General features: G+C 71.4%; 55 protein-coding genes and 1 pseudogene (1 of these 56 running past the window's edge). 14 read left to right on the forward strand and 42 right to left on the reverse strand.

Going from position 1 to position 115,343, the window contains the following annotated elements; translation table 11 throughout:
• The 14 genes from ACZ59A_RS38730 to ACZ59A_RS38795 form a co-directional block, all read right to left on the reverse strand.
• Positions 1–125, reverse strand: a 125-nt coding sequence (locus ACZ59A_RS38730) for an S-adenosylmethionine synthetase N-terminal domain-containing protein (RefSeq protein WP_470969153.1), incomplete at its 3' end; no start/stop codon positions are given.
• 58 nt (positions 126–183) lie between these two features.
• Positions 184–1,590, reverse strand: a complete 1,407-nt coding sequence (locus tag ACZ59A_RS38735; RefSeq protein ID WP_470968892.1) for a nitrosuccinate lyase — start codon at positions 1,588–1,590, stop codon at positions 184–186.
• Complete coding sequence (locus ACZ59A_RS38740) at positions 1,587–3,533, reverse strand: FAD/NAD(P)-binding protein (protein WP_470968894.1); 1,947 nt, start codon at positions 3,531–3,533, stop codon at positions 1,587–1,589. The genes ACZ59A_RS38735 and ACZ59A_RS38740 overlap by 4 nt, the downstream gene beginning before the upstream one ends.
• Entirely contained in the window at positions 3,530–5,224 is a 1,695-nt protein-coding gene (locus tag ACZ59A_RS38745) for an FAD-dependent monooxygenase (RefSeq protein ID WP_470968897.1), read from the reverse strand. The genes ACZ59A_RS38740 and ACZ59A_RS38745 overlap by 4 nt, the downstream gene beginning before the upstream one ends.
• A 1-nt stretch (position 5,225) precedes the next feature.
• Positions 5,226–7,085, reverse strand: a complete 1,860-nt coding sequence (locus ACZ59A_RS38750; RefSeq protein WP_470968899.1) for an FAD-dependent monooxygenase — start codon at positions 7,083–7,085, stop codon at positions 5,226–5,228.
• Positions 7,086–7,129: 44 nt separating this feature from the next.
• Positions 7,130–8,137: a methyltransferase gene (locus ACZ59A_RS38755; protein WP_470968901.1), complete on the reverse strand. Its 1,008-nt coding sequence runs from the start codon at positions 8,135–8,137 to the stop codon at positions 7,130–7,132.
• Between the two features lie 79 nt (positions 8,138–8,216).
• Positions 8,217–9,935: a class I adenylate-forming enzyme family protein gene (locus ACZ59A_RS38760; RefSeq protein WP_470968904.1), complete on the reverse strand. Its 1,719-nt coding sequence runs from the start codon at positions 9,933–9,935 to the stop codon at positions 8,217–8,219.
• A 13-nt stretch (positions 9,936–9,948) separates the two neighbouring features.
• On the reverse strand, positions 9,949–10,833 hold the full coding sequence (locus ACZ59A_RS38765; protein WP_470968906.1) for a bifunctional transcriptional activator/DNA repair enzyme AdaA: 885 nt from the start codon (positions 10,831–10,833) through the stop codon (positions 9,949–9,951).
• A gap of 133 nt (positions 10,834–10,966) precedes the next feature.
• Positions 10,967–12,070 (reverse strand): 3-dehydroquinate synthase II family protein, encoded by a 1,104-nt coding sequence (locus ACZ59A_RS38770; RefSeq protein WP_468048350.1) that lies wholly within the window; start codon positions 12,068–12,070, stop codon positions 10,967–10,969.
• Positions 12,067–12,882 (reverse strand): 2-amino-3,7-dideoxy-D-threo-hept-6-ulosonate synthase, encoded by an 816-nt coding sequence (locus ACZ59A_RS38775; protein WP_470968909.1) that lies wholly within the window; start codon positions 12,880–12,882, stop codon positions 12,067–12,069. Before ACZ59A_RS38775 ends, ACZ59A_RS38770 begins: the two co-directional genes overlap by 4 nt.
• Before the next feature lie 32 nt (positions 12,883–12,914).
• Positions 12,915–13,523 (reverse strand): O-methyltransferase, encoded by a 609-nt coding sequence (locus ACZ59A_RS38780; protein WP_470968912.1) that lies wholly within the window; start codon positions 13,521–13,523, stop codon positions 12,915–12,917.
• A gap of 224 nt (positions 13,524–13,747) precedes the next feature.
• Positions 13,748–14,395: a cupin domain-containing protein gene (locus tag ACZ59A_RS38785; protein ID WP_470968914.1), complete on the reverse strand. Its 648-nt coding sequence runs from the start codon at positions 14,393–14,395 to the stop codon at positions 13,748–13,750.
• A gap of 90 nt (positions 14,396–14,485) precedes the next feature.
• Positions 14,486–14,926 (reverse strand): GlcG/HbpS family heme-binding protein, encoded by a 441-nt coding sequence (locus tag ACZ59A_RS38790; protein ID WP_468048343.1) that lies wholly within the window; start codon positions 14,924–14,926, stop codon positions 14,486–14,488.
• Between the two features lie 79 nt (positions 14,927–15,005).
• Entirely contained in the window at positions 15,006–16,469 is a 1,464-nt protein-coding gene (locus ACZ59A_RS38795) for an MFS transporter (RefSeq protein WP_470968917.1), read from the reverse strand.
• 373 nt (positions 16,470–16,842) lie between these two features.
• On the opposite strand from ACZ59A_RS38795, the gene ACZ59A_RS38800 reads away from it, so the two are divergent.
• The 6 genes from ACZ59A_RS38800 to ACZ59A_RS38825 all read left to right on the forward strand — a co-directional run bounded on the left by ACZ59A_RS38800 (position 16,843) and on the right by ACZ59A_RS38825 (position 22,858).
• The gene (locus tag ACZ59A_RS38800; RefSeq protein WP_470968920.1) at positions 16,843–18,471 is read left to right on the forward strand and encodes an FAD-binding oxidoreductase; all 1,629 of its coding nucleotides are present in this window, start codon (positions 16,843–16,845) and stop codon (positions 18,469–18,471) included.
• A 156-nt stretch (positions 18,472–18,627) separates the two neighbouring features.
• The gene (locus tag ACZ59A_RS38805) at positions 18,628–19,215 is read left to right on the forward strand and encodes an RNA polymerase sigma factor (protein WP_468048337.1); all 588 of its coding nucleotides are present in this window, start codon (positions 18,628–18,630) and stop codon (positions 19,213–19,215) included.
• Positions 19,212–20,027: an MGMT family protein gene (locus tag ACZ59A_RS38810; protein WP_470968923.1), complete on the forward strand. Its 816-nt coding sequence runs from the start codon at positions 19,212–19,214 to the stop codon at positions 20,025–20,027. The genes ACZ59A_RS38805 and ACZ59A_RS38810 overlap by 4 nt, the downstream gene beginning before the upstream one ends.
• 30 nt (positions 20,028–20,057) lie before the next feature.
• Positions 20,058–20,609: a methylated-DNA--[protein]-cysteine S-methyltransferase gene (locus ACZ59A_RS38815; RefSeq protein ID WP_470968926.1), complete on the forward strand. Its 552-nt coding sequence runs from the start codon at positions 20,058–20,060 to the stop codon at positions 20,607–20,609.
• Positions 20,610–20,754: 145 nt separating this feature from the next.
• Positions 20,755–21,987: a class I adenylate-forming enzyme family protein gene (locus ACZ59A_RS38820; RefSeq protein WP_470968929.1), complete on the forward strand. Its 1,233-nt coding sequence runs from the start codon at positions 20,755–20,757 to the stop codon at positions 21,985–21,987.
• 121 nt (positions 21,988–22,108) lie between these two features.
• A complete protein-coding gene (locus ACZ59A_RS38825) occupies positions 22,109–22,858 on the forward strand; it encodes an SDR family NAD(P)-dependent oxidoreductase (protein WP_470968932.1) in 750 nt (249 codons plus the stop codon).
• A gap of 48 nt (positions 22,859–22,906) precedes the next feature.
• Here ACZ59A_RS38825 and ACZ59A_RS38830 read toward each other — a convergent pair whose 3' ends face one another.
• Together ACZ59A_RS38830 and ACZ59A_RS38835 are read right to left on the reverse strand one after the other, a co-directional pair.
• Positions 22,907–23,755, reverse strand: coding sequence for an AfsR/SARP family transcriptional regulator (locus ACZ59A_RS38830; RefSeq protein ID WP_470968934.1), 849 nt, complete (start codon positions 23,753–23,755; stop codon positions 22,907–22,909).
• Positions 23,756–24,708: 953 nt separating this feature from the next.
• Positions 24,709–25,113 carry a winged helix-turn-helix transcriptional regulator gene (locus ACZ59A_RS38835; protein WP_470968937.1) on the reverse strand — a complete coding sequence of 135 codons (405 nt, stop codon included), beginning with the start codon at positions 25,111–25,113 and terminating at the stop codon, positions 24,709–24,711.
• A 253-nt stretch (positions 25,114–25,366) separates the two neighbouring features.
• Here ACZ59A_RS38835 and ACZ59A_RS38840 point away from each other — a divergent pair.
• Positions 25,367–26,592: pseudogene (locus ACZ59A_RS38840) on the forward strand (WD40 repeat domain-containing serine/threonine protein kinase); the annotation flags it as partial.
• Positions 26,593–26,652: 60 nt separating this feature from the next.
• On the opposite strand, the gene ACZ59A_RS38845 reads toward ACZ59A_RS38840, so the two are convergent.
• Positions 26,653–27,636 (reverse strand): NADP-dependent oxidoreductase, encoded by a 984-nt coding sequence (locus ACZ59A_RS38845; protein ID WP_470968940.1) that lies wholly within the window; start codon positions 27,634–27,636, stop codon positions 26,653–26,655.
• 69 nt (positions 27,637–27,705) lie between these two features.
• Between ACZ59A_RS38845 and ACZ59A_RS38850 the strand changes: the two genes are divergently transcribed.
• A complete protein-coding gene (locus tag ACZ59A_RS38850; RefSeq protein WP_470968941.1) occupies positions 27,706–28,743 on the forward strand; it encodes a GlxA family transcriptional regulator in 1,038 nt (345 codons plus the stop codon).
• Positions 28,744–28,759: 16 nt separating this feature from the next.
• On the opposite strand, the gene ACZ59A_RS38855 is transcribed toward ACZ59A_RS38850, so the two are convergent.
• A complete protein-coding gene (locus ACZ59A_RS38855; RefSeq protein ID WP_470968943.1) occupies positions 28,760–30,154 on the reverse strand; it encodes an aldehyde dehydrogenase family protein in 1,395 nt (464 codons plus the stop codon).
• Positions 30,155–30,364: 210 nt separating this feature from the next.
• Between ACZ59A_RS38855 and ACZ59A_RS38860 the strand changes: the two genes are divergently transcribed.
• Positions 30,365–30,985, forward strand: a complete 621-nt coding sequence (locus ACZ59A_RS38860) for a molybdopterin-dependent oxidoreductase (RefSeq protein ID WP_470969155.1) — start codon at positions 30,365–30,367, stop codon at positions 30,983–30,985.
• Positions 30,986–31,061: 76 nt separating this feature from the next.
• Here ACZ59A_RS38860 and ACZ59A_RS38865 read toward each other — a convergent pair whose 3' ends face one another.
• Both ACZ59A_RS38865 and ACZ59A_RS38870 read right to left on the reverse strand, forming a co-directional pair.
• Positions 31,062–31,832 carry an SDR family NAD(P)-dependent oxidoreductase gene (locus tag ACZ59A_RS38865; protein WP_470968946.1) on the reverse strand — a complete coding sequence of 257 codons (771 nt, stop codon included), beginning with the start codon at positions 31,830–31,832 and terminating at the stop codon, positions 31,062–31,064.
• A gap of 76 nt (positions 31,833–31,908) precedes the next feature.
• The gene (locus ACZ59A_RS38870; protein ID WP_470968948.1) at positions 31,909–32,649 is read right to left on the reverse strand and encodes an SDR family oxidoreductase; all 741 of its coding nucleotides are present in this window, start codon (positions 32,647–32,649) and stop codon (positions 31,909–31,911) included.
• A 93-nt stretch (positions 32,650–32,742) separates the two neighbouring features.
• Here ACZ59A_RS38870 and ACZ59A_RS38875 point away from each other — a divergent pair, with 93 nt between their 5' ends.
• On the forward strand, positions 32,743–33,606 hold the full coding sequence (locus ACZ59A_RS38875) for a LysR family transcriptional regulator (protein WP_470968951.1): 864 nt from the start codon (positions 32,743–32,745) through the stop codon (positions 33,604–33,606).
• 26 nt (positions 33,607–33,632) lie between these two features.
• Here the strand turns inward: ACZ59A_RS38875 and ACZ59A_RS38880 are convergent, their stop codons facing one another.
• Genes ACZ59A_RS38880 through ACZ59A_RS38895 form a run of 4 tightly spaced genes read right to left on the reverse strand, consistent with a single transcriptional unit; the run spans position 33,633 to position 36,816 of the window.
• Complete coding sequence (locus ACZ59A_RS38880; RefSeq protein WP_470968953.1) at positions 33,633–34,727, reverse strand: ABC transporter ATP-binding protein; 1,095 nt, start codon at positions 34,725–34,727, stop codon at positions 33,633–33,635.
• Positions 34,724–35,569 (reverse strand): molybdate ABC transporter permease subunit, encoded by an 846-nt coding sequence (gene modB / locus ACZ59A_RS38885; protein ID WP_470968956.1) that lies wholly within the window; start codon positions 35,567–35,569, stop codon positions 34,724–34,726. The genes ACZ59A_RS38880 and modB overlap by 4 nt, the downstream gene beginning before the upstream one ends.
• Positions 35,566–36,393: a molybdate ABC transporter substrate-binding protein gene (gene modA / locus ACZ59A_RS38890; RefSeq protein ID WP_470968959.1), complete on the reverse strand. Its 828-nt coding sequence runs from the start codon at positions 36,391–36,393 to the stop codon at positions 35,566–35,568. Before modA ends, modB begins: the two co-directional genes overlap by 4 nt.
• Positions 36,394–36,429: 36 nt before the next feature.
• Positions 36,430–36,816 (reverse strand): TOBE domain-containing protein, encoded by a 387-nt coding sequence (locus ACZ59A_RS38895; protein ID WP_470968962.1) that lies wholly within the window; start codon positions 36,814–36,816, stop codon positions 36,430–36,432.
• A gap of 139 nt (positions 36,817–36,955) precedes the next feature.
• On the opposite strand from ACZ59A_RS38895, the gene ACZ59A_RS38900 reads away from it, so the two are divergent.
• Positions 36,956–37,438 (forward strand): molybdopterin-dependent oxidoreductase, encoded by a 483-nt coding sequence (locus ACZ59A_RS38900; protein WP_470968965.1) that lies wholly within the window; start codon positions 36,956–36,958, stop codon positions 37,436–37,438.
• Positions 37,439–37,599: 161 nt separating this feature from the next.
• Here ACZ59A_RS38900 and rfbB read toward each other — a convergent pair whose 3' ends face one another.
• Positions 37,600–38,586, reverse strand: a complete 987-nt coding sequence (rfbB, locus tag ACZ59A_RS38905) for a dTDP-glucose 4,6-dehydratase (protein WP_470968968.1) — start codon at positions 38,584–38,586, stop codon at positions 37,600–37,602.
• Positions 38,587–38,668: 82 nt separating this feature from the next.
• Between rfbB and rfbA the strand changes: the two genes are divergently transcribed.
• Complete coding sequence (rfbA, locus tag ACZ59A_RS38910) at positions 38,669–39,538, forward strand: glucose-1-phosphate thymidylyltransferase RfbA (protein WP_470968970.1); 870 nt, start codon at positions 38,669–38,671, stop codon at positions 39,536–39,538.
• A 21-nt stretch (positions 39,539–39,559) separates the two neighbouring features.
• On the opposite strand, the gene ACZ59A_RS38915 is transcribed toward rfbA, so the two are convergent.
• The 4 genes from ACZ59A_RS38915 to ACZ59A_RS38930 form a co-directional block, all read right to left on the reverse strand.
• A complete protein-coding gene (locus ACZ59A_RS38915; protein ID WP_470968972.1) occupies positions 39,560–40,933 on the reverse strand; it encodes a polysialyltransferase family glycosyltransferase in 1,374 nt (457 codons plus the stop codon).
• A gap of 61 nt (positions 40,934–40,994) precedes the next feature.
• Positions 40,995–42,032 (reverse strand): MerR family transcriptional regulator, encoded by a 1,038-nt coding sequence (locus tag ACZ59A_RS38920; RefSeq protein WP_470968975.1) that lies wholly within the window; start codon positions 42,030–42,032, stop codon positions 40,995–40,997.
• Positions 42,026–42,802 carry a HEAT repeat domain-containing protein gene (locus ACZ59A_RS38925; RefSeq protein WP_470968977.1) on the reverse strand — a complete coding sequence of 259 codons (777 nt, stop codon included), beginning with the start codon at positions 42,800–42,802 and terminating at the stop codon, positions 42,026–42,028. Before ACZ59A_RS38925 ends, ACZ59A_RS38920 begins: the two co-directional genes overlap by 7 nt.
• A 52-nt stretch (positions 42,803–42,854) precedes the next feature.
• Positions 42,855–43,913 (reverse strand): class I SAM-dependent methyltransferase, encoded by a 1,059-nt coding sequence (locus ACZ59A_RS38930; RefSeq protein WP_470968979.1) that lies wholly within the window; start codon positions 43,911–43,913, stop codon positions 42,855–42,857.
• A 200-nt stretch (positions 43,914–44,113) separates the two neighbouring features.
• Between ACZ59A_RS38930 and ACZ59A_RS38935 the strand changes: the two genes are divergently transcribed.
• Positions 44,114–45,085 (forward strand): NAD-dependent epimerase/dehydratase family protein, encoded by a 972-nt coding sequence (locus tag ACZ59A_RS38935; protein ID WP_470968982.1) that lies wholly within the window; start codon positions 44,114–44,116, stop codon positions 45,083–45,085.
• A gap of 5 nt (positions 45,086–45,090) precedes the next feature.
• Here the strand turns inward: ACZ59A_RS38935 and ACZ59A_RS38940 are convergent, their stop codons facing one another.
• Complete coding sequence (locus ACZ59A_RS38940) at positions 45,091–45,996, reverse strand: methyltransferase domain-containing protein (RefSeq protein WP_470968984.1); 906 nt, start codon at positions 45,994–45,996, stop codon at positions 45,091–45,093.
• A 237-nt stretch (positions 45,997–46,233) separates the two neighbouring features.
• Here ACZ59A_RS38940 and ACZ59A_RS38945 point away from each other — a divergent pair, with 237 nt between their 5' ends.
• Positions 46,234–47,502, forward strand: a complete 1,269-nt coding sequence (locus tag ACZ59A_RS38945; RefSeq protein WP_470968987.1) for an activator-dependent family glycosyltransferase — start codon at positions 46,234–46,236, stop codon at positions 47,500–47,502.
• A 63-nt stretch (positions 47,503–47,565) separates the two neighbouring features.
• Here the strand turns inward: ACZ59A_RS38945 and ACZ59A_RS38950 are convergent, their stop codons facing one another.
• The 12 genes from ACZ59A_RS38950 to ACZ59A_RS39005 form a co-directional block, all read right to left on the reverse strand.
• A complete protein-coding gene (locus ACZ59A_RS38950; protein ID WP_470968989.1) occupies positions 47,566–48,786 on the reverse strand; it encodes a cytochrome P450 family protein in 1,221 nt (406 codons plus the stop codon).
• Between the two features lie 66 nt (positions 48,787–48,852).
• Positions 48,853–49,812, reverse strand: coding sequence for an acyltransferase domain-containing protein (locus ACZ59A_RS38955; protein WP_470968991.1), 960 nt, complete (start codon positions 49,810–49,812; stop codon positions 48,853–48,855).
• Entirely contained in the window at positions 49,809–51,050 is a 1,242-nt protein-coding gene (locus tag ACZ59A_RS38960) for a beta-ketoacyl synthase N-terminal-like domain-containing protein (RefSeq protein WP_470968994.1), read from the reverse strand. Before ACZ59A_RS38960 ends, ACZ59A_RS38955 begins: the two co-directional genes overlap by 4 nt.
• Positions 51,034–51,276, reverse strand: coding sequence for an acyl carrier protein (locus ACZ59A_RS38965; RefSeq protein ID WP_468048281.1), 243 nt, complete (start codon positions 51,274–51,276; stop codon positions 51,034–51,036). Before ACZ59A_RS38965 ends, ACZ59A_RS38960 begins: the two co-directional genes overlap by 17 nt.
• 4 nt (positions 51,277–51,280) lie before the next feature.
• Entirely contained in the window at positions 51,281–52,033 is a 753-nt protein-coding gene (locus ACZ59A_RS38970) for a polyketide synthase (protein ID WP_470968998.1), read from the reverse strand.
• 3 nt (positions 52,034–52,036) lie between these two features.
• Complete coding sequence (locus ACZ59A_RS38975) at positions 52,037–52,822, reverse strand: enoyl-CoA hydratase/isomerase (RefSeq protein ID WP_470969000.1); 786 nt, start codon at positions 52,820–52,822, stop codon at positions 52,037–52,039.
• Positions 52,810–54,072, reverse strand: coding sequence for a hydroxymethylglutaryl-CoA synthase family protein (locus ACZ59A_RS38980; RefSeq protein WP_470969002.1), 1,263 nt, complete (start codon positions 54,070–54,072; stop codon positions 52,810–52,812). The genes ACZ59A_RS38975 and ACZ59A_RS38980 overlap by 13 nt, the downstream gene beginning before the upstream one ends.
• Positions 54,073–54,136: 64 nt before the next feature.
• Positions 54,137–55,231 (reverse strand): ACP S-malonyltransferase, encoded by a 1,095-nt coding sequence (fabD, locus tag ACZ59A_RS38985; RefSeq protein WP_470969005.1) that lies wholly within the window; start codon positions 55,229–55,231, stop codon positions 54,137–54,139.
• On the reverse strand, positions 55,228–64,452 hold the full coding sequence (locus ACZ59A_RS38990) for an SDR family NAD(P)-dependent oxidoreductase (RefSeq protein WP_470969007.1): 9,225 nt from the start codon (positions 64,450–64,452) through the stop codon (positions 55,228–55,230). The genes fabD and ACZ59A_RS38990 overlap by 4 nt, the downstream gene beginning before the upstream one ends.
• The gene (locus ACZ59A_RS38995) at positions 64,453–81,831 is read right to left on the reverse strand and encodes an SDR family NAD(P)-dependent oxidoreductase (protein ID WP_470969010.1); all 17,379 of its coding nucleotides are present in this window, start codon (positions 81,829–81,831) and stop codon (positions 64,453–64,455) included.
• Positions 81,828–95,510 (reverse strand): SDR family NAD(P)-dependent oxidoreductase, encoded by a 13,683-nt coding sequence (locus ACZ59A_RS39000; RefSeq protein ID WP_470969012.1) that lies wholly within the window; start codon positions 95,508–95,510, stop codon positions 81,828–81,830. The genes ACZ59A_RS38995 and ACZ59A_RS39000 overlap by 4 nt, the downstream gene beginning before the upstream one ends.
• On the reverse strand, positions 95,507–115,343 hold the 3' portion of the coding sequence (locus ACZ59A_RS39005) for an SDR family NAD(P)-dependent oxidoreductase (protein ID WP_470969015.1). Its footprint extends 8,012 nt past the window's final position; 19,837 of the gene's 27,849 nt are visible here — the last part of the coding sequence; the start codon falls outside the window, past its right edge; its stop codon occupies positions 95,507–95,509. Before ACZ59A_RS39005 ends, ACZ59A_RS39000 begins: the two co-directional genes overlap by 4 nt.

Raw genomic sequence — 115,343 nt, forward strand, 5'->3', positions numbered from 1 at the left:
ACGGCGACCCGAGAGGTCGGGTCCTCCTTCAGGAGCGCGTCGAGGATGGTGTCGCTGATCTGGTCAGCGATCTTGTCGGGGTGACCCTCGGTCACGGACTCCGAGGTGAACAGGCGCAGTGTCATGGCGAGTTCCTCCGCTGGGGTGATACGGACGGGGTGGTGCGGGACGAGCGGTCGCCGGTCAGCGCTTGAGCGCGCGGTCCACCAGCGGCCCCGCCGCGCCCGTGTAACGGGCCGGGTCGAGCAGTTCGCGCAGATCCTCGGCGCCCAGGTGGGCGGCCACTTCGGGGAGCACTTGAAGCACCTCGGCGAGCGGCAGCCCGTCCCGCTCGGCCCGCGCGGTCGCCTCGGTGAGCAGATGCTTCGCCCGGGCCTTCCCGAGCCGTGGCGCCAGCACGGCCGCGACCCGCTCGGAAGCCACCCGGGCGCCGGTCAGATGGGCGTTGTCGCGCATCCGCTCCGGGCTGACGGCCAGGCCCTCCGCGAGTTCGACGGCGGTGTGCGCCGCCCCGCCGGTCAGGCGCAGGCACTCGCGCAGCAGCAGCCACTCCGCGTGCCAGCCCCCGGCGGACCGCTCGTCCTCGGACAGCAGACTCTGCGTCAGCCCCGTGGCCAGCACCGGGACCTGGAGGGCGGCGCTGCGCAGCAGGGTGGAGAGCACCGGGTTGCGCTTGTGCGGCATGGCCGAGGAACTGCCGCGCCCGGGTGCCGCCGGTTCGGCGACCTCCTGGACCTCGGTCCGGGCCATCGACTGCACATCCACGGCGATCTTGCCGAGCGCCCCGGCGGTGAAGGACAGCGCGGCACCGAGGTCGGCCAGGGGCGTACGGAGCGTGTGCCACGGCAGCAGGGGCCGGGCGAGCCCGGTCTCCTCGGCGAACGCGGCGCCCAGCCGGTCGACGTAATCGGCGGTGCCGGACGCTCCGTTCGGCCCGCCGTCCAGCGCCGCGTACTGCAGGTATCCGGCGAGGGTGCCCGCGGCGCCGCCGAGCGAGACCGGCAAGCCTCCGTCGAGCAGCCGGTCGAGCCGGGCGACGGCGTCCAGCAGCAGATGGCGCCAGCCTGCCGCCTTGAGCCCGAAGGTGGTGGGGACGGCGTGCAGGGCGAGGGTCCGGCCGACCATGAGGGTGTCGCGGTGGTCGGCGGCGAGCACGGCCAGCGCCACGCAGGTACGGTCCAGATCGGCCCGTACCCGGCGCAGGGCGCGGGCGGCCACCAGCATGGCCCCGGTGTCGAAGACGTCCTGACTGGTGGACCCGCGGTGGACGTACTCGGCCGCCACGGGGTCCGAGGCCGCCACCGCCCGGGTCAGCACCTGGACGAGGCCCACCACGGGGTTGGCCGTCTCGCGGGCGACGAGGGCCAGCGCCCGCGGGTCGAACCGGTCCGCGCGGGCGTGCTCGGTGATGGCGGCCGCGGCCTCCGCCGGGACGGTGCCGAGCCGGGCCTGGGCCCTGGCCAGAGCCGCCTCGGCGTCCAGCATCGCCTGGAGCCACGCCTCGTCCGCCACCTCCGCCTCGATGGGCGTGCCCGCCCGTACGGGCGAGAGCAGTCCGGTGTCGCGGCCGCCGTCGAAAGCGCCGGTCATGCGATCGCCTCCAGGGAAGAGTCCGAGAGGGCGGGGCCCACCCGGATGTCGAGCACGGCGCGCGCGAGGGCGTCCGAGTCGCCGAGCGTCACCGAGTTGACGCCGGGCCGGATCCCGGCCGCGGTCACCCAGTGCACGGCCTCGGTGGGGACCCCGTAGGCGAACCGGCGCGGGTGGGGGGCGCCGTGGGCGTCGACGATCCGGTAGGGCCGCTCGGTGACCGCGAGTCCCCCCGTGCGGTAGCTCGTGCCGCAGGTGCCCGGGATGTCGTACGGGCGGCACTGCCCCGTGGTGAGCAGATGGCGCAGCAGGGGGTCGGCAGTGCGGCGCAGGTCCGGCTCGGGCAGCCGGGCCTCGATGAGCACACCGGCCCGGATCCGCCCGCCCCGTACGGCCTCCGACCCGGCGACGAACGACGGGACGCTCTCGTCGACCGTGAGCTGGATGTCGGGTCCGATGACGCGGACCACGCCCGCTTCGATGAGGGCGAGCAGCTCCTCGATGCGCGAGACCGGGGGCCCGATCGAGAGGAACGCGTTGAGCGGGGTGTACCAGGCCGTCAGCTCGTCGCGGTAGGAGTTGCCCTCCAGACCGCTGTGGTCGACCGTGAGCCGGATCTCGTTGCGCAGGTCGCGCAGCACGTCCAGGGCCGCCTTGAGCGGACCGCTCACATTGCCCGCGCGGGCGGCGCGCACGTCCTCGGCGAGATAGTCCACCAGCCACTGCCGGAACGCGGCCGGGCTGGGATAGGTCCGGTTCCCGTGCGGCCGGGCGAGGGTGTCCCAGTCCCAGCGGTCGTGCGGCGCGAACCCGAACTCGTCCAGCAGGCGGCGCTCCGCCTCGCCCGCCGGGGCGGCCAGATACCGGTCGGTGAACGCCTCCCGGTCGGCGGCGCGGCCCCGTACGGCCAGCAGGGTGCCGTAGTAGACGCTCTCGACCTCCTTGGCGATCAGCGGCCACAGGTCGGTCCCGAAGTGCACCCGCTCGCCGTCGACCGCCCGCCGCCGCAGCCCGGCGATCGTCTCGGGGGTGAGCAGCCGCGGCAGGTAACGCCCGTGGGCACCCTTCTCGTTCTCGCCGCGGGAGTGGTACGGGATGCCCCTGCGGGACCCCGCGTAGATCTTCGGCTCCCGGCCGGAGGGCTGGTAGACGAGGCGCCCGGCCTCGGTCCGGAAGGTGCCGCCCCGGCCGGCGGTGAGCAGGGCCATGTGGTCGAAGAAGTTCAGCCCGAGGCCGCGCAGCAGCACGGTCTGTCCCGGCCCGACGCCGCTGAGGTCCACGTCCGCGGGGTTGGCGGGCGGCACATAGCGCAGGCCGTGCTGGGCGGCGGCCCGGGCGAGTTCCTCCTCGTGGGGCGCGGGCAGGGCGGGCACATGCCCCTGGGCCAGGACGACGGCGTGCAGTCCGGTCAGCCGGACCCCGTTGTCGAGGGTGAGGGTCTGCGGGCCGTCGGCGAGCGGTCCGGTGTTGTCCAGCGCGACGGCCCGGGCCCGGTGCACCGAAACGGTGACGTGGCGCGGGGCGTCAGCCACCACCCGGCGGAAGACGCTGGTCAGATAGGAGCCGTAGAAGGCCCGGGTGGGGTACGCGTCGGGGCCGAGCCGACGGGCCTCGGCCAGTGTGCGGCCGTCGGCGCCGTCGTCGTCCGGGGCGAGTCCCCTGGCCCATTCGTAGAGGCTGGGACCCGGTTCCATCGGGCCGTCCATCTCCACGCTGTCGTCGGTGAACAGGGTGATCTGCGAGGCGACCGTGTTCATCAGCAGCTCGGGGGACTGATCGGTGCGCCAGACCTGGCCCGCGCCCGCCGGGTAGGGGTCCACGACGTGCACGGACACCGCGCGGTACGAGCCGGACTTGCGCTCGCGTGCGCAGATCCGCTCCAGCACCGACAGGCCGCGGGGCCCGGCGCCGACGAGTCCGACCCGCAGCTCTCCCCGGCTCATGCGGAGTCCTTGTCCCGTGCCGCCTCCGCCGCCCGCTGTCCCGTCACTCGGGCCACGAGGTCGCCGGGGTCGGTGGGCAGCGCGTCGCCGCGCCAGGCGACGTGCTGGTCGGGGCGGATGAGGACGAGGTCGCGCTCGTAGAGGTCGCGGACGACCGGATCCTCGACGTCCAGGGTGCGCAGCGGCATACCCGCGGCCTGGGCGGCGGCCTCCAGCTCCTTGACGGGCGGCGGCTCGGGGCCCAGCCGGAGCACGGTGTAGTAGGGCCCGAAGCGGTCGAAGAGCGAACTGCCGGGGCCGCGCCAGTCGTCGAGCCATACGTGCGGGGCGCGTCCGCCGGGGATGGCGGTGGGCGTGTAGGTGCCCATGGAGTCGCTCGGCGGCTCCTCGTCGGAGTCGATGAGCGGGGAGCCGTCGTACCGGGCGCCGAGCTGCACGCCGATGGAGTGGGTCCGCTCGCCGTAGGAGCGGACGAGCGCGCCGACCCGGGCGCGGGCCTTCGCGCCCTCCGGTGTGTCGGCCTCCATGACGCCGGGGCGCTCGATGTCGGCGAGGCCGGTGTTGAGTTCGCGGGCGGCGGCGGTGTTGCGCAGGGCGATCGGCCGCCGCTCGCTCTCGTACGAGCGGAGCAGTGCGGGGCCGCCCCAGCCCTGGATCGTCCCGGCCAGCTTCCAGGCGAGGTTGGCGGCGTCGTCCACCCCGGTGTTCATACCGAAGCCGCCGTTGGGGGTGAACAGATGGGCCGCGTCGCCCGCGAGGAACACTCGTCCCATGGTGAAGCGCTCGGCGACCAGGGCGGCGCCCGGTGTCCACGGGCGGTGGCTGAGCACCTCGACGGGCAGCTCGGTGCCCGCCGCGCGCCGCACCAGCGAGGTCAGTTCCTCGGCGTTGGTGGTGTCCGGGTCGACGGAGCTGGTGAGCAGGAAGAACTCGTCCCGGCCGTTGAGCGCGATGAGGTTCATGACCAGCTCGGGGTTGAGCGACCAGTAGCTCCAGGCCCGCCGCCCCGTGAAGACGTCCGTGTGGAACGTCGGCAGCCGCAGATGGGCGGCGGTGGCACGGCGCCCCAGGATCTCCTGCTCCAGCGATCCGGGCCCCTCGTAGTGCACGCCCAGCGCGCGGCGCACAAAGCTGCGGCCGCCGTCGCAGCCCACCGCGTACGGCGCCTGCCAGCTCTCCCGGGCGCCGCCGGTGACGCTTTCGGCCTCAAGGGTGACGCCGGTGGCGTTCTGCTTGAGGCCGGTCACCCGCCAGCCGAAGCGGAAGGTGATGTTGGGGCGGGTCATGGCATGTTCGTAGAGGAACTTCTCGACGTACATCTGGTTGGCGCGGTGCACCGGCTCGGGCGTCTGGTCGATGCGGGGCGTGTCCGCGAGCGCCCGCATCCGGCCCCCCGGCGAGGGCAGCGTCAGCCGGGACAGCTCGAAGCCGCTGTAGCGGGTGAAGTAGGCGATGTCGAGGGTGTGGTCGGCGGGCGGGCCCAGCCGTCGGATCTGGCCGGAGATGCCCAGGCGCCGGTAGTGCTCCATGGTGCGGGCGTTGTGCGTGTTGCCCCGGGGCTTGTCCTCCAAGGTGGGCTCGGCGTTGAAGAGGACCGATTCGATGCCGTAGCGGTCGAGGAAGAGCGCGAGCATGATGCCCACCGGACCGGCGCCCACGATGGCGACGGGAGTGCGCAGGACGTCGGCCATGTCAGAGGTCCCCTTCCCCGCCCGGCGCGGCCGTCACGGGGACGGCACGGCCCAGGGCCACGTCCAGCCCCCGGCGCAGTTCCCGCACCGGGTCCGGGGACGCCGCGTCCAGCCGCATGGCGACGAAGCCATCGGGCCTGACCAGCACGGCCCCCTCCTCGCCATGGCCGCGCAGGGCGGCCCAGACGCCTTCGGGGTCGGTCAGCTCGTGCTCCGGGCCCACGGCGTGGGCGGTGACGGCCGGGCCGTGGGTCCCGGAGACCTCGGCCGCGGCGTGCGCCCAGCTCTCGCCCCGCGCACCGGTGAGCAGCAGGAACTCCCCGTGGCCGATGAGGTCGTGGGTCGCCGTCCGCCGCCCGCCGCGCTCCAGCCAGGCGTGCGGCATCCGGCTGCCGGGGCGGCAGGACTGGACGTACTCCAGGCCGAGCGGATCGGGCTCGGGCCGCTCGGTGCCGTCGTCGGTGACGAAGCCGGCGCCGGCGTAGTCGTAGCCCATCTCCAGCCCGAGGTGGGCGGTGGTGATCCGGTTGGTCTCGAAGTACTCGGCGAGGACGGCGCGCCGGGTGCGGCCGTCGGCCGTGTCGGAGAACAGGGCGGTCATCTGGGCCCGGTTCCACTCGGGGCGGGCCCCCGGGACCACGCCGGTGCCCGCGGTGAAGGCGATCTGGTTGAACAGCGAGAACAGGGCCCGCTCGACGACGCGCTCGGCGACCGGGCGCCGCTCTGCCCCGTAGCTGTCCAGCAGGGCGGGCGCGGCGTCGCCGGAGAGAACCCGGGCCAGCTTCCAGGTCAGGTTGTGGGAGTCCTGGACGCCGGTGTTGAGCCCGAGCGCGCCGGACGGCGGATGGCGGTGGGCGGCGTCGCCGACGAGGAAGACGCGGCCGACGCGGAAGTGCTCGGCGACCGTGCCCTCCACGGGCCAGCGGCTGATGCTCTGCACCTCCATCGCGTGGTCCTGAGGGAGCTTCAGCGTCCGGCGGACCATCTTGACGATGGTCTCGTCGTCCAGTTCCGCCGCGCCCTTCGCGCCCGGCGGCCGGGAGAACATCAGCGTCCACTCCTCGGAGTGGCGTCCCCAGCGCTTGGGGCCCATGGGCACGACGCCGCAGTGCTCCAGGGTGCCGTCGTCGGCGAGGCTGGAGACCCGGTTGACCACCGTGTCGTCGAACGGGATGAACTCGGAGAAGTCGGCCCGTATATGGAGGTTGATCCACTCCAGGAAGGTGGGCGTGCCCAGCATCCGGATGCCGAGCCGCTTGCTCACCGAGCGACCGCCGTCGGCGGCGATCAGATACCCGGCGCGGACGCGGTACGTACGGTCCGCTGCGCGGTCCAGGATGGTCGCGGTGACGCTGTCCCCGTGGTCCTCGAACTCCACCATCTCGTGTCCGAAGCGGATCCCGCCGGGGTTGCGCTCCTCGGCATGGCGGCGGATCAGCGGCTCCAGCCAGCGCTGGCCGAGGTTGGCGTGCGGGTACGCGGACGCCTCGGCGTACCGCTCGGCCAGCGCGCCGCCGCCGTAGGCATCGGCGCGGTGGAGCACCTTGCGGTCGTACGGCTCGTCGCCGCCGAGGCTGGTCAGCCAGGCCATGGCGCCGCAGTTGACGGGCGGGGAGCCCTCGGCGTAGATGTCCCGGGCCAGTCCGTGGTGGCCGAAGATCTCCATGGTGCGGGCGTTGAGGATATGCGCCTTCGGCTGGATCGACGTCGTCTCATGGCGCTCGACGAGCAGCGAGCCGACGCCGAGGTCGGAGAGGAAAACGGATGCCGTCAGGCCCGCGCCGCCGCCGCCGATGATCAGCACGGGGACGTCCAGGACGCGGGGGTCGTCACTCGGTCGGGATGGGGGTGAGAGGTTCATCGCGTGCCTCGTATTCGCCTTCTCGTGGGTCGTCGGCGCGGAACCTAGGCCGCGGCCGCGACCAGTAACGTGGTTTCGAGGGCCAGCGGGTGTACGGACTCCAGACGCAGCCCGGCCGCGGTGAGGACGTCGCGGTAGCCGTCCAGCGTCCGCCCGCGCCCTCCGGCGGCCATGAGGAGATGCAGGTCGTACAGGAGTGGCAGCAGTTCCGGGGCGCCTTCCTCGGGAATGACCCGCTCCACGACCAGCAGTCGGCCGGATTCGGGCAGCGCCTTGCGGATGTTGGACAGAAGGGTCACGGACCGGTCGTCGTCCCAGTCCTGGAGCACCCGGGAGAGGAGATACGCGTCGGCGCCCTCGGGTACCGAGGCGAAGATGTCCCCCTCGACGGCTTCGTAGCGGTCGGGGCCCACGGCCGCGTCCAGGTGGGCGTGGGCGACGGGAATCATATGCGGCAGGTCGAGGAGCACCCCGTGCAGATGCGGGTGCGCCCGCAGGACCATCGACAGGAACTGCCCGCTGCCGCCCGCGACGTCCATCACCGTGTGGCAGCGGGAGAAGTCGAAGGCGTCCAGGACGTCGGGGAAGAAGACGTTGCCCGCGTTCATGGCGCGCTGGAACTTGGCGCCCGCGCCGGGCGCGTTCGCCAGATACGCGTGGATCGAGGAGCCGAGGGCGTGTTCGAAGCCGGAGGAGCCGGTGCGGACGGCGGGTACCACCGCTCCCCACGCGGTGTGGAACTCCTCGCCGTAGAGCTGGATCATGTCGCGCATCGACACGTCGCTGTCGGCGCGGAGCACTTCGCTCACCGGCGTCAGCTCGTAGCCACGCTCCGTCGACCGGCCGAAGACGCCCATGGCCAGCAGCAGCCGCATCAGCCGGGTGATGCCGTCCGGACCCGAACCGGTGGCCGTGGCCAGGGCCACGTCGGTGGTGTGTCCGGCGGCGATGTGGTCGGGGATCTCCAGGGCGACCGCGGCGTAGAGCGCCTGTGACTGCCAGGAGCCGGTGATGATGTCGACTACTTGGCGCGCGGCGTGTCCGTCGTGCATGGCTGGCCCTTCTGATCGGGTGGGGCGGTGGTGAGGCCGCTGGCGTACGTCGGCGGGCGGCGTACGACGGCGGCGACGGTCAGTTCGCCCGTGGCGCGGCCCCGTGGGCGGCGGCGTCGTGCAGCAGGGTGCGGTGGCGCTCGCGGAGCTGCCGCTTGAGCACCTTGCCGGTGACGCCCACGGGCAGTTCCGTGCGGTCGGCGGCGATGAGCAGCGCACGCAGCAGGGGCAGCCGCTTGCGGGCGAGTTCGGCGTTGACGGCCTTCAGGAGGGCGTCGGAGGAGCGCTCCGGGCGGTCGCCGCCGTCCTGTCCGTCCTCGCGGAAGAGGGCGATGCCGATGGGGGCGGACTTCCCCGGGGCCTCGGGGTCCTCGACCCCCACCACCGCGGCGTCGAGCGCCTGGGTGGTCAGCAGCACGATCTCCTCCAGCGGGAGGCTGTGCACGGGCCCCGCGGCGGCGTGGATGACGTCGGGGGTGCGGTCGAGGTGGAAGAAGCGGCCCTGGTCGTCGCGGCGGACGATGTCGCCGGTGAGGAAGTAGCCGTTCAGCAGGGACTCCTGGCTGAGCTGGGGATCGTCCCAGTAGCCGGGGGTGACGCTGGGGGTGCGGACGCCGAGCATCCCGGCCTGTCCGTCGGGAAGTTCGTTCCCCTGTTCGTCGAGGACGGCGGCCTTCTTGACCACACCGGCCGGGCGGCCGATGAGCCGTCCGTACTCGGTCGACTCGGGGAAGTACACCTGCCGGAAGAGCACCATGCCCATCTCGGAGGAGCCCAGGCCGTCGTTGTACTGCGAGCCGGTCTTGCCGGGGCGGGAGCCGAGGCCGGTCAGGGGCCTGATGTGCCGCTCGTGCGAGGCGTCGCCCATGCCGTTCCACGAGTGGATGTTCCGGGCGGCGCGGGGGTCGATGTCCGCGGTGTCGATCTCCGCGAGGGTCAGCGGGAAGCCGAGGACGAAGGTGGGGTGGAACTGGTTGATCGCCTGGGCCACGGACCGCCCGTCGGGGTCGTCGAGAATCATGGTCGGGATGCCCAGCAGCAGCGCCATGCTGAGATAGCTGATGCCCGACGAGTGGCTGTGCGGGAGGGCGGTGAGCATGCGGTCGGTGCGCAGGGACGGGAAGCTCCACAGGCGCTCGCGCTTGCCGATGAAGAACCCGCGGTGGGTGAAGATCGGCGCCTTGGGGCGGCCGGTGGTCCCGGAGGAGTGGGAGACCATCATCAGGTCGTCGGGCCGGTGCCGGTAGGGGAAGCCGGGCAGCGGGGCGGGCGGCAGCGGGGCGGTCTCGTCCAGCTGCCGGATGTCCTGGAGCACGGGCGTCCGGGCGACGGCGATGCCCTGCTCCGACCAGGCCTCGGTGCAGCCGTCGAGCAGGTCCTTGTCGCCGACGAGGACCGTCGTCTGGGTGCGCTGGAAGTATTCGGCCGCGGTCGGGAACGCCATCCTGGGATTGCAGTGCACGGCGGCGGCGCCGAGACTGTTGATCGCTATGTGGTGGAGCAGCCCGGACAGCCCGTCGCGGGTGTAGACCCCGACGTGGGAGGAGGGCCCCACGCCATGGTCGCGGTACCAGGTGGCGTACCGGATCACGGTGATGCGCATGTCGTTCAGGGAGACGCCGCGCGGCTCGGCCTCCGCCCAGCCGGGGGCGGTGACGTCCGGGTGGTAGAGCAGCGGCCGGTCCCGGTCCCGGGCGATCGACCAGGCGTGCCAGAAGAAGTTGCCCGCGCCGAGCCCGCGATCGGCCGTCAGCCGCAGGCGCTGGGCCGCCGACCTGTGGGTGCCGAAAAGTAACATCACCAATCCTCTTTCACCGTGTCTGGGCGGATGGTTCGCTCGGTGTCTCGCGCAATGCCTTGCTGAGGCGCTCGCTCATGGCCGTGACGCGGATGCTCAGCGGCAGGTCACGGCCCGGCCTGGGCGGCTCCGACTGGCGTACGGCGGCGGCGACCCGGTCGTCGAACTCCCGGTCTGCACGGATGAGATGGGCCTTGGGAAAACGATCCCTCAGCCGTCCGACGAGCGTCGCTCCGTCGTCGCCCGTGAGCACGGAGCAGATCCCCTTGTCGGTCTTCGCGACCAGAACGGGGCCGAGAGGGCTCTCCGAGACGGAGAAGCTGATGGCGATGGAGTCCGCGCCGGTACGGAAGTTGGTCGGCGTCATGCCCAGAATCTGCTGGGAGACGGCGTAGAAGTTGCCCTGGGAGGTGAAGCCCGACCGGTAGATGGCCTCCGTCACCGTCCCGGCCTCGGAGATCACCCGGCGCAGCCGGTCGGCCCGGCAGGTGGCCACGTACGCCTGCGGGGTCACTCCCGTCAGCCGTTTGAAGACCCGGTGGAAGTGGAAGCGGCTGAAACCGGCCGCCTCGGCGAGGGTGTCGAGGTTCGGTGTCTCGGTCGCCTCGTGGATCAGCGCGCAGGTCCTGGCGATGGCGGTCACATAGGAGTTGTGCGCACTGTCCTCGCGTGGTCTGCAACGGCGGCACGGCCGGTATCCGGCGCGCTCGGCCGCCTCCGGGTCGGTGAAGAAGACGGTGTTGGCCCGGCGCGCCGGTCGGGAGACGCAGGAGGGCCTGCTGTAGATGCCCGTCGTCCGCACCGAGTAGTAGAAGACTCCGTCCGCCTGCCGGTCTCGGCGCTGAACGGCCTTCCACCGGTCTTCGTCATCGACGTAGGACGACACTGTCCCGTCCAAGACTCTTCCTCCGGGATGCGCTGATTCCGTTGTGGGGGTGGTTCGGAGGTACGCGCGCGGGGAGGTGGTCCCGCGGTCCCCGCCGGGGCGGGCCGGTGGCGCGAGTGCGTGCCGCCCGGCCCGCCCGGGGCTGCTACTTCTCCAGGCAGAACTCGTTGATCGGGTAGCCGACGTGGCGGTCCTCGACCGGCAGATAGCCGAGCACCTTGTCGCCGGGCTTCAGCTCGGTGCTGTTGAGCACCGTGCCGCCCGGGCCGAGCACCCGGACGTGCCAGTCGTCCTGGAGGATCAGGTTGGCCGTACGGCCGTCGGGGCCGACCGCGTCGATGGAGAGCAGCGGGCGAGTCTCGATCTTGACCCGGCCGACGGTGACCAGGCGGGTCTTGCCGTGGATGTCCACGGCGGTGACCTTGCTCCCGGCCTTCAGCTCGCTCAGGTAGTTGGTGCGCTCGTTCTGGCCGACGGTGTACGAGTGGATGGCACCGGCGTTGACCCGGAACGGGCGGGTCGGCATGTACGGCAGCGGGTGGGTCTCGCTGACGCAGAGGATCATGCCCTTGGAGTGCGAGCCGACGAGGATGCCCTCGTCCTTGCCGAAGTAGGTGGCGGTGTCCACGCAGGCCCGCTCGCCCATGCCGACGTGCGCGGTGGCCGTGACCTCCAGCTCGACCAGCTGGAGGTCGGGTATGCCGCCTTCGGCCGCGGCCTTGAGCGCGGTGACGTCACCGACCTTCGCCGGGGCCATCAGCACGCCGTCGGAGCCGAGCTCCAGCACGCCGAAGATGATCTCGGCTTCCTCCACGTCCTTGGCGACGGTGACGAGGCTGCCGTTGGCACGGGCGGCGGCCGCGATCACGATCTCCAGCGGGATCTTGGTGGGGTCGCGGAAGAGCAGCACGCTCCACTTGTCGACGCGGCCGGACTGGCAGGCGTCCTCCAGCGTCTCGGCGTCGATGATCTCGACGAACCGGCCGAACTCCACATCGGGGTGCGCGAGCGCCAGTTCGGCCGGCTCCCCGTGCTTGGCGGGGTCGACGATGACGACATCCGCGGTGCCGAAGCTCTCGGGGAGCGTCTGGCCCTGCGGGAAGAGGACCTTCTTGACCGTCGGCGGCAGCTTCTCCAGGTCCGCCGGATCGGCGGCGAGGATCCCCTCTACCCGGGCGTGAATCGCCTCCTGGATGATGGCGTCCTTCGCGGAACCGACCGAGCGGATGTCGACCCAACTGAGCTTCACAGTGCACCTGCCATTCGCGGAGTTTGGATGGAGACGGGAGAGCCCTGGGGCCCGTGAACGATCTCGGCGAGTTCCTGAACCGTGGTGCGGGGAGTTGCCGAGGTGAAGACGCGTCGGCCGATGGCGAGTCCGCTGCAGCCGACCGCGAGCGCCGAGACCGCGAAGTCCTGCAGACTCTGCGACGCGTCGCCACCGCCCGCGACGATGATCGGGAGCGGGGAGCTTTCGACCACCTCGGCCATGCGCTCCACGGGGGAGGCGAACACGGTCTTGACGATGTCGACACCGAGGTCTGCGGCGATGTTGACGACGTGCGCCACCAGCGCCGGGTCGAACGGATCGGTGACCCGCGGGCCTCGTGGGTAGATCATCGCCAGCAGCGGCATGCCCCATCGGTCGCAGGCCCTGGCGACCGTACCCAGGTCGGCCAGCTGGTCGGCCTCGGTCTGCGAGCCGATGTTGACGTGCACGCTCACCGCGTCCGCCCCGAGGCTGATGGCCTCGTCGACGTCGCCCACGAGCACCTTGGCGTTGACGTCCGGGCCGTGTGCCGTGCTCGCGCTCAGGTGGATGAGCAGCGAGGTGTCCGAGAGCAGTTCGGGGGCGAGCTGCCGGGCCCGGCCCTTGTGGACCACGATCCCGTCGGCCCCGCCCGCGACCACGTCACGGACGAGTTCCTGGAAGCCGCTGACCGTCGCGATCGGCCCGTCGGAGACGGAGTGATCGAGTGGCACGAAGAGATAGCGCTCGTCGCCGTGCCTGGAAAGTCTGGCTAGTCGTAGTGATTTACCCGATGAAGACGTGCTCGGCATCAGACACTCCCTTGTGCTGCCGAAGTGTGGGCTCAGGTCCTTTTGCGGACCATCGTCAATCCGTCACCGATCGACAGAATGACGGCCTCGACTCGCTCGTCCGCCGCCACATGGGCATTGAAGGCGTGCATCGTGGCGCCCTCTCCGTCCGGGTCGTCGACGACGGATCCGAACCAGAAGACGTTGTCGACGAGGATGACGCCGCCGGGTCGCAGGCGGGGCACCAATTCCTCGTAGTAGGCGGTGTAGCTCTGCTTGTCCGCGTCGATGAAGGCCAGATCCACGACCGGATCGGCCGGCAGGGAACGCAGCGTCTCCAGGGCCGGGCCGAGGCGGAGTTCGATTTTCTCGTCGACCCCGGCCTCTTTCCACGCCTCCCTGCCGAGACTGGTCCATTCCTCGCTCACATCGCAGGTGAGAAGGTGGCCGTCGACCGGAAGGCCCTTGGCGATGCACAGGGCGGAGTACCCGGTGAAGGTCCCCACCTCGATCGCGTTCTTCGCCTGCATGATCTGCGTGAGGAAGGTGAAGAACGAGCCCTGCGGAGTGCCGATCTGCATCCGCGACCGCTCACCGACCCCGGCGGTCCGCTGGATGAGATTCCGCTGGGACTCATCGACCGGGACGCTGTTTTCGACCATGTACGAATACAAGCGCTCAGATACCGTCGTTGGTCTCATGCGAGAAGTCTTTCAGAGGCGGCACTAGAGGCCGTCTAATAACTGTCTAGAAAAGTGGAGTTAAGCACTTCACTTGTCTCCTGGGCAAGAAAAAAGGCAGCACGGACCAGTAGCTGGTCCGTGCTGCCCTTCCCGGATCTGCGAGCGGCCGATTCAGCCCGGGAGAACCCAGGTCACTAGTGCCGTCAGTAGTGCCAGGCCAGCACCTCGTCGGGGAGGTCCTCCAGGACCGCCACCTCCGACGGCTTGCGGTTCATGTACTCGGGATTGCACCCCATGTAGCCCAGGCGACGGGCGACCGGAGCGAGGATCTCGTAGAGAATGCGCTGCCGCTTCCAGGACGGCTTGACGAACCGCAGCACGTCCTGGAACTCCAGCGAGGTCACGGCCCGCTGGAGCAGCGTGGGCATACCCTCGGCGTTCGTCTTCCCGTCCACCGCCAGGCAGAAGAGCTGACGCATGACCATCTGCTCGAAGCGCGTCCCGTTTCCGATGACTTCGCAAATCGCGTAGGTCTTGTCGCCTGTCGGGTTCCACCAGCGGTGCTCGATTCCCGGCTGGATCAGAATGCTCTGTCCCACCTTGTCGAGAACCGTCTTGCGACCGCCCTGGATGACTGCGAGCTTTCCGCGCACGAGGGTGAAGCGCTCATGGCTGATCGGATGAATGTGCTCGCCCGCGGCAAAACCGCCGGGTTCGACATAGAGATCCATCACCGAGCGCTTGCCCCCGCTCTCCGAGGCCGGCGTGCGGACCACGATCCGCTCACCGCAACGGGGGTTCTCGTAGACCTCTCCAGGGCTGACGTTCACCGGAATCTCTCCTTCGTCCACGACGCTTCTCGCAACGTGACTACAGCCTGCGCGCCAAGGCCCCGGGCACGCACTCACATTCTTGCCCTCGCATTCACCACCACCGTCCGGCTAGACGATGGCCGCGGCTCCCGCGCGAGCGACGATCAGGTCCTCGTCACCCATTCCGCCGCTGACGCCGATGGCGCCGACCGGCGTGCCGTCGGAAACCAGCGGCAGACCGCCGGAGAAAAGCGCCATACCGGGCTGGCTGGCCAGGCTGCTCACCAGTACCGCGTCCTGCTTGATGGCCTCGGCGAATTCATTGGTGGGCGTACGGACGACGAGCGCGGTGCTCGCCTTGTTCTGCGCGACGCTGGTGGCCACGGCCACGGCACCGTCCATCCGCGCCAGGGCCTGGACGTGGCCGCCGACGTCGAGGACGACGATCGCCACCCGGGCGCCCAGCTCCTCGGCCTTGCGCAGGGCGGCGGTGATGCCCTGCTGGGCGCCGGCGAGGGTGATCGTGCGGGTCTCGACGACGGTGGCTTCGAGCTGCTCGACAGAGGTCATGGGCGTGCCTTTCGTGGAACCGGCCGGAGCCGGAGTGAACAACAGGGGAGAAAGAACAGGTCGGACGGAGGAGCCGGGCTCAGGCCGTCGACTCCTCGGGCTGGGCCGCAGCCCCGGCGCGGAAGAAGGCGGCCACGAGGGCGGCGACCGCCAGGCTCGCCACCGCGCCCACGAGCACCGCGAGGTGCATGCCGTCGAGGGTCTGGGCGATGCTCGCCTCCGCGCCCTCGGCCGCGTCGGCGCCGAAGACAGCGACGGCTGCCAGCACCGGGGTGCCGAGCGTGAGGGCGATCTGCTGGCTCATCGTGCTCAGACCGGTCGCCAGGCCCTGCTCCTCATTGGGCAGGCCGGAGGTGGCGATGACCGTGTAGGAGACGAGACCCATGGCGTGGCCGAAGAAGGCGACCGCGACGGCGACGAGGACGATGTAGATCCCGGCGTCGCCCTGGTCCACGGTGAGCAGCGCCAGGAGGCCGAGCCCCTGGACCGTGAGGGCGGTGACGAGGGTGCGCTTGCTGCCGATGGCGCCGATCACCTTGGGGGCGACAAGGCCGCCCACGATGGCCGCGACGCTGGACCCGCCGAACGCCAGACCCGAGGCGAGCGGCTTGTAGTCGAGCACGTCCTGCAGGTAGAGCGTCATCTGGAAGACCACGGCGCTGGGCATGCTGACGACGAGGAGCCCGGCGAAGTTGCCCCAGCGCACGGTGGGCCGCTTGAGCACACTGACCGGCGCCAACGGGTTGGGGCTGCGCAGCTCGATGAACCAGAAGGAGACCAGCAGCACCGCGGCGAGGATCAGGCAGCCGATGACGACGGGGTCTCCCCAGCCGTTCTGCTCGGTCGCGGAGATGCCGTAGACCAGGCTGACCAGACCACCGGTGACCGCGACCGCGCCGGGAACGTCGAGGCGGCTGCGGGTCCGCTCGCTGCTGTCGCTCAGGACGCGCGGGGCGAAGACCAGGATGAGCACGACGACCGGCAGGTTGATCAGGAACGCCCAGCGCCAGCTCAGCAGCTCGGTCAGCACGCCGCCGAGCACCGAGCCCAGTGCGAAGCCGCCGGTGAGCAGGGTGCCGTTGAGCCCCAGGGCGCGCTGGCGGAGCGGGCCTTCGGGGAACGACGTGGTGAGCAGCGACATCGCGGCGGGCGTCGCCATGGCCGTGGCGAGCCCCTGTCCGGTGCGGCCGGCCAGCAGCATGCCGGGCGACTGGGCCAGGCCACCGACCAGCGACGCGACGCCGAGGATGACCATGCCCACCAGGAAGAGGTTCCGCCGGCCGAAGAGGTCGGCGATGCGGCCGAACAGCAGGGTGAAGCCCGCGGCGGGCAGCATGAAGCCGGTGACGATCCACTGCAGGGTGCTCAGCTCGAAGCCGAGGTCCGCCCCGATGGTCGGCACGGCGATGTTGAGCACGGAGAAGTCGACCGCGAGCATGAACTGGGCACCGAGCAGGAGAACGAGAATGAGCCGGTGCCGGGGCGTCATCCGATCCTCGGCGGGTTTGTCCCGCGCCTCACTGATGGCATCGAGCTCGGTCATTGCTTTCCTCTCCTCTGGTGACTCTCACGTCCGTCGGCCCGCACCGCGCCGCTGTGGTGGATCGAGGGCCGGTCAACGGCCCACGGCGCGGCTCGTGATCGAAGCCGACGGAGGAGAAACACCGTCGGATGCCGGGGGGTTGCATCGCCGCGGGGCCGAGGGAGCGACGGCTTCCGCCGGAGAATTGCGGAGCAATATTCCGGGTGAGGGGCCCGTTCGGCGGCAAGTAGCGTCGCCCGCGGCCGTCGCTCGCTGCGCCGGAACCGGCACACAGCTTCTCGACGACGGCCAGAGAGGCCATGTGATGACAGACAGCAGAGGCGGGATGGAACGGCGACGTTTCCTTTACGGGGGCGCCTCCGTTGGAGGAGGAATGCTGCTCGGCGGCACGGCCGGTACCGCGGCCGCCGCCACGACGCGCGACGCGGAGGCCGCCACGACGCGTGCCGCGGCGGCGCGGGACGGCGTCGCGATCACACCCGGCGACCGGAACTACGCGGATGTGGTCAGAGGCTGGAACCAGCGGTACATAGGCAAGCCCGAGAAGGTCCATCTGGTCACCACGACCGACCAGGTGGTGGCCGCCACCCAGCAGGCGGTGAAGGAGGGCAAGCGCCTCTCGGTCCGCAGCGGCGGGCACTGCTTCGAGGACTTCGTCTATCACCCGGACGCGAAGGTCGTGGTCGACCTGTCCGAGATGCGCCGGGTCGACTTCGACACCGAGCGCAACGCGTTCATGGTCGAGTCGGGCTGTCAGCTGCTCGACGTCTACGAGGGGCTCTACCGCCGCTGGGGCGTCGTCATCCCGGCGGGCATCTGCCACCAGGTCGGCGCGGGCGGCCATGTCAGCGGCGGCGGCTGGGGAATGCTGTGCCGCCTGCTGGGCCTTGTCGTGGACCATCTGTACGCGGTCGAGGTGGTCGTCGTCGACGCTTCGGGCACCGCCCGGGCGGTCGTCGCCACCCGGGAGGAGTCGGACCCCAACCGCGACCTGTGGTGGGCGCACACCGGCGGGGGCGGCGGCAACTTCGGCATCGTCACGCGCTACTGGTTCCGCAGCCCCGGCGCCAAGGGCTCCGAGCCGTCCACCCTGCTCCCCCGCCCTCCGGCCGAGGTGCTCATCAACGCCGTTTCCTGGCCGTGGAGCTCGCTCTCCCGCAAGGACTTCGACACCCTGGTGAAGAACTACGGCGCCTGGCACGTCGCGCACAGCGCTCCGGGCGACCCGTACGCCGGGATGTGCAGCTACCTGGGGCTGAATCACAAGTCCAACGGCGCCATCGGGATGATCACCCAGATGGACGCCACCGTGCCGAACGCCGAGCAGCTGCTCGCGGACTTCGTGGCCGCCATCAGCAAGGGCGTGTCCGTCGCGCACGAGGCGGCCACCACCAGGACGGGTGAGCTCGCCGCCATGCCCGAGCTGGTGAAGCCGCGCCGCATGCCCTGGCTCCAGGCGACCCGCTACCTCGGCACCTCGACGCTGACCCTCAACGACCCGACGCTGAAGGGAGACTTCAAGTCCGCCTACATGCGGGCCAACTTCCCCGACACGCATCTTGACGCGCTCTACAAGCATCTGACCAGCGACGCCATCGACAACCCCACCGCATCGGTGCAGCTGAGCTCGTTCGGCGGCCAGGTCAACGCGATCGACGAGAAGGCGACGGCCTCTTCGCACCGCGGCTCGGCGTTCAAGATGTCGTGGATGCTGTACTGGACCGAGGCGGCCGACGAGGCCAAGTCCCTGGCCTGGATACGGGAGTGCTACCAGGAGGTCTACGCCGAGACCGGCGGCGTGCCGGTGCCGAACGAGATCACCGACGGTTGCTACGTCAACTACCCGGACATCGACCTCGGCGACCCGAAGTACAACACGTCGAAGGTCCCGTGGCACGACCTCTACTACAAGGGGAACTACCCGCGGCTGCAGGCGGTCAAGAAGAAGTACGACCCGCGGAACGTCTTCCGTCACAGCCAGTCGGTGAAGCTGCCCGACTGACCCGTACGAACCCGCGCGGACACCGCACCGGCTGCCGAATCCGGCGGCCGGTGCGGTGCTGTGGCATACCGGTCCGGATCCGCTCCCGGGCGCATCCCCGGCAGCCTTGGCCCGGGCTGTGCAACCATTGCGGAAGTGCCGGTGTTTCTGTAGCTGATGGACGATATGGCGGAGCAGCTGACCGAGCGCCTGGCGTCAGACCTGGATGACGGCTTCACAGAGCTGGTCCGGGTCCACGCCTCGGCGGTGCGTGCCTTTCTGTTCCGGGTCTCCGGTTCGGCCGCCGAGGCGGACGACCTGGGCCAGGACACCTTCTTACGCGCCTATTCGGCGCTGCAGACCTACTCACCGGAGCGTCGGCGCACGCTGAAACCCCGGGCATGGCTGATGACGATCGCGGCGAACGTCTGGCGCAATCATGTGCGTACCAGCGTCCGTCACCCGGTGTCGGCCACCCGTGCGGAGGACGCCGCCGGCAGCTGGCCGGACGAGAATCCGGGGCCGGAGGAGCGGGCGGCGATGTCCGCCGACCGGACGGTTCTGGTCAAGGCGCTCACCGAGCTGCCCGAGAAGCATCGCGTCGCGGTGGTGATGCGCCATGTCATAGGGATGAGTTACAGCGACATGGCCGAGGCGCAGGGATGCCCTGTGGGTACGGTCAAGGCACAAGTATCCAGAGGGATCGGCACGCTTCGTGAGATCTTGACACCCGAGGCGGCGGTGTTGGGGGAGGTGACCAGATGAACTACCGGAATGATGAGGAACAGCGGTCCGCGGAGGGACAGTTGGAGCACGCCTTGGCCGATCTCGCGGCCCCTGCCCCGGCAGACTTCGCCCTGAGGGTACTGCAGCGCGTAGGAATTCCGCGAGAGCGCTACGACACTTACAGCCATCTCGACAGCACGGCGGGCGGCCTCTATGTGGCCTACAGCCCGGACGCCGTGACCGGCTCGGCCATCGACACGATGGTGACCGGCTCGGAGGAATTCGAGCAGTTGCATCACGCCCGCACCGGCCGGACCGCCATCCGTGCCTCGGTGCCCTTTCCCGGGCTGCGCCCCGCCCTGCGCACGGGCCGGGCGAAGCGGCTGCCGATCGACCTGGGAAGCCTGACCGATATGGAGCGCGCCGTGCTCCACGCGGTCCGGTCCATCCCCTCCGGCCAGCTGCGGCCGATCACCTGGCTCGCGCGAGAGGCATCGCTGCCCTCCGCCACCAGGCCGATCATCGAGGCTCTGGCCAAGAATCCGGTGCCGCTGCTGATCCCCTGCCACCGCGTCACCTATGAGAGCGGCGCGCCGTGCGACGCCGCCTACGCGGAGCGCGTCGGGGATGCCCTGCGGGGCGCGGAGGGCATCGATATGCACCGGCTGGAGGAGCTGACCCAGCGCGGGGCCGTCTTCCTCGGCAGCGACACCACGCGGATCTACTGCCATCCGACCTGTGCGCACGCCCGCCGGATCACCCGGCCGCACCAGGTGCCGTTCCGCACCGCCGGGGCTGCCCGGCAGGCGGGCTACCGCGCCTGTAAGAGCTGTCGTCCCGCTACGGTCTGAGCCGTCCGGCGCGGAGAAGGAGGAAGATCCATGCAGTCCGAAGTCCGTGCCCCGGTCACGTCCGTGGCGCTCGCCGAGGAGCCGAGCCCGTGCGGTCGGCTCGTCCTCGCGGCCACGCATGACGCGCTGCTCGCCTGCGTGTACGACACCGCGGAGGCCGTGCGCCGTCGCGCCACCCGGGCGCTCGGCAGCGGGGTGGAGTTCCGCACGGAGACAGACGCCACATCCGGGCAGCTGGCCGTGCTGGCCGAGGCGCGCGCTCAGCTCGCCGCGTATCTGGCCGGGAATCTACGGTCGTTCTCCGTTCCCCTGTCCCTCTCCCTCGCCTCCGCGTTCACCGCGCAGACGGTGCTCGCGCTGGAGTCGTTCGTGCCCTACGGCAACACCGCCACCTACGGGGAGCTGGCCACCGCGCTGGGCCGCCCGCGCGCCGCGCGGGCGGTGGGGATGGCGCTCGGCTCCAATCCGCTGTGCGTCGTGCTGCCCTGCCACCGCATCGTCGGGGCGAAGGGTTCACTGACCGGATACGCCGGTGGAGTCTCCGCCAAGCGCTTCCTGCTCACGACGGAAGGGGCCGCCTGACCGGGAGTCTCGCGGTCGTCGGCCGCTTCCCCCACGCGCCGCTTCCCCCCGGATGCAACCTTTGGCGACTGTGCGGTGTTTTCCAGGGGACGGCGCATGAGGTCCTCTCGGGCGCCGAGCGGTGAAGCGGGAAGGGGAACCCGTCATGGCTGCATATGTGGACCCGGAGCCCGACTGGTGGGGCGCCGATCTACTGGGCGCACCACCGGGCAGCGCCCTCTGGGCCCAAGCCGGGCACGGCGTCACCTATCACACTCTGCGGACCCAAGTCGCCCACATGCGAAGGCTCTTCGACGCCTATGGGATCCGTTCCGGGCATACCGTCGCGCTGCAGGGCGCCCATAGCTTCAGCCAGCTCTGGGCTCTGTTCGCCCTGTGGTCCTGCGGCGCCCAGGTCATGCTCATGGGGCCGCATGTGCGCGGCAAGGAGCTGGGCCGCCAGCTGGACTGGTGCCGACCCCAGTTCCATGTCTCCTTCGACGCGCCGGGCCACGGCAAGGAGACCTTCCACGACGAGTGCGAGATCTTCGTCCGCCGCCTCCTCGGAGGCCGCCCCGCCGCCACCGATCACTGCCTGATCCAGTTCACCTCCGGGAGCACCGGGTTCGCCAAGGCCATCGGCCGCACAGCCGATTCGCTGCTGGCCGAGCTGGAGGGGTTCAAGACCGTCGGCGGAATGCCCGAGCCCGGGTCCCGGGTCCTGGTCCTCGGCCCGCTCGCGCACTCCTACAGTCTGGTCGGCGGCGTCCTGTACGCGACGAGCACCCGGAGCACGGTCCTGTTCGCTCCCCACTCGGGCCGCCGTACCGTGCTCCGTACGGCCATCCGGTCGGGCGCCGACTCCATCCTCGGGGCGCCCCAGCACTTCGCCGCTCTCACGCAGATCGACCGCCCGTTGCGGATACCCCGGCTACGGCTGGCGATCTCCGGCGGTGAGCGGATGGCCCACGGGGTGTACACCCGCTTCGCCGAGCGCCATGGGGTGCGGATCGGGCAGGCGTACGGCACCACGGAGACCGGCATCATCGCCACGGACCCCACCGGCTGGTACGGCCCCGACACCGTCGGGATGCCGGTGCCCGGTCTGGAAATGCGGCTGATCGACGGAGAGTTGCAGGTGCGCCTCGACCGCTCTCCGTATCTGCCGCAGGCGGGGCCTTCGGGCCGCTTCCTTCCCGATGGCGAGCACACCCGGGCCGGCTGGCTGCGGACCCGTGACCTGGTGGAGCAGGATCCGGCGAGCGGAGCACTGCGTGTCCTCGGCCGTTTCGACCCGCTTGCCGACCGGCGTGCGCTCACGCGCGGTCTCGACCAGATGTTGCTCGCCGACCGCACCCTGGTCCGGCACTTCGAGCGGAATGGGGACCCCGTGGGCTGACCGGCGCACTCCTCGGTTGCTTCCACACGACGCCACGCTTAACGGTGTGCAACCTCCCCGGAGCATACGGTGTTCATACTGTGTACAGCACATCGCCGATGCAGCCAGGGAGAACTTTTCGATGGTGTCCAGCTTATCCGGCAAGACCGTAGTCATCACGGGAGCCGGCAGCGGGATCGGGCGTGCCACGGCGCACGCTTTCGCTGATCACGGGGCAAATGTGCTGGCCGTGGGAAGGACGTCCGAAAAGCTCCAGGCCACCGCGGAGGGGCGGCCGTCCGTCAAACCGGCGGCGGTGGACATCAGTGAACCGGGCGCCCCTCAAGAGATCATCTCTCAGGCAGTGGCGGCCTTCGGCGGCATCGACATTCTGGTCAACAGCGCCAGCGTCTTCCGGCCGACCCACCTCGGCATGATCACTCCGTCGGAGTTCGATCAATTCATCGCCGTGAATCTCCGGGCCCCGCTGCTGATCACGCAGGCCGCGCTGCCCTTTCTGGAGCATTCAGAAGGAACCGTGGTGAACATCAGCGCGGCCATCGGCCAGCACGGCTGGCCGGGATTGTCCGTGTATGGCGCGACCAAGGCGGCGCTCGACTTCTTCACCCGTTCCTGGGCAAGCGAATTGGCTCACAGCTGCATCCGGGTGGTTTCCGTGGCGCCGGGACCGATCGAGACGCCGATCCTGGAGAACAACTCGCTTGACGATCAAGCAGTGATGACCATCCACCAGACCCAGGAGCGGATACCGGTGGGCCGGTTGGGCACGGCGGAGGAGATCGCATGGTGGATCCTGAACTTCACGGACCCGTTGGCGAGTTATGCGACGGGCGCCATCCTCGCCGTGGACGGCGGATACACCGTCGCCTAGAAAGACCTGATCTTGGGGCGCCCGGAGAACCGGCCGCATCCGGGCACGTCAGACACCGTTGACCGGGGAGGAGTTGAGAATGCTGAATTGCAGACGGCTTATCGTGTGGCCGGGCTCGATACCCAGCTCGGACACGAGCCCGACGCGCAGCCGGTGGAACACCTCGAGTGCCTGCGCCCGGCGCCCGGCCTTCTCCAGGGCGCGCATGTACTGGGAGTGCAGCCCCTCATGGTAGGGATACTCGGCGGTAAGAGCAGCGAGATCCGCGGTGACCTCCAAGTGGCGCCCGCTCCCGATCTTCGCTTCCGCCAGCGTCTCCAGGGCTCCCAGCCGGGATTCCTCGTACTGCCGCCGACGGGATTCCAGCATCCTTCCGACGACGACATCGGCGAACGCCGACCCGCGCCAGATCCCCAGGGCATCTCCCAGATGACTGACCCCGCCGGAAAGATCGCCATTCATCAGCGATCTGCGTCCGGAGTCGACCAGCTCTTGATACACGTGGTAGTCGAGTCTGGCGAACGACTCGGTGAACATGTAGCCCCCGGCATGGGTGGAGAGGGCATCTTCGATGATGACCTTGATAGGAAGCCGGGTGGCCTGGCTGAGAGCCTTCCGCGCCTGAAGTATGTAGGTCTGAACGACCCTCAGAGCACTGGCCGGAGGCCGCTCGTCCCATAACTCCCGGACAAGCGTGTGCAGTGACACCACTTGATCGGGATGAGCCACCAGCATCGCCAGCACAGTACGAGGCTTGGGGGCCAACGTCAGACTCCCGACCTCGCCATCATGATCGATACGCATCGTACCGAGAACCTGCATACCCTTCCCCCCTGAATTCCCCATCCAAGCTCCCCTGCCGTTGCATATAGCGCAATGCTTTTCAGAGGCCTGCATGGGCAGGCATTAATCTCTCTCCCTTTACCAAAGGACGGTACGACCGCCAAGTACATGTGTCAACTACGCGACCGATCATGAACACCGCGGCGCATTTTAGGATAAAAAACACCTGAATCGGTTTCCGGGTCCACGACGGCTCTCACCAGGCCGATTAACCTTACGAAGCAGCATTGGTGGGACGGAATCTACAGCATGAACTCCCGGACGCCGGGAGGTGAATCGAGTCAACGGGAACGAATCAGCCAAGAACGTTACCCGACATTGGTTCCCGGCGCGCCAGTAAAGGAAAAGTACCTATTCTACCTCTCCCTGATGTAGGGGAACCCTTAGGGATCCCTGCCATGCGATCCTCATGATCTTCATGTGACACAGCAGAGGAAATGGTGCGGCCGAACCTGGGGGGTTCTGGGGGATCTTGTTGATCCCCCAGAGCCGTTCCCCCCATGGGCAGTGCGGGTTTGTGGCCTCCGACACACCCCCCGCGCCATCCGGCCCCGGGGTCATCGATCGCCGGTAAACACGGAACAAATGGCGGGCGGTCTGGACTATTTCCGTTCCCACTGATCCGTCGCGGAGGCCCGCAGAATCGACGGCATCTTGTGCGTCACCCGGTCGGCCGGACGGTTCCTGACGCGCACCATAAGGCGGAAAACCGCGGATTCCTTCGTATGCGATAAAGCTCACAGAACGGAAGGAACACAGCGGCCGACAGATGACTCCCGTTCACTATTGAAGGGGGCGCGCGCCTGCCCTGATTGACGTGAAGAGGCAGGCTTCACTCGACGCCTGCGGACACCGCGTCGGTTATTCGGCGTCGGCTGCTGATCAATTCACGGGACTCGGCCGTCGAATTGATCCAGCACCAGGAACGACGGCAGCGCCGAGGGGCGCGACTTCGTCGGCAATCGCGGCAGCGGCCGGAATCCCGGCTACTCTCCGCTACCGTGCGATCAGCTCGTCGACTTGGGTGAGGTGGCGCTGCCGCGCTGGTCATAGGCGAGCCGCGACGCCAGGACCTCGTCCATATGGCGGACCGACCACTGCTTCAACGTCACCGTCAGTTCACTCAGCGTAGCGCCGAGTTCGGTGATCTCGTACTCGACCCGGGGCGGGATCTCGGGGTGAATGGTCCGGCGGACCAGGCCATCGCGTTCCAGCGCGCGAAGGGTCTGGGTGAGCATTTTCTCGCTCACGCCGTCCAATTTCCTGCGCAGCGCGGTGTATCGCTTGGTTCCGGACTCCGCCAGCTCGCCCAGGACAAGTACCGTCCACTTGTCGCCGATGCGGTCAAGGACCTCACGAGACGGGCAACCACCGGCATACGGGTCCCAGTCGGTCCCCGGCGCTTCCGTCATGGACTCACCCTCCACACCCCAACACCCTTGCTCTCGCCCGGCGAGCATACTGAGAGAGAGGAACTCTCCACAAGAAAGCGACCTGCCAGGAAGCAAGTGCTCATGAGCTGGTCACTCTCTTAAAGGGAGTTACCTCACTAAACAGTGGCCACTTCCCGGAGGGAAGCTTCCGGCAGAAAGATCTATTTCGGGGGTGGGGTGTTCGTCTACGCTGTCGCTCGCTCGAACGGTGAGAGACGGGGTGACGGGGAACATGTCCCGACCGGATCATGGTCGACCGGCGGTAGCACCCGTTGACGCGGGGCAGCAGGGGCAGCGGGGACAGCAGACGGGGTGGCCGACATCTCCGCCGCCACACCGCCCGTTGGGGGCCACCGATCCCTCCCGGACCGGCCCGTACCGGCTGGAGGCCGTTCTCGGCGCGGGCGGCATGGGCCGCGTCTACCTGGGACGTACGCCCGCCGACAGCCCGGTGGCGGTCAAGGTCGTGCACCGCGCATACGCGGACGACGCGTCGTTCCGTAAGCGTTTCGAACAGGAAGTGGCCGCGGCCCGGCGGGTCCAGGGGCTCTACACCGTGCCGGTCGTCGATGCGGACCTGGCGGCCGATGAACCCTGGCTGGCCACGGCTTATGTGCCCGGGCCGGCCCTGCAGCACGCGATCGCCGAGAGCGGGCCGTTGGCGACGGACGCGGCGCTGGCGCTCATCGCCAGGGTGGCCGAAGCCCTGCAGTCCATCCATGCCGCCGAGGTGATCCACCGCGACCTGAAGCCCTCCAACATCATCCTCACCGCCGAGGGGCCCAAGGTCATCGACTTCGGCATCGCCCGGGCCGCGGACGTCACCGCCGTGACCGCCACCGGGATGCGCACCGGGACTCCCGCCTACATGGCGCCCGAGTACATCAGGGGGCAGAGCGTCACCGAGGCCGGTGATGTGTTCGCCCTCGGAGTCGTCGCCCATTTCGCCGCCACCGGACGGCTCGCCTTCGGCGGCGGCACCGACCACGGCGTGGTCTACCGCATCCTGGAACACGATCCCGACCCCGGCGAGCCCATGGCTCCACCGGTCCTGGGCGTGCTGCCGTACTCCCCTGCCGCGGCCGCCTCGGGATTCCCCGCGCTGCTGGGCGGAGCCGGAGTCCTCGTCCTGGTCGTCGTCCTGATTTTCGTCCTCCTTCCCAGGACGAGTACACCCCGCCCGCCCCTCGCTACCGCTCGTACTAGCCCACGGCCTCCCTCACTCCCACCGGCAAGTCCAGGACGGCCCAGGGGATGGCGTTCAGCCCGGACGGCAAGACGCTCGCCACCACCGCCGACGCCGGACTGCTGCTGTGGAACGTGGCCACCCGTAAACCACGCGCCATCCTGGCGAGCGGCGAACAGGCGACAGGCGGCCCGATCCGGGAGGTGGCCTTCAGCCCGGACGGCCGGCTCATCGCGGGCAACGACACCAAGCACCGCACGGTGCGCCTGTGGAAGAACCCCGGGTCCGGCGCGGCTCGATGAGAAACGGCGGTGCGCCCGCCGGACGGCGCCTCAGCGCACCGTGAGGACCAGCTTGCCCGTGGTGCGGCCCGTCTCCCCCTGGATGTGGGCCCGCGCGCCTTCGGCGAGGGGGAAGGTGCCGGAGACGTGGGCGCGGAGCCTGCCCCGGTCGACCAGCTCGGCGATGGCGCGCATCCCGGCCCGGTCGTGCTCGACGAGCAGGTTCACGGCGCGGGCCTGTGCCTTCTCCGCCGCGGCCCGGGTGTCCTCGGCGCCCGGCAGCAGGGAGACGAGGACGCCGCCGGGGCGGAGCACACCCGCGGAGCGGGTGGCGGTCTCCCCGCCGAGGGCGTCAAGGACGACGTCGTAGCGCTCCCCGGTGTCGGTGAAGTCCTCGGAGCGGTGGTCGACGCAGACATCCGCGCCCAGCTCGCGCAGGAAGTCGTGCTTGGGGGCGCTCGCCGTCCCGGTGACGTGCGCGCCGCGCTCCTTGGCGATCTGTACGGCGAGATGGCCGACACCGCCGGCCGCGGCGTGGATCAGCACCCGCTGCCCGGACCGGAGGTCCGCGGTCTCGACAAGGGCCTGCCAGGCGGTGAGGGCGGCCAGCGGCAGCGCGGCCGCCTGGACGTGGTCGATCCCGGCGGGCTTCGCGGCGAACGCACGGGCGGGGCCGGTCACGTACTCGGCGTGGGAGCCTGCCCCGTACGGGTAGGGCAGCATGCCGAACACCTCGTCACCGGGTTGGAAGAGAGTGACGCCGAAGCCGGTCTCCACCACGGTGCCGGAGACGTCCCAACCGAGGGTCAGCGGCGGGGGCGGCAGGAAGATGCTCAGGGCGCGGTGCTTGAAGTCCGTGGGGTTGAGCCCGGCCGCGTGCACGGCGACGAGGATCTCCCCGGGGCCGGGCGCGGGCCGCGGAAGCTCGGTGAGCCGCAGCACCTCGGGGCCGCCGAGGGCCGTCTGATGCAGGGCGAGCATCACAGGGGCGGCGACTGGGGAATCGGGATTCTCAGGGGTGTCCGTCGAAGTCATGCCTCGATCCTCGCCGTACGGTCCGCCCGGGGCGATGGCAAGAAGGTCAGCCTCCGATACATTCTGGCCATGCCCACCGCCCCCGCCGCCCACCGCTCCCTCCCCGACCGCACCGCCGAACTGGACCGCCGGATGCGCCCGGACCCGCGGCCCGGCGCCCACAAGGTCGTCGTCCTCGCCCTCGACGGCGTCTATCCCTTCGAACTCGGCATCCCGCACCGGGTCCTGGGGTCCGCCGAAGGCCGCTACGAGGTGCTGTCCGCGAGCGTGGACGGGCAGCCCGTACGTACCGACGCGGATCTGACCGTCACCCCCGGGCACGGCCCCGAGGTGCTGGCCGAGGCGGACACCGTGGTCATCCCTCCGTACGCGATCTCCCGGGCCTCGGCCGCCGCCCCGGACCCGCGGGTCCTCGCCGCCCTGTCCCGCGTCCGCCCCGGCACCCGTCTGGTGTCCATCTGCACCGGCGCCTTCCTGCTGGCCGCCGCCGGTCTCCTGGACGGGCGCCGGGCCACCACCCACTGGGCGCTCGCCGAACACTTCCAGGAGCTGTTCCCCCGGGTCGAGCTCGACCCGGGGGTGCTCTTCGTGGACCACGGTGACGTGCTGACCTCCGCGGGGGCGGCGAGCGGTGTCGACGTCTGCCTGTACCTGGTGCGCCAGGACCACGGCAGCGAGGTGGCCAACCAGGTCGCCCGTTGCTGCGTCGTGCCGCCGTACCGGGACGGCGGGCAGGCGCAGTACATCGAGCGGCCGCTGCCGCCGACGAGCGGAACCGGCACCGGGCCGACCCGCGACTGGGCGCTGCAGCGGCTGGAACTGCCCCTGTCCCTGGGCGAGCTGGCCGAGCACGCGGCGATGAGCGCGCGTACCTTCGCCCGGCGCTTCCGGGAGGAGACCGGTCTGAGCCCCGGCCGCTGGCTGACCCAGCAGCGGCTGCGGCGGGCGCGGCACCTGCTGGAGTCCAGCGACCTGCCGGTGGAACGGGTCGCCCACGAGGTCGGCTTCGCCACCGCCACCTCGCTGCGGCGCCACCTGGCGGCGGAGGCGGGGGTCGCCCCGTCCGCGTACCGGCGCACGTTCCGCGCCTCGGGTCCGGTCCGGTAAAGACGTACGGCTCGTCTCACTCCACGTTGACGGTGATCGTCTTGGGGCGCTGGTACTCGGTGAGTGCCAGCACACTCATGTCCGTTCCGTGGCCGGATTCCTTGCGCCCGCCGTGCGGCAGCTCGGCGGTCTGTTCCAGGTGGCAGTTGACCCAGACCTCCCCGGCGTCCAGCCGGGTCGCCAGCCGCAGGACGGCGGAGGTGTCCCGGCCCCACACGCTGGCGGCGAGCGCGTGGGGCATGCCGTTCGCGGCCGCGACCAGCTCCTCCACCGACCCCACCGCCTGCACCGTCAGCACGGGACCGAAGACCTCTTCGACGACCGCGGGGTCGTCCTCGGGTACGTCGGCGAGGATCAGGCCCGGCCGCCAATAACCACCCGTCTCACCGTCGCCGGTGTCCACCAGGGCCTCCTGGCGGATACCGGCCGAGCTGGCGCCGACGATGCCGTCGAAGCGGCGTGCCTGGTCAGGGTTGTTCAGCGGCCCGAAGTCCCGCCCGGCCCGCAGGCGGCCCATCGCATCGGACAGCCCCTGCACGGTTTGGTCGTAGCATTCCCGCAGCGTCAGCACCCGTGCCGGAGACGCACAGCTCTGCCCCGCGTTGTACGTGGCCGCGGCGGTCAACCGCGCCCAGGTGTCCTCGGGGGCGTCCGGCAGCACCACCGCCGCGCAGTTTCCGCCCAGCTCCAGGCTGACCCGGCGCAGTCCGGCGCGCGCGACGACGTCGAGCCCGGCCGCACGGCTGCCGGTGAACGCGATCGCGTCCACCCCCTGGCACTCCACGAGCGACCGGCCCGTCTCCCGGTCTCCGGGCAAGGCGGTGAACACGTCCGGGCCGAGCGCTTCCCGGGCGTGCCGCGCGACGAGCAGCACGCTGTCCGCCGTCGTCTCGGCGGGCTTCACCACGACGGTGTTTCCCCCGGCGAGCGCGGGGGCGAACCGCCACACCGCCATCATCAGGGGGTAGTTCCACGGCACGATCGCCGCGACCACTCCGAGCGGTTCCCAGCGCACCCAGCTCTCCCGGCCCGGCAGCCGGTGTCCGCTCCCCGGGGTCAGGTCGCTCCGGATCGCTCCCGCGTAGAAGCGCACGAGATCGATGCACCCGGCGACCTCACCGACCGCCTCCGCCCGTGGCTTTCCCGTGCCCGCCTGCTCGGCCGCCACGTACTGTTCGGCGTTGTCCTCCATCAGGGATGCCAGGGCCAGCAGCCGGCGTGACCGCTCGCCGGTGGTCAGCCCGCTCCAACCGGGCTGTGCCGCCCGGGCGGCAGCCACCGCCGCCCTCACCGCCCGCTGGTCGGCGGGCGGTGGCGCGGTACGGGGGAGGCCGGTCCGGGGGTCGGTGAGCCCGGCTGGAGCGGCGGGGCCGACCGGGGATGACGTGGTGTCCATCGAGATGTTCGACATGGCCCCGCACTACCCAACGGATCGACATTGCACGCTCATTACCATTGGCAGGGCAGATATTTACCGTCGAGGGTGATGACAACCCGGTCGCCCGGTCGCCCCCGGGGCAGCGGGCGGACCGGCCTCGGTGCCGGGCGGAGGGAACACATACGCTGCGTGGTGGAAGGTCCGGCGGAGGAAACGGAATACGCGTGGGAAGCGACCAGCCCGATGCGGCGGACAGCGCCACGCGCCCCCCTTCCACCCGGTCAGCGCCAGGTGCGCGGCTGGCCCATCTCGCATTACGGCCCCGTCCCCCGCTTCCGCCCCGAGCGCTGGAACCTGCGGGTCTTCGGCGCCACCGCCTCGGGCGAGACGCACGAGTGGACCTTCGGCCAGCTCGACGCCCTCCCCCGGACCACGGTCGTCGCCGACCTGCACTGCGCGAGCGGCCCCGCCTCCACCGGGCACGAGTGGTTCGGCATCCCCGCCGCCACCGTCCTGGACCTGGTCCCCCCGGCCCCGGGGGTCACGCATGTCATGGCCTGGGCGGAGTACGGCTACTCCGCCAACCTGCGCCTCGGCGACTTCACCTCCCCGCGCACCCTCATGGCCACCCACCACGACGGCGAGCTGCTCACCGCCGAGCACGGCTTCCCGCTGCGCCTGATCGTCCCCCACCTCTTCAGCTACAAGGGCCCCAAGTGGCTGCGTGGCATCGAGTACATGACGGCCGACCGGCGCGGCTTCTGGGAGGAACGCGGCTACCACGACATCGCCGACCCCTGGCGGCAGCAGCGCTACTCCTACCAGGAGGAGGACGACGACGGACCGGCTCCGTCCGCCCCCTAGCGCCGCTGTCCGGGGGTCCGCAGGTCCGGGGGTCCGCGGGTCCCGGGGTCCGCGGGTCCGGGGGCCCGCAGGGAGGTCAGGTCCGCAGGTGGGAGGCGCCGTTGAGGTCGAGGACCGTTCCGGATGACCACGCGGCCTCCGGCGATGCCAGGTAGAGCACGGCGGCGGCCACCTCCTCGGGCGTCCCGACCCGTCCGAACGGGCTCTGGGCGCGCAACGCCTCGCCGCCCGCTCCCACCATCTTGGCGGCCTGCCGTTCGGTGGCGATGAAACCGGGAGCCACGGACGTCACCACGATCCCGTGCGGTGCCAGCGCCACGGCCATCGACTGCCCGAAGGCGTGCAGCGCGGCCTTGCTCGCGCCGTACGCGGGGAAGTCGGGCTCTCCCCGGAAGGCGCCGCGGGAACCGACGTTGACGATGGCGCCCGTCGCGCCGCGGTCGATGAGGTGCCGGGCGACGCCGTAGGTCAGGTTCGCCGCGCCGAACAGATTGACGTCGACCATGCGGTGCCAGACCTGCTGCCACTGCGTGTAGGACACCTCGGCGACGGCGTGTCTGCTGTCCTCGGACGGTGCGACGGCGGCGTTGTTGACCAGGACGTCGACCCCGCCCAGCTCCCCCACCGCGTCGTCCACGATGCGCCGCGCCGTCTCCGGATCGCCCAGGTCGCCCGCGACCAGGGCGTGCCCGGAACCGGGCAGTCGCCGCAGCGTCTCCTCGGCGTCCGCGCGGTTGGCCGCGTAGTGCACTCCCACGCGGTCGCCACGCTCGGCGAAGGCCAGGGCCACGGCCCTGCCGATCCCCCGCGACGCCCCTGTGACCAGCACCCGCCTCTTCGCGCTCATCGCGTGCGGACCCTCCACTCAGTGATCTTCGGACCGTGTCACACCCATGGTGAATGTCAACACGAATGGTTCGGGATCACCAGGGGATGACCCCGTCGTCCTCGAAGAACGCACCGGTCGGGCCGCCGTCGGGCAGCGTGGCGAGCCGGATCGCCGTGGCCGCGCCCTGCTCCGGAGTGCGGGGCCCGTAGAAGCCGTTGAAGTCGGTGGCGACCAGGCCCGGGCAGGCGGCGTTGACCAGGATGTCCGTACCGGCGAACTGCCGCGCGTATTGCACGGTGACGGCGTTGAGGTACGACTTCGACGGCGCGTAGGCCGCCATGATGGGGCCGACGTCGATGCCGGGGTCGGCCTGCCGGGTCAGGGAGCCGACGGAGCTGGAGACGTTGACGATGCGCGGCGACGCCGAGCGCCGCAGCAGCGGCAGCAGCGCGTTGGTCACGCGGATGACACCGAGGACGTTGGTCTCCACGACCGTACGGACCATGTCGAGGTCGAGCACGGTCGGATCCTGCCCCCACCCCTCTCCCGTGGCCGGTCCCGAGATGCCCGCGTTGTTGACCAGGGCGTCCAGCCGCCCGACCTGCCGTTCGAGCAGTTCCGCGGCCTCGGTGACGCTCCGGTCGCCGGTCACGTCCAGCGGCACCCCGAACGCGTCCACCCCGGCGGCGCGCAGCTTCTGGGCGGCGGCTTCGCGCCGCGCCTCGTCGCGCGCTCCCACGCCCACGCGGTACCCGAGGGCGCCCAGCCCGGCCGCGATCTCGTACCCGATTCCCTTGTTCGCGCCGGTCACCAGCGCGATCTTCGTTTCGCTCATGCCGTTGATGTTCGCTCGCGGACGAGCGGCGCATCCAACACCGATACGGTGCCCTGTCATACCCGGTGGGTATCACCCGGGTACGCTGCGGCCATGGACACCCTGGAGACCCGCGAGTTGAGGTACTTCACGGCCGTCGCCGAGGAACTGCACTTCGGCCGCGCCGCCGAGCGCCTCGGCATGGCCCAGCCGCCGCTGTCCCGGGCGATCCAGCAGCTCGAACGGCGCCTCGGTGTCTCCCTGCTGGAACGCAACCGCCGCGGCGTCTGTCTGACCGGCGCCGGAGAGGTGCTGCTGCACGAGGGCCGCGCGGCCCTCGACGCCACCACCGCCGCCGCTCGCCGCACCCGTCGCGCCGGTGGCGCCGACAGTCCGGGCGGCCCCCGCAACCGCCTGGTGCTGGCGGTGAAGGCCGCCGCGTCCCACGAGCTGCTGCAAAAGCTTCTCGCCGCCTACGCGGCCGAGCCCGACGCCGCCGAGATCGAGGTGCTGCCGAGCGGCACCTGCGAGCAGGAGGAAATGCTGCGCGACGGGCGGGCCGACGTGGCGCTCATGCACACGCCGTACAACTCCGTCGCCGGTTTCGACAGCGAGGAACTGCGGTCCGAGGGGCAGATCGCGATCCTGCCCACCGGGCACCCCCTCGCCGCGTACGAGACCTTGTCCCTGGCCGACGTCACCGACGCCCCCGATCTCCCGCTCGCCCGCTGGCCCCGCCACGGCACGTACCCACCCGGCCCGGGCCCCGAGGTCCACGACCAGACGCAGCTGGCCCAGCTGATCGCCCTCGGCCGCGCCGTGGCCATCTTCCCCGACTCCGCCCGCGCCTGGCTGTGGGCCGAGCACACCGCCGTCCCCCTCACCGACGCACCCCCCGTCGTCACCCATATCGCCTGGCCCGCGCACAGCCGCTCCCTCGCCCTCGCCGGGCTGATCCGCACGGCCACCCGGCTCTGACCCGAAGGAGCTCGGCACCCCACTCGTCAGGCGGGGTACGCGTGCGTCTGGGCCGCCTTGACCGACGCCCATACCGTGGCCCCCGGCTGGAGTCCGAGTTCGGCCGCGGCGACCGTGGTGAGGTCCGCGGCGAGGCGCAGCCCACCGGTGAGGTCGGCGCGGACCTGGTCGCCGTTGGTCTCCAGACCCGTGACCTCGCAGTGCCACAGGTTGCGGGCGCTGGAGCCGGTGGGGCGGTCGCGGTGCAGGGTCACCGCGCTCGGCGGGAACGCGACGAAGGCCGGGCCCGTGAGCTGCTCCGCGGTCGTGACATCGGGCCCGCCGTCGACATGGACCGTGTGCCCTTCGGCCTCGCCCCGGTAGAGGTTGAGGCCGACCAGGTGGGCGATGTAGTCCGTACGCGGGTGGCGGGCGATGTCGGGCGGGGCGCCCTCCTGGACGATGCGGCCGTCCTCGATCACGACAAGGTGGTCGGCCAGGACCATGGCGTCGAGCGGGTCGTGGGTGACCAGCACGGCGACCGCCTCGAACTCCGCCAGGTGGCGGCGGAGCCGCGCGCGGACGTCGAGGCGGGTGCGGGCGTCGAGGGCAGCGAGGGGTTCGTCGAGGAGCAGGAGCCTGGGGTGGGTGGCCAGGGCGCGGGCGAGGGCGACGCGCTGGGCCTGGCCGCCGGAGAGGCGGCGCGGTTTGGCTCCGGCGTGCTCGGCGAGGCCCATGTGGTCCAGCCACTCCGCGGCCTGGGCGCGGGCCTCGGCCTTGGAGGCGCCGTGGCAGCGGGGGCCGAAGGCCACGTTGTCGAGCGCGGAGAGGTGAGGGAAGAGCAGATAGTCCTGGAAGACCACGCCGACCGGACGGGACTCCGGGGGCGTACGGTCCAACGAGGCGCCGTCGAGCCGGAGATGGCCGTTCGTGAGCGGGACGAGTCCGGCGAGCGCGCGCAGGGCGGTGGTCTTCCCGGCGCCGTTGGGGCCGAGGAGCGCGACGACGTCGCCGGGCGCCGCGGTCAGCGCCACGTCGAGGCGGAAGGAGCCCCGCTCGACCACGAGCCGGGCATCGAGCCCCTCGCCACCCGGGCCCAGGGCGCCCCTGCTGCCGCGCATCGTCTTCTCGGTGTCGCTCATGAGGCGGTCATCCATCGGTCACGCAGTCCGGCCAGTACCGCGATGGACACGGCCAGCAGGACCAGGCTGAGGGCGATAGCCGCGTCCGGGTCGTTCTGGAGGGCCAGGTAGACGGCGAGCGGCATGGTCTGGGTACGGCCGGGGAAATTGCCCGCGAAGGTGATCGTCGCGCCGAACTCGCCCAGGGCGCGGGCCCACGCGAGCACGGCGCCCGCCGCGATGCCGGGGGCGATGAGCGGGAGCGTGACCCGGCGGAAGGCGGTGAAGCGGGAGGCGCCCAGGGTGGTGGCGGCCTCCTCGTAGCGGGGGTCGGCGGCGCGCAGGGTGCCCTCGACGCTGATGACGAGGAACGGCATCGCCACGAACGCCTCGGCCACCACGACCCCCGTGGTGGTGAACGGCAGCGTGATGCCGAACCAGGAGTCCAGCCACTGTCCGACGACCCCGTTGCGGCCGAGCGCCATGAGCAGGGCCACACCGCCCACCACCGGCGGCAGGACGAGCGGCAGCGTCACCAGCGCGCGTACGAGGCCGCGCCCGGGGAACTCGACCCGGGCCAGCAGCCAGGCGAGCGGAACACCGACGACCAGGCTCACCGCGGTCGCGGCCGTGGCGCAGATCAGCGAGAGCTGGAGCGCCTGCCAGACCTCGGCGCTGGTCAGCAGGTCGGGAAGGCTCCCCCAGGGAGCCCGGACCAGCAGCGCGACGAGCGGGACGAACAGGAACGCGAGACCGATCAGCGCGGGCAGGAGGAGGGGCAGCGGGGCGCCCCGGCGGACGCGGCCGCGCCGCGGAGCCCCCTCCAAGGTCTCCGCAGCCCCTGCCTTGTCCAGCGAGGTCACGGCTTGAGGAACCCGGCCTCGCCGAGGACCTTCTGGCCCTCGGGGGACTGCACCAGCGCCATGAACGCCTTGGCCGCGTCGGCGTTGGGGGCGTTCTTCAGCTGGGCGATCGGGTAGTCGTTGATGGCCTTCTCCGACTCCGGGAACTCCACGCCCTCGACCTTGTCACCGGCCGCCTTCACATCGGTCTTGTAGACGACGGCCGCGTCGGCCTCCTTCAACTGCACCTTGTTCAGGGCGCTCTTGACGTCCTGTTCGTAGGAGACCGGGGTGAGCTTGAGCTTGCTGGCGTCGAGGGCCTTCTGCGCGGCGGCGCCGCACGGGACCGTCTTGTCGCACAGCACGACCTTCAGCCCGGACTTGGTGAGGTTCTTCAGGGAGGAGATCTTGTCCGGGTTACCCGGCAGGGTGGCGATCTCCAGCTGGTTGCGGACGAAGGTGGCGGGCTTGCCGGAGGCGTCCCCCTTGTCCGTGACGATCTTCATCGTCTTGGGGCTGGCGGCGGCGAACACATCGGCCGGGGCGCCGCCGGTGATGCTCGCGGCGAGGGAGTCACTGCCGCCGAAGCTGAAGTTCACCTTCGTGCCCGGGTGCTTCTTCTCGAACTCGTTGCCCAGCGTCGTGAAGCTCTCCTTCAGCGAGGCGGCCGCGAAGACGGTCACCGAGCCCGAGAGCTTCTTCGAGGCGGACGCGGAGCCGGAGGAGTCCGACTTCTTCGACGCGGAATCGTCCGACGACGAGCAGGCGCTCAGGGCCAGCAGTGCGGCGGCGCCCGCACCGGCCACCTGCAGGGTCCGGCGGGTCCGGCGCGCGGAACGGGTCATCACGGGTCCACTCCCTCAAGGTCCTTACGGACACATTCACGATCGCTCGACAACCACGTTGGTCGACTTGATCACGGCAACCGCCGGAACACCGGGCTCCAGCTTCAATTCCTCAACCGACTCGCGGCTGACCATCGACACCACCCGGAACGGTCCGGCCTGGATCTCCACCTGCGCGGACACATCGCCGAGGATCACCTCGGTGACGATGCCCGAGAAACGGTTCCGGGCCGAGGAGCCGACGGACTCCCGCTCCATACGGTGCACCTGCCGGGCGTAGGCCGCGAGAGCCGTCCCGGGGATGATCCGGCGGCCCAGCTCGTCACGCTCGGCGGTCAGTTTCCCGCCATCGACCAGACGCCGCACGGTGTCGACGCTGACACCGAGCAGGGCTGCCGCGTCGCCGAGCCGGTAGGTGTGCATGCGGGTGATCTTACTGCCGCAGATGCGAGGGAGTAACCTCCCGGGCTCCGCATAAGCTGGATCTTTGTCCAACAGTCATCGCATGTGCGTTTGTACGGGATGGGCGCTCGGGTACGGGTCATCCTGGAGGTGGTAGCCCGTGAGCCAGTCCCTCGCAGCCGCCGGTTCGGCCGCCGGTCCGGTGGCGGAAATCGTCTTCACGGGCGATCTGACCCGCCCGGCCCGGCTGACGGTGTCCGAACTGCTCGCCTGGCCGCAGCACCGGGCGCGGGTCAGCTTCGAATGCGCCACCAGCGGCATCCGGCGCCACCGTTTCACCGGACCGCTCCTGCACGACGTCCTGGTCTCCACCGGACCCGGCTTCGACCCCGCCAAGCGCAAGGACCGCCTTCGCTTCCTGATCGCCGTGCGCGGCGCGGACGGCCACCACGCGATGCTGTCCTGGGCCGAGATCGACCCGGACTTCGGCCGTGCCCCCGTCCTGCTCGCGGTCACCATCGACGACGCCCCGCTCGACCGCGCCGGGCCCCAGCTCGTCCTCCCCCAGGACCGCTGCGGCGCCCGGCACATCAGCGGCATCGACGCGATCCGGGTGGACGGCGGATACGTCGCCTGGACCTGACCTTCCGAGTTCTTAAAGGGCCGATGCGAGCCCGGGCGCAATTCGCGGGGCTACGCTGAATTCGCCGGGCGAGGCCATCGGGATCGCAGGCGCATTTCCTCGGGTGCGCGCATCAGGAAGGACCCGTGGATTACGCACCGGGAACAAGCAACGTCACGGAATCACGCCTGTGTGGCGCGCCGCTTCAGCGGCTCCCACCAGGAGCCGTGCTCGGCGTACCAGGCCACCGTGTCCGCGAGTCCGCGCTCGAAGTCGACCTGCGGCTTGTAGCCCAACTCCGCCGCGGCCTTGGTGCAGTCCAATGAGTAGCGCGCGTCGTGGCCCTTGCGGTCCGGCACCCGCTCGACGCGGTCCCGGCCGGTGCCGGTCGCGGTCAGCAGCAGTTCGGTCAGCTGCTCATTGGTCAACTCGGTGCCGCCGCCTATGTGGTAGATTTCCCCGGCCCTTCCGTGGCGCAGCGCCAGCTCGATTCCGCGACAGTGGTCCGATACGTGGAGCCAGTCGCGTATGTGCTGTCCGTCGCCGTACAGGGGCACCTTCTCACCGCCCAGGAGGCGGGTGATGAACAGGGGGATGACCTTTTCGGGGAACTGGTACGGGCCGTAGTTGTTGGAGCACCGCGTCACCACGACGTCCATTCCGTGGGTGCGGTGGGCTGCGAGAGCGAGCAGGTCGGAGCCTGCCTTGGTGGCCGCGTACGGCGAGTTCGGCGCCAGCGGGCTCTCCTCGGTCCAGGAGCCGGCCGGGATCGAGCCGTAGACCTCGTCGGTCGACACATGCAGGAACCTGCCGACGCCGTGCCGCCGGGCCGCGTCGAGGAGCAGCTGGGTGCCGAGGACATTGGTCGTCACGAACGGGGCCGAGCCCGCGATGGACCGGTCGACGTGCGTTTCGGCGGCGAAATGCACGATGGCGTCATGCCCCGGAATCACCCGGTCCAGAAAGTCGTCGTCGCATATATCCCCGTGGACGAAGGAGTATCGGGGATCATTGGCGACCGGGTCAAGGTTTTCCTTCACTCCGGCATACGTCAACTTGTCAAGGACGGTGATGCGAATGTCGCGTGCCCCCTCACGCGACGTTAACAGCAGGGACCGGACAAATTCGGAGCCGATGAAACCCGCACCGCCAGTCACAATGATCCGCATGTGGATAAGATACATGTCGCACCCGACAGGGCGCTAGGGAGAAGCTTCCGTCCGCGACACGTCATGCCAACAGGGGGAATGCATGCGCGGAATCATACTTGCGGGAGGCACCGGATCACGTCTGTGGCCGGTGACACGCGCGGTTTCCAAACAGCTCATGCCGGTCTTCGACAAACCTATGGTGTACTATCCGCTGTCCACGCTGATGCTGGCGGGAATCCGCGACATTCTCATCATCACCACGCCCGAGGACCAGCCGGACTTCCATCGGCTGCTGGGCGACGGCTCGCACTTAGGTCTGCGGCTGACCTACCAGACCCAGCACCAGCCCGAGGGCATCGCGCAGGCGTTCCTCCTCGGTGCCGACTTCATCGGCCAGGAGCCGGTGGCGCTGATCCTCGGCGACAACATCTTCCACGGCCGCACCTTCGGCGTGCAGTTGCGCGAACACGTCGACACCACGGGATGCCACATCTTCGCCTACCCCGTGGCCGATCCGTCCGCTTACGGCGTGGTGGAGCTGGACGAACACGGCATGGCCGTCTCGATCGAGGAGAAGCCGTCGAAGCCGAAGTCCCGCTACGCCACCGTCGGCCTGTACTTCTACGACAACCACGTCGTCGACATCGCCAGGGGGCTGCGGCCGAGCGAGCGCGGCGAGTTGGAGATCACCGCGGTGAACGAGGCCTATCTGCGCCGAGGTGAGCTGAAGGTGACGGTCCTGGACCGGGGCACGGCCTGGCTCGACACCGGTACGTTCACGGCGATGGTGCAGGCGTCGGAGTACGTACGTGTCATCGAGGAACGGCAGGGCCTGAAGATCGGCTGTGTCGAGGAAGTGGCCTGGCGCTGCGGCTACATCGACGACGAGCAGTTGCGCGATCTGAGCTATCCGCTGCTCAAGAGCGGATACGGCCGCTATCTGCTGAGCCTGCTGGACGATGAGGCGTAACCGGCCCTGACAGAAGGGGACTCACGCCCGACGGGACACCGCTCGCTTCAGGGCTCGGACCCGTCGGGCTGTCCGGCGCAACGCCGCCGTGCGCGGTACGAACGCGAGTCGTGCGGGGGCCGCGCCGGGCAGCCCGAGCGTGGTGAGCCGTCGGCGCTTGAAGTAGCGCCACGTGTGGCTGTTCAAGTGGCGACGCAGATAGCGCTCGGCTGCCGGGCGCAGATCGGCGTGGGCTTGAGGCTGCATCACGAAGCCAACGGTCCGCACCAGATCGACCAGAGTGTCCCGGACCTGGTCCGCTCCGGGGAACCGCCAGGCGCTGATGTCCCCGTCCTCCAGGTCGGGCAGCAGGGCGTCCACGATGGTCACCGGAACGCGGTTGCTGTTCTGGTACGGGGTCAGCCGCTCCAGCAGCGTCCCCGTGCCGACTCGGGCCACCGGAATCCCGTACAGGCGCGACGCCGTGAAGAGCGCGGTGGAGAAACAGCTGACGACGAGTGCCGGTCGCAGCCACTGGAAGGCCACCTCCGCGAGGACCGGGGCGTCGAGTGTGCGGAACTCGACGCCCAGCCGCTCCGCGTCCCGTTCGAGGGCCCGGGACCAGCCGGGCGGGGCCGAAGGATGCGGCTTGAAGACCACGCTCTTGTGCCCGAGCCCGGCTGCTCCGCGCAGCATCCGCAGGTGGAGCCCGCGCTCCTCGTCCGGGGACAGCACATCGATCGCGGACAGATACTGCCCGAGGAGAAGGACCGGCGCCTCCCCCGGGTCCGGGAGGGTGCACGGGCCCGCGGCACCGGACAATTCGGCGAGTGTCGCCTTCATGGCCTCGGTGGGCACGATCGTCGGTTCGACGCCCAACTCGGTGAGCAGGAGCGGCCGTAGACCGGGAACCAGATCCACGTACAGCAGGCGCTCGATCCGGGCGGCGATCGAGGGGTCGACCGGGCCACGGGTCGGCCCGTAACTCATCAGGCCGTCGGCGTAGACGTGGAGCGGGCTGTCCTGGAAGATCCGCGCCATGGCCTGGGCGGTGGCCCCCTGGATGGACTCGCACGCGATCTCCACGGCACCGCTGCCCAGCCCCCACGCCCGGCGCAGCGCGCGCTCCCACAGGACCGTGTCCTGATCCCTCGGCGACCAGTGCGCCGGGTGGAACGGCCGGATGAACTCGTTCCAGGAGTGCACCGCGTCGAACTCGGGCCGCAGCGCCTCGAATCCGGCCATGCGATCGAACGGGGTGGCGACCTCGGGCAGTGCGGACGGGTCGCTGACGACGAGGACACGCCGGTGTGCGGCACGCTCCCCGAAGAGCCCCGAACGAATGGCGGCGGTGATCGTGACCGCCGCGTACTGCGTACACGCGACAAAGAGCTGCGTGGTGCCGGTGGTGCCCATATCGCGCAACGGTAGTCCTCAGGTCCGGGGCTGAGCTCGGGTGTGCCCTGGTCGCATGCTTTCAACAATCCTCGTCGGCGCGGTCGTCTGGGGACCGCTCCTCGATCACTCCGGCGAAGGCCGAGGCGACGAGGGCGACCGCGCGGTCGTCGTCGTGGGCCAGCTGGCACAGGACCTCCTGCACGGCGGTCCCCGACAGCTCGACCAGCGCCTGGGTCAGCCGGATCCGCGTCGCGGAGTCGGCGGTGTCCGCGGCGAGTTCGCCGGCCAGGGCGGCCACGATCCGGTCCGCGCACCCGGGGTGCCGGGACAGCGTTCCCAGGACCTCCGCAGCTTCGACGTCGTTGGCGCCCTCGACCACCATGCCGACGAGTGTCGGCATGGCCGCGATCACGCCGCGCCTGCCCAGCGTCAGAGCGGCGTGCCCGCGCACCCTCGTGTCCGGGTCCCCGAGCGCGTCCGCGAGCACCGCGCTCGCCCCCGGGGCCTCGGGCATCTCGGCGATCGCCTGCACCGCGCGCCGCCGGATGTCGGCGTCTTCCGAGCGCACGCCAGCGGCCAGCGCCGCCACGCCGTCGCCACCCGATCGGGCGAGCGCCCAGCGCAGGGCGCCCGCGACGTTGGGGTCGGATTCGCCCAGGACCGCCCCGGCCAGCAGCTCGGCGGGAACCGGCACGCCCTCCGGCCGGGCCAGGACGGCCTGCTGCCTGCGCGCGGCGCTGGCCGAGTTGAACCCCTGCATGAGTTCGACGATGCGCAGGACGCCCTGCCAGCTGGTGGGCGCCGACGCGTCGATCGCGCGGAGCCGCTCCAGCAGCTCCTGCTCCCGCTCCAAGCGGTCTTCCGTCCACCGGATGAGGTCGCTGACCAGGGCGGACGGCGTGAAGGCCGGGTCCTCCAGCGCGCGCCCGATCTGCTTCAGCGAGAGCCCGAGGGACCGCAGGCTCTCCACATGGAAGATCCTGCGGACGTCCTCGGCGGAGTACTCGCGGTAGCCGCCGACGGTGCGGCCGGTCGGTCGCACCAGCCCGAGGGCGTCGTAGTGCCGGAGCATCCGGCTGCTCACACCCGAGTGGCGGGCCACATCACCGATCAGCAATCCGCGGACTCCGTGGTCTGGGCGGTCGCGTCGGTCGCGGCCGTCTCCGAGGGAGCGGCGCCTCCCGACGTGGCCGCGGCGACAGCGGCCTGGTCCGGGCCGAGTGCGACGACTCGCTTCGCCTCGTCGATCGCCGCGTCGAAGCCGGTCTCCGGGTCCTGCAGCAGCAGTTCGGTGGCACGGGCGTGCGCGGCCACCGCCGGGTCGGGGTGCGCCGCGGCCTTCTCCAGGGCGGGCTCGATCACGTCGCCGAGGTCGACAAAGGCCCGGCTCAGGCTCAGCTGCACATTGCGGTCGCCGCGACCGAGCTGCCTGACCAGCTCATCGATCAGGGCCTTCTTCTCGTCCTCGTCCTCGGGCACGAGGGCGACCGCGACGCGCCACGCGGTCCGCGCGGCCTCGTCGTCGGCGTCGCGCAGCATGTCGCTGGTGATCCAGGCCCAGGCGCTCTTGTCGCCGATCTTGGAGAGCGTGTGCAACGCCTGGCTGCGGGCCTGCGTGCGCTCGGAGTCGAGCTCCTGGCGCAGCCGGGGCAGGGTGATCTCCGACGAGAGCCGGGTCAGCGCCCAGGACAGCATGTCTCGTACGAAGAAGTCGGGCTCGACCGCGCACCGCTCGACGAGCGTCTCCAGGAGGCCGGGGTCGGGGTTCGAGCCGACCGCCAGGGCCGCCTGAAGCCGGACCGACGAGTCCTCGGCGCCCAGGGCGTTGGCCGCACGGGTGTTCTGCGGGGTTTCGTTTGTGGTGTTGATCGGGACCACCTCCTGCACGCAGTGGACACCTTGTCACTGTGTCAAGGTCAAGCCGGTGACCTTATGACGGTCAGGACGTCCGGCGCGCGAGCACCCGGTAGGTGTTGGACAGGCCGCGCTTGCCCCCGATCGACGCGGAGACCCGGTCCACCAGGTAGGACAGCGCGAGCACCGGGACGCTCGCGTTGAAGGCGATCGTGCGCAGCAGCGCGCGGGCGCGCGACGGCGGGGCCGGTCGCCACGCCAGGTCCTCCCCGCCGATCAGCCCCGCGTTGATCGCGAGGACCGCGGCGCTGACGACGTCCTGCCCATTGTGCGGTTCGGCCCGCTGCTCGGAGACGACGGTCAGCCCCAGGGCGCTCAGCTCGGCGCGCAGGTTCGCGATCGGGATCATGTGCAGGTGCTGGGGCTGCAGCCAGGAGATCCACCACTTGCCGAGCAGCCGGGCCCAGGCGCAGTCCGGATCGGGCAGTTCGATGGCCAGGTGCCCGCCGACCGGCAGCGCCGCCGCCGCGGCGGCCATCTCCGCCTTGGGGTCCGCGGTGTGCTCCAGGTAGTGGTACATGCTGATCACGTCGTACTGACCGGCGAACTCGGGGGCGAGGTCGATGAAGCTGCCCTGGTACGCCTTGCGGACCCGCCCCTTCTCCTGGGCGATCAGCACTCCGTCGGTCCGGTCGAGTCCGTCGAACTCCGTTTCCGGCAGCACGTCCTTCGCGTCGGCCAGGAAGTGGCCGTGCCCCGTGCCGACGTCGAGCCACTGCTTGGGCTTGCCCTCCGCGGCGACCATATGGGTCCGCCCGTCGTGCCCGGCGCGCTTGGTCCCGAAGATCTTGTTCATGTTCTCTTCGCCGAGACCGTCGTAGAAGTCCCGGTAGTAGAACTCGAGGCCGTCGTCGTTCAGCCGGGGGTTCTGGAAGATGTGCCCGCAGTCCTTGCAGGATTCCAGAACGAAGACGCCCGGCTTGTGCTGCATCACGTCCGTCGTGCGCAGCAGGAGGCCGAGTTGCTTCGAATCGCACCAGGGGCAGGTTTCCCTGCGCTTGTCGAAGAACCGGTCGGTTCCAGCGGCGAGGTCTGACAGATAAGCCGGCCTGCGTTCGGCGACCGCGTCGCTTCTCCTACTCATACGCGCGATGCTATCCGTTCGTGGCACACCGATACCCGCTCTTCGCCGAATCCACACAGTGATCAACAAATAGAAAGCCTTGTTCCGGATGGGTTGTTGAAAACCGGATGGGTTGTTGGGAAGGTGGCGCAGGAAGGCTGGTACGGTCCCCGAACTACCGGCGAGGGGTCGCCGGTTCTTTCACACGGGGGGAAATACGGATGCCCACGGCACTCGTCCCGAACACCAGTATTCATCGGCCCGGGCCCGTCGCCGCCGTCGTCGGCGCGGGCGGTTTCGTCGGCGGCGCCGTGATGCGCGCCCTGGCCGGGGCCGGAGTGGAGGCCCACGGGTTCACCAGCGCGGCACCGGCCGTGCGCGGCACCCGGCCCGACCCCGCGCTGTGCCGCGCGGATGTGGTCTTCTACCTGGCGAGCCGGATCAGCCCGGCGATCGCCGAACGGGAACCGGAGCGCGCCGCCGAGGAACTCGCCGCCTTCCGGGCCTTCCTCGACGCGCTGCGGGAGAACCCGCGGCGCCCGGTAGTGGCGCTCGCGGCGTCGGGCGGCACCGTGTACGACCCGCGGTGCACGCCGCCGTATGACGAGCGGTCACCCGTGGGCCCGAGCAGCGTCTACGGCAGGGCCAAGCTGGAGCAGGAGGAGGCGTTGGCCGGGGCGTCCGACTGGCTCGCGCCCGTGGTGCTCCGGCTGTCCAACGTGTACGGCCCGGGGCAGCGCACCAGCGCGGGCTACGGAGTGATCGGGCACTGGATGACGGCGCTGCTCGCGGGCGAGCCGCTCCGTATGCTCGGCCACTCCGGGTCGAGCAGGGACTACGTACACGTCGGGGACGTGGCGAGCGCGATGCTCGCGGTGCTGGTCAGGGCGCCCGAGCTGCGTGCGGCGGACCGGCCGGCCGTGCTGAACATCGGTGCCGGGTACCCGACTTCGCTGGACGACCTGCACCGGCAGCTGGAGGCCACGGTCGGGCGGCCGGTCCCGGTGGAACGGGCACCGGCACGCCCGTTCGACCGCAAGGACGCGTGGCTGGACATCCGGCGCGCGGCGGACGTGCTCGGCTGGCGGCCGGAGACCGGCCTCGCCGAAGGGCTCGCCGACACCTGGAAGTATCATCTGGGCGCGCTGCGGGAGCCCGCCCACTCGGCGGCGCACCGGCACGGCGGCCGGTAGCGGCCTCAGTCCTGGGAGGGGCGGCGCAGCACGCCGAGGATCACCCCGACGGCCGGGTCGTCCTCGATCAGCCAGTGCAGCCGCTTCTCGCCGGGGCCCGCCCGCAGGATCTTCTCGATCTCCGGCGGAACCTCGTGGTGCTTGGCGTACTCGTAGACCGCCCCGTAGAACCGCTGCGCGGTGTACTTGGTGTGCTGGCTGATGTCGGTGACCTCGACGATGTCCAGGCCCGCGGCCGAGGCGAACGACGGGTAGTCCGCCGCCCGGACCAGCGGAGCCGTGTGCCACGACTCGATGACCTTGGCCAGCGCCGCCTGTTGCACCTTGTCGGCCACCGCGCCCTGAACCCTCTTCAGGAACGAGGGCTTGGGCAGGTCACCGGAGGCGGGGGTGCGCTCGACGAAGTCGGTGAGCGCCAACGAGCCCCCCGGCCGCAGCACCCGCGCGATCTCCTTGAGCACCTGGACGCGGTCCGGCATGTGCACGATGGACTCGAGCGCGAGGACGTGGTCGAAGGAGTCGTCCTCGAAGGGCATCTCCAACGCGTTGGCGTGCTGGAAGCTCGCCCGGTCGGCGCCCTCGCTCCGCGCCCGGGCGTTCGCCAGCTCCACGTCCCGCTCGCTGATCGAGATCCCGACCAGTTCCGCACCGGTCCTGGTGGCCAGTCGCACGCCCGGCGTGCCGACACCGCACCCGACGTCGAGCACCCGGTCGTCCGGGCCCGGCGCCAGCTTGTCGATCAGGATGTCGGACAACCGCTCCGACGCCTGCTCGAATGTGCTTTCGTCCTCGGGGCCGGTCCAGTAACCGTAATGCATGCTGCCGCCCTGGAATTGAGCGATCAGCCCGTTGGCCGCGTCGTAAAACGCGCCGACAGCCTCGGGCTTGGGCAGCGAAATGCCAGTGCTCATCAGAACTCCTCAGCGGACACGGCAGAACATGATCAAACGCTACCAGCGACCTCGTCTCTTGGGAACTGCCGTGTTTTTTCCCCCTGTTCGGAAACTTCCCGCGTAGTGTGTGACTCACGAGTCTGGGGGACGACTCCTTGCACCACCCGGGGTACCGGAGCCTGAAAAGGCGGATACGGGTCCTACCAGGCCGCGAGATCGTCGCTTACGCCGAACCGACCCGAGGAAGACCTCATCATGCGCGTGCTTTTCACCGTCAATCCGGAGAAGAACATCTTCTTGTACCTCGTGCCGCTGGCGTGGGCGCTGCGTACGGCCGGCCACGAGGTGCTCGTCGCCAGCCAACCGCGCTTCGCCCCCACGATCACCCAGGCCGGGCTTACCGCCGTGCCCGTCGGGAACGACTTCGACAAGTGGCAGTTCGGCCGCGAGATGCCGGAGCTGCTGGAGTCGATCCGGCCCGGGCTGACGCCGCCGTGGGACGTGGCCGAGGACCCGGAGGGCACGACCTGGGAGCAGACCCTGCAGAGCCACAAGGCCGCGGTGGAGGGTGCGCACGAGGGAGAGGCCGCCGCGGTCATCGACGACCTGGTGGCGTTCGCCCGCGGCTGGAAGCCGGACCTGGTGGTGTGGGACTCCTTCAGCTACATCGGCTCCATCACCGCGAAGGCGTGCGGCGCGGCGCACGCGCGGGTGGTCTTCGGCGCCGACGTGTTCGGCGCGACCCGCGACATCTACCTGCGGCTGAAGGCGCAGCAGCCCGCGGCGGAGCAGGAGGACCCGCTGGCCGACTGGCTGGGCCGCCACGCGCGCAGGTTCGGCGCGGAGTTCAGCGAGGACATGACGACTGGTCATGTGACCATCGACCAGTTCCCGCGCAGCCTGCAGCTCGACACCAGCCTTGACGTCCTGCAGACGCAGTTCATCGGATACGGCGGCCCGGCCGTCGTTCCCGAGTGGCTGAAGGCGGCTCCGGAGCGCCCGCGGGTCGGGATGACCCTGGGGCTGACCGCGACCGAGGTCTTCAACGGCTACAACATACCGATCACCGACATCTTCGACTCGCTGGCCGATCTGGACATCGAGCTGGTCGCGACCATCGCCCAGAGCGAGCAGGAGAAGCTGGGCAAGGTCCCGGACAACGTCCGCCTCGTCTCCTACGTGCCGTGGCACGCCTTCGTCCCCACGTGCTCCGCGGTCATCCACCACGCGGGTGCCGCGACCCTCGCGACCACCGCGCGCCACCCCGTGCCGCATCTGTCCCTCCACTACCACTTCGACCAGCCGATCCTGGCCCGCAAGCTGGCCGAGCAGGGTGCCGGACTGGAGATCCACACCACGCAGGCCACCGGGCAGAACATCAGGGAGAGCGTCCAGCGCCTGCTGACCGAGCCCCGCTTCGCCGAGCGCGCGACCGCGCTGCGCGACGAGATCCTGGCCGCCCCCTCGCTCAACGAGCTGGTTCCGCAGCTGGAGGAGGTCGCGGTCAAGCACCGCGCGGGCTGACCGATGCCGGTGCCGCCGGGCCCGCGCTCCACCGCGGACCCGGCGGCACCGTCGTGCCGGGTGCTACTCCGCGCTCACGCGCACCGGCAGGCTCCGCAGCGCCCGCAGCACCGTGCCGGGCTTCCAGCGCACGTCCGCCTCGTCCACGTCCAGCCGGATGTCGGAGAACCGGTCGAGCAGGCGGCCGAACGCGATCTCGGCCTCCAGCCGGGCCAGCGGGGCGCCGACGCAGTAGTGGATGCCGTGCCCGAACGCCAGGTGGCCGCCGGTCTCCCGGGTGATGTCCAGCTTGTCGCCGTCGGGGAACTGGGCGTCGTCGCGGTTGGCCGAGGCGATGGCCACCACCACGAGCTGGTTCTCCGGGATGACGACCCCGCCCAGTTCGACCGGTTCGGTGGTGAACCGCAGCGAGGCGGTGTTCACCGGGCCCTCGTAGCGCAGGAACTCCTCGATGGCGCCGGGCAGTAGCGAGCGGTCGGCGCGCAGCGCGGCGAGCTGTTCGGGGTGGCGGAGCAGGGCGAGCACACCGTTGCCGATGAGGTTCACCGTCGTCTCGTGGCCCGCGACCAGCAGCAGGAACGCCATCGACACGAGCTCCTGGGCGCTGAGCTTGTCGTCCCCGTCGCTGGCGTGCACCAGGTCGGTGAGCAGGTCCTCGGAGGGGTTGCTGCGCTTGCTCGCGACCAGCTCGTCCAGGTACCCCAACAGGGCGGGCGCGGCTTCGGCGAGCCGCTCCGGGTCGCCGGACAGCTGGGCGTCGACCCAGCCGCGGAACCGGTCCTGGTCGATCAGCGGGACGCCGAGCAGCTCGCAGATCACCGCGATGGGCAGCGGGGCGGCGAAGGCGCTCATCAGGTCCACCCGGCCCGCGCGCTCCATCGCGTCGAGCAGATCTGTCGTGATCTCCTCGATCCGGGGGCGGAGCCGTTCCACGGCCCGTGCGGTGAACACCTTGTTGATCAGCTTGCGCAGGCGGGTGTGGGCCGGCGGGTCGGAGTTGAGCATGTGCGCCGACAGCTCGGTGGCGAACATCAGCCGCATCTCTTCGCTGTCGGTGTTCGCCTCGATCACCTTCTGCCCGACCTCGACGTTCTTGGACAGCCGGGTGCTGCTCAACGCGGGGCGCGCGTCCTCGTGGCGCGTCACCATCCACACGCCCAGCCCACCCGGCGCGGTCACCTTGCTGACCGGAGCCTCCGCGCGCAGGGCGCTGTAGAGCAGATGCGGGTTCTGCTCGAACGCCTCTTGTTCGGCCTCGCTCGGCATCGGGCTACCGTCGCTCATCAGCACAACTCCTCGTTCATCCTCTGTCGACATCGGAACACGAAGCCGAAACCGTGGTCTTGGGCATCACAGCGTCGCCATGAAAGCCCGGAAGTCGTTCATCGACTTCACGTCGTTGCCGAACCGGTTGACGGCGCTCACCTGGGAGGAGCCGTCGCCCGGTGCGGCGATGTACTTCACGAAGGTGGCCAGCGTGGCGCTGGGGCCGAGGTCGACGAATGTCGCGCCACCCTCGGCGGTCACCTTCTCGATGGTGCGGGAGAACTCCACGGGCTGCCGTACGGCCGCCCAGATGCCGTCGGCGGACACCGCGTCGACCCTGCCCGTCGCGACGGACGAGAGGATCGGGATCCGCGGCGGTGCGAAGCTCAGGGTGTCCATGAGCCGCCGGGCCTGCTCCTCGACGGGATCGATCAGCTCGGTGTGCACGCCGTAGTCGACGGGCAGCCGCTGGCAGAGGACGTTCTCCGACTCCAGTGCGCGTTCGAGTCCGTCGATGTCGGCGGCGAGCCCGCTGACGACGAAGTTCTGATCGAAGTTGCGCGCCGTCAGCCAGCAGCCCGTGAACAGGGACGCGTGCGTCCGCAGCAGTTCCGGGGAGCCGACGACGGCCAGCATGCCGGAGCGCGGTGTCCGCCGCTCCAGCAGGCGCGCGAACTCCACCGCGAAGCCGATGCCGTCCTCCAGGGGCAGCGCCTCCGCGACCACGGCCGCGGTGATCTCCCCCAGGCTGTAGCCGAGGAGGGCGTCGCACTCGTACCCGAGTTCCTGGACGACGCGCGTCAGGCTGTATTCGACGCACACCAGCGCCGCGCTGGACTCCGGCAGGGAGTCGAACGGGTCGCTCCGGTCCCGCCGGGGATCGAAGATGGTGTCCAGCAGCGACTTCCCGATGAGGGGCGAGGCGATCTCGTCGCAGTGCTCCAGCCAGAGCCGGTAGCGCGGGTTCTGCTCGTACAGCTCGCGCGTCATGTGGAAGTACTGGGATCCCTGTCCCGAGTACATGAAGACAACGGGTTTGGTCATCGCCACTTCCGCAGACAGATCGCCGAACTCAGGCCACCGAACCCCATGCTGAGGCTGATGGCGGTGTCGAACGCGAACGGCAGCGACTCCTGCCGCACCCACCCGAACGAGTCGTCCACCGGGTCCGCCAGGTTGCGGGTGGGGTGCAGCCGCTGCTCCCGCATCTGGAGCAGCGTCGCCACGACCTCCACCGCGCCCGCCGCGCTCAGGCCGTGCCCGGTGATCGACTTGGTGGCGTTGATGCGCACGTTGCCGAGCCCGCTTTTGGCGAGGGCGCGGAGTTCGGTCTCGTCGCCGATCAGCGAGCCGGTGCCGTGCGGGTTGACGTACTCGACGTCGCCCGCCGACAAGCCCGCCTCCGCCAGCGCTCCCTCGATGACGCTCATCTCCCCGGCCAGCGAGGGATCGGGGTTCCGGTTGCCGTCCACCGCGGTGGCCACACCGAGCACCCGGGCGTACGGCTCGGGGTGCCGACGGGCACCCGCCCGCTCCACGACGACCGCACCGCAGGACTCACCGAAGAGGAATCCGTCCCGCTGCCGGTCGAACGGCCTGCACGCCGCGCCGGGGTCGTCGGCGAACCGGTGCGAGCCCATGGCGCCCATGGCCCGGAACGCCAGCAGCTCCCAGTACGAGAGGTCCATCAGCGACCCCAGGGCGACGCACACGTCGACCTGGCCCGACCGTACGGCCCACACGGCCTGCAGGACGGCGAGCAGGCCGCTGGCCGAGGCACCGCCCAGCGTGTGGGCGAAGCCGCGGATGGGGAACAGCTCGGTGCAGAGCCCGCACAGGTCGGTGTCCATGAAGGACAGCCCGTACGTGGGGCGTACGAACTCGGGGTGGTCGGCGTGCCGGGCGTGCGTCTGCGTCAGCTCCCGCTGCTGGACGTTGGATCCGCCGACGACCAGGCCGATGCGGGCCGGGTCGGCGTCGTCGAGCCCCGCCTCCTGCCACGCCTCGGCGAGCGTCGACAGGGCGGCGCGGGCCGACAGCGACGCCGTGCGCAGTGCCCGGGCGGGTAACGCCTCGGGTACGGCCAGCTCCGCGATCTCGGCCCCCAGGAACGCCGTCGCCGACCCGTCGGCCGGAACCGACCGGCCGGGCCTGCGCAGCGGGCCGAAGGCGTGGCGTCCCTCGAACAGGGCGGTCGCGAACTCGTCCTTGCCCTGGCCGACCGCGGCGGTGACGCCGAGGCCGGTGATCACGACATCGTGCGGGTCAGGTCGACTTGTCATGGATGAGCTTCGCCAGTTCGTTGATGTTGTTCGCGCCCGCCAGCTCGACCAGCGGGATGCTCACCGACAACGACTCCAGCGTCATCATGATGATCTCCGCGCGGTCCATGGAGTTGGCCCCCAGGTCCCGGAGCGAGTCGGTGGCCACGAAGGTGTGGCTGTCGAGTTCGGGCAGGACCTCGCGCGTGTGCTTCACGACCAGGTCGAACACTTCCTGAATGGGCATTTCGTCAACCGCCTAGGTAGCGAGATTGGATGAGGTCCCGGACTTCGGGCTGGTGGAAGGTCTTGTCGTGCATGGCCACCTCGCGCTCGATGTAGCCCGGGAGTTCGGCCCGCAGGTCCGCCACGAGATGGTCCTTGAGGGTGATGAGGGAGACCCGTGGCTTCTCGGCGAGGTTCTCCGCCAGCTCCACCGCGTAGGGCAGGACCTCGGCGCGCCGCAGGACGGGGAACGGGACCCCCCGCTCCTTCAGGTCGCGCCCGTAGTAGGTCTTCGCGGACAGCAGCATCTCGTTCCCCAGGCTGGAGCCGAGCTTCGTGGGCAGGATCAGCGTCGCGCCCATACCGGGGGTGAACCCGTACTGCATGAAGTTCGTCGTGTAGACGCTCTCCTGGCTGAGGACGACGAAGTCGGCGAACAGCCCCATGGCGAACCCGCCGCCGATGCCGTGGCCCTGCATCGCGGAGATGACCGGCACGGGGCAGTCCAGGGCCAGCCCGTAGATGTTGGAGTCGGTGAAGCTGATCTGGCGGTCCTGGATCTGCAGCAGGCTCTCCTTGGTGCCGCCGCTGGCGAAGTAGTTGTCGTAGCCGGTGAGGACGACGGCCTTGCACCGCTCGTCGGCCCCGGCCCGCTCGAACGCCTCGCCCAGGCCGGTGATGAGCCGACCGGAGAACGTGTTCTTGTGCTCCCGGTCCTGCATGGTGATCTGGACCACGCTGTCCCCGAGCTTCGTGTAGCCCACCGGATCGTCTCCCATGCGCTACTCCTCCTCCCAGGGGAACTGCCCCGTCGTTACGTACCGCGAGATCTTGGCCAGGTTCTCCTGGTCGGAGAACACCTCCCGGTTCGCCTCGACCGCCTTCTCGCGGGACGCGACCAGGGTGTCGTCGAGCGCTCCGAGGTACTTCTTGTAGCGCGCGATGCCGGTCTTCGGCAGGTAGCGCAGCCGCAGGAGGTGCCTGCGGAGCAGGTTGGCGCTGTTCTCCTCGCAGGCGTCCACCAGGTGCCAGTCCAGCGCCTGGCGGGCGGAGACCGGCTGGGTCATCAGGGTCAGGTAGTTGGCCTTCGCGGCGCCGACCTTCCTGATCAGGAAGGGCAGCACGCACGCGGGCATCAGGCCGAACAGCAGCTCCGACAGGCTGAAGACCGTCTTCTCCTCGCACAGGACGACGTCGCAGGCGGCCACGAAGCCCACTCCCCCGGCGTTGACCCTGCCCCGCACGTGTGCGACGGAGACGAACGAGCCCAGGGCGATCGACAGCCAGAGGTCGTACAGCGCCTCGGCGTGCGACCCCTCATAGCCGCCGCCTTCCCCCGCGGAGCTGATCTCCTGGAAGTCGGCACCCGTGCAGAAGAACTCGGGCAGCCCTTCGAGGACGAGCACCTTCGCGTGCTCCTCGCAGAACTCGACGACCCTCGCGCACTCCTCGACCAGGCGGCTGTTGATCCGGTTCTCGGCGTCGGGCCGGTTGATCCGCAGAAAGCAGATCTCGCCTGTGAACCGGACCTCGACCGTCTCGTACGTGACGCCGGTCAGGAGGTCCACTCGTACTCCCGGTGAAACTCGTTGATCTGCTTCAGGAACAGCAGCTCACGGCCGAGCGCGGCCTTGGCCTCGGGGACGGTGGACCCGGCGAGTTCGACGTTGCGCGTGCCGAACTTGACCGCGTCGTTGGACTTGAGCAGCAGGTCGTACTGCGCCATGTCCAGCTCGTACCGGCCGTCCAGCGACGCCGCGATGCCCATCCGGCGCAGGTGCGCCTGGCTTTCCGGCCGTACGACCCCGCTGAAGAACTCCGAGCAGCATCCGGAACCGTAGGAGAAGACCCCGACGCGCTGGGCGCCGCCGGACAGATCCGCGTTGTCGATGGTGCTGGCCAGCGACAGCATCGTGGTCGCCCCCATGACGTTGCCGACCCGTCGGCAGTACGTCAGACCGGGCCCCATGCGGCGCGTGAAGTCCTCCTCGATGGCCGCCGGGCGGGCCTTCGCCACCTTGCGCATCAGATTGCGGTGCGCGCCCTTGACCATGCCGCCGAAGGGCGTGTGGAACGCCAGGTAGCCGAAGGTGTCCACGAAGTTTACGTCGCCGACGCGCCGTTGGTACTCCAGGAAGGCGTTCTCGCAGCAGTCGAGGTAGGACAGCAGCGACAGCTCGGCGTTGCCCGCCTCGCTGTCGGGCAGCGGCCTGCACGTGTCCATCACCTCGTGGCCGTAGTAGCCACTGGCGCCGACGTCGATCTGGAAGACCTTCGGGTTGTCGCTGACGAGCATGGCGACCGCGCCCGCGCCGCCGCTGGGCTCCGCGAAGGACCAGTCCTCGGACAGGGCGTCACCGCCCTCGGCCACCATGAACCGCGTGAGGTCGGTGGCGATCACCAGCGCCTTCGCGCCCGGCGAGGTCTGCGACAGCACGAAGTTCGCCGCCGTCTGCAGGGCGGCCACGCCCGAGTAGCACGCGACCTTGATCTCGAAGAGGCGGCAGTTGCGCCCCAGCCCGAGCAGGCTGTGGAAGTAGGTACTCATCGACTTGCCGAAGTCGAAGGCCGACTCCGTCGCGGTGATCACCATCTCGATGCGGTCGCGCTCCTCCTCGCTGAGCGCGTCGATGATCGGCTTCGCCGCGTTGACCCCGAATGTCACCGGGTCCTCGTTCGGCAGCGCGACGGTCTTCTCCTTCATCAGGAGGTTCTCGAACCGGGCGGTGTCGAGTCCGCGGTGGTCCGCCAGTTTGGCGACGTCGACGTAGCTCGTGCCTGCGAAGACGTTCATCGCCTCGATGCCCACGGGCGTCATGAAATTACTCCCCCTGTTTGTGCTGCCGGCGCTGTTAACGCCCGCATTCCTCCCGGCCGCCACACTAGTTGACCGGCTCGATCTCGGTAAGGTCGAAGTAGCCGCGGTAGCCGCTCATGTACACCGCCGCACGGTGGCCGAACAGCACCGTAGCCGGTGTGGCGGTCTCCAGCCGCGGGTATTCGCCGATCACCGACCGGACACGGGTGCCGACCGGATGGCGCTCGTTCCACTGCCGCACCAATTCGTCCGCGGACAGCGGTGCTCGGGCCTCGGCGGGCTGCTGTTGCGTCGATTGCTGCTGCGTCGATTGCTGCTGCTCCCGGCGGATCTTGTTGATCAGCTTGGTGAGGACGTTTCCGTGCCCCAGCTCCTCGAACTCCATCTCGCCGAGGCCGAGAAGATGCTCCACGCTTTCCGACCACCGCACCGCGCTGGTGAGTTGTTCGGCCAGAAGCGCCTTGACCCGGTGGCCCTCATAGGGGCGGGCGGTCACGTTCGAGATGACCGGGACCTTCAGCGGGGCGAACTCCACGGTCTCCAGGAACCGCGTGAACTCCTGGCGCGCGGGTTCCATGTATTGCGAGTGGAAGGCGCCGCTGGTGTTCAGCGGGGCGAACAGGTGCTTGCCGGACTGGAAGAGGGGTTTGGCCGCCTTGATGTCCTCCGGCGGGCCCGAAATCACGACCTGTGACGCCGAGTTGTAGTTCGCCAGGTCGACCGACGTGAGGCCGTTGTCGTCCAGGATGGTACGTATCTCCTGCGCCGACGCGTTGAGCACGGCCGCCATCGCGCCCTCCGGCGCCCGGGCCATCAGCTCGCCCCGCTTGCGCACCAGCCGCAGTCCGGTCTCGAAGCTGAAGCACTCGGCCGCCAGCAGGGCGTTGAACTCGCCGAGGCTGTGCCCGGCGAGGAAGTCCGGCGCCTGCTCCGAGTCCTGCAGCTTCTTGTAGTAGGACAGCGCATTGACGACGTAGAGGGCGGGCTGGGTGAACTCGGTCCGGTTCAGCCGGTTGTCCGGGTCCTCGAGGCAGAGTTCCTTGACGGAATAGCCCAGGATCGCGTCGGCCGCCCGGGTCAGCTCCTCGAACTCATCGAACAGGCCGCCGCCCATTGTCTTCTTCTGAGATCCCTGGCCGGGGAAAACATATGTCTTCACGACAAGCCCTCTCCTTTCTTGCCACCATCGCGGTGTGTGTGCGTGTGCACCTGGTCCGGGTCCGGCCGCTTGGCGCGGCGGCGGCCCACCCACTTCTTGGCGTTGGCGATCCGGTTCTTCTCGCGGCCGCTGGAGTAGAACACCTTGCAGAACGCGCGGATGGCCGACAGCGACTGCTCGTCGCTGAGGATCACGAAGTGGTTCGAGGAATCGACATCGGTCCGGTGGAAGTCGGGGATCTGCTTCTCCCATTCCCCCCAGTAGTCCACGTGGTCCAGCGCCGTGCCGTCGCCCTGGGTCGACAGCACCGGCTCCAGGGCTCCGTAGAAAAGACCGCTGCCGTTGCGGAAGTAGAAACAGGTCACCGACTCGGGGCGGGGCAGCGGCAGCACCTCGTAGTCCAGCACCTGGTATGCCTCCAGGACCCGGACGTTCTGCTCGATGCGGGCGCGCACCGCCTCCGCGGACCCGATCAGCCCCCGCTGGCGGGCGAGGGAGATCAGCTCGTCCAGCAGGTCGTCGGCGTCGCGGCTCAGGTCCACCTCGTAGCCCGCGATGAACGGCGCGGGCGCGTCCGCGTCCGCGTCGCCCTCCGCGTCCGTGGCCCTGGCCCCGGCCTGCAGCAGGGCGTTCACCTGCTGCAGGACCATGTCCTTGCGCGACATGGTCCTGGCCTTGACGTCGTCGCCGTACATCGCGTCCAGCATGGTGATCGTCTCGACGGCGCGGTCCGCTTCCTGCAACTGCCGCGCGACCTCGTAGGCCAACAGGCCGCCGAGCGAGTATCCGCCCAGGTCGTACGGGCCCTCCGGCTGGACCTCCCGGATGATGGCGGCGTAGTGGGCCGCCATCGCGCGGATGCCCGTCAGCGGTTCGCTGTCGGTCATCCAGCCCCGGGCCTGGATGCCGTAGAAGGGCCGCTCGACCTTGTCGGCGAGGGCGCCGTACACCTCGACCCCGCCGAGCCCGCCGTGGAACCAGAAGACCGGCCTGCCCCGGCTGCTGCCGTTGAGGTGCACGACCTCCGGTAGCCCGCCCGGTTCCGCGGTATCCGGCCGGGGCGCGGTCTCGAACCGGCGCACCAGGTCCCGCGTCGACCGGCATTCGGCCAGCTCCCGCAGGCTCGCCCCGGGGGCGAACCCGGACTGGATCCGTTGCAGCAGCTGGGTCGCCAGGATGGAGCTGAACCCGAGGTCTTCCAGCGGCGTGTCGAGGGGGAGGTCCGCGGCGGGCAGCCCGAGCAGGTCGGCGACCAGGGCCGGGATCCCGTCCGGTGCGGGGCGCGGCGCCGGTTCCGGGCCGTCCGCGCGCGGCGCCACGGCCGCGGTCCCGTCCGGCGGCCCGGGGTTGACCCAGTGCCGCTGCTTGTCGAAGGGGTAGGTGGGCAGCGCCGACACCACCCTGGGCGCCCCGCCCGCGCCCCGGACGCGGTCCCAGGGCACCTCTCCGCCGCGCGCCCAGAACAGGGCGACATCCTCCGGCCGGTTCTCGGCGAGGAGCTGACGGAGGACCGCGTCGCCGACCGAGCCGGTCAGCAGCGCGCCGATGTCCGCACCGTCGCGCCTGGTGTCGCCGGTGAAGAGCGGCACCGGGGCGGTCTCCGCCGCCTCGTCCCGCAGATAGTGCTCCAGCCCCGCGACGACTCCCTTGACCTGCTCGGCGACCAGGGCCAGCCGGTGTTCCATGGCCTCCCGCCCGCTCTGGAGGGTGTACGCGAGATCGGCGAGGGACACCTCGTCGTGCGCCTTCACGAACTCCAGCACCCGGCGGGCGTGGACCCGCAGCCGGTCCTCGGTGCGGGCCGAGAGGACCACGATCCGCGGCGCCTGCTCCTCCGGCGCGGGCGCCCGCCCGTCGGCTCCGGCGGGGAGATGCTCCTCGACGACCAGGTGCGCGTTGGTCCCGCCCGCGCCGAAGGCGCTGATGGTCGCGCGCCGGGGATATTGCCGTTCGACCCCGTCGACCTCGGCCACGGGCCGGTCCCACCGGGTGGGCTCCTCCGGCAGGTAGAACGCGGTCCCGCCGAACTCCAGGCCGGGGTTGAGCTTGCCGCGCCGCAGCGGCGGGACGAGCTTGCCGTGCCGCATCTGCAGGGCGACCTTGCTGAGCTGGGCGACGCCCGACGCCGCTTCGAGGTTGCCGAGCGTGGACTTGACCGTCCCCAGCGCGCAGAACCGCTCGTCCGGCGTGTGCCTGCCGAAGACGTTCTTGAGCGCCGCGAACTCGATGGCGTCGCCCAGGGACGAGCCGTTGGCCGATGCCTCGACGTAGCCGACGGTGCGCGGGTGCACCCCCGCCCTGCGCAGGTTGTCCTCCACCAGCTGTTCCTGCTGCTCGACGCTGGGCACCATGGGGCCGCTCGTGCGGCCCTTGTGGTTCACCGCGCTCGACCTGATCACCGCCAGGATCTCGTCCCCGTCGGCGACGGCCCGGGACAGCGGCTTGAGCAGCACGGCGCCGACGCCCTCCGCGGGGACGAACCCGTCCCCGTCGAGGAACGCCCTGCTGTCCGGGCCGCTGCCCATCAGGCCCGTCATCCGCAGCCCCTGGTACTTCTTGGGGTGCAGCGAGAGGTTGACCCCGCCCGCGATCATCAACTCGCAGCTGCCCCGGCGCAGTTCCTCGCACGCCATGTGGATGGCCACCAGCGACGAGGAGCACGTGGTGTCGACCGCCATGCTCGGGCCGCGCAGGTCGAAGAAGTGCGAGGCCCGGTTCGCGACGGCGCTGCCGGACACCACCGACGTGATGGACTCGTGGACGACGTCGGACGACAGCAGCTGGTACTGCTGGTACATGGTGCCGACGTAGACCCCGACCCGGCCGCCGTGCCTGGTCCGCAGCCTCTCCCGGCTGTACCCGGAACTTTCCAGCAGGGTCCACACGCTTTCGAGGAACAGCCGGGTCTGCGGGTCCATGATCGCCGCCTCGCTGGGCGCGACGTTGAACAGCAGCGCGTCGAAGTCGGCGACTCCGTCGAGGAAGCCGCCCCACCCGGGGATCCCGCCCGGCTCGCCGGTGACCCGCTCGTGGTCCCAGCGGTCCGCGGGCACCTCCGTGACGCAGTCGCGGGCGGTGACCAGGTTCTCCCACAGCTCGTCCAGGTCCGCGGCCCCGGGGTAGCGTCCCGCCAGCCCGATGACCGCGATGGCCTCCTCGTCGCGGGGTTCGGCCGGTCGCGGGAGGGGTGCGGGCGCGGTGGTCGCCTGTACGGGCGGCGCGGGCGCCTGTACGGGCGGTGCGGCGGGCGCCTGCTCCGGCGCGGCACCGATGCCCAGGGCCGACGTCAGGGCGTCCGCGTGCGCGCCGAGGAAGTACCGGCCGAGGTCGTCCACGCACTGGTGCTCGAACAGCAGCGTCTTGGGCAGCGAGCCGAAGTCGGCTTCCAGCCGGTCGGTGATGGTCAGCGCCAGCACCGAGTCGATGCCGTACCGCTCGAAGGGCGTGGCCGCGTCGAGGCGGTGCGCCGGGATCTGGATCGCCTCCGAGATGACGGTGCGCAGATACCCGACGACCTTGGGGTGGGCGGCACCGCTGGCGGCTGCGCGGTCGGTGGCGGCGTGCGGGCGGTCCGCGGCCGGGAGGGCGGGTGCCCGCTCCGGTCGCGGGTCCTCGCGCAGCACCGTCTGCCTGATCTTCGCGGCGTCGCCCGCGATGACCAGGACCTGGGTGTGGGCGGCGTCGAGGGCCGCGTAGAGCGCCTGGACGCCCATCGCGGTCGGCATGGGCGCCATGCCCAGCCGCTCGCGCATCGCCGACGCGGTGCGCTCGTCCACGCGCATCCCGCCCTCGGCCCACAGCGGCCAGTCGACGGACACGCTGGCGCCCGACCGCAGGCCCTGCTCCACCAGGCCGCGCCGGTGGTGGGCGTAGGCGTCCTGGAAGGCGTTGGCGGCGGCGTAGTCGGCCTGCCCGGTGTTGCCGAACACCCCGGCCACGGCCGAGAACATGACGAAGAAGTCCAGCGGCAGGTCCTTGCTGGCCTCGTCCAGGTTCACCACGCCCGCCACCTTCGGCGCGAGCACCTCGCGGCACTCCTGCGGCGTCTTCCGCCCGACGAAGTTGTCCTTGACGACCCCGGCGCCGTGGATGACACCGTGCAGGGCGCCGTGGTCCCGGACGATCCCGTCGACCAGGGCCTTGACCGCCACGGCGTCGCTGACGTCGACGGCGGAGCAGCGCACGTCCGCACCCTGCGCGCGCCACCGCGCGAGCAGCTCTTCCTGCTCCGGGCGCAGCGGTGACCGGCCCGCCAGGACGACGGTGACGTTCTCGACCTCGGCGACCATGTCCGCCGCGACGAGCGTGCCGATGCCGCCGAGCCCGCCCGTGACCAGGTAGACGCCGCCGTTCTTCCACGGGACCCGCCGCTCCGGCGGCGCCTTGTGCTCGGCCCAGGTCAGCACCTCGGTCTCGGCACCGCGGAAGCGGACGCAGTCGCCGTCGGCGTGCGAACTGCCCTCCAGCACCTGGGAGATCAGGCGGTCGGTGCTGTCGTCCGGGGCGACGAGCACGGCTTGGACCAGCAGGGCGGGGTCCTCCGCCCGGGCGGACTTCAGCAGTCCGAGCAGGCCCAGCGCCAGGGCCGGGTCACCGTCCTCCGGGACGACGAGCCGCACCAGTACGGGCTGCCGCGCCGAGCCGGGCAGGACGCCCCGGACGTGGTCGAGCGCCTGGACGGCGTACTCGGTGAACCGCTCCGCCGTCCCGCCCTCGGCGGAGGTCAGGCGCAGCACCTCGACGGACGGGCACCGGGCCTCGAACGCGTCGGCGAGCCCGGGCATGTCGCACAGCAGCACGAGGTGCCGCGAGGGCTCCGCCCGCGTGGCGGCGGCCCGTGTCCTGCTCTCCCACACGGGGAGGAAGGTCACGCATGCGTCGCCGGGTGTCTCGTCCAGGACGCGGTAGGAGATGCCCTTCACGCGGGCGCGCACCGAGCCCTGCTCGTCGCAGAGGTCGATGTCGAGCTTGAAGACCTTGCCGTCCTTGGCCGTGCCCGGGCTGTACCGGATCCACGCCCACATGCCCTCCGTGCACGGGCCGAGGACCTCCAGCTCGTCCAGGGCGAACGGCAGCGACGGCTTCATCCCCGAGACGTCCAGGGCGGATTCCGGCGCGGACGCCGCCCCCATGCCCAGGGAGCCCTGCAGCATCGAGTCGAGCAGGCTGGGGTGCAGCACGAACTCGTCCAGCGTGGCGCGCACCGAGCCGGGCTGCACCAGCCGCACCAGGACCTCGTCCCGGCCGATGTGCAGGCGCTCGACGCCGCGGTGCGCGGGGCCGTACGCGAAGCCGATGTGCTCGTACAGCGGGTACAGCCGTGCGGCGTCGAGTTCGGCGCGGTCGCACGCGGCCCTGATGCGCTCGATGTCGAGCGTGGCCGGGGTGCCGGACTTCCACGTCACCTGGCCCCGGCTGTGCACCACGGCGTCCGCGCCGGTGATCGCGAAGTCGATCTCGTCCCGGTCCCCGGGGGTGAGCGTCGTCGTGAGCGCCACCGGGTTGCCGCCGACCACCACCGGGCGCGCCCATACGACGTTGCGCAGGGTGATCCCCGGCATGTCCCGGTCCGGCTCGGCCAGTTCGGCGGCCGCCCGGGCCATCTCCAGGCAGGCGACGCCCGGCAGGACCTTCTGCCCCTTCACCACATGGTCGGTGAGGAAGTACTCGCGGCCGGTGAACGTGGACCGGTAGCGCTGCGAGCGGAAGGTCGAGGCGTTGACGTGCAGCAGCGGGTGCGGTGCCGACGAGGCCGGTTCGAGCGCCGCCGGGCGCTGTGCCGCGGGCACCCAGTAGCGGTCACGCGCGAACGGGTAGGTCGGCAGCGGTACGCGCGCGGGGCGCTGTCCGGCGAACAGCCCCGCGTAGTCCAGGTCGTAGCCCTGCGCGTAGAGGTCCGCGACCGTCGACAGCAGCTCGGTGCGGGTCGCGGCGTCGGTGGCGGACACCGACCGGTGGACGCAGTCGTTGCCGTAGCCCTTCAGCGAGGCCCGCTCGCGCTGACCCGGCTCGGCGGGCTCGCCAATGTGCACGCCGGGGCCCGCTCCGGTGGCCAGCCACTGCCGCAGCGCGTGTTCGGCCTCGTCCTGTGTGCCCGCCACGCAGGCCAGGCGGTACGGGAGGTGCTTGCGCCCGAGCAGCAGGGTCTGGCTCACGCCGCCCAGGTCGAGCCCGGGGTGTGCGGCGCAGTGCGCGGCCAGCCGTTCGGCCTGTTCGCGCAGCTGCTCCGGGGTGCCCGCGGACAGCGTGACGAGGTGGGCTGGGTGGGCGCCGCCGTGGTGGGCGCGGTGCGGTGCCTCTTCGATCACCATGTGGGCGTTGGTCCCGCTGACGCCGAACGAGCTGACGGCGGCGCGGCGCTTGCCGTCCGCGCCCGCGTCCCAGGGGCGGTCCACGGTGTTGACGTAGAAGGGGCTGTCGGTGAAGTCGATGTGGGAGTTCCCCACCTCGAAGTTGATCGAGGGCGGGATGCGCCGGTGCCGCAGCGAGAGCAGGATCTTGAGGACTCCGGCGACTCCGGCGGCGGTGGTGGTGTGCCCGAGGTTGGACTTGATGGAGCCCAGCGCGCAGAACTCCCGCCGGTCGGTGTAGCGGCCGAACGCCCGCTTCAGCGCGTGGTATTCGATGGGGTCGCCGAGCTTGGTGCCCGTGCCGTGCGCCTCGACCAGCTGGATGCCCTCGGGGTCGATCCCGAACGCGTCGTAGACGGAAGTCTCCAGCCGTTCCTGGGACTTGGCGCTGGGTGCGGTGATGCCGTTGGACGCGCCGTCCTGGTTGATCCCGGAACCGCTGATGACGCCGTGGATGTGGTCCCCGTCCGCGAGGGCGTCGCCGAGCCGCTTGAGGACGACCACTCCGGCGCCCTCGCCCGGCACGAATCCGTCGGCGCGGTCGTCGAAGGTGTGGCAGCGACCGCTCGGGGAGAGCATTCCGGCCCGGCCCGCGAGCCGGTAGAACTGCGGCGTGCACTGGATGGAGACCCCGCCCGCCAGCGCCATCTCGGTCTCGCCGCCCCACAGCCCCTGGCAGGCGAGGTGGATGGCGACCAGCGAGCTGGAGCACGCGGTGTCCACGGCGACGGCCGGGCCCTGCAGGTCGAGGTGGTACGAGATGCGCGCGGGCAGGGCCGAGAGCGCGTTGCCCCACATGGCCGGGGCCGGGACCTCGGCGCCGAACAGCGCGGTGTACCCGCTGTCCTGGCAGCCGACGTACACCCCGCAGCGCCCGCCCCGGGTGGCGGAACCGGCGTAGCCCGCGTCCTCCAGCGCCTTCCACGACTCTTCGAGGAACACCCGCTGCTGGGGGTCCATGTAGGTGGCCTCGACCCCGGAGAGGTTGAAGAACGCCGGGTCGAAGCGGTCGTGGTCCTCGATGAAGCTGCCGTGCCCGCACACCGGGGCGCCCGCGGGCGGCTCCGGCAGCTCCCAGCGGGTGACCTCCTGGACGAGGTCGTGTCCCCGCACCAGGTGGTCCCACAGCTCCTCGACGCCGGGCGAGCCGCCGAACCTGCCGCTCATGCCGACGATCGCGATCGGTTCCCGGTCCCCGTCCCGGACCGGCGCCCGCACCGCGGCCACCGGGGCGGGCTCGTACGGAAGCGCCTCGGGCTCGGCGGCGGCGGCCGTCGGTCCGACCGGCAGCGAGGCGGCGGCCTGCGCCCGGTGCTCGTCGAGGAGGTACCGGGTCAGCTGCCGGACCGAGGGGTGGTCGAACAGATCGGTGGTAGCCAGGTCGACGCCGAGCCGTTCGTTGATCTCGTGGATCAGCCGGACGCCGATGATGGAGTCGACGCCGTAGTCCATGAAGGCGTCGTCGGCGTCCAGCCGGGTCCGGTCGACCTTGAGTGCCTGTGCGAGCTGGTCGAAGACGACGTTCTCGACGTGCTGTTCCAGCGCGTCGTCGGACACCGGCGCCGCGGGCGCGGGGCTCTCCCGCCGCGGGGCGGGTTCCGCCGCCCCGGCGGCCCGGGGGCTCGTGCCGTCCTGCTGAACACCGGTCTCGGGCGCGGCCTCCTGCCGGATCACGCCGTCGCTCTGCGCGGCGAGGATCTGGTAGCCCTGATCGTGCAGGCCCGTCGCCGGGAACGACACGGAGTCGAAGCCCTCGTCTTCGAGGACCTCCGACCAGGACTCCGGGGACAGGCCCGGGCAGCCCGGGATGCGCAGCTCGGCGTCCTCGTACAGCCACCACCCCGCGAGCAGGCCGAACGTGAGGTGGGTGAACAGCGAGTGCGCCGAGATCTCGTTGGCGAGCAGGACGCCGTTCTCCTTGAGCGCCGCCTTGGCGTTGCGCAGCGTCCTGCGGATGTCCCGGGTGGCGTGCAGGACGTTCGTAGCGAGCACGAGGTCGAAGCTGCCGAGCTCGACGCCCTGGCCGGCCAGCGGCTTCTCGACGTTGAACAGGCGGTAGTCCAGGTACGGGTGGCTCGGCCCGTACTCCTGCTCGGCGTGCATGAGGAACGACCGCGACAGGTCGGTGTAGCAGTAGGTCTCCACGTGGGACGCGAACGGCTCCAGCCGCTGGAAGACCTTCAGGCTGCCGCCGCCCGTGCCCGCACCGATCTCCAGGATGCGGATCCGGGCCTGCCGGTCGCTGTTCACGATCTCGCGCACGACAGCGGCCGCGGTGTCGGCCAGGACGCCGTTGAAGACGTCGGTGACGGCGTTGCCCCGGTAGATGCCCTCGACCAGCTCCAGCGAGGAGTTGGGGAACAGGACATCGGTGGCGGGGACGGCACCGGTGAGGATCCGCGGCAGTGCCCGGAGCGTGGTGTCGAGGAGCACGACCTGCGCGCGCAGGTCCGCGTCAAGGGACCACCGCGCGCTCCGCTCCTCCCACTCCGCCCACAGGTCCCGGCTGTTGTCCGCACCGCTCGCGCCGCTCGGGCGCGGGTGCGCCGGGTCGCCGTGGAGGTAGCCGCGGGTCAGGAGCTGTCGCACCGATTCGGCGGCCCAGCGGCGCAGTTCGTCACCGACGGGCAGGCCGGCGATCGTCTCCTCGACCGCGGGACCGTCGCTGTCCGCGAACAGCCCGGCGCCGCGCAACTGACTCAGCAGAAGCCTGCTGAGCAGGTCCTCGTCGATGAACGCGTCCGCGCCCCGGGTGGCCGCGGTGAGGGGAACATCCGCGGCCGCCGCGATGTCCCGGCACAGCCGGGCCAGTTGCACCGGGGTGCCGGTCCGTGCCGTGGTGATGGTTTCCTGGCGGGTTATACCCCACATCTACGCATTACCCCCGTTGTCCTTGACCACGCCGAGTTGGTCGAACGCTCCACAGAGAAGGACGTCAAGAGCGGCCATGCCGTCGGCAGGCGCGATCGAGCCCGCCCCCGCCCTGCTCATGCGCTCTTGGTGTTCGGGGGTGGCGACGACGCCGACACTCCCCCAGTAGCCCCAGTTCATGATCTTAGCCGGGATCGACACGGTCCCGGCCAGGCTGTGGGCGTAGGAGTCCTCGAACACCGAGCCCGCCACGTAGTTGCTCTGACCAGGTGCCTTCATGAACGAGTTCATCGAGGAGAAGAACAGCATGAAGTCCAGCGGCTCACCGCCGAACACCTGCGCCATCCGCACGCTGACGTCGATCTTGGCCGTGACGGCCGCACGGAAGCGCTCCTCGTCCATCCGCTCGATGCTCTGGTCCAGAAGGACGATCGCGGAGTGCACCACACCGTGGACCACACCGTGGCTCTGCTTGATGTGCTCGTAGGCGCGCCACAGCGACCGCCGGTCGGCCGCGTCGGCCCGCACATAGCTGGGCGCGGGGCCCAACTCCGCCAGGCGTCGCAGCTTTTCGCGGATCGAGGCGTCCTCCTCCCGCCTGCCGATCCACACGACGCGGGCGCCGTAGGAGCGGATCACGTGTTCCGTCCACGCCTCGCCGATGCCACCGGCACCGCCGATCACGACGTACGTGCCTCCTCGGCGGTAGGCCGGACCGCCCGAGGGCTCCTGGGCCACGCTCTGGAGCGGGACGAGTGCCTGCCGGTACCAGCGGTTCCGGCGGCGCGCCCACACGCTGCCGCGCTCTACCTGGGGCAACGCCAGGATCTCCGCCAACGGCAGGTCGTTCCCGTCCTCCAAGTCGACCAGACGGACGTTCCAGTTGGGGTATTCCTTGGCCACGGATCCCATCAGGCCGTGCACACCGGAGTGGGTCGGGTCGACGTGGTCGCCCCGCCGCACCCGCTGGCTGCGTTCCGTCAGGACGACCATCTCGAGCGGGCGCTTGCCGTACCCCGTGCGCAGCAACGCCTTCAGCGTGCGGAAGCACGCGTAGAGGCCGCCTTCCTGCGCCTCGACCAGTGCGTCGTCCACTCCCCGCGCGGCCCCGGCCGGGGCTGCCCAGATGAGGTGGTCGATCGGGCCGTCCAGTTCCTGGAGCCGCTTCGCGAGCGTCTCCACGGTGTCGGCGGCGTCGACCGGGAACCGCTCGGCCCCGGGGAGTACGGAGCGAATCCGCTCCCACTGCTCGTGCCCGCCGATCACGACGGCCCGGCCCACCGGGAGGGCCCTGGTCACCGGTTGGGGCTTGGGCACCGCGTCCCAGATGGGCTTCAGCAGGACGTTCGTGCCCGAGGTCGGGTCCTCGGGCGCAGGCACAGTGGCTACCTTGGGGGGCTCGGCTGCTTCGGGGGCCTCGGCGGGCTGGCCGAGCCAGTAGCGCTCGCGCGCGAAGGGATAGGCGGGCAGCGGTACGCGGCGGGGCGCGCCCTGCGGGTGGAGCAGGGCCCAGTCGACCGGCAGGCCCCTCACCCAGCGGTCCGCGAGCTCCTCGCCCTCCGCGGTGGTCAGGACGCCGCTCGCGGGCACGACGGGACCCTTCCCGGCGGCCGACGCGTCCTTGGCCCGGCGGTTCTTGACCCGTCCGGTGAACAGGCCGTCCGCCGGACCACCGTCGAGGTACCGCGTCACCTTCGCCACGAATTCCCCGCGCGTCGCGGCGGCGAAGGCCAGCCGCCACGGCATCGGTTCCCGCCCGGTCTGAAGCGAGTACGCCACGTCGCGCAGGTGCGCGGACGGGTTCGCCTCGACGTGGTCCTTGATCCGCTCGGCGACGGTACGGAGCTGTTCCTCACCCTTCGCCGACAGGACGAAGACCGACGTCCCGGCGGTCGCCACCGGCTCGGCGTCCTCGTCTCCGCGCTCGTACTCCTCCAGCACGAGGTGGGCGTTGGTGCCGCTGAAGCCGAAGGAACTCACGGCCGCGCGACGGGCCTCGCCCGGGTTCACCTTCCACTGCATCAGTTCGGTGTTGACGTAGAACGGCGAGTTCTCGAAGTCGAAGTGCTCGTTGGGGCTGCTGAAGTTCAGCGTCGGCACCAGCTGCTGGTTCTTCATGCACAGCAGCGTCTTCTGGATGGCGGCCACGCCCGCGGCCGCCGAGGTGTGCCCCACGTTGCTCTTGACCGAACCGATGGCGCAGTAGCCGACCTTGTCGGTCTTCTCCTGGTACACCGAGGCCAGGGCCTCCAGCTCGATGGGGTCGCCGAGCTTGGTGCCCGTTCCGTGCATCTCGACGTAGCCGATGCTGCCGGGGTCCACGCCGTACCGCTCGTACACGTCGCGCTCGAGTTCGCGCTGGCTGGCGGCGTTCGGGGCGGTGATGCCGTTGGTCCGGCCGTCCTGGTTGATGCCGGAGCCCCTGATGACGCCGTGGATGGTGTCCCCGTCGCGCTCGGCGTCCGCGAGCCGCTTGAGGACGAGCGCACCCACGCCCTCGCCCGGCACGAACCCGTCGGCGGCGTTGTCGAACGTCTTGCACCGGCCGTCAGGCGCCAGCATCCCGGCACCGCACATGCTGACGTAGGACTCCGCGGTCAGGTAGAGGGTGACTCCGCCCACCAGCGCCGTGTCGATCTCGCCGCTGCGCAGCGCCTGGGTCGCGAGGTGGGTGCCGACGAGCGAGGACGAGCAGGCCGTGTCGAGGGCGATCGCCGGGCCCTTGAGGTTGAGGAAGTAGGCGATGCGCGCGGCCGTGATGGCGTTGCTGTTGCTGGTGGCCGAACTCGCGTCACCGCCCTGCTCCCGCATGAGCGCGCTGTACTCGTTGCTCATGATGCCCAGGTAGACGCCGCACTTCTGCCCGCTCAGCGCCTGGACGTCGTACCCCGCGTCCTCGAACGCGTGGTATGCCTCCTGGAGGAAGAGGCGCTGCTGCGGGTCCATCGCCTCGGCCTCCGCGGGCGGGATGCCGAAGAACAGCGGGTCGAACACGTCGACGTCGTCGAGCAGCCCCATCCACTTGCAGTAGACCTTGCCGGGCTGGTTCGGCCGCGGGTCGTAGTACTCGGAGACGTCCCACCGGGACTCCGGGATCTCGCGGACGCAGTCGCGCCCGTTCGCCAGGTTGTCCCAGTAGTCGTCCAGGTTGTCGGCGAGCGGGTACTTGCCCGCCATGCCCACGACGGCGATCGCGTCGGCCGGGGCGGCGGGCCGGGTACGCACCGGCTCGGGGGCCACCACAGGCACTGGCTCGACCGCCGACTCGCGCACGGGGACTGGCTCGCGCACGGGGGCCGGAGCGGGCACAGGCGCGGGCGCGGGGGCGGGGGCCGGAGCGGGGGCGGGGGCTGGGGGCGTCACCTCGCGGGGGCGCTCGGGGGCGCCCGTCTTCCCGACCTCCGCGACGACGCAGGCGGCGAGTTCCTGGACGGACGGGTGGTCGTAGAGCTTGGTGGCCTGGAGGGCGACGCCGTACTGCTTGTTGATCGCCTTGATCCACTCCACGCCGACGATCGAGTCCAGCCCGAAGTCGGTGAAGTTGCGGTCGAGGTCCAGCTCGTCCACCGACAGATACAGCGCGTCGGCGAGGCTGCTCAGGAGTTCGGCCCGCACCACATCCTCATCGAGGGCGGGGTCCCCCTCGTCGACGGCCGCGGGCGGCTCGACCCGGGCCTGCGGCTCGGCCCCGGCCTGCGGCTCCCGCGGGGCGGTGGGCAGCGAGCCCCGGAGATGGGCGGCCAGTCCGGCGACGGTGGGGGTGTCGTAGAGCCTGGTCGCCGCGAGCTCCAGCCCGTACCGCTTGTTGATGGCCTTGATCCACTCCACGCCGACGATCGAGTCCAGCCCGAGGTCGGTGAAGTTCGCCTCCGGGTCGACCTCCTCCTCGGCCAGGTACAGGGCCTGGGCGAGCAGCGTGGTCAGCTCCGCGACGAGCGTCTCCTCGTCCGGGCCCGCGACCGGGGTCGGGGCCGGAACCGCGACCGGAGCCGGAATCGCGACCGGAGCCGGGGCCGGGGCCACCGGTCGGGCCGGGGCGGGTTCGGCGGTCCTTTCGGGAGCCGGGTCCGTGGCGGTGAGGGTCAAGGACGGCACGGAACGCGCAGCGGGCGCCCGCACCTCGGCCGCCTTGGGGGTCTCCACCGCACCGCTGAGCGGCGCGAGGCCGATGCCCCGCGGCTTCGACGTCACCGCCGCGCCGACCGGCGGCGTGATCGGCGTCGGCTCAACCGCCTTCTTCTTCGGCGCCTCCTCCACCGGACGGGTGCTCCCCGGGAGCCAGGACCGCTTGCGCGCGAAGGGGTAGGTCGGCAACGAGACGCGGCGCGGCGGGGTCGTGTAGCAGCCGCGCCAGTCGAGGTTCAGCCCGTTGACCCACAGCTCCAGGAGCTTGCCGAGCTTGCGCTTGCGGAGCCAGGAGTCGACGACGCCGGTCAGGTCCTCGTCCTCGAACAGCGACGACACGGCGGCCGTCGAGCGCTGCGGCCTGCCCCGGTACAGCCCGGCGGCCTCGCCGCCCTCGATGTGGGCGCGCAGCCCGGCGACGAACTCCGACACGGACCCGGCGAGGAACGCCAGCCGCTCGTCCATGTGCTCACGCCCCACCTGCAGCGTGTACGCGATGCCGGGCAGGTCGGCGTCGCCGATCCGCTCCTCGTCCGCCCAGTCGAGCAGCCGCTGAGCGTACTCCCGCAGCTGTTCGGCGGTCCGCGCGGACACGACCACGACGGACGACAGCGGGTCCGCCGCCGGTTCCGGCGCCGCCGGGTCCGCCGCGACGTACTCCGACACGATGACGTGCGCGTTCGAGCCGCCCGCGCCGAACGACGAGATGCCCGCGATGCGCGGGTGCTCCCGCACCTCGCCGTCGGGCGTGGTGACCGTCGGCCGCTTCCACTCCGCGGCCTCGCGCTGCACCCGGAAGGGCGTATCGGCGAAGTCGATGTGCGGGTTGAGTACTTCCGAGTGCAGCGACGGCACCAGCCTGCGGTGCTGGAGCTGCAGCAGGACCTTGGTCAGCGCGGAGATGCCCGCCGCGCTCTCGCAGTGCCCGATGTTGCTCTTCACCGAGCCGATCGCGCAGAACTGGCGGTCGTCGGTGTCCCGTGAGAACGCCTTGGTCAGGCCCGCGATCTCGATCGGGTCCCCCAGCTCGGTCCCGGTGCCGTGCGCCTCGACGTAGCTCACCGCGCGGGCGTCGACACCCGCCTTGTCGAGGGCGGACGCGATCGTGGCGGCCTGGGCGTTGGGGTTCGGCACGGTGTAACCGTTGGTCCTGCCACCGTGGTTGACCGCGGTGGACTTGATGACGCCGTAGATCCGGTCCTGGTCGGCGATGGCCCGGTCCAGCGGCTTGAGCAGCACGGCGCCCACGCCCTCGCCCGGTACGTAGCCGTCACCGCCGCTGCCGAAGCTCTCGCACATGCCCCTGCTCGACGCGAACCCGGTCTGCCCCAGCAGCAGGTACTTGGCGGGGTGCAGCGACAGGTTGACCCCGCCGGCGACCGCCACCTCGCAGTCGCCGAGCCGCAGGCTCTGGCAGGCCAGGTGCAGTGCCGTCAGCGACGACGAGCACATGGTCTTCACCGTGATGCTCGGGCCGTGCCAGTCGCAGAAGTACGAGACGCGGTTGGCGATCGAGGCCGAGTTGCCCGGTATCACCTGGCCGCGCTCCAGCCCCTGTTCACCGGCCCCGTACAGCTGGTACTCGTCGTACATCACGCCCACGAACAGGCCGACGTTGCCGTCGACGCCGTTCGAGCGGTACTCGCGCAGGCCCTGCCGCGTGTACCCGGCGTCCTGCAGCGTCTCGTAGACGCACTCCAGGAACAGGCGCTCCTGGGGGTCGACCACCTCCGCCTCGCGGGGCGAGATGTTGAAGAACAGGGGGTCGAACCGGTCGATGTCGTCGAGGAACCCGCCCCACTTGCAGTACGTCTTGCCCGGCTTCGAGCCGTCCGCGTCGAAGTAGGCGCTGTGGTCCCAGCGGTCGCGGGGGATCTCGGTGATGCTGTCCCGGCCCTCGGACAGGTTGCTCCAGAACTCCCGCAGGTTTCCGGCCTGCGGGTAGCGCCCGCCCAGTCCGATGATGGCGATGTCGGCACCGGGCGGCACGGCCGCCGACGGCCCGGCCGGGGACGGCACGGCCGAGGGCGCCGTGGTGACCGCCGCCCGCGGTGCGGGCTCGGGCACGCGCGTCCCGCTCGTGGCCGCGGTGGCGTCGGTCCCCAGCAGCTCCCGCAGCCGGGCCTCGTGCGCGCCGAGGAAGTACCCGGCCAGGGCGGTGATGTTCTGGTACTCGAAGAAGAGCGTCTTCGGCAGCCGCCCGAAGACGTCCTCCAGCCTGGCGGTCATGGTCAGCGCCATCACGGAGTCGATGCCGTAGCGCTCCATCGGAAGGTCGGCCTCGATGCGCTGCCACGGCACCTTCAGCACCGCCGCGAGCAGCGACTTGATGTAGTCCACCGCCGCCGGTTCCAGGCCGTTGTCCTGCGGCGTCGGCGTTGCGGCCGTGTTCTCGGCGCTCATTGGTCGCGTGTCCTCGCTCGGGTGCTGTGTTTTGAGGGCGCTTCGGAAGGCCGCCGCGTCCCCCGCGACGACGAGCACCTGGTGGTGGTCCGTCCGCAGGCATCGCGCGAAGGCTTCGAGTCCCGCCTTACGGCGCAGCGGGATGATCCCGAAGCGCTCGCGGAGCATCGCCTCGCTGGTGGCGTCGGGGCGCATGCCGCCTTCGGCCCACAGCGACCAGTTGATCGACACCGTGCGGCCGCGGCGCGCGCCGCGTGCCACCAGGTGCTGCCGGTACTCGGCGAAGGCGTCCATGAAGGCGTTCGCCGTCGCGTAGTCGGCCTGGCCCATGTTGCCGGTCACCGCGGCGCCGGAGGAGAACATCGCGAAGAAGTCGAGGTCCAGGTCCCTGGTCGCCTCGTCCAGGTTGACCGTGCCACCCACCTTGGGCGGCAGGACCCGGGCGAACTCCTCGCCGGACTTCTTGAGGATGAAGTTGTCCTCCTTCACCCCCGCGCTGTGGATGATGCCGTCGAGGCGTCCCGCGTCCCGCACGGTGGCGGCGACCAGGGCCTCGACGCCCGCCCGGTCGGTGACGTCGAGCCGCGCGTACGACACCCGTGCCCCCGACGCCCGCAGCCCCGCCAGGAACCGGCGCGACCGCTCGCTCTCGGGAGAGCGGCCGGTGAGCACGAGGGTGACGTCGTCTACCTGCCCGGCGATCTCCTCGGCGAAGATGCGGCCGAGGCCGCCGAGCCCACCGGTGATCAGGTAGACGCCGCCGGTCCGCCACGGGGAACAGGGCCGGTCCGTCTCGCGCTCCTCGTCCCATACGACGACTTCGCGCCGCCCGCCCCGGTACCGGACCGTGGCGTCCTCCGGGCGCAGCCGCTCGGCCGCGAGGCGTGCCCGCAGGGCGGCCACGTCGTCGTGGTCGTCCACGACGACGACCTGCCCCGAGATTCCCGGGTTCTCCTGGTGCGCGGTCCGCACCACCGCGACCAGTCCGGAGAAGACCCCCGCCTCCGGCCGGTCCACCACCACGACCTGCACGAGCGTCTCGGCCCGCGGCTCGTCGCGCAGGACGGCCTTCGTCTTCTCGAAGACCTGCCGCGCGTAGTCGGCGTAGCGGCCGTCGGCGGTGGTCGCCCGCGAGGTGAGGACCAGCACCTCGCACGTCGGGTCCGAGGCCATCGCGTCCGCGAGGACCCCCTGCTCCACGCACACCAGCGCGCGCTGCGGACCGGCCGTGCGCCGCGCGGGTTCCGGCAGTCCGTGCTGCTGCCAGCGCGGGAACAGCAGGACGCCCGTCTCCCCCGCCGTCTCGTTTGCTGTCTCCCCCGCTGTCTCGTTTGCTGTCTCCCCCGCGGCGCCGCCGAGTGCGGCCCGGACCGAGAAGCCCCTCATGCGCACGCGGACGCGGCCCGTGTCGTCGCAGAGGTCGAGGTCCAGTCGGCGGACGGACCCGTCGGACCGTCCGTCCGCGTCCTCGCGGACCCACACCCACATGGTGTGCTCCAGGGGGCCGAGCACGTCGACGCGTTCCACGGCGAAGGGCAGCAGGGGACGCGAGGTTCCCGCGTCGTTCCACAGCACCCCCAGGGTGGCCTGCAGGGCCGCGTCCATGAGCCCCGGGTGCAGCCGGTAGCCGTCCCAGGTCCGCTGCGCCGCGGCGGGCAGCGCGAGGCGTGCCAGTGCCTGCCCTTCGCCGACGAGGACGCGTTCGACGCAGCGGAACGAGTCGCCGTACTCGATGCCCGCGGCCCGGAACGCGGCGTAGACCTGCGCGGCGTCCAGCTCGCGGGCGCGGCACTCGCCGCGGAGCCGGGCGAGGTCGAGGTGGTCCGCCGCGGCGTCCGCCAGCGGCACGACCGATCCCTCGCCGTGGACGACCGGAGCCGTCGCGTCACCGTCGGCGGCCACGACCGGTGCGCAGACCTCGAAGTGGGTGGTCCGGGCGCCGTCCCGCGACAGGGTGATGTGCAGATCGCGGGGGCGGTCGCCCAGTTGGAACGGCCGGGACCAGACCACGCCGGTCAGCGCCAGCCCCGCGGGCGGTGTCGAGCCCGAGGCGTCGGCGACCGCCGCGAGCGCCAGCTCCAGATACGCGGCGCCCGGCAGGACCTTCTGCCCCCGCACGCGGTGGTCGGCGAGGAAGTCCTCCTCGCCGGTGAACGTCGAGGTGTAGCGCTGTGCATCGAACCCGGACGTGTTGCGGTGCAGCAACGGGTGCAGCACCGCGGTCGACGCGCTCGTCGCACGCGGCTTCGGCTCGACCCAGTACCGCTCCTTGGCGAAGGGGTACGTCGGCAACGGCAGGCGCAGCGGCCCGGGGCCCGGGTAGAGCGCGGGCCAGTCGACGGCGCAGCCGTCGGCCCACGCCTCCGCGAGCCGCTGGAGGTCCTTGTCCGCGGTCCACGCCCGCACGCGCGCCTGCTGCCGCTCGTCGTCCTCCTGGCGGGCCACCTGGTCCTGCGTCACCCGCCCGCGTACGAGCGCGATGTCGCCCGCCCGGTCCAGCTGCGTCCTGAGCCCGCGCGCGACCTCCGTCAGGGAGCCCGCCACGAAGGCGAGCCGCTCTTCCATCGCCTCCCGGCCCACCTGGAGCGTGTGCGCCAGGCCCGCCAGGTCGGGCCGGGACTCGGCCTCGACGCACGCGAGCAGGTTCTCGGCCAGGCTGTCCAGCTGTTCCCCGGTCCTGGCGGACAGGGCGATGACGACCGGCCCGGACGCGGCCGGGGCGCTCCTCGCCGCCGTGGGGTACTCCTCCAGTACGACGTGGGCGTTGGTCCCGCTGAACCCGAACGAGCTGACGGCAGCCCGCCGCGGCCCGGCGCCGGACAGCGTCTCCCACGGCTCGGGGGCCGTGACGACGCGGAAGGGCGAGTTCTCGAAGTCGAAGTGCTCGTTGGGCGTGTCGAAGTTGAGGGACGGCACCAGCGTGCCGTGGCGCATGCTCAGCAGCACCTTGTGCACGCCCGCGACCCCGGCGGCCTCGGACGTGTGCCCGATGTTGCTCTTCACCGCCCCGATGGCGCAGGACCGCGCGGCGGCCCCCAGCTCGCCGTACACGGTGCCCAGCGCGGAAAGCTCGATCGGGTCGCCCAGCTTCGTGCCCGTACCGTGCATCTCGACGTAGCCGATGGTCGCCGGGTCGATGCCGTGGCGGTCGTAGACCGTGCGGACGAGGTCCCTCTGGCTGGCGGCGCTCGGCGCCGTGATCCCGTTCGTCCGGCCGTCCTGGTTGATGCCGGACGCCGCGACGACACCGTGGATGTGGTCGCGGTCGGCCTCGGCGTCGCTGAGGCGCTTGAGCACCAGGGCGCCGACACCCTCGCCCGGTACGAACCCGTCGGCGCCGTTGTCGAACGACCTGCACCGCCCCTGCGGGGAGAGCATCCCGGCCTGGCACATGCCGACGTAGGTGTCGGGGAGCAGGTACAGCGAGACGCCGCCGACGAGCGCCATGTCGATCTCACCGCTCAGCAGTGCCTGCCGGGCGAGGTGCAACGCGACCAGCGAGGACGAGCAGGCCGTGTCGACGGCGAGGGCCGGGCCCTTGAGGTTGAGGACGTAGGCGATGCGCGCGGCGGCGATGGCGTTGCTGCTGCTCGTCGCGGACGAGGACACCCCGGTGTCCCCGAACACCAGGAAGCTGTACTCACTGCCGCTGATGCCCAGGTAGACGCCGCACTTCTGGGAGCCGAGGGACTGCGGGTCGTACCCCGCGTCCTCGAACGCCCGGTATGCCTCCTGGAGGAACAGCCGGTGCTGCGGGTCGAGCCCTTCGGCCTCTAGCGGGGAGATGTTGAAGAACAGCGGGTCGAAGCAGTCGGCGTCCGCCAGGTACCCCAGCCACTTGGAGTACGTCTTGCCCTCCTGGCCGGGCCGGGGGTCGTAATGCCGCGAGACGTCCCAGCGCGACGGCGGGACCTCGGTCACGCAGTCGCGGCCGTCGCAGAGGTTGTCCCAGTAGGCGTGGAGGTCCGCCGCCTCGGGGTAGCGCCCGGACATCCCGACCACGGCCACCTTGTCGCCGCCCGGTCGGGTGGCGGGCGTCGCAGGTTCGTCCACCACCGGCTCGATGTGCGCGACCGGCTCGATGTGCGCCGCAGGCTCGGTGTGCGCCGCAGGCTCGGTGTGCACGACCGGCTCGGGGCTCTGCACCAGCGGCACCAGGAATTCGGTGAGCCTGCGCACCGTGGGGTGGTCGTACAACTGGGCCGCCGTGAGCGATGTCCCGTAGTTCTTGTTGAGGGTCTTCACCCACTCCACACCGACGATGGAGTCCATGCCGAGTTCGACGAAGTTGCGGTCGGCGGCGATGTCCCCCGCGTCGAGGAACAGCACATCGGCGAGGCTGGTGCGGACTCCCTCCAGCAGCGTGGCTTTCGAGACCCGGGGACGGTCCGGTGCCGGGGTCGCGACGGGCTCCACGGGTACCGGCTCGGCGGGCACGGGCTCGGCGGGCACGGCCTTCGCGGGGGCGGACGTGGCCAGTTCGCCCTGGACGTAGTGCGCGAGGTCGCGCACCGACGGGTGGTCGTAGAGCTTCGTGGCGGTGAGGTTGGTCCCGTACTTCTTGTTGATGGCCTTGACCCACTCCACCCCGAGGATGGAATCCAGGCCCAGGTCCATGAAGTTGCGGCCGGGGTCGATGTCGCCCTCCGGCAGCTGGAGGACGTCCGCGAGGCCGCTCCTCAGCTCTTGCCGCAGCTCGCTCACGGCCTTCACGGCCTTCACCGGAGCCGCCTTCGCCGGGGCGGCGGACCGCTCCCCCAGGTCGGTCAGCCGCACGTTCCTCGGTTTGGCGGCCGACGACGGCGACGCGGTCATCGCCGCTGCCGGGTTCGGCAGCGTGACCCGGCAGTGTCCGGCGACGACGCGCACCGGCTCCTCGTGCGCCGGTTCCGCTGCGGTGGCGCTGGACGACACGGCCTCCTCGGACACCGCACGGACCGGAACGGGGATCTCCCGGTTGGCCCAGTACACCTTGCGCGAGAAGGGATAGCCGGGGACCGCGACCAGCTTCGGAGCGTCGTCGGCGAACAGCGGCCGCCAGTCGGGGGACGCGCCCTGGCAGTAGAGGCCCGCCAGCGACAGGAGCACCTCGCGGTACTCGGCGGTGCCCGCCTCGGCGAGCCTCCCGAACAGCGCCTCGGCATCCGCTTCCCGCGGCCGGTCCCGGCGGTCGCTCGGCGCCTCGCCGAAGCGGACCCCGGGGTGTTGCTCGCCCCGTTCGGCGGCGCCCAGCGCGGACACGGCCTCGTCGAGGTCGCCGACGACGAGTGCACAACGGTGGTCGAAGTGCTGCCTGCGCTCCAGCAGGGTGTGGCTCACGTCGGTGAGGGATACGGCGTCGCGGTCCGCGGTCCGCAGCGCCCGGTGCAGGTCGCGGACGCGGTCGCGCAGCGTCTCGGCGGTCTTCGCGGACAGGACCAGCAGGCGGGCGGGGGCAGGGGCGTCGGCGGACGGCGCGACGCGCGCACGATCCCGGTAACTCTCCACGACCATGTGGACGTTGGTGCCGCTCATGCCGAACGAACTCACGGCCCCGAGCCGCGTCCCGGTCGGGTTCTCCGGCCACGCCCGCAGGGTCTTGTTGACGTAGAAGGGGCTGCGCTGCCAGGCGATGTAGTCGCTGTCCTGCTCGCAGTGCAGGCTCGGCGGAATGGCACCGTGGCGCAGCGACTGGACGAGCGCGATCAGGCTGACGATGCCGGAGGCGGCCAGCGTGTGCCCGACGTTGGGCTTGGTCGAGGTGAGCGCGCAGAACCCGGTCCGGTCCGTGTGCTCGGAGAACACCTCGTTCAGCGCGTTGACCTCGACCGGGTCGCCGAGCCGGGTGCCGGTGCCGTGGGCGACGACGTGGCCGATGTGCTCGGGCTCGATCCGGTGCTGCTCGTATACGGCGCGGTACAGGCGCGCCTGCGCCGCGCCGTTCGGGGCGGTGATGCCGTTCGTCCGGCCGTCGTAGTTGATGCCGCTGCCGCGGATTACGGCGAGGATGTTGTCGCCGTCGGCCTCCGCCTGCGCCAGGCGCTTGAACATCACGACAGTGATGGCCTCGCCCAGCACCATGCCGTCGGCGCGCCGGTCGAACGCGAAGCAGACCCCGCTCCCGGAGAGCATTCCCGCCTTGCTCGTCTCGGCGAACACGCGGGAGGTGGCCGCCAGGTTGACTCCGGCGACGATCGCGGCGTCGCACTCGCCGTTGCGCAGGCTGCTGCATGCCTGGTGTGCCGCGGCCAGGCCCGAGGAGCAGGCGGTGTTGACGGCGAGCACGGGTCCGGTGAAGTCGAGCAGATAGCCCAGCCGGGAGGCCAGGATCGCCTCGTGGTGCCCGGTGATGGTGCCCTCGCCGCCGTTGAGGTGCAGGTAGTCGCCCTGCTCCGCGCCGACGAACATGCCGACCCGCTCGTCGCGCAGCTTCCGCTCGCCGTAGCCCGCGGACTCCAGGACGTGCCACGCCTCCTGCAGCAGCAGGCGCTGCCGCGGGTCCATGGTGCGCGCCTCGCGCGGCGAGATCTCGAAGAACGCCGGGTCGAACTCGCCGATCCCGGGGACGAATCCACAGCGTGCCATCGCGGGGTCCGGGGCCTGCGGGTCGCTCCAGTCGGGGCGCCGGTCGTCGGGGACGGCCGAGAGCACGTCGCGCCCGTCCGCGAGGATCTGCCAGAACTCGTCCACCGACCGGGCAGCCGGGAACCGGCCGGTCATGCCGATGACGGCGATGGGTTCGGGTCCCGAATCCGGGCTCGGCTCCGGGGTCGGTTCCGGGCGCCGCTCCGGGCTCGGCGATGCCACCGCCGCGGCCTCGGCCGCAGGCTCCGCCGGGTAGCGGTTACGGAAGTGGTCCCGCTGTTCGGACATCAGGTGCGCCACCAACATCTGCGGGGTGGGGTGGGAGAAGAACACCGAGGGGACGACGTCGACGCCGAAGTGCGCGGTCATCGCGTTCGCGAGCCGGACCAGGGTGATCGAGTCGAACCCGAGCTGGGCGAGGTTCTCGTCGGCGTGGATCTGGTCGCGAGGCACCCGTACGGTCTCGACGATCAGCGTTTCGAGGTCGGACAGGACGCGGGCGGCGAGCTGCTCATGGTCCGGTCCGGCGACGGGAGTGCTCGACTGCTCAAGCGCCGAAGGAACAGCGAGTGCTTCCGACACAGCGGGCGCCGCGTCGATCCCGAGCAGGCGGTGCAGGCGCCGCGGTTCGCCCGCCATGACGATCCCCTGCGGCATGCCCCGGCCGATGAGCTGCTCGAAGAGCCGGATGCCGTCGGCGTTCTCCAGCAGGCGCTGGCCGCTGGAGGTGAGGTACAGCTCGGTGGCCCGCGCGTCGTCGAAGCCCATCTCGCCGTCGCGCCACAGCGGCCAGTTGATGGCCACCGTCGCACCCGAGCGGGTGCCTTGGCGGACGCTCTCGTCGCGGTGGCGGGCGTACAGCGTCTGGAACCGGTTGCCGACGGCGTAGTCGCAGCCGCCGAAGTCGCCGAGCAGCGCGGAGGTGGACGAGAAGTAGCAGACGAAGTCGACAGGCTCGTCCGCGAGGACCTCGTCCAGCACGAGCGTGCCGTCCACCTTGGCGGCGAGCAGGCCCGGGAAGGCGCGGGCGTCGTCGGCGAGCACGCTGCCCGTGCCGGGGACACCGGCCGCGTGGATGACGCCGTCGATCCCGCCGAAGCGCTCGTGCGCCGACCGGACGACCTCCCGCATGGCCCGCCGGTCGGAGACGTCCGCCTGCTGGTAGTGGACCTCGCCGCCCAGCGACCCGATCCGGGCGATCTGCCGCGCCCTGTCCGCGTCGAGGGGCGACCGGCCGGTCAGCACCAGCCGCGCCGACCGGGTGCGGGCGAGGTGCTCGGCGAACAGCAGCCCCAGCGCGCCCAGGCCGCCCGTGATCAGGTAGGTGCCGCCCTGCCTCAGCAGGTCCTTCCCGGCAGCGGCGGTGGCCGGGCGGACCCGGCTCACATGGCGCGTCCCGCCCCGGTAGAGAGTGCTGATGGGCTCGGCGAGTTCGGCGCTCAGGCGCGCGAACCAGTCGGTCATGGTCGTCCGGGCATCCGTGCCCCGGGCGTCCTCGATCACCGCGGCGAACTCCACGCCGGGCAGGACCTGGCCGAGGGAGCGTTCGAATCCCATCCACGATTCGGCGTACGCGCGCTCGGTCCCGTCGCGGAACTCACCCGCCTGCAGGACACGCCGGACGCCCAGTTCGGCCGTCGCCACGGCCTGCAGCAGCTGAACGGTGTCGGTGTAGGACCGCGGTCCGACGCCCTCCTCGACCGGCCACAGGTGCAGAACGCCGTCCACGGAGCCGAACCGCTCGCGGATCTCCCCGAAGACGCGGACCCAGTCGGCCTGTTCCCCGGCGTCCACCGCCCAGCGGCGGCGCGGGACATCGCCCGAGGCCGCGGTCCGTGAGACGAAGACGAGCGTCACCGCGGGATCGGCTTCCCCGGCGGCCCGCTCCAGCTCGGCCTGGTTCGCGGGGTCGGAGCACAAGCACACCAGGGTCCTCGGTCCGGCGTGCTGCCGGGCGGGAGCGCCCACCGGCTCCCAGAACTCCTCGAACACGAGGGCCCCGAGGGGGGACTGCCGCACCGCGTGGGCGGTGGCGGTGGTGTCGATCCAGTGCCGCTCCCTGGCGAACGGGTAGGTCGGCAGGGCGATGCGCGGCGGCGTCCGGTCGCCGTGGAGCACGGACCAGTCGACGTCGGCGCCCCGTACCCACCGGTCCACCAGCTCGGCCGGGTCGCCGGACACCGCGTCGTCGGAGCGGGCCTCGGAGCCCTGGACCGCCCGGCCGCGCGCGAGACAGTCCTCCGTGCCCGCGACGAAGTCCCTGAGCCGGGCGAGCAGTTCGGTCATGGAGTCCGTGACGATGCCGAGCCGCTCCCGCATGGCCTCCCGGCCCACCTGCGAGGTGTAGGCGAGCGAGGGCAGGTCGGCGGCGGAGAGCTGCTTCGTCTCGATCCAGTCGGCCAGGTCGGCGGCCTTCGCCCGCAGCCGCTCGGCGCCGCGCGCGGAGAGCACGACCGCCACGGGCCCCTCGGGCGCCCGGGCGGCGGGCGGCTCGGCCCGGAACTCCTCCACGACCAGGTGCGCGTTGGAACCGCCCGCGCCGAACGACGAGATCCCGGCGATGCGGGGGAACTCCCGCTCCACCCCGTCGGCCACCAGCACGGGCCGCTTCCACTCGGCCAGCGTCTGCTGCACCGTAAAAGGGCTGCCGGCGAAGTCGATGTGCGGGTTCAGCTCCGCGGAGTGCAGCGACGGCGCCAGCTGCCCGTGCTTCATCTGCAGCAGCACCTTGGTCAGCCCGGAGATGCCCGCGGCGCTCTCCGCGTGGCCGATGTTGCTCTTCACCGACCCGAGGGCGCAGATCTGGTTGTCCTGGGTGTGCTCCCGGAACGCTCGCGTGAGCCCGGCGATCTCGACGGGGTCGCCGAGCGAGGTCCCCGTGCCGTGCGCCTCGATGTAGCTCAGCGCGCGCGGGTCGACCCCCGCCTGCCGCCAGGCGTCGGATACGGACTCGGCCTGTGCCTGCGGGCTGGGCACGGAGTACCCGTTCGTCCGCCCACCGTGGTTGACCGCGATCCCCTTGATGACGCCGTGGACGCGGTCCCCGTCGCGTACGGCCCGGGCCAGCGGCTTGAGCAGGACGGCACCGACGCCCTCGCCGGGTACGTAGCCGTCGCCACCCTGGCCGAAGCTCTCGCACCGGCCCTTGCTGGACACGAACCTGCCCTGCCCGAGCATCAGGTACTTGTTGGGGTGGACCGACAGGTTCACCCCTCCCGCGATGGCGACGTCGCACGCGCCGGACTCGATGCTCTGGCACGCGAGGTGGATGGCGGTGAACGAGGACGAGCACATGGTGTCGACGCTCATGCTCGGACCGTGGAAGTCGAAGAAGTACGACACCCGGTTGGCGACGGCCGAGGAGTTGCCGGACAGTGCCACGGGGTTGCCCAGGACCTGCTCCTGCGCGCCGTAGAGCTGGTATTCCTCGTACATCACACCCGCGTAGACGCCGACGCGTGCCCGGGTCCCGCCGCCGGAGCGGGAGTTCAGCCGCTCAGGGGTGTAGCCCGCGTCCTCGACGGCCTCGTAGGCGCACTGCAGGAACAGCCGCTCCTGCGGGTCCATCAGCTTCGCCTCGGGCGGTGAGATGTGGAAGAAGAGGGAGTCGAACTCGTCCACCCCGTCGACGAAGCCGCCCCACTTGCTGTACGTCTTCCCGGGCGCGTCCTTGTCGGCGTCGTAGTACACGCTCTGGTCCCAGCGGTCGGCCGGGATCTCGGTCACGCAGTCGCGGCCCGCGGCCAGGTTCTCCCAGAACGCGTCGAGCGTACGGGCCTTCGGGTAGCGCCCGGCCAGCCCGATGATCGCGATGTCGAGTCCCGTCGACGGGCTCCGCGGTGCGGGCGGGGGCGCGGCCGGGAGCTCCCGCGGCTGGTCGAACCGGGTCGCCCACTTGCCCGTCCTGAGCGGCTTGCGCGCGAAGGAGGCCCGTCCCGGTGCGACCCGTGCGGGCGCGGGGGCCGGGGCGGCAGCGGGGGCGTCCGCGGGCCCGCTGTCGGGCTCCTCGCCCAGGTACCGGGCCAGCTCGGGCCCGTGCGTGGCGAGGAAGTGGCCGGTGAGCGCGCGGATGTCGCGGAATTCGAAGAACAGGGTCTTCGGCAGCGACCCGAAGACGGCCTCCAGCTCGTCCGTCATCGTCATCATCATCACCGAGTCCAGCCCCAGGCTGTCGAACGCCGCACGGGCGTCGATGCGGTCGGCCGGGAGCTTGATGACCTCGGACAGGACGCGCGTGAAGAACGCCGTCGCCTTGGCTTCGAGGGTGCTGGTGTCGTTATGGGTCACTGGTTCGTCCCGGCAGCGAAGGAGGAAGAGGAGGTCGATTGCGAAGCGGAGGTGCCGGTGTCCCCGGCTTCCGCGCGGCCCGGCCCAGGAGCGACCAGGACCTGGCTGTGCGTCGAGGTGACGATGCGGTGGAAGGCCGAGACCCCGGCCGCCGTGCCGAGAGGGACGACGCCGTGGCGCGAGCGCAGCATCGACCGCGTTTCCGGTGACACGCCCATTCCACCGTCCTCCCACAACGGCCAGTTGACGGAGACGCTGCGCCCGGAGCGCTCCCCGCGGGTCACGAGGTCCTGGCGGTGCCAGGCGTAGGCATCCATGAAGGCGTTCGCCGCCGCGTAGTCGGCCTGGCCGGCGTTGCCGAAGGCGCCGGTCGTGGACGAGAACGCCACGAAGAAGTCCAGCGGCAGCGTGGCCGTCGCCCGGTCGAGGTTCACCAGCCCGGACACCTTCGGGGCCAGGACGTCGGCGAAGTCCTTGGCGCGCTTGGTCAGAAGGAAACCGTCCCGCGTCACCCCGGCGGCGTGGAGGACACCGTCGATCCGGCCGTGCTTCTCCACCAGGGCGTCGACCAAGGTGCCGACCTCGGCCACGTTCGCGACGTCGACCTGCGCGTAGTGCGCCGCCGCGCCCTGGGATTCCAGGTCCCGCAGGGCTTCCCGCACCCGCGGACCCGCCGGGGAGCGCCCGGTCAGTACCAGCGTGGCGCTGCGCGTGCGCGTGGCGATCTCCCGCGCGAAGTGCAGCCCCAGCGCTCCCATGCCACCGGTCAGGAGGTAGACCCCGTTTTCCCGCCAGGGAACCGGGGGGACGTCGGCGGTGCCGTCGCCGTCCTCGATCCAGACGGGTACCTCGCGCCGCGCGCCGACGTACCGCACGATCGTGTCGTCGGGGTGCGCACGGTTCTCCCGCACCCGCTCGACCGCGGTCTCGGGCGTGTCCGTTTCCGCCAGGAGGATGACCTGCGCCGAGACGTTGGGGTTCTCCAGCGTGGCCGTACGCAGCAGCCCGGCGAGCCCGGACAGCGGAGCGGATTCGGCGCCCCCGCCGATGACCAGCTGGACGCAGGCCCGGCCCGCGGTCGCGCCGCGCAGCACGGAACGCACGTGTTCGAGGGCCTGCAGCCCGTACGCGGTGTACTGCCGGTCCAGCTCCTTGTCCCCGGAGGTCAGCACGACCGCGTGGTCGTGCTCGGACAGCAGCGCCGCCACCTCCGGCGCCTCGACGAGGAGCACGGTCCGCCGCACGTCGTCCTCCTCCGGCGGCGTGTCCGTCACGGGACGCGGCTGCCACCGCGGGTACAGCAGCGCCCGGCGGCCGGTCGCCTCTTCCGTGCGGTCGGCCGGTTCCTGGTGCCCCACGGAGACGGGCCCGTCGAAGGCGCGGAAGGACAGGCCACCGATCCGGACGCGCACCCGGCCCTGGTCGTCGGCCAGGTCCACGTCGAGCTTGTGGACCGCGGCGTCGGCCGACTGCTCCGCACTGGGGCGGACCAGGGCCCACATGGCGGCCGTGCTGCTGTTGAGGACGAGGACGTCGTCCATCGCGAAGGGCACGAGCAGAGCGCCTTCCCGCCGCGCCCCCAGGCTGCCGATCACGCCGATGGACGCCTGCAGCGCCGCGTCGAGGAGACTCGGGTGCACGGTGTAGTCGCCCTGCGTGCCGTGGGCCGGGGCGGGCAGCGCGAGGTGCGCGAGCGCCTGGTCCTGCCCGACCCAGATGTGCCGGACGCCCCGGTGCGCGGGGCCGTAAGCGATGCCCGCGGCGCTGTACGCCCGGTAGCACTGCTCGGCGGTGAGTTCCGCGCGGTCGCAGGCATCGCGGAGGGCCGGGAGGTCGAGCACCGCCTCCGCGGCCCCGTCCGCCAGGTAGACGGCGCCTTCGCCGTGCACGACGTGGGTCGCCTCGTCGGGGGTGCTGTAGACCCGGAACCCGATGTCGCCGTCGGCCTGGGGATGCAGGCCGATGTGTACTTCCCGCGGCTTGCCGGTCACGTGCAGCGGCTGCGCCAGGACCACGTTCTTCAGCGCCACGGGCGCCGAGGGCTCGGCCTGGGTCCGGCAGGTGATGCAGGTCGCGGCGACGGCCATCTCCAGCAGGGCCGCGCCCGGCAAGAGCTTCGCCCCGCCCACGACGTGGTCGCGCAGGAACGGCTCGTGCCCGGTGAACACCGAGGTGAACCGCTGCTCCTCCAGGTCCGAGGTGTTCTCGTGCACCAGCGGGTGCAGCACGCGCGGACCCGGGGTTTCGACGTCCTGGTGGTCGAACGGGAAGTAGCGCTCGCGGCTGAACGGGTACGTGGGAAGTCCGACGCGTCGCGGTGTCGCGCCGCCGGGGTAGAGGCGGTGCCAGTCGACGGGGACGTCGTTGACCCACAGTTCGAGCAGCTTGTCGTACTTCCCCTTCTCGGCCCAGGTCGTGATCAGGGTGTCGAGGTCGGCGTCCTGGGAGAACAGCGCGGAGACGGCGTTGTCGTCCCCGGCCCCGCCGCGCACGATGTCGTCGGCGAGGGTGTCCGAGAGGACGTGGTGCAGCTTCTCGACCAGGTCCGGTACGGAGGTGGCCAGGATGCCGAGGCGCTCCCGCAGCGGCTCGCGTCCGACCTGCAGCGTGTACGCCACATCCGCCAAGGCGAGGTCGGCGTTCTCCGGTCGTACCAGCCAGGCGGCGAGGTTGCGGACCACGTCGCGCAGCTCGTCCCCGGTGCGCGCCGACAGGGGGAGGACGGCGGGGCCCGCGAACTCCGGGGCGCGCTCCCCCGGTGCGGGGAGGTACTCCGAGACGATGACGTGGGCGTTGGAACCGCCCGCGCCGAAGGAGGAGATCCCGGCGATCCGCGGGGTCGCCGGGTCGGGCGTCCGCCAGTCGGCGAGTTCGCGCTGCACGCTGAACGGGGTGCCGGCGAAATCGATGTTCGGGTTCAGCGTCTCGGCGTGCAGGGAGGGGGCGAGCTTGCGGTGCCGGAGCTGGAGCAGGACCTTCGTGAGACCGGCGATCCCGGCGGCGCTCTCCGCGTGGCCGATGTTGCTCTTCACCGCCCCGATGGCGCAGAACTGGTTGTCCTGGGTGTGCTCCCGGAACGCCTTCGACAACCCGGTGATCTCGATCGGGTCGCCCAGCGCGGTCCCCGTGCCGTGGGCCTCGATGTAGCCGACCTCGCGGGCACCGACACCCGCCGTCGCCAGCGCGTCGGCGATGGTTCCGGCCTGGGCGTGCGGGTTCGGCACGGTGTAGCCGTTGGTCTTCCCGCCGTGGTTGAGCGCCGTGCCCTTGATCACCCCGTAGATCCGGTCCCCGTCCGCGACGGCCTTCGCCAGCGGCTTCAGCAGGACCGCGCCCACGCCCTCACCCGGGGTGTAGCCGTCGCCGCCCGCGCCGAAGCTCTGGCAGCGCCCCGAGCTGGAGACGAAGTTGCCCGTGCTCAGCAGCAGGTACTTGTTCGGGTGCAGCGACAGGTTCACCCCGCCCGCGACCGCCACGTCGCAGTCGCCCCACCGGATGCTCTGGCACGCCAGGTGGAGCGAGGTCAGCGACGACGAGCACATGGTGTCCACGCTCATGCTCGGGCCGTGGAAGTTGCAGAAGTACGACACCCGGTTCGCGATGGCGGCGGGACTGCCGCTGACCGCGAGGGGGTCACCGAGCACCTGGCTCTGCGCGCCGTGGAGCTGGTACTCCTCGTACATCACGCCGACGAAGACCCCGACCCGCCCGTCCAGCACGTTGCCGGTACGGGTCTTCACCGACTCCCGGACGTACCCGGCGTCTTCGAGGGTCTCGTAGACGCACTGGAGGAACAGCCGCTCCTGCGGGTCCATGATCTCCGCCTCGCGCGGGGAGATGGTGAAGAACAGCGGGTCGAACTCGTAGGCGCCGTCGACGAAACCGCCCCACTTGCTGTACGTCTTCCCCGCGGCGTGCCGGTCGGCGTCGAAGTGGCGGTCGTGGTCCCAGCGTTCTACGGGGATCTCGGTGACGCTGTCCTTTCCGGCGGCCAGGTTCCGCCAGAACTCGTGGATGTCGCGCGCCTGCGGGTAGCGGCCCGCCAGGCCGATGATCGCGATGTCGGCGGGCCCCGAAGGAGCCGTGCCCGCCCCGGTCACCTCGGCGCGCGGCCGCCTGCCGCGCTCCCGCCAGGTGCGCGCCTGCGGGGACGCGGTCTCGCGGGTGGTCCGCTCGGGCGCCGCGACGGCCCGGGAGCGGCCGCTGCCGGTGGACACGAGTGCGCGCACCTTGTCCGGGTGGGCGGTGACGAAGTGTCCGGCGAGGGCCTCGATGCTCTGGTACTCGAAGAACAGGGTCTTCGACAGCGACCCGAAGGCCTCCTCCAGCGCCCGGGTGAGGTCCATGGTCATCACCGAGTCGACCCCGTAGTCCTCCAGCGACGCCTCGGGATCGATCCGGGCGGCGGGCAGGTTGATCACCGACGACAGCAGCTTCGTGAAGTACGCCACCGCCGCGCGCTCGATGCCCTCCCCGGTTCCGTCGCGCTCCTCCACGGCCGGTCCGTCGGCAGCGGATTCGGCCGGGGCGGATTCGACGGGAGCGGGCTCGGCCGGGATGGGCTCGGCCGGGATGGGCTCGGCCGGGGCGCCGACGAGGGCCGCGAGGCGCTCGGTGTCGCCTTCGAGGACCATGACCTGGTCCTCGTCGGTGGCCAGCGCCCGGTGCAGGGCGCGGATCCCGGTCCGGGTCCGCAGCGGGATCATGCCGAAGTCCTCGCGCAGCGACCGCTCGGTTCCCGCGTCGACGCGCATGCCGCCCTCGGCCCACAGCGGCCAGTTCACCGACAGCGTCCGGCCCTGCCGCTCGCCCCTGGCCACCAGGGTGTTGCGGTGCCCGGCGAAGGCGTCCATGAACGCGTTCGCGGCCGCGTAGTCGGCCTGTCCCACGTTGCCGGACACTCCGGCGACCGACGAGAAGAGCGCAAGGAAGTCGAGGCCGGCGTCCCGGGTGGCCTCGTCCAGGTTCACCACGCCCGCCACCTTCGGCGCCAGAACGGCGCCGAAGTCCGCCTCGGTCTTCTTCAGGATGAAGCTGTCCCGGATCACACCCGCGCTGTGCAGCACACCGTCCAGGCGGCCGTACGCGTCGCGGATCCGGCGCACCAGCGCCACCACCTGCGCCCGGTCCGCGACGTCGACCTGCTCGTACGTCGCCTCCGCGCCCGACGCCCGCAGCTCGGCCAGGACCGCGCTCCGGCCCTCGTCCAGGGCCCCGCGGCCGGTGAGCACGATCCGCGCGCCCCGCACCCGTACGGCGATGTCGCGGGCGAACAGCGCACCCAGCCCACCGGCACCACCGGTGATCAGGTACACCCCGGCGTCCTGCCACGGCACCGCCACGACACCGCCCGCGGTGGCGCCGGGCAGCTCGCGCCACCGCAGCACCTCACGGGCGCCGCCGCGGTACCGCACCACCGCGCCCTCCGCCGCGGCCCGGTCGGCCTCGACCCACGGCGCGACCCGCTCCGGGTCCTCCCACGGTTCCACCAGGACGACCCGGCCCGTGACCCGCGGGTTCTCCAGCGCGGCGGTACGCACGACACCGGCCAGCCCGGACCACACCGACGACTCCCCGTCGGCGGGCACCACCACCTGCACGCACACGTCGTGGTGGGAGCGCTCGGCCAGTACCTTCCGCACCACGCCGAAGAGCCGCAGCGCGTAGTCCGCGAACTGACCGTCCACACCGGACGCGTCGGAGTCCATCCGGACGACCTCGGCCCCGCCACGCGCGGCGAGCACCTCCGCGACCTCGGGCAGTCCGGCGACCACCGTCACCGCGGCGGGCGCGTTCTCGCGCGCACCGTCCCGGTGTTCCTCGCCGACCCAGTGCGGCACCGCGAAGAACTCCCCGGCCGACTCCGCCGCGTAGGCGCGCAGGGAAAGACCCTTGAGCCGGACGGCGACCGTCCCGTCGTCGTCGCACAGGTCGATGTCGAGACGGCGGACCGCGGAGTCCTCCTGCCGGGCGGTGCCGGTGCGCACCCACGCCCACATGGACCGCGCGCAGTCACCGGTGATCTCCACCTCGTCGACCGCGAAGGGCAGCTGCGGTGTCCCGTCGTCGTCCGCGGTGACACCCGCTGCGGCCTGCACGGCCGAGTCCAGCAACGACGGGTGGAGGCCGTAGCTGTCCAGCGTCGTCCCGACCGTGTCGGGCAGCACCAGCCGGGCGATTGCCTGGCCGTCGCCGACCCACAGCCGCTGGATTCCCCGGTGGCCCGGACCGTAGGCGATGCCGTGCGCGGCGAAGGCGTCGTACACCTGATCCGCGTCCAGCTCGGCATTCCGGCACTCCGACCGCAGCCGGGCCGGATCGACCGTGGCTCCGGGGGCGTCGTCGGCAGTCGCGGGAGGTACGCACACCACGCCCTCGCTGTGGATCAGCGGCTGCGCGGCGGGGTCCTGGCCGGGGTGGCTGAACACCTCGAAGCCGATGTCGTCCCCGTCGCCCGGGCGCAGGCGCACGTGCACGGCCTGCGACCGCTCCCCCACGATGACGGGCCGTGCCCAGGCGACGTTGGTGAGGCGGATCGTCCCGTGCGGCTCACCGTCCAGGGACACCGCCACGGCCGCCCGCACCAGTTCCAGGCAGGCCGCCCCGGAGAGCACCCGCTCCCCGCGCACCTGGTGGTCGCGCAGGAAGAACTCGTCCCCGGTGAACACCGAGCTGAACCGCTGCCCGGCCAGGCTGGAGGTGTTCGTGTGCACGAGGGGGTGCAACTGCCCGGCGCCCGACCGCGGAACCAGGTCTTCGTCCACGGACGGCCAGTAGCGCTCGCGCTGGAAGGCGTAGGTGGGCATGGAGATCCGGCGGCGCGGGTGCGGCCGGTGGAGCTTCGCCCAGTCGACCGCGAGGCCAGCCACCCAGAGTTCGAGCAGCTTGCCGTACTTCCGCTTCTCGATCCAGGCGTCCAGCGCCCGCGCCATGTCCTCGTCGACGGCGAACACACGCAGGCTGTCGTCGGCGCCGCGGCGCTTGACCTTGCCTCGGTACAGGCCGGGAACGTCCTCGCCCGCGAGGAACTTCCGCAGCGCCTCGGTGAGTTCGCCGGTGGTGGCGACGACGAAGCCGAGCCGTTCCTCGAACGCGTCCCGGCCGGTCTGCAGGGTGTAGGCGATGTCGGGCAGCGTCTCCGCGGCCCCGTCCCGGCCGATCCAGTCCATGAGCTGCGCGGCCTGGTCGCGCAGACCGGGTTCGGTCCGCGCGGACAGCACGATCGCCACCTCGGCGTCCGGCTCGCCACCAGGGTGGCCGACAGCGCGGGCGGGCAGGTATTCCTCCACGATGACGTGGGCGTTCGACCCTCCGGCGCCGAACGAGGACACTCCGGCGATGCGCGGCGACTCGATGCCCTCGGGCGTATGGGGGCGGGCCCACTCGGCCAGGGTCTGCTGGACCCGGAAGGGGCTGGCCGCGAAATCGATGTGCGGGTTCAGCACCTCGGAGTGCAGCGAGGGGACCAGCGTGCCGTGCTTCATCTGCAGCAGCACCTTGGTCAGCCCGGCGATACCGGCAGCGCTCTCGGCGTGGCCGATGTTGCTCTTCACCGACCCGATCGCGCAGAACTGGGAGTCCTCGGCGTGGTCCCGGAACGCCTTCGTCAAACCGGCGATCTCGATCGGATCGCCCAGCGAGGTGCCCGTGCCGTGCGCCTCCACGTACGACACGTCCCGGGCGTCCACCCCGGCCTCGCGCAACGCCCGGCCGATCACCGTGTACTGCGCCCGCGGGTTCGGGACCGAGTACCCGTTCGTCTTCCCGCCGTGGTTCACCGCCGTGCCGCGGATGACACCGTAGATCGTGTCCCCGTCCGCCTCCGCGCGCTCCAGCGGCTTGAGCAGGACAGCGCCGACGCCCTCACCGGGGACGTAGCCGTCGCCATCGGCGCCGAAGCTCTCGCACAGCCCCTTGCTCGACGCCCACTTGCCGCTGCCCAGCATCAGGAACTTGTTCGGGTGCAGCGACAGGTTGACGCCACCGGCGACGGCCACCTCGCACTCGGCGTTGAGCAGGCTCTGACACGCCAGGTGCAGCGCCGTGAGCGACGACGAGCACATCGTGTCCACCGCCATCGACGGCCCGTGCAGATCGAAGAAGTACGACACCCGGTTCGCGATGGAGGACGGGTTGCCGGACAACGCGATGTTGCGGCCCCGCGCCTGCTCCTGAGCACCGTACAGCTGGTACTCCTCGTACATCACGCCCACGAAGACACCGACGTTGCCCTCGAGCCCGTCGGCGCGGTAGCGGCTCAGCTCCGGCCGCGTGAACCCGGCGTCCTGGAACGTCTCCTGTACGCACTCCAGGAACAGCCGCTCCTGCGGGTCCATGAACTCCGCTTCGCGCGGGGAGATATTGAAGAACAGCGCGTCGAAGCGGTCCGCGCCGTCGAGGAACCCGCCCCACTTCGCGTATGTCCTGCCCGCCGCGTTCTTGTCCGCGTCGTAGTAGCGACCGTGATCCCACCGATCCGCGGGGATCTCGGTCACGCTGTTCCTGCCCTCGGCCAGGTTCCGCCAGAACTCCCGCACGTTGGACGCCCCCGGGTACCGCCCGGCCACGCCCACGATGGCCACCCCGGCGGAATCCGCGGCGCGCGGCCGCGCCACCTCGCGCACCCGCGCCAGCGGGCGCTTCCGGGAGACGGCGACGGGCTGGACGGCAGCGGCAGCGGTTGCCCCGGCGGCGTCGGCGGTCGCGGCGTCGGTGCGCTCGGTCTCCCCGGCGGAAGGTACGTCGGCCACGCCGAGCAGCGCGGTCAGCCGCTCCTCGTGCGCCGTCGCGAAGTACCCGGCGAGAGCGCGGATGCTCTGGTACTCGAACAGCAGCGTCTTGGGCAGCGACCCGAAGACCTGCTCCAGCTTGTTGGTGAGGTTCATGGTCATGATCGAGTCGATGCCGTAGACCTCGAAGGCGTCGTCGACATCGATCCGGTCGGCGGACAGGCGCAGTTCGGCCGCCAGCACCCCGGCCAGATAGGCGCACACACGCTCGTCCAGCGCGGCCGGTTGTGACACCGGCCGCGCCACGGGCCGCTGCACCGGGGCCACGTGTGACACCTCCGCGGCGACCCGTGGCGCGGGCGCTTCGCCGGTGCCGTAGGCGCGGGTGGAGAACCCGGTGAACCGGCAGGACACCACGCCGTCGTCGTCACACACGTCGATGTCGAGTTTGCGCACGCCACTGCCGGGGGTGTCGTCGGCGCTGTAGCGCACCCACGCCCACATGCTGTCGCGGAACGGAGCGAGGATCTCCACCTCGTCCACCGCGAACGGCAGGAACAGCGCGCCGCTCTCGGCGTCACCGCCCTCGGCGAGCAGACCGACCGTCGCCTGCAGCGCCGAATCCATCAGGCCCGGGTGCACCACGAACTCGCCCAGCGAATCCGCGGCTTCGGCGGCCAGCCGCAGCCGTGCGAGTGCCTGGCCGCCGCCGACCGCGATGCTGTCCACTCCGCGATGCGCGGGGCCGTAGTCCAGCCCCAGCGACCGGTACAGGGCGTAGCAGCGCTCCGCGTCCCACCGCGCGCCGCCGCAGGCGGCCCGCACTCCGTCGAGGTCCACCGCCGTCACCGAGCCGGACGCCCCCGGCACCGCGGCGCCCCGGCAGTGCACCACTTCGCCGTCCGCCGAGTCGGGGGACGTGGTGACCGTGAAGCCCACCTCCCCCGCGGACTCGACCACCAGGTTCGTCCGCACCCGTACGGGCTCCTCGGCCACCTTGATGGGCCGCGCCCAGACCACGTTGCGCAGCCGCAGCTCGCCGACGCCGTCCACCGACGCCTCGACCGCCGCCCGCGCCATCTCCACGTACGCCACGCCGGGCAGCACCCGCTCGTCCTTGACGACGTGGTCCCGCAGGAAGAACTCGTCACCGGAGAACACCGAGTCGAAACGCTGCGCCTCCAGGGTGGAGGCGTTCACCTGCACCAGCGGGTGCACCGCGCCCACGCTCCGCGCGCCGCCAACACTCCGCGCGCCCTCGGCGCGCGGCGCCGCCGTGCCGATGTCGCCGACCCAGTAGCGCTCCCGCGCGAACGGGTACGACGGCAGGGACACCCGGCGCACCGCGCCCGCGCGGGGCAGGGTCTCCCAGTCGAACGCCAGTCCCTTGACCCACAGGTCCATCAGCTTGGCGAACTTGCCCTTGTCGATCCACGCGCCGACGGTGGCCGCCATGTCGGAATCGGCGGTGAGCGCGGCCAGGGTCTCCCGGTGCTGCTTGACCTCGCCCAGGTGCAGGTCCTCCACGTCGTCGTCGCCCGCGGCGAACGCGGTGAGCTTGCGCGTGAGGTCGGCGAACGAGGCCACGCGCAGCGCGAGCCGCGACTCCATCGCCTCACGGCCCACCTGCAGCGTGTACGCGACATCGGCGAGGCGCAGATGGGCGGAGTCCTGGCGGCCGAGCCAGTCCGCCAGCTCCCTCGCCCGCTCGCGCAGGCGGGCCCGGTCCTTCGCCGAGACCACGACCACCTGCGGGCCGTGGTCGTCCGCGGTGGTGCCCGCGGTGTCCGCGCCGCGGTACTCCTCCACGATCACATGCACGTTGGAGCCTCCGGCGCCGAACGAGGAGACCCCGGCGACGCGGTTGCGCTCCACCACCGTCCCGTCAGCCTCGGCCGTGGGGCGCTGCCACGCGGCCAGCTCCCGCTGCACACGGAACGGGGTCGAGCCGAAGTCGATCTCGGGGTTCAGCTCCCGCGCGTGCAGGCTGGGGGCGATCTGCCCGTGGCGCATCTGGAGCACCACCTTGACCAGCCCGGCGGCACCCGCCGCCGCTTCCAGGTGGCCGATGTTGCTCTTCGCCGAGCCGATCGCGCAGTACTGGCGGGCGTCGGTGTCCTTCGCGAACGCCCGGGAGAGGCCGCCGATCTCGATGGGGTCGCCGAGGGCGGTCCCGGTGCCGTGCGTCTCGACGAAGCCGATGTCGTGCGCCGACACCCCGGCCCGGTCCATGGCCTCGCGCACCGCTTCGGCCTGGGAGGCCGGGTTGGGCACGGTGTAGCCGTGGGTCCGGCCGCCGTGGTTGATGCTGCTGCCGCGCAGCACGGCGTGGATGACGTCGCCGTCGCGCCGCGCGTCCGCCAGCCGCTTGAGCAGCAGGACGGCCACGCCCTCGCCGGGGACGAAACCGGTGCCGCCCGCGCCGAAGCTGCGGCACTTCCCGTCGTCGGAGAGCATCCGCACCCGGGACATGAGGACGTAGCTCGACGGGTGGGCATAGAGGTTGACCCCGCCCGCGACGGCCGCGTCGCATTCGCCGCGGCGCAGGTGTTCCACCGCCTCGTGGACGGCGCTCAGCGACGACGAGCACATCGTGTCGATGGCCAGGCTCGGGCCCTTGAGGTCGAGGAAGTAGGACACCCGGTTCGCCACGGCAGCGAACGACGTCACGGGGTGGAGGTTCTCGCCCTGTTCCCACAACCGCGGCCCGTACAGCTCGAAACCGGTCTTGGACACACCGGCGAACACGCCGACCCGCCCGCCGTGCAGATCCGCCAGCCGCTGCCGGGTGTAGCCCGCGTCCTCGATGGCGTTCCAGGACTCCTGGAGGAACAGGCGCTCCTGGGGGTCCATGCTCATCGCCTCGTGCGGGGAGATGGCGAAGAACAGCGGGTCGAAGTCGGCGAACCCGTCCAGGAATCCGCCCCACTTGCTGTAGCTCAGTCCCCGCGAGACGGCCTCGTCGCGGTCCGCGTGGAAGAAGCCCGTCAGATCCCAGCGCTGCGGTGGAACCTCCGAGACGCAGTCGCGCCCGGCGGCCAGGTTCTCCCAGTATTCGTCGAGGTTGCGCGCCTGGGGGAAGCGCCCGCTCACGCCGATGATGGCGATGGCGTCGGCGGCGTCCGGCGTGTCCCGCACGACGGCGGCCGGAGCGGGCTCGGTCCGGACGGCTTCGGCCCGGACGGGCGTCCGCTGTGCGGCGGTTGCCACGCCCATGGGGCGCGCTTCGGCGGCACCGGTCCAGGTGAGGCACTGTTCCCGGTGTTCCGCCACGAAGTAGTCGCCGAGGCTGGCCAGCGAGTTGTACTCGTACAGCAGCGCGGCCGACAGCCCGGGGAAGACCTCCGCGAGCTTCCGGTTCAGCCGCGTGACGACGACGGAGTCGATGCCGTAGCTCTCCAGGGGGGCGTTCGGGTCGATCGTCGAGGGCCGCAGGCCGGTGACGCCGCCGAACAGCCTGCCGAGCTTGTCGAGCACCTGGTCGCGCAGCATGTCCGCATCGACGGCCGCGACGGCGGCCGCCACGGCGGGGTGCGCCGGAGAGGACTGGGCCACGGCGGGCCGCGCCGAGGAGGACTGGGCGGAGAACGCCTGACGGATCCGGGGGCCGTCGCCCTCGACCGCCATCACCTGGCTGTGGGTCGAGAGAAGGAACTCGTGCAGGACGCGCACCCCGGTCGCCGTGCGCAGCGGAGCCATGCCGAGGTCCGCGCGGAGCGCGCGCGCCGTCTCCTCGTCGACGGTCATGCCGCCCTCTGCCCACAGGGGCCAGTTGACGGACAGGGACCGCCCGGAGCGCTGCCCCGCGGTGGCGAGAGCGTCGCGGTGGTGCGCGAAGGCGTCCATGAACGCGTTGGCGGCCGCGTAGTCCGCCTGGCCGGTGTTGCCCGTGACCGCGGCGCCCGAGGAGAACGTGGCGAAGAAGTCCAGCGCGAGGTCCCGGCTGGCGTGGTCGAGGTTGACCGTCCCGGCCACCTTCGGGGCCAGGACCTCCCGCAGCTCGTCCGCGGTCTTGGTGCGGATGAGGCCGTCCCTGGTGACCCCGGCGCTGTGGATGATGCCGTTGACCGAGCCGCACTCCTGCCGGACGTCGGCGACGAACGCCTCGACGGCCGCCGGGTCCGCGACGTCGAGCCGTACGTAGCGCACGGTCGCGTGCGGGCGGCTCAGCGCCTCCAGCGCCCGCGCCCGTTCGCCGTCGAGGGGCGAGCGGCCGGTCAGGAAGAGGGTCGCGCTCCGGACGGACCGCAGCAGGTCCTCGGCGAATATCAGCCCCAGGCTGCCCAGGCCGCCGGTGATGACGTAGGTGCCGCCCTCCTTCCAGGGCAGGTCGGTGGGGGCCGGGGCGGGCAGTTCCCGCCAGGCCAGGACCTCCCGCTCGCCGTCGCGCCACCGCACCGCCGAGGCGTCCGCGTGGTCCCGGCTCCGCAGGACCTGCTCGGCCGCGTGCGGGCCCGGGTCCACGAGCACCAGCTGCGGCACGATCTTCGGGTTCTCCAGCGCCGCGGTCCGCAGCATCGCGAGAAGACCGGAAGCCGTCGAGTCCTCGCCGGTCCCCGGGCAGACGAGCTGGACCAGCGTCCGGGGCAGCGCCGGGTCGGCGAGCAGCCGCTTGACCGTGTCGAGCACCTGGCAGGCGAGATCCGCGTAGCGCCCCGCGAGCCCGGCGGCCGGGCTCTCCAGGAGGTGGACCGCGGACACCCCGCGCCGCGCCCGCAGCGCCTCCGCCGCCTGCCGCGGCCCCGCGAGCAGCACGACGTGGCCGGGGATCTCCGCCACGGCGGCGGTGCCGCCGACCGCCCGCTCCCAGACGGGACCGAACCTCACCAGCTGCGGGCCGCTCTCCTCGCCCGCCCACGCCGCCCCGCCGCTCACCGCGGCCTTGAACTGCTCCTTGGTGATGTGGTTCGCCTTGAGATCCAGCAGCAGTTGGACCAGTGCGTCGTTCACGTGGCCGCCCCTCCGTTGCCCGTTGTGCCGACCGGCGCGGTCGTGAACGCCGGGCGGATCATCTCCGCCGCGGCGGCCAGGTCGAGTGAACCGTTCAGATAGTCGTCGAGGACGTCGTCGACCCGCGCTCGCGGGCCGTCGTCGTCCGGGTCCGCCGTGCCGTCGGGGCGGTCGATCGCCTCCTCGGCGACCCAGTACCGCTCCCGGGCGAAGGGGTAGGTCGGCAGGGACACAGTGCGCACGTCCGCGCCGGCGTGCAGCGCCCGCCAGTCGATGTCGAAGCCGTTCACCCACAGGTCGAGCACCTTGGCGTACTTGCCCTTGGCGATCCAGGCCGCGACGACCTCCCCCATGTCCTCGTCGGCGGGGAGCGCGGCACCGCCGTCGCGGTGCACCCGGCCGCGGTGCAGGCCGTCCGTGTGCTCCGGCCGGTCGAGGAAGCCGCGCAGGCTCGCCGCCAGCTCGTCGAGCGAGGCGACGACCATGCCCAGCCGGTCGGCCATGGCCTCACGGCCGATCTGCAGCGTGTACGCGACGTCGGCGAGCGGCACCTCGCCCCGTTCCGGGTCGGACAGCCACCGCAGGAGCGCGCTCGCCTGCTCCCGCAACCGCTCCCCGTCCCTCGCGGAGAGCACGACCACCGCCGGTCCGGCGTCCGGGACGCGCGACGGCGCGGGCTCGGCCGGTACGTACTCCTCGATCACGACGTGGGCGTTCGCGCCGCCCGCGCCGAAGGACGACACCCCCGCCCGGCGCGGCACCTCGCGGGCGACACCGTCGACGTCGACCACGGGACGCCGCCACGCGGCCCGCTCGCGCTGGACGACGAACGGCGACGAGGCGAAGTCGATGTGCGGGTTCACCTCGTCCGCGTGCAGCGTGGGCGCCAGCTCGCCGTGCCGCAGCTGCAGTACGACCTTGCACACGCCCGCCACGCCCGCCGCGGCCTCCGCGTGCCCGATGTTGCTCTTCACCGAGCCGATCGCGCAGAACCGGGTGTCCTCGGTGTCGCCGGAGAACGCGCGCTTCAACCCGTTGATCTCGATGGGGTCCCCCAGCACCGTCCCGGTGCCGTGGGCCTCCACGTAGCTGATCGAACCGGCGTCGATGCCCGCCTTGTCCAGCGCCCGGCGGATCAGGTTCCCCTGCGCCACCGGGTTGGGAACGGTGTAACCGTTCGTCGTCCCACCGTGGTTGACGCTCGTGGCGCGGATGACGGCGTGGATACGGTCGTTGTCGCGCTCCGCGTCGTCAAGCCGCTTGAGGATGAGCGCGCCGACGCCCTCGCCCGGCACGAAACCGTTGCCGCCGCGCCCGAAGCTGCGGCACTTGCCGTCGTCCGAGAGCATCTGCAGCCGGGAGAGGCCGACATAGCCCGACGGGTGCAGGTAGAGGTTCACCCCGCCCGTCACGGCCAGCTCGCATTCGTCCCGGAGCAGGTGCTCGCACGCCTCGTGCAGCGCCGTGAGCGACGACGAGCACATCGTGTCGACGGGCATGCTGGGGCCGTTCAGGTTCAGCTTGAACGACACCCGGTTCGCGACCGACCCGAAGGAGGTGTACGGGGACGTCGTATCGCCGCGCCGCCACCTGTCGGGGCCGTAGAGGTTGTGACCGGCGCGCGTGATGCCGACGAAGACCCCGACCCGCCCGCCGTGCTGCTGCTCCAGGCGCGCCCGCGGGTAGCCCGCGTCCTCGAACGCCCTCCACGACTCCTGCAGGAACAGGCGCTCCTGCGGGTCGACCTCCATCGCCTCGTTGGGCGTCATCGCGAAGAACAGCGGGTCGAAGTCGGCGAAGCCGTCGAGGAAGCCGCCCCACTTGCTGTAGCTCTTGCCCTCGTCGGCGGCCCGGTCCTTGTCGGCCTCGTAGAAGCCGTCGAGCCCCCACCTGTCCGCGGGGATCTCGGTGATCGCGTCCCTGCCGGACCGCAGGCCCGCCCAGAACGCGTCCAGGGTGTCGGCCTGCGGGAACCGCGCGCTCATGCCGATGATCGCGATGTCCCCGCCGTGCCGCGGCCGCGCCGCGCCCGCCCGCTGCGGCTCGGTCACACGAGCCGGTGCCGCGACGGGAGGGGCCTCGACGGGACGGGTCTCGGCGGCCGCCGGGGCGGGGCTGTCCTGCGGCTGTGGCGCGAGACCGACGGCGCGGGCGATGTCCTCCTGCCGCTCGGCGACGAAGTGGTCGGCCAGCGCGTCGACGGTGCGGTACTCGAAGAAGAGCGTGCTGCTGACCTCCCCCAGGTCCTTCTGGAGCCCGTTGAGCAGCTGCAGGATCAGGATGGAGTCGATGCCGTAGGTGGACAGCGGCTCCCCGGCCCTGATGGAGTCCGCCGGGATCATCAACGTGCGCGCCACCAGGTCCTTGAGGTAGGTGAGCACGGATTCCTTGAGGCGCCCCGGATCCACCCGGGTCGGCTGCTCCGCAGGCGTCGGCGCCTGCGCCTGCGTCACGGGGGCCGGTGCTTCGGTGGCGTCCGGCTGCTCGTCGCCGTGGGTCTCGTCGCCGTGGGTCTGGCGGATCACCCCGTCGCTGAAGGCCACGACGACCTGCTGGCCGAGCACATGCGCGTCGGCGGCGGGGAACTCGACCGACCGGTACCCCTCCCACTCCAGCACGGACTGCCACATCCCGGGCTCCAGCGCCGGGCCGCCGTCGGTGCGCAGCTCCGGGTCGTCGTAGAGCCACCAGCCGTCCAGGAGCGCGAACGTCAGCAGGCTGAACGGCGTGTACTCGCTGATCTCGTTGATGACCACCGCGGCCCCGGGCTTCATCAGCGCCTTGGCGTTGCGCAGCGACTCGCGGATGTCCTGGGTGGCGTGCAGCACGTTGGTGGCGACGATGAGGTCGTAGGCGCCCTCGGTGAAGCCCTGCTCCGCCACCGGCTTGCTCGCGTCGAACAACTGGCAGCGCAGGAACGGGTTCTCCGCGCCGAACTCACGCGTGCCGTGGATGAGGAAGGCGTTCGACATGTCGGTGTAGCAGTACTCGCCTATGTTCCGCGCGTACGGCCGGAGGCGCCGCATGACGGTGGCGGTCGTGCCGCCCGTTCCGGCGCCCACTTCGAAGATGCGGAACTCGGCGTCGGGGTCCTCGGCGATCCTGCGCTCGACCAGCCCGACGACGCAGTCGCCGACGACGTCGTTGAAGTGGTCCGCGATCATGTTCCGCTTGTAGATCCCCTCGACCAGGTCGAGCGAGGACCCGGGGAAGATCACCTCGACGGCCGAGGCCGTCCCCATAAGGATCTCGGTCAGCACGCGGAAGGTCCGGTCGGCCAGGTCGGCCGTGGCCCGCAGCTCCGGATCGGCGAGCCACACCCGCTTGCCGCGCTCCCACTCCCGCTCGGCCTCTCGCGCGTCGGCCCGCTGCCCGGCGGCGGTGTAGAACCCGGAGCCGGTCTCCACGATGTGGCCGAAGCGGCTCAGGACCGTGAAGCACTCCCGCACCCACCGGTCGAACTTGTCCAGGACCCCGTTGTCCTGCTTGAAGGACGCGACGTCGAAGACCTGCCTGCCGAACCAGCCGCGCTCCCTCAGGTCGCACCACAGCAGCTTGGCCAGGACCTCGTCCAGCTCCCTCGCCTTGGCCTTCGTGCCGGTACGGACGGCCCGCACCTGGTCCGCGCGCGACGGCAGCGCCGGGGTGAGCGCGGCCGTCCGCACCACGGGCCCCAGCGCACGGACCGACTCCCGGCCGTCGAACGACGCGAACTTCTCCGGCTTGCGCGTGTTCAGGTGGGCCACCTGCACCAGCGGCGAGGCCAGCAGGTTCTCGACGGTGGCCATGGCGAGGGCCGGGTCGATGTCGGCCAGCCCCTCCTGCTCGTAGAGCCGCTCCCTGATGTGCTGCGGCACGTCGAGGCCGCTGCCCACCGCTCCCCAGTACCCCCAGTTGACCACCCGCACGGGGTAGGGCCGCTCGGCGGACAGGCGATGGGAGAGGCCGTCCTCGACGGCGCTGCCCGCGACGTAACTGCAGTAGCCCATGGCCGGGTTGAGCGAGGAGACCGACGAGAAGAACAGCATGAAGTCCGGGTCGTCGGCGTCGAAGACCTCGGCCATCCACGCGCTCGCGTCGAGCTTGGCACTCAGGCCCTGCCGGAACCGCTGCTCGTCGGTGTTGGGCAGGCTCTGGTCCACCAGGCCGAACACGGAGTGGACCACGCCGTCGACCCTGCCGAACCGCTGCCTGATCCGCGCGCGGGCGGCGGCGAGGGACTCGCGGTCGGCGGCGTCGGCACGGACGTACCAGGGCGCGGGCCCGAGGGCGGCCAACCTGTCGATCTTGCGCTGGATGGCATCGTCCCGCTCTCGCCTGCCGATCCACACGACCTGGGCTCCGAAGCGCCGGATCACGTCCTCGCTCCAGAGTTCGCCGAGGCCACCGGCCCCGCCCAGGACGACGTACACGCCTCCCCTGGTGTAGGGGCTGCCGGTCGGCTCGGCGAGCGCGGCGGGCGCCAGCCGCTGGCGGAACCACTGCCCGTTGCGCAGGGCCCGGACCGGTTGCGAAGAGGCGCCGAGCAGGGTGGCCGCGGGGAGGGCGTCGCCGACGCCCAGGTCGAGCGCGTTCACCCGCCAGTTGGGGAGTTCTTTCGCCATCACCCCGGCCAGGCCCAGCACACCCGCGTCGGCGGGGTGGACCCGCTCGCCGCGCAGCACGGGCTGCGTCTGCCGGGTGACGACGGTCCACGTCAGGTCCGAACCCGCGCGCCCGAGCGCGAGCAGCGCCTTGATCAGGCGGAAGAACACGACCACACCGGCATCGGTCCGCCGGAGCAGCGCGGCGGCGTCCGAGTCCTCTCCCGCCCGCGAGATCCAGACCAGGTGCCGGATGTCCCCGACCTCCCGCAGCCGCGCGGTCAGCGCGTCCACGCCGAGGGTGGGCTCGGCGTCGAGGAAGTGCGGCGCGCCGAACACGGCGGCGAGCCGGTCGCGTTCGGTGGTGTCCGCGCCGAACACGACCACGCCGCCCTGCGGTGCGGGCGCCTGCGCGGGGGCCCGGTCCCGGACCCACACGGGGGCCAGCGTCAGGTGGTTCCCGTCCGCCGGGGGCAGCGCGCGTTCCGCGGATACGGGCGCTACGGCTGCGGGCGCTACGGGTACGGGCGCCGCGGGTACGGGCCCTACGGGCGCGGGCTCCACGCGTGCGGGCACGGACTCCACGCGTGCGACGGGGGGCCTGCTGGGGGCCTCGACCGCCTCGGGCAGCCAGTACCGCTGGCGCCGGAAGGGGTACGTCGGCAGCGGGGTCCGGCCGTGCGACCCGCCCGCGAACAGCTCCGCGTACGCCAGCTCGCAGCCCTGGAGGTAGAGATCGCGGACGACCGCGAGGTGCTCGACGCGCTCGCTCTCCGACACCCCGGCGGCGCACTGCCGGATGCGGGAGTTGCCGCTCCGCACCCGCGCGACATCCCCGTCGGGGCGGCTCTCGGACAGGTCGGCGGCGCGCACATGCTCCTCGCGTCCGGTCGACAGCCACTCCCGCAGCCGGTCCGCCAGCTCGTCGGTGGTCCGCGCGACGCAGGCCAGCCGGACCGCGCAGTGCCTGCGCCCGAGCAGCAACGTCAGGCTGACGTCGCCCAGCTCGGTGTCCGGGTGGGCGCGCAGATGGTCCGCCAACTGCTGTGCCTGATCGCGCAGTTGCTCGTGGGAGAGGGCGGACAGCACCACGAGGTGGGCGGTGGGCGGGCGCACCCCGCCACGCGGCCGCACGGGCGCTTCCTCGACCACCATGTGGGCGTTGGTCCCGCTGAACCCGAAGGAGTTCAGCGCCGCGAGCCGCGGGCGGCCCGGCTCGGCGGTCCAGTCCCGGTGGACGGTGTTGACGTAGAACGGGCTCGCCGCGAAGTCGATGTGCGCGTTGCCCTGCTCGAAGTTCAGGGAGCGCGGGATCTCGCGGTGCCGCAGCGCGAGCAGGATCTTGATGAGCCCGGCCACGCCCGCCGTCGGCGACGTGTGGCCGATGTTGGTCTTGACCGAGCCGAGGGCGCAGTACTCCCGCTTGTCGGTGTAGCCGCGGAACGCCCTGGTCAGCGCCTGGAATTCGATGGGGTCGCCGAGCCGGGTGCCGGTGCCGTGCGCCTCGACGAGCCCGATGTCGGCGGGGTCGACGCCGTACTTGTCGTAGACGGCCCGCTCCAGCCGCTCCTGCGACGCCGCGCTCGGCGCGGTGATGCCGTTGGAGGTGCCGTCCTGGTTGAGGCCGGAGCCGCGGACGAGGCCGTGGATGTGGTCGCCGTCGGCGAGCGCGTCGCGCAGGCGCTTGAGCACGACGAACCCGACGCCGTCGCCGGGGACGAAGCCGTCCGCCCGCTCGTCGAAGGTGTGGCACCGCCCGGTCGCGGAGAGCATCCCCGCCCGGTGGGCCTGCAGGTAGTAGTGCGGCGCGCACTGGACGGAGACCCCGCCCGCCAGGGCCATCTCGACCTCGCCCGCGCGCAGCGCCTGGGCCGCCAGGTGCACGGCGACCAGCGAGCCGGAGCACGCCGTGTCGACGGCGATGGCGGGGCCCCGCAGGTCGAGGTGGTACGAGACGCGGGCAGGCATGATCGACTCGGCGTTGCCCCACATGGCCTGCGCCGGGGCGTCCGCCCCCGGCGAGGGCAGGTAGTCGACGGGCTGCGTACCGATGTAGACACCGCAGTCGGTGCTCCGGGCGCCCGCTCCGGCGTAGCCCGCGTCCTCAAGGGCCCGCCAGGACTCCTCCAGCGCGATGCGCTGCTGAGGGTCCATGTACGTCGCCTCGACACCGGAGATCTGGAAGAACGCCGGGTCGAACTGGTCGATGTCGTCCATCAGCGACGCGTGGCGGGGGAAGTCCGCACCGGGCTCGACGAACCGCGAGATGTCCCAGCGGGTGATCTCGCCGACCAGGCTGTCCCCGTCGGTGAGGTGCTCCCACAGCCGGTCGACGCTCGCCGCCCGGCCGAACCGCCCGCTCATGCCGATGATCGCGATCGGTTCCAGCTGCGGTTCGGTGTTCCCGGCCCGCACCACGCCGGCGCCGGCCGTTGCCGCCTCGGGCACCGCGACCGCCGAGGGGGACGCGGCCCGCGGAGCCTGCGCGGGCCGCACCAGGCGGGCCCCGGCCTGCGCCGGGAACGTCTCCGCGACGTAGGCCGCCAGCCGCCGGACCGAGCTGTGGTCGAACAGGTCGGTGGGCTCCAGCACTCCGCCGAGGACCTCGTTGAGGTCCCGGACCAGCTGGACGCCGACGATGGAGTCCACGCCGTAGTCCGCGAACGAGTCCTCGACGTGGATCTCGCTCTCCTCCAGCTCCAGGGCCTTCTGAAGCTGCGCCACGATCTCGCGCCGCACATGCGCGTCGAGTTCGTGCGCGTCCGGTTCGTGCGCCTCCGGCTCGTATGCGTCCGCTTCGTGTGCGTCGAGGCCGTGCGCGTCGAGCTCCCGGTGGCCCGCGTCCGGCGCGGGTACCGCGGCGCCCGTGCGGGCGACGACGATCTGGTGCCCGGCGTCGTGGACCGCGGCGGCGGGGAAGGACACGGCCGCGAAGCCCTCGTCGTGCAGCACCGCCCGCCAGCGGTCGGGCGCCAGCGCGGGGCAGCCGTCGATCCGCAGCTCGGGGTCCCGGTGGAGCCACCACCCGTCGAGCAGACCGAAGGTCAGATGCGAGAACAGGGTGCGGGCGGCCAGCTCGTTCAGCACAAGCGTGCCGTCGTGCCCCAGCAGCGCCCGCGCGTGGCGCACCGCAGCCCGTACGTCCCCGGTGGCGTGCAGGACGTTGGTCGCGAGGACGATGTCGTACGCCCCCTCGGCCAGCCCTTGACCGGCCGGGCTCCGCTCCACGTCGAAGTGCTCGTACCGCAGGTACGGATGCGCGGCGCCGAACTCCTTCTTCCCCGTGCGCAGGAAGTGCGCGGAGACATCGGTGTAGCAGTACTCCGCGACGCCGTCCCGGTGACGGCTCAGCGCGCGCAGCACCTTGTCGGTAGTGCCTCCCGTGCCCGCACCGATCTCCAGGACGCGGACCCGGCGGCCGGGGGCCGCGGCGAGCAGGGCTTCGACGCGGTCCGCCACCTGCTCCGCGACGGCCTCGTTGAGGGCCTCGGCGCCGTCGCAGTGCCGGTAGACGCCCTCGACCAGCGACGTCGACGCGCCGGGGAAGATCACGTCGGTCCCCCGGCTGCGTCCCGAGAGGACGTCAGGGCAGCCGCGGATCGCCTGGTCCATGAGGTTGACGTAGGGGTTCGTGCCCCCGCTGTCCCGGCAGACGGCCTCCCACCGCCGCCACGCGGTGCCACCGCCCGCCGACGCCCTCGGGGTCGGCGCGTAGCGGTCCGCGTCCAGCTCCAGATAGCCGTGCTCGGCCAGGAAGCGGAGGCTTTCGTCGAGCCAGCGGCGGTGGACCCGGCCCGGCTTCAGGCCGCCCCGGAGGTCGGCGACGGAGCCGCTGCCCTCCGCCACCATGCCGAGCGCCCGCAGCTGCGTGACCAGCAGCCCGCAGAGCAGGTCGTCGTCGAAACCACGGCCGCTCCCGGAGTCGGCGATGACCCGCCGCAGCCGGATGTCGTGGGCGGTCCCGGCCTCTTCGGCACGTACCGCCTCCGGCAGCGGCGCGACATCGGCGGGCCAGCAACGCCTTTGGGCGAACGGGTACCCGGGCAGCGATACGGGCGTCAGGCGCCTGCCGCCGAACAGGTCCCGCCAGCGCAGGTCGTATCCCTGGCAGTAGAGCTTCGCGAGCGCCCTCAGCGCCTCCGCGTACGCCGCGTGGTCGTGGCGCAGCAGGGCCGCTTCGCGCACCAGGCCGTTGCCGGACTCCAGCACCTCGGCCCGCGGGACGAAGCCCTTCGCCACACTGCCGTCGACGGCGCCCGGCACCGTGGCGCCGTCGAGCCAGCCGCGGAGCAGCCGGGCGGCCTCCTCCGTGTCGCGGGCCACCACGGCGCACCGGTGCCGGAAGTGCGTCCGGCCGTCGAGCAGCGTGGCGCCGACGTGGCGCGGGCCGGGTCCACCGGCGGTGCCGAGGAAATCGGCCAGGTCGGCGACCCGCTGCCGCAGCGCCTCCGGATCCTTCGCCGACACGGCGAAGAGGTGGGCGGGCATCGTCACGTCGTGCTCGTCGTCGGGCGTCACGAAGCTCTCCACCACCATGTGTGCGTTGGTTCCGCTCATACCGAAGGCGCTCAGGGCCGCGACGCGCTCGCGCCCCGCCGTGTGCGGCCACTGCTTGTTCGCCCGGTTCACGAAGAAGGGGCTGTCCTGCCAGTCGATGTAGCCGCTCTCCCGTTCGCAGTGCAGGCTGGCCGGGATGGTCTCGTGGCGCATGGCCTGGAGGATCCCGATCAGGCTGACCAGCCCGGACGCCGCGAGCGTGTGGCCGACGTTGGACTTGGTGGAGGTCAGCGCGCAGTACCGCCGCTTGCCGGTGAGGCCGGTGAAGGCGTCGTTGAGCGCGTTGACCTCCACCGGGTCGCCGAGCCGGGTGCCCGTGCCGTGGGCGACCAGGTACTCGATCTCCGCCGGGTCGATGTCGTACTTCTCGTAGGTCGACCGCAGGAGTTCGACCTGCGCGGCACCGTTGGGGGCGGTGATGCCGTTGGACCTGCCGTCGTAGTTGATCCCGCTGGCGCGGATGACGCCGTGGATCCGGTCCCCGTCCGCGAGGGCCGCCGACAGCCGCTTCAGCACGACGACGGCGACGGCCTCGCCGACCACCATGCCGTTGGCCCGCTCGTCGAAGGCATAGCAGACGCCGTCCTCGGACAGCATCCCCGCCCGCCGCATGTCGGTGAGCTGCCGGGGCGTGGTGATCAGGCTGACGCCCGCTGCGACGGCCGTGTCGCACTCGCCGTCGCGGATGCTCAGGCTGGCCTGGTGGGCGGCCACGAGCCCGGACGAGCAGGCGGTGTTGACCGCCAGGACCGGGCCGGTGAAGTCGAGGAAGTGGGCGAGCCGCGCGGCGAGGATGCCGTCGTGGTTGGCGGTGATGCTGCCCGTGCTCTCGGCCAGGCCCTCGTAGTCGCCGTGCTCGACGCCCACGAACATGCCGACCTTGCCCGGCGAACCGGGCTGCCACGCCGCGTCCTCCAGCGCCCGCCACGACTCCTGTAGGAGCAGCCGCTGACGCGGGTCCAGGCTCCGGGCCTCCTTGGGGGAGATCTCGAAGAACAGCGGGTCGAACTCCTCCGGCCCCGAGAGCTGACCGGCGCGGAAGGCACCGAGCGGGCTGTCCGCCTCCTCGCCCCACAGCGCGAGCCGTTCGGCACCGACGGGGCTGACGACGTCGCGGCCCTCCGCGAGGACGGACCACAGCTCATCGACGTCCCGCGCACCGGGGAAGCGCCCGCTCATGCCGATGATGGCCACGGCGTCGTCGCTGCCCTCGGACCGCTCCCGGGGCGCGGAGCCCGCCCGCGCGACCGCCGCCGTCTCCTCCCGAACGGATGCGACGGGCGCGACGGGCGCGACGGCGGGATCGACGGCCGCCGTCGCGGGTGCCGCGCTGTAGAGCGCGTCGAGGACGTCCCGGTGCTTGCCGACGAGGTGGTCGCGCAGCTTCCCGAGCGTGGGGTGGCTGAAGAAGACCGACGGGGTGATCTCGACGCCGATGCGCCTGCCGATGCCCGCGGCCAGTTCGACGAGGCTCACCGAGTCGAAGCCGTACTCCGAGAGGTTGTCGTCCTCGTGGATCCTGTCGGACGAGACCTTGACGACGCGGCCGACGAGGTCCCGCAGGTCCCGGTCCAGCCCCTCGCCGACGCCCGTCCCCGACACCTCAGGAGGCGCGGCGGACGGCTCGACGGCGGCGACCGCCGACCGTGGCGGCCGCAGGCCGAGGAAGCGGTGCACCCGGCCCGGCTCCCCGACCACGACCATGTGCTGGACGGCGTCCTGGGACAACAGGGCCTCGAACAACCGGAGTCCGTCCCGCGTCTCCAGGAAGTCCTGCCCGCTGGAGCGCAGATACAGGTCGGCCGCGTCCGCATCGAGGCCCATGCCGCCGTCGCGCCACAGCGGCCAGTTGATCACCGCGGTCTTTCCGGAGACCTCCCCCGCGGCGCCGCGTTCGGCGCGGTGGGCGGCGTAGGCCGTCTGGAAGCGGTTCCCGAACGCGTAGTCGCAGGTTCCGAAGTCGCCGATCACCGCGGAGGTCGAGGAGAAGTAGCAGACGAAGTCGAGGACCTCGTCCGCCAGCGCCTCGTCCAGCGCGAGCGTGCCCGCGACCTTGGCAGCCGTCGTCTTCTCGAAGTCGGCCACGCTCTTGTCGAGGACGCTCCCCTCGCCCGCGACGCCCGCGGCGTGGATGACGCCGTGCACGGGCCCGAACCGCTCGCGAGCCTGCGCCAGGACGCGTTTCATGTCGTCCGCGTCGCAGACGTCCGCCCGCAGGTAGAGGACCTTGTCCGCGCCGAGTTCGCGCAGCTTCTCCTGCCGCCGCGCGTCCGGCGCCGAGCGACCGGTCAGCACGACATTGGCCTCGTAGCCGCTGGTGAGGTGCTCGGCCACGATCAGCCCGAGGCCGCCGAGACCGCCGGTGACGAGGTAGGTCCCGCCACGCTTGAAGGCGCTGGGCGCCTCGGCCACCTCTGTCTGCCGGACGCGACTGACGAAACGCCCGCCCTCCCGGTACAGGGCGCTGGCCACGGTCTCCTGGCCCAGTTCGGCGAGCAGCCGCCCGGCCCAGTCCGCGACTCCGGCGGGCCGCCGCGGATCGGCGGCGTCCTGCAGCACGACCGTGAACGCGGGCTGCGGCAGTACGAGCCCCAACGAGCGCTCGAAACCGATGGCCGCTTCGAGATGGGCGCGCTCGACGCCGTCGCGGTACTGCCCCGCGAGCACGAACCGCCGTACGGAGACCTCGGCGCGGTGCAGCGCCTGGAGGGCGAGAACGACCTCGCTGACGTCGTCGGGGCGCGCACCCGGTTCCAGCCGCCGCAGGTCGAGCACGGCGTCGACATCGCCGTGGCTCGCGGCGATGGCGCCGAACGCCTCCGCGTAGTCACCGGCCTCCGCCCCGCGGACCTCGTACGAGTCCGCGGAGATCCGGCGGAAAGCGGTGCCCTGTCCGACGAAGGCGACGCGGACACCGGGGTCGAGCGCGCGGACCGCACGCGCGACCTCGGCTTGGCGCTCGGAACCGCCGCACAGGCAGATGATGCTGCCGAGCCGCCGCGCCGGGCTCTCCGGCAGGGGCTCGGGCTCCCAGTCCTCGACGAAGACGAGCGGCCGCGCGCGCTCCGCGGGCGCACCGGCCGGGGACACGCCCAGGTCCGCACGCTCTCCCGCGATCAACGGCTGGTTGTCGAAGGGGAAGTAGCGCTCGCGGGCGAAGGGGTAGGTCGGCAGCCCGATGCGACGCGGGGTCCGGCCCTCGTAGAGCACGCGCCAGTCGACGGGCACCCCGTTCGCCCACAGCTCCACCAGCTTGTCGTACTTCCCCTTGTCGGCCCAGGTCGCGATCATCGTGCTGAGATCGGCGTCGGCGGAGAACAGCGTCCGCACGGTGCTGTCACCCCTGGCCGAGCCGCGCACCACATCCCCGGTGACACCGCCGCCGGAGGTCAGGAAGGAGCGCAGCCCCGCCACCAGGTCCGCCACGGACACGGCGAGAACACCCAGGCGCTCTTCCGCCGCTTCCCGCCCGACTTGCAGTGTGTACGCCACATCCGCCAGCCCCACGGCCGCGTTCTCCGGCCGTTCCAGCCACTCCAGCAGGTTCTCGGCCTGCGCCCGCAGCCCGTCCTCGGTCCGCGCCGACAACGGCACCACCGCACCGAGCGCGGGGTCCAGCGGGTACCCGTCCTCGTGGCCGTCCGGGATGTACTCGGCGATGACGACATGGGCGTTCGAGCCGCCCGCGCCGAAGGACGAGACCCCGGCGACGCGCGGCGACTGCGCACCCGCGCCGCCACCGGGCAGGACGGGCCTGGTCCAGTCGGCCAGTTCACGCTGGACGACGAACGGGGTGTCCGCGAAATCGATGTTCGGGTTCAGCGTCTCGGCGTGCAGCGAGGGAGCCAGCTTGCCGTGCCGCATCTGCAGCAGCACCTTGGTGATGCCCGCGATGCCCGACGCGCTCTCGGCGTGCCCGATGTTGCTCTTCACCGAACCGATCGCGCAGAACCCCTTGTCACCGGTGTGGTCCCGGAAGGCGTTCGACAGGCCCGTGATCTCGATCGGATCGCCCAGCGCGGTCCCGGTGCCGTGCGCCTCGAGGTAGCTCACCGCACGCGCGCTCACCCCGGCCGTCTCCAGCGCCCGGCCGATCACGTCCGACTGCGCCTGGGGGTTCGGCACCGTGTAGCCGTTGGTCCTGCCGCCGTGGTTGACCGACGTGCCCTTGATGACGCCGTAGATCCTGTCCTGGTCGGCGATCGCCTTCGCCAGCGGCTTCAGCAGGACCGCGCCCACGCCCTCACCGGGCACATAGCCGTCGCCACCGGCCCCGAAGCTCTGGCACCGGCCGTCGCTGGAGACGAACTTGCCCTGGCTCAGCAGCAGGTACTTGTTCGGGTGCAGCGAGAGGTTGACCCCGCCCGCGACCGCCACCTCGCACTCGCCGAGCTTGAGGCTCTGGCACGCGAGGTGAAGCGACGTCAGCGACGACGAGCACATCGTGTCGACGCTCATGCTCGGACCGTGGAAGCCGCACACGTACGACACCCGGTTGGCGATGGAGGCCGAACTGCCCGCCACCGCCGACGCGCCGCCCAGCAGCTGGTTCTGGGCGCCGAAGAGCTGGTACTCCTCGTACATCACGCCGACGAAGACGCCGACCCGCCCGTCCAGCACGTTGCCGGTCCGGCTCTTCGGCCCGCCCCGCGTGTACCCGGCGTCCTCCAGGGTCTCGTGGACGCACTGGAGGAACAGCCGCTCCTGCGGGTCCATGTTCTCCGCCTCGCGCGGGGAGATGTTGAAGAACAGCGGGTCGAACTCGTACGCGCCGTCGAGGAAGCCGCCCCACCTGCTGTACGCCTTCCCTGCGGCGTCCTTGTCCGGGTCGAAGAACTGCCCGTGGTCCCAGCGCGACTCGGGGATCGCGGTGACGCTGTCCCGGCCCGCGGCGAGGTTCTCCCAGAACTCCGCCACGTCGCGCGCCTGCGGGTAGCGGCCCGCGAGGCCGACGATCGCGATGTCCGTCCGCGCCGCGCCGACGGTCTCCGAAGCGACGGCCTCAGCGGGGGCCGCGGCAGCGACCGGCGCGGAAACCCGCCAGGTGCGCCGCCGCTCGGCGGCGCTGGTCGAGGAGGTGGCGCGCACCGCTTCCGCGGCGGCGGGACCGCTCTCCCCGGCGGACAGCAGCTCGCGCATCCGGTCCGGGTGTGCGTCGAGGAAGTGCGCGGCGAGCGCCTCGATGGTGCGGTGCTCGAAGAACAGGGTCTTCGACAGCGACCCGAAGACCTCCTCCAGAGTCCGCGTCATATCCATGGTCATCACGGAGTCGACGCCGTAGTCGTCGAGCATCGCCTCCGCGTCGATCCTGGCCGGGGGAAGGTTGATCACCGACGACAGCAGCTTCTTGAAGTACGCCTCGGCCCTGCGGGCCACGCCCTCCGCCGACTCCAGGGCCGACTGCTCCGGGCGCCGGTCCTCGATGTGCCGCGGCGTGTGCTCGGGCTCATCCGTGGCCGTGGCCGTGGCCGCGTCCAGCAGGGTGTGCCGCATCCGGGCCCGGTCGCCTTCGAGGACGAGGACCTGGTCGTCCCGCGCGGCCAACGCCCGGTACAGGGCCCGCACTCCGGTGTCCTCGCGCAGCGGGTCCATACCGAACTGCCCCCGCAGCCACTGTTCGACGCCCGGATCGACGCGCATCCCGCCGTCCGCCCACAGCGGCCAGTTGACCGACAGCGTCCGGCCCCGGCGCTCGCCCTGTTCCACGAGCGCGTTCCGGTACCGCGCGAAGGCGTCCATGAACGCGTTCGCCGCCGCGTAGTCGGCCTGCCCCACGTTGCCGAAGGCACCGGAGAAGGACGAGAAGAGGACGAGGAAGTCCAGGTCCTCGTCCCGGGTCCCGGCGTCCAGATGCACCAGGCCGGAGACCTTCGGCGCGAGAACGGCGGAGAAGTCCTCGTCCGACTTGCGCAGGATGAAGCCGTCCCGGAGCACCCCGGCGGAGTGCAGGATCCCGTCCACCCGGCCGTACGTCCGGCGCATCCACGCGACGAGCGCCGCGACGTCCTCCTCGGCGCCCACGTCCGCCTGCCGGTAGACCGCGTCGGCCCCCAGCTGCCCCAGCCGCTCCAGCAGCGCGTCCTTGTTCTCGTCCCGCGCGCCGCGCCCGGTCAGCACGATCCGGGGGCCCTCCACCTTCGTGGCGATGTCCCGCGCGAACAGCGCGCCCAGCCCACCGGCACCACCGGTGATCAGGTAGACGCCGCCGTCCTTCCACGGCAGCGGGAACGCGGGGGCACCGTCGAACTCGTGCCACCGCAGCACCTCGCGCACACCGGACCGGTACCGGACCGCCGTGTCCGCCGGTGCGCCCCGGTCGGCGTCCGCACAGGACGCGGCACGCTCCGGCCCGTCCTGCGGGTCGACCAGGACCAGCTGCCCCAGCACCCGCGGGTTCTCCAGCTGAGCCGTCTTGAGAATGCCCGCCAGGCCCGTCCACAGCCACGCGTCCGCGTCATCCGGGACGACCAGCTGGACGTGGACGGTGTGATGCGCCCGTTCGCCGAGCACCTCCTTGACCGTCGCGAAGACCTGCCGGGCGTAGTCGGAGTAACGCGCGTCGACGCTCGCCGAGGGGGAGTCCAGGAGCACGACCCGTCCCGTTCCGCGTGACCGCATCACCTCCGCGACCTCGGGAAGGCCGATGAGCAGGGCCAGCGCGGCGGGCGTGCTTCCCGCCTCCTCCGCGTCCCGCACCCGGTCCTGGGCGATCCAGCGCGGCGCGGCGAGCAGCTCACCCGTGGGCTGCTCCGCCGGGAGGGCGCGCAGCGAGACGCCCCTGAGCCGGACGCACACCTTCCCCCCGTCGTCGCAGACGTCGATGTCGAGACGGCGGACCGCGGAACCGGCGGCGGCCGGCGCCTCGGCGCCACCGCGCACCCACGCCCACATCGACGCGGTGCACGCGCCGAGGATCTGCACCTCGTCCACGGCGAAGGGCAGCAGGAGTTCGCGCTGCGCCGTCTCCCGCGGCGTCATGCCGACGCAGGCCTGGAGCGCGGAGTCCAGCAGGGCGGGGTGGAGTCCGTACGCCGGCAGGGTCACGCCGACGGCGTCCGGCAGCGTCAGCCTGGCCACGACCTGGCCGTCACCGATCCACAGCCGCTCGACGCCCCGGTGGCCGGGGCCGTAGGCGATGCCCTGCGTCAGGAACCATTCGTAGACCTGGTCGGCGTCCCACGCGGCGCCCTCGCACTCCGCGCGCAGGCGCGCGATGTCCACCTCGACGCCCGTGGGGGCCGCGGCGGGCTCCAGCGGCACCCGCACCACGCCTTCGCTGTGGACTACCGGGTCCGCGGTGGACCGCGGGCTGACGATCTCGTAGCCGATCTCGTCCTGTCCCCGGGGCAGCAGGCGCACCTCGACGGCCTGCTCCCGCTCCCCCACCGTCACCGGCCGCGCCCACACGACGTCGGCGATGCTCAGCGCACCGTGCGGCTCGTCCAACGACGCCTCGACGGCGGCCCGGACCAGCTCCAGGCAGGCCGCCGCGGAGAGCACGCGCTCACCGTGCACCCGGTGGTCGGCCAGGAAGAACTCGTCCCCGGTGAACACGGAGGTGAACCGCTGCCCGCTCAGGCCGGAGGTGTTCGTGTGCACCAACGGGTGGAGCTGTCCCGCCGCCCGCGAGGGCCGCGGGTCGGTGTCCATGCTCGTGGCGGGCCAGTAGCGCTCGCGCTGGAAGGGGTACGTCGGCATCGGGACGCGCCGCGCCACGCCCCGGCCGGGGAGCTTGCCCCAGTCGACCGCCACGCCCGTCACCCACAGCTTGAGCAGCTTGTCGAACTTGCCCTTCTCCGCCCACGCGCCCAGCGTGCGGGCCATGTCCTCGTCGGCGGCGAAGACCTGCAGCGCGTCGTCCCGGCGCCGCTTGACCGTCCCCCGGTGCAGACCGGGAACCTCAACCTCGCCGCCGAGGAAGCGCGTCAGCTTGGCGACGAGATCGGCGGTGGTGTCCACCACGAGGCCGAGGCGCTCCTCGAACGCCTCCCGGCCCGTTTGCAGGGTGTGCGCGATGTCCGCGAGCGAAGCCTCGGCGCCGTCCTCCTCGGCGATCCACCGGACCACCTGCTCGGCCTGCTCCCGCAGGGCGTCCGGGGTCCTCGCGGAGAGCACGACGACCGCCGGGCCGTCCTGCGCGCGCTGCCGCGCCGACGCGGGGACGTACTCCTCCACGATGAGGTGGGCGTTGGAGCCGCCCGCGCCGAAGGAGGAGATCCCGGCGATGCGCGGCAGCTCCGTGCCGTCGGCCGACAGCGGGCGCCGCCACTCCGCCAGTCCGCGCTGTACGAAGAAGGGGCTGTTCTCGAAGTCGATGTGCGGGTTCGGCGTCTCCGAATGCAGCGAGGGGACCAGCTGCCCGTACTTCATCTGCAGCAGCACCTTGGTCAGCCCGGAGATGCCCGCGGCGCTCTCGGCGTGGCCGATGTTGCTCTTCACCGAGCCGATCGCGCAGTACCGGACGTCGTCGGAGTACTCGCGGAACGCCTTCGTCAGGCCCGCGACCTCGATCGGGTCGCCGAGCGACGTGCCGGTGCCGTGCGCCTCGACGTAGCTCACCGACCGCGCGTCCACGCCCGCTTCCCGCAGCGCCCGGCCGATGACGTCGAACTGCGCACGGGGGTTGGGAACCGAGTAGCCGTTCGTCTTGCCACCGTGGTTGACGGCCACGCCCCGGATGACGCCGTAGACCGTGTCGCCGTCCTCCTCGGCCTTCGCCAGCGGCTTCAGCAGAACGGCGCCGACACCCTCACCCGGAACATAGCCGTCGCCGCCCTCGCCGAAGCTCTCGCACAGCCCCTTGCTCGACAGGTACTTGCCGCCCGCGAGCATCAGGTACTTGTTGGGGTGCAGGGAGAGGTTCACCCCGCCCGCGACGGCCAGCTCGCACCCGTGCGTCAGCAGGCTCTGGCAGGCCAGCTGGATCGCCGTGAGCGACGAGGAGCACATCGTGTCGACGGCCATGCTCGGGCCGTGCAGATCGAAGAAGTACGACACCCGGTTCGCGATCGACGACGCGCTGCCCGCCAGCGTGACGTTCCGGCCCCTGGCCTGCTCCTGGGCGGCGTACAGCTGGTACTCCTCGTACATCACCCCCACGAACACGCCGACGTTGCCGCCGGGCCCGCCCTCGCCCCGGTCGCGGCTCAGCGCCGCGCGGGTGTACCCCGCGTCCTCGAACGTCTCCTGCACGCACTCCAGGAACAGCCGCTCCTGCGGGTCCATGTACTCCGCCTCGCGCGGAGAGATGTTGAAGAACAGCGGATCGAAGCGGTCCGCTCCCTCCAGGAAGCCGCCCCACTTGGAGTACGTCCTGTCGGCGGCGTTGACGTCCGGGTCGAAGTACCGGCTGTGGTCCCACCGGTCCTGCGGAACCTCGGTGACGCAGTCCTTGCCCTCGACCAGGTTCTGCCAGAACTCCCGCAGCTTGCGCGCCTGCGGGTAACGCCCCGCCAGGCCGACGATGGCCACATCGACGGAACCCGCACCGGCCTCGGGGCGGGGCCGCGCCGCGCGCCGGGGCACCGGCGCGAAGCGGGTCCGGGGCGCGGCGGCCGCATGCCTGGCGACGGCGTCGCTGTCGGCGGTGTTCTCGGCGGCGGTGTTCTCGGCGGCGGCGGTGGCCACTCCGAGCAGCGTCCTCAGCTCGTCCTCGCGGGTCTCCAGGAAGTACTGGGTCAGGGCGCGGATGCTCTGGTACTCGAAGAACAGGGTCTTGGGCAGCGAGCCGAAGACCTGCTCCAGCTTGTTGGTCAGCTCCATCGTCATGACGGAGTCGATGCCGTAGACCTCGAGCGCGTCGTCGGCGTCGATCCGGTCCGCGGACAGGCCCAGCTCCGACGCCAGCAGCCCGATGAGGTACCGGGCGGTCCGGTCGTCGAGCCCGTCCCCGCCCGGAACCGCCTCGGCCGGTGCGGCGGAGGCGGAAGTGGCGGCGGCCGGCAGCTCGGGGGCGGCCCGGTCGGGCAGTTCGCGCCGGGGCCGCGCGGTCGTGTCCTCGGCCTCGTAGGCCCTGGCGGAGAACCCCTTGAACCGGCAGGACACGGCACCCGAGTCGTCGCACAGGTCGATGTCGAGCTTGCGCACCCGACTCCCGGGCCGGTCGTCGGCGCTGCGGCGCACCCACGCCCACATCACCTCGCGGCACGGCCGCAGGATCTGCAACTCGTCCAGCGCGAACGGGATGTGGGCCGCGTCCTCGACCGGCTCCAGCCCCAGCGCCGCCTGCAACGCCGAGTCCAGCAGGCTCGGGTGCAGCATGAACGCGTCGAGCGAGTCGTGCACCTCCGCGGGCAGCCGCAGCCGTGCGAGCACCTGGCCGTCCCCGGCCCGCACGCTCTCCAGCCCGCGGTGCGCGGGCCCGTACGCCAGGCCCAGCCGCTGGTAGACCCCGTAGCAGTGCTCCGGGTCGAGCGGCGTCCCGTCGCAACGGTCCCGCAGCCCCGCCAGGTCCACCGGATCGTCGGACACCGGCTCGCCGAGCACCGCCACGCCCTGGCTGTGCACCACCGGCAACGCCTCGTCACCGGCCGTCTCCGGCAGGCTGGAGACCTCGAACGCGACCTCGCCGTCGCCCGCGGCGAACACCACCGTGCGCACCCGGACGGGTCGCCCGCCCACCGTGACGGGACGCGCCCACACCACGTTGCGCAGCGTCAGCCCGCCCGGACGGCTCCCGGCCGACGCCGCCACC

It is taken from the genome of Streptomyces sp. NPDC040405 (assembly GCF_055595765.1).

Coding starts and splice junctions, on each gene's coding strand:
- ACZ59A_RS38815 (WP_470968926.1), top strand. CDS start 20,058: ATGCAGTCCGAAGTCCGTGCCCCGGTCACGTCCGTGGCGCTCGCCGAG.
- ACZ59A_RS38870 (WP_470968948.1), bottom strand. CDS start 32,649: ATGAGCGAAACGAAGATCGCGCTGGTGACCGGCGCGAACAAGGGAATC.
- ACZ59A_RS38820 (WP_470968929.1), top strand. CDS start 20,755: ATGGCTGCATATGTGGACCCGGAGCCCGACTGGTGGGGCGCCGATCTA.
- ACZ59A_RS38850 (WP_470968941.1), top strand. CDS start 27,706: ATGCCCACCGCCCCCGCCGCCCACCGCTCCCTCCCCGACCGCACCGCC.
- ACZ59A_RS38915 (WP_470968972.1), bottom strand. CDS start 40,933: ATGGGCACCACCGGCACCACGCAGCTCTTTGTCGCGTGTACGCAGTAC.
- modA (WP_470968959.1), bottom strand. CDS start 36,393: ATGACCCGTTCCGCGCGCCGGACCCGCCGGACCCTGCAGGTGGCCGGT.
- ACZ59A_RS38875 (WP_470968951.1), top strand. CDS start 32,743: ATGGACACCCTGGAGACCCGCGAGTTGAGGTACTTCACGGCCGTCGCC.
- ACZ59A_RS38880 (WP_470968953.1), bottom strand. CDS start 34,727: ATGAGCGACACCGAGAAGACGATGCGCGGCAGCAGGGGCGCCCTGGGC.
- ACZ59A_RS38795 (WP_470968917.1), bottom strand. CDS start 16,469: ATGACCGAGCTCGATGCCATCAGTGAGGCGCGGGACAAACCCGCCGAG.
- ACZ59A_RS38810 (WP_470968923.1), top strand. CDS start 19,212: ATGAACTACCGGAATGATGAGGAACAGCGGTCCGCGGAGGGACAGTTG.
- ACZ59A_RS38860 (WP_470969155.1), top strand. CDS start 30,365: ATGCGGCGGACAGCGCCACGCGCCCCCCTTCCACCCGGTCAGCGCCAG.
- ACZ59A_RS38745 (WP_470968897.1), bottom strand. CDS start 5,224: ATGGCCGACGTCCTGCGCACTCCCGTCGCCATCGTGGGCGCCGGTCCG.
- ACZ59A_RS38950 (WP_470968989.1), bottom strand. CDS start 48,786: ATGAGCGACGGTAGCCCGATGCCGAGCGAGGCCGAACAAGAGGCGTTC.
- ACZ59A_RS38755 (WP_470968901.1), bottom strand. CDS start 8,137: ATGCACGACGGACACGCCGCGCGCCAAGTAGTCGACATCATCACCGGC.
- ACZ59A_RS38960 (WP_470968994.1), bottom strand. CDS start 51,050: ATGACAAGTCGACCTGACCCGCACGATGTCGTGATCACCGGCCTCGGC.
- ACZ59A_RS38825 (WP_470968932.1), top strand. CDS start 22,109: ATGGTGTCCAGCTTATCCGGCAAGACCGTAGTCATCACGGGAGCCGGC.
- ACZ59A_RS38980 (WP_470969002.1), bottom strand. CDS start 54,072: ATGACGCCCGTGGGCATCGAGGCGATGAACGTCTTCGCAGGCACGAGC.
- ACZ59A_RS38930 (WP_470968979.1), bottom strand. CDS start 43,913: ATGAGTAGGAGAAGCGACGCGGTCGCCGAACGCAGGCCGGCTTATCTG.
- ACZ59A_RS38895 (WP_470968962.1), bottom strand. CDS start 36,816: ATGCACACCTACCGGCTCGGCGACGCGGCAGCCCTGCTCGGTGTCAGC.
- ACZ59A_RS38760 (WP_470968904.1), bottom strand. CDS start 9,935: ATGTTACTTTTCGGCACCCACAGGTCGGCGGCCCAGCGCCTGCGGCTG.
- ACZ59A_RS38845 (WP_470968940.1), bottom strand. CDS start 27,636: ATGACTTCGACGGACACCCCTGAGAATCCCGATTCCCCAGTCGCCGCC.
- ACZ59A_RS38830 (WP_470968934.1), bottom strand. CDS start 23,755: ATGCAGGCCTCTGAAAAGCATTGCGCTATATGCAACGGCAGGGGAGCT.
- ACZ59A_RS38940 (WP_470968984.1), bottom strand. CDS start 45,996: ATGAGCACTGGCATTTCGCTGCCCAAGCCCGAGGCTGTCGGCGCGTTT.
- ACZ59A_RS38775 (WP_470968909.1), bottom strand. CDS start 12,882: ATGCCGAGCACGTCTTCATCGGGTAAATCACTACGACTAGCCAGACTT.
- ACZ59A_RS38800 (WP_470968920.1), top strand. CDS start 16,843: ATGCTGCTCGGCGGCACGGCCGGTACCGCGGCCGCCGCCACGACGCGC.
- ACZ59A_RS38970 (WP_470968998.1), bottom strand. CDS start 52,033: ATGGGAGACGATCCGGTGGGCTACACGAAGCTCGGGGACAGCGTGGTC.
- ACZ59A_RS38955 (WP_470968991.1), bottom strand. CDS start 49,812: ATGACCAAACCCGTTGTCTTCATGTACTCGGGACAGGGATCCCAGTAC.
- ACZ59A_RS38750 (WP_470968899.1), bottom strand. CDS start 7,085: ATGAACCTCTCACCCCCATCCCGACCGAGTGACGACCCCCGCGTCCTG.
- ACZ59A_RS38735 (WP_470968892.1), bottom strand. CDS start 1,590: ATGACCGGCGCTTTCGACGGCGGCCGCGACACCGGACTGCTCTCGCCC.
- ACZ59A_RS38945 (WP_470968987.1), top strand. CDS start 46,234: ATGCGCGTGCTTTTCACCGTCAATCCGGAGAAGAACATCTTCTTGTAC.
- ACZ59A_RS38990 (WP_470969007.1), bottom strand. CDS start 64,452: ATGTGGGGTATAACCCGCCAGGAAACCATCACCACGGCACGGACCGGC.
- ACZ59A_RS38855 (WP_470968943.1), bottom strand. CDS start 30,154: ATGTCGAACATCTCGATGGACACCACGTCATCCCCGGTCGGCCCCGCC.
- ACZ59A_RS38805 (WP_468048337.1), top strand. CDS start 18,628: ATGGACGATATGGCGGAGCAGCTGACCGAGCGCCTGGCGTCAGACCTG.
- ACZ59A_RS38740 (WP_470968894.1), bottom strand. CDS start 3,533: ATGAGCCGGGGAGAGCTGCGGGTCGGACTCGTCGGCGCCGGGCCCCGC.
- ACZ59A_RS38935 (WP_470968982.1), top strand. CDS start 44,114: ATGCCCACGGCACTCGTCCCGAACACCAGTATTCATCGGCCCGGGCCC.
- ACZ59A_RS38865 (WP_470968946.1), bottom strand. CDS start 31,832: ATGAGCGCGAAGAGGCGGGTGCTGGTCACAGGGGCGTCGCGGGGGATC.
- ACZ59A_RS38835 (WP_470968937.1), bottom strand. CDS start 25,113: ATGACGGAAGCGCCGGGGACCGACTGGGACCCGTATGCCGGTGGTTGC.
- rfbA (WP_470968970.1), top strand. CDS start 38,669: ATGCGCGGAATCATACTTGCGGGAGGCACCGGATCACGTCTGTGGCCG.
- ACZ59A_RS38790 (WP_468048343.1), bottom strand. CDS start 14,926: ATGACCTCTGTCGAGCAGCTCGAAGCCACCGTCGTCGAGACCCGCACG.
- rfbB (WP_470968968.1), bottom strand. CDS start 38,586: ATGCGGATCATTGTGACTGGCGGTGCGGGTTTCATCGGCTCCGAATTT.
- ACZ59A_RS38965 (WP_468048281.1), bottom strand. CDS start 51,276: ATGCCCATTCAGGAAGTGTTCGACCTGGTCGTGAAGCACACGCGCGAG.
- ACZ59A_RS38780 (WP_470968912.1), bottom strand. CDS start 13,523: ATGGTCGAAAACAGCGTCCCGGTCGATGAGTCCCAGCGGAATCTCATC.